This window comes from Nonomuraea sp. NPDC004186 (assembly GCF_053603495.1).
Map to the genome: position 1 here is coordinate 1 of NZ_JBSGFQ010000034.1, position 109,870 is coordinate 109,870.

The 109,870-nt window shown below is 70.1% G+C and carries 110 protein-coding genes, 1 tRNA gene and 2 pseudogenes (1 of these 113 cut by a window edge); 58 read left to right on the plus strand and 55 right to left on the minus strand.

Annotated features, from left to right (window positions below; translation table 11 throughout):
- Window positions 1-44: 44 nt before the first annotated feature.
- Window positions 45-269: a hypothetical protein gene (locus tag ACWEPL_RS26310; RefSeq protein ID WP_452437737.1), complete on the minus strand. Its 225-nt coding sequence runs from the start codon at window positions 267-269 to the stop codon at window positions 45-47.
- Between the two features lie 91 nt (window positions 270-360).
- Here ACWEPL_RS26310 and ACWEPL_RS26315 point away from each other — a divergent pair, with 91 nt between their 5' ends.
- The 6 genes from ACWEPL_RS26315 to ACWEPL_RS26340 all read left to right on the plus strand — a co-directional run bounded on the left by ACWEPL_RS26315 (window position 361) and on the right by ACWEPL_RS26340 (window position 7,221).
- On the plus strand, window positions 361-960 hold the full coding sequence (locus tag ACWEPL_RS26315; RefSeq protein ID WP_363962051.1) for a dienelactone hydrolase family protein: 600 nt from the start codon (window positions 361-363) through the stop codon (window positions 958-960).
- Window positions 957-1,325 carry a VOC family protein gene (locus ACWEPL_RS26320; protein ID WP_363962050.1) on the plus strand — a complete coding sequence of 123 codons (369 nt, stop codon included), beginning with the start codon at window positions 957-959 and terminating at the stop codon, window positions 1,323-1,325. Before ACWEPL_RS26315 ends, ACWEPL_RS26320 begins: the two co-directional genes overlap by 4 nt.
- Before the next feature lie 68 nt (window positions 1,326-1,393).
- A complete protein-coding gene (locus tag ACWEPL_RS26325) occupies window positions 1,394-2,047 on the plus strand; it encodes an ATP-binding cassette domain-containing protein (RefSeq protein ID WP_350733168.1) in 654 nt (217 codons plus the stop codon).
- Complete coding sequence (locus ACWEPL_RS26330; protein WP_452437738.1) at window positions 2,031-3,251, plus strand: hypothetical protein; 1,221 nt, start codon at window positions 2,031-2,033, stop codon at window positions 3,249-3,251. Before ACWEPL_RS26325 ends, ACWEPL_RS26330 begins: the two co-directional genes overlap by 17 nt.
- The gene (locus ACWEPL_RS26335) at window positions 3,248-4,945 is read left to right on the plus strand and encodes an ABC transporter permease subunit (protein WP_452437739.1); all 1,698 of its coding nucleotides are present in this window, start codon (window positions 3,248-3,250) and stop codon (window positions 4,943-4,945) included. Before ACWEPL_RS26330 ends, ACWEPL_RS26335 begins: the two co-directional genes overlap by 4 nt.
- Window positions 4,942-7,221 (plus strand): hypothetical protein, encoded by a 2,280-nt coding sequence (locus tag ACWEPL_RS26340; RefSeq protein ID WP_363962044.1) that lies wholly within the window; start codon window positions 4,942-4,944, stop codon window positions 7,219-7,221. The genes ACWEPL_RS26335 and ACWEPL_RS26340 overlap by 4 nt, the downstream gene beginning before the upstream one ends.
- A gap of 2 nt (window positions 7,222-7,223) precedes the next feature.
- On the opposite strand, the gene ACWEPL_RS26345 is transcribed toward ACWEPL_RS26340, so the two are convergent.
- The 3 genes from ACWEPL_RS26345 to ACWEPL_RS26355 form a co-directional block, all read right to left on the minus strand.
- Window positions 7,224-7,919: an anti-sigma factor gene (locus tag ACWEPL_RS26345; RefSeq protein WP_363962042.1), complete on the minus strand. Its 696-nt coding sequence runs from the start codon at window positions 7,917-7,919 to the stop codon at window positions 7,224-7,226.
- A gap of 150 nt (window positions 7,920-8,069) precedes the next feature.
- Entirely contained in the window at window positions 8,070-8,594 is a 525-nt protein-coding gene (locus ACWEPL_RS26350; protein WP_350733159.1) for a sigma-70 family RNA polymerase sigma factor, read from the minus strand.
- 169 nt (window positions 8,595-8,763) lie between these two features.
- Window positions 8,764-9,144, minus strand: a complete 381-nt coding sequence (locus tag ACWEPL_RS26355; protein WP_363962039.1) for a VOC family protein — start codon at window positions 9,142-9,144, stop codon at window positions 8,764-8,766.
- A gap of 85 nt (window positions 9,145-9,229) precedes the next feature.
- On the opposite strand from ACWEPL_RS26355, the gene ACWEPL_RS26360 reads away from it, so the two are divergent.
- Window positions 9,230-9,688, plus strand: a complete 459-nt coding sequence (locus ACWEPL_RS26360) for a MarR family winged helix-turn-helix transcriptional regulator (RefSeq protein ID WP_452437740.1) — start codon at window positions 9,230-9,232, stop codon at window positions 9,686-9,688.
- Between the two features lie 19 nt (window positions 9,689-9,707).
- Here ACWEPL_RS26360 and ACWEPL_RS26365 read toward each other — a convergent pair whose 3' ends face one another.
- Entirely contained in the window at window positions 9,708-10,079 is a 372-nt protein-coding gene (locus tag ACWEPL_RS26365; RefSeq protein ID WP_355204218.1) for a hypothetical protein, read from the minus strand.
- 433 nt (window positions 10,080-10,512) lie between these two features.
- On the opposite strand from ACWEPL_RS26365, the gene ACWEPL_RS26370 reads away from it, so the two are divergent.
- Window positions 10,513-11,655 (plus strand): sensor histidine kinase, encoded by a 1,143-nt coding sequence (locus ACWEPL_RS26370; protein WP_452437741.1) that lies wholly within the window; start codon window positions 10,513-10,515, stop codon window positions 11,653-11,655.
- Window positions 11,652-12,311 carry a response regulator gene (locus ACWEPL_RS26375; RefSeq protein WP_452437742.1) on the plus strand — a complete coding sequence of 220 codons (660 nt, stop codon included), beginning with the start codon at window positions 11,652-11,654 and terminating at the stop codon, window positions 12,309-12,311. The genes ACWEPL_RS26370 and ACWEPL_RS26375 overlap by 4 nt, the downstream gene beginning before the upstream one ends.
- A 4-nt stretch (window positions 12,312-12,315) precedes the next feature.
- On the opposite strand, the gene ACWEPL_RS26380 is transcribed toward ACWEPL_RS26375, so the two are convergent.
- Entirely contained in the window at window positions 12,316-15,180 is a 2,865-nt protein-coding gene (locus ACWEPL_RS26380; RefSeq protein ID WP_452437743.1) for a helix-turn-helix transcriptional regulator, read from the minus strand.
- A 217-nt stretch (window positions 15,181-15,397) separates the two neighbouring features.
- On the opposite strand from ACWEPL_RS26380, the gene ACWEPL_RS26385 reads away from it, so the two are divergent.
- The 3 genes from ACWEPL_RS26385 (at window position 15,398) to ACWEPL_RS26395 (ending at window position 21,735) form a co-directional block, all read left to right on the plus strand.
- Entirely contained in the window at window positions 15,398-19,120 is a 3,723-nt protein-coding gene (locus ACWEPL_RS26385) for a S8 family serine peptidase (protein WP_452437744.1), read from the plus strand.
- Window positions 19,121-19,267: 147 nt separating this feature from the next.
- Complete coding sequence (locus ACWEPL_RS26390; protein WP_452437745.1) at window positions 19,268-19,621, plus strand: hypothetical protein; 354 nt, start codon at window positions 19,268-19,270, stop codon at window positions 19,619-19,621.
- The gene (locus ACWEPL_RS26395) at window positions 19,618-21,735 is read left to right on the plus strand and encodes a carbon starvation CstA family protein (RefSeq protein ID WP_452437746.1); all 2,118 of its coding nucleotides are present in this window, start codon (window positions 19,618-19,620) and stop codon (window positions 21,733-21,735) included. Before ACWEPL_RS26390 ends, ACWEPL_RS26395 begins: the two co-directional genes overlap by 4 nt.
- Here the strand turns inward: ACWEPL_RS26395 and ACWEPL_RS26400 are convergent.
- Window positions 21,732-22,157 (minus strand): MarR family winged helix-turn-helix transcriptional regulator, encoded by a 426-nt coding sequence (locus tag ACWEPL_RS26400; protein WP_452437747.1) that lies wholly within the window; start codon window positions 22,155-22,157, stop codon window positions 21,732-21,734. The genes ACWEPL_RS26395 and ACWEPL_RS26400 overlap by 4 nt on opposite strands.
- 62 nt (window positions 22,158-22,219) lie before the next feature.
- On the opposite strand from ACWEPL_RS26400, the gene ACWEPL_RS26405 reads away from it, so the two are divergent.
- Window positions 22,220-22,855, plus strand: a complete 636-nt coding sequence (locus tag ACWEPL_RS26405) for a maleylpyruvate isomerase family mycothiol-dependent enzyme (protein WP_364258989.1) — start codon at window positions 22,220-22,222, stop codon at window positions 22,853-22,855.
- Here ACWEPL_RS26405 and ACWEPL_RS26410 read toward each other — a convergent pair.
- Entirely contained in the window at window positions 22,818-23,414 is a 597-nt protein-coding gene (locus tag ACWEPL_RS26410; RefSeq protein WP_350733136.1) for a histidine phosphatase family protein, read from the minus strand. The genes ACWEPL_RS26405 and ACWEPL_RS26410 overlap by 38 nt on opposite strands.
- 50 nt (window positions 23,415-23,464) lie before the next feature.
- Between ACWEPL_RS26410 and ACWEPL_RS26415 the strand changes: the two genes are divergently transcribed.
- From ACWEPL_RS26415 to ACWEPL_RS26425, 3 genes are all read left to right on the plus strand, one after another.
- The gene (locus ACWEPL_RS26415) at window positions 23,465-24,412 is read left to right on the plus strand and encodes a DNA polymerase domain-containing protein (protein ID WP_350733134.1); all 948 of its coding nucleotides are present in this window, start codon (window positions 23,465-23,467) and stop codon (window positions 24,410-24,412) included.
- Between the two features lie 153 nt (window positions 24,413-24,565).
- Window positions 24,566-26,065, plus strand: coding sequence for a M28 family metallopeptidase (locus ACWEPL_RS26420; protein ID WP_452437748.1), 1,500 nt, complete (start codon window positions 24,566-24,568; stop codon window positions 26,063-26,065).
- 271 nt (window positions 26,066-26,336) lie between these two features.
- Window positions 26,337-27,833 (plus strand): M28 family metallopeptidase, encoded by a 1,497-nt coding sequence (locus tag ACWEPL_RS26425; protein ID WP_452437749.1) that lies wholly within the window; start codon window positions 26,337-26,339, stop codon window positions 27,831-27,833.
- Window positions 27,834-28,005: 172 nt separating this feature from the next.
- Here the strand turns inward: ACWEPL_RS26425 and ACWEPL_RS26430 are convergent, their stop codons facing one another.
- Both ACWEPL_RS26430 and ACWEPL_RS26435 read right to left on the minus strand, forming a co-directional pair.
- Window positions 28,006-28,617, minus strand: coding sequence for a hypothetical protein (locus tag ACWEPL_RS26430; protein ID WP_452437750.1), 612 nt, complete (start codon window positions 28,615-28,617; stop codon window positions 28,006-28,008).
- 158 nt (window positions 28,618-28,775) lie between these two features.
- Complete coding sequence (locus ACWEPL_RS26435) at window positions 28,776-28,973, minus strand: hypothetical protein (RefSeq protein ID WP_452437751.1); 198 nt, start codon at window positions 28,971-28,973, stop codon at window positions 28,776-28,778.
- Between the two features lie 156 nt (window positions 28,974-29,129).
- On the opposite strand from ACWEPL_RS26435, the gene ACWEPL_RS26440 reads away from it, so the two are divergent.
- On the plus strand, window positions 29,130-31,202 hold the full coding sequence (locus tag ACWEPL_RS26440; RefSeq protein ID WP_452437752.1) for a WD40 repeat domain-containing serine/threonine protein kinase: 2,073 nt from the start codon (window positions 29,130-29,132) through the stop codon (window positions 31,200-31,202).
- Between the two features lie 12 nt (window positions 31,203-31,214).
- Window positions 31,215-33,155, plus strand: coding sequence for a WD40 repeat domain-containing serine/threonine protein kinase (locus ACWEPL_RS26445; RefSeq protein ID WP_452437753.1), 1,941 nt, complete (start codon window positions 31,215-31,217; stop codon window positions 33,153-33,155).
- A 13-nt stretch (window positions 33,156-33,168) separates the two neighbouring features.
- Here the strand turns inward: ACWEPL_RS26445 and ACWEPL_RS26450 are convergent, their stop codons facing one another.
- Window positions 33,169-33,417, minus strand: coding sequence for an MFS transporter (locus ACWEPL_RS26450; protein WP_452437796.1), 249 nt, complete (start codon window positions 33,415-33,417; stop codon window positions 33,169-33,171).
- 301 nt (window positions 33,418-33,718) lie between these two features.
- Between ACWEPL_RS26450 and ACWEPL_RS26455 the strand changes: the two genes are divergently transcribed.
- The gene (locus tag ACWEPL_RS26455) at window positions 33,719-35,041 is read left to right on the plus strand and encodes an aspartyl protease family protein (protein ID WP_452437754.1); all 1,323 of its coding nucleotides are present in this window, start codon (window positions 33,719-33,721) and stop codon (window positions 35,039-35,041) included.
- Between the two features lie 148 nt (window positions 35,042-35,189).
- Here ACWEPL_RS26455 and ACWEPL_RS26460 read toward each other — a convergent pair whose 3' ends face one another.
- Complete coding sequence (locus tag ACWEPL_RS26460) at window positions 35,190-36,410, minus strand: MFS transporter (RefSeq protein WP_452437755.1); 1,221 nt, start codon at window positions 36,408-36,410, stop codon at window positions 35,190-35,192.
- Window positions 36,411-36,630: 220 nt separating this feature from the next.
- Here ACWEPL_RS26460 and ACWEPL_RS26465 point away from each other — a divergent pair, with 220 nt between their 5' ends.
- The 3 genes from ACWEPL_RS26465 (at window position 36,631) to ACWEPL_RS26475 (ending at window position 39,507) form a co-directional block, all read left to right on the plus strand.
- Window positions 36,631-37,170: a hypothetical protein gene (locus ACWEPL_RS26465; RefSeq protein ID WP_363962001.1), complete on the plus strand. Its 540-nt coding sequence runs from the start codon at window positions 36,631-36,633 to the stop codon at window positions 37,168-37,170.
- Between the two features lie 150 nt (window positions 37,171-37,320).
- On the plus strand, window positions 37,321-37,704 hold the full coding sequence (locus ACWEPL_RS26470) for a hypothetical protein (protein WP_363961999.1): 384 nt from the start codon (window positions 37,321-37,323) through the stop codon (window positions 37,702-37,704).
- Between the two features lie 150 nt (window positions 37,705-37,854).
- A complete protein-coding gene (locus tag ACWEPL_RS26475) occupies window positions 37,855-39,507 on the plus strand; it encodes an FAD-binding dehydrogenase (RefSeq protein ID WP_452437756.1) in 1,653 nt (550 codons plus the stop codon).
- A 1-nt stretch (window position 39,508) separates the two neighbouring features.
- On the opposite strand, the gene ACWEPL_RS26480 is transcribed toward ACWEPL_RS26475, so the two are convergent.
- Complete coding sequence (locus ACWEPL_RS26480) at window positions 39,509-39,853, minus strand: hypothetical protein (RefSeq protein WP_355204180.1); 345 nt, start codon at window positions 39,851-39,853, stop codon at window positions 39,509-39,511.
- 166 nt (window positions 39,854-40,019) lie between these two features.
- On the minus strand, window positions 40,020-40,997 hold the full coding sequence (locus ACWEPL_RS26485) for an NAD-dependent epimerase/dehydratase family protein (RefSeq protein WP_452437757.1): 978 nt from the start codon (window positions 40,995-40,997) through the stop codon (window positions 40,020-40,022).
- Window positions 40,998-41,158: 161 nt separating this feature from the next.
- Here ACWEPL_RS26485 and ACWEPL_RS26490 point away from each other — a divergent pair, with 161 nt between their 5' ends.
- Both ACWEPL_RS26490 and ACWEPL_RS26495 read left to right on the plus strand, forming a co-directional pair.
- Window positions 41,159-42,526: a sensor histidine kinase gene (locus ACWEPL_RS26490; RefSeq protein ID WP_452437758.1), complete on the plus strand. Its 1,368-nt coding sequence runs from the start codon at window positions 41,159-41,161 to the stop codon at window positions 42,524-42,526.
- Window positions 42,527-42,556: 30 nt separating this feature from the next.
- Window positions 42,557-42,862: a pyrophosphohydrolase domain-containing protein gene (locus ACWEPL_RS26495; RefSeq protein WP_350733106.1), complete on the plus strand. Its 306-nt coding sequence runs from the start codon at window positions 42,557-42,559 to the stop codon at window positions 42,860-42,862.
- A gap of 185 nt (window positions 42,863-43,047) precedes the next feature.
- On the opposite strand, the gene ACWEPL_RS26500 is transcribed toward ACWEPL_RS26495, so the two are convergent.
- Window positions 43,048-44,835 carry a bifunctional metallophosphatase/5'-nucleotidase gene (locus ACWEPL_RS26500; RefSeq protein ID WP_452437759.1) on the minus strand — a complete coding sequence of 596 codons (1,788 nt, stop codon included), beginning with the start codon at window positions 44,833-44,835 and terminating at the stop codon, window positions 43,048-43,050.
- 161 nt (window positions 44,836-44,996) lie between these two features.
- Between ACWEPL_RS26500 and mshD the strand changes: the two genes are divergently transcribed.
- A complete protein-coding gene (gene mshD / locus ACWEPL_RS26505) occupies window positions 44,997-45,935 on the plus strand; it encodes a mycothiol synthase (protein ID WP_452437760.1) in 939 nt (312 codons plus the stop codon).
- On the opposite strand, the gene ACWEPL_RS26510 is transcribed toward mshD, so the two are convergent.
- From ACWEPL_RS26510 to dcd, 3 genes are all read right to left on the minus strand, one after another.
- Window positions 45,910-46,914 (minus strand): inorganic phosphate transporter, encoded by a 1,005-nt coding sequence (locus ACWEPL_RS26510; protein ID WP_355204167.1) that lies wholly within the window; start codon window positions 46,912-46,914, stop codon window positions 45,910-45,912. The two genes, mshD and ACWEPL_RS26510, sit on opposite strands and share 26 nt — an antisense overlap.
- 8 nt (window positions 46,915-46,922) lie before the next feature.
- Window positions 46,923-47,540: a DUF47 domain-containing protein gene (locus tag ACWEPL_RS26515; protein ID WP_043625094.1), complete on the minus strand. Its 618-nt coding sequence runs from the start codon at window positions 47,538-47,540 to the stop codon at window positions 46,923-46,925.
- A 167-nt stretch (window positions 47,541-47,707) separates the two neighbouring features.
- Entirely contained in the window at window positions 47,708-48,283 is a 576-nt protein-coding gene (gene dcd, locus ACWEPL_RS26520; RefSeq protein ID WP_350733098.1) for a dCTP deaminase, read from the minus strand.
- A gap of 99 nt (window positions 48,284-48,382) precedes the next feature.
- On the opposite strand from dcd, the gene ACWEPL_RS26525 reads away from it, so the two are divergent.
- A tRNA-Gly gene (locus ACWEPL_RS26525) sits at window positions 48,383-48,453 on the plus strand.
- Between the two features lie 83 nt (window positions 48,454-48,536).
- Here the strand turns inward: ACWEPL_RS26525 and ACWEPL_RS26530 are convergent.
- Together ACWEPL_RS26530 and ACWEPL_RS26535 are read right to left on the minus strand one after the other, a co-directional pair.
- Window positions 48,537-49,796, minus strand: a complete 1,260-nt coding sequence (locus tag ACWEPL_RS26530) for a Shedu anti-phage system protein SduA domain-containing protein (protein WP_452437761.1) — start codon at window positions 49,794-49,796, stop codon at window positions 48,537-48,539.
- A 535-nt stretch (window positions 49,797-50,331) separates the two neighbouring features.
- Window positions 50,332-50,904, minus strand: coding sequence for a DUF6461 domain-containing protein (locus ACWEPL_RS26535; protein ID WP_452437762.1), 573 nt, complete (start codon window positions 50,902-50,904; stop codon window positions 50,332-50,334).
- A 1,053-nt stretch (window positions 50,905-51,957) separates the two neighbouring features.
- On the opposite strand from ACWEPL_RS26535, the gene ACWEPL_RS26540 reads away from it, so the two are divergent.
- The gene (locus tag ACWEPL_RS26540; protein ID WP_452437763.1) at window positions 51,958-53,238 is read left to right on the plus strand and encodes a hypothetical protein; all 1,281 of its coding nucleotides are present in this window, start codon (window positions 51,958-51,960) and stop codon (window positions 53,236-53,238) included.
- A 1,066-nt stretch (window positions 53,239-54,304) separates the two neighbouring features.
- Complete coding sequence (locus tag ACWEPL_RS26545; RefSeq protein ID WP_452437764.1) at window positions 54,305-54,460, plus strand: hypothetical protein; 156 nt, start codon at window positions 54,305-54,307, stop codon at window positions 54,458-54,460.
- A gap of 73 nt (window positions 54,461-54,533) precedes the next feature.
- On the opposite strand, the gene ACWEPL_RS26550 is transcribed toward ACWEPL_RS26545, so the two are convergent.
- From ACWEPL_RS26550 to ACWEPL_RS26560, 3 genes are all read right to left on the minus strand, one after another.
- A complete protein-coding gene (locus tag ACWEPL_RS26550) occupies window positions 54,534-55,061 on the minus strand; it encodes an EF-hand domain-containing protein (RefSeq protein ID WP_452437765.1) in 528 nt (175 codons plus the stop codon).
- Between the two features lie 355 nt (window positions 55,062-55,416).
- Complete coding sequence (locus ACWEPL_RS26555; protein WP_363961959.1) at window positions 55,417-55,791, minus strand: STAS domain-containing protein; 375 nt, start codon at window positions 55,789-55,791, stop codon at window positions 55,417-55,419.
- 144 nt (window positions 55,792-55,935) lie between these two features.
- Window positions 55,936-56,307, minus strand: coding sequence for an FG-GAP repeat protein (locus ACWEPL_RS26560; protein ID WP_452437766.1), 372 nt, complete (start codon window positions 56,305-56,307; stop codon window positions 55,936-55,938).
- On the opposite strand from ACWEPL_RS26560, the gene ACWEPL_RS26565 reads away from it, so the two are divergent.
- The gene (locus ACWEPL_RS26565; RefSeq protein ID WP_452437797.1) at window positions 56,290-56,505 is read left to right on the plus strand and encodes a hypothetical protein; all 216 of its coding nucleotides are present in this window, start codon (window positions 56,290-56,292) and stop codon (window positions 56,503-56,505) included. The two genes, ACWEPL_RS26560 and ACWEPL_RS26565, sit on opposite strands and share 18 nt — an antisense overlap.
- On the opposite strand, the pseudogene ACWEPL_RS26570 reads toward ACWEPL_RS26565, so the two are convergent.
- From ACWEPL_RS26570 to ACWEPL_RS26585, 4 genes and pseudogenes are all read right to left on the minus strand, one after another.
- Window positions 56,444-57,648, minus strand: a pseudogene (locus tag ACWEPL_RS26570) (IS3 family transposase). The gene ACWEPL_RS26565 and the pseudogene ACWEPL_RS26570 overlap by 62 nt on opposite strands.
- A gap of 24 nt (window positions 57,649-57,672) precedes the next feature.
- Complete coding sequence (locus ACWEPL_RS26575) at window positions 57,673-58,275, minus strand: VCBS repeat-containing protein (protein WP_452437767.1); 603 nt, start codon at window positions 58,273-58,275, stop codon at window positions 57,673-57,675.
- A gap of 330 nt (window positions 58,276-58,605) precedes the next feature.
- Window positions 58,606-58,959 (minus strand): annotated as a pseudogene (locus ACWEPL_RS26580) (FG-GAP repeat protein); the annotation flags it as partial.
- 193 nt (window positions 58,960-59,152) lie between these two features.
- A complete protein-coding gene (locus ACWEPL_RS26585; protein ID WP_452437768.1) occupies window positions 59,153-59,788 on the minus strand; it encodes a hypothetical protein in 636 nt (211 codons plus the stop codon).
- A gap of 410 nt (window positions 59,789-60,198) precedes the next feature.
- On the opposite strand from ACWEPL_RS26585, the gene ACWEPL_RS26590 reads away from it, so the two are divergent.
- Both ACWEPL_RS26590 and ACWEPL_RS26595 read left to right on the plus strand, forming a co-directional pair.
- Window positions 60,199-60,654, plus strand: coding sequence for a hypothetical protein (locus ACWEPL_RS26590; protein WP_452437769.1), 456 nt, complete (start codon window positions 60,199-60,201; stop codon window positions 60,652-60,654).
- Between the two features lie 401 nt (window positions 60,655-61,055).
- A complete protein-coding gene (locus ACWEPL_RS26595; RefSeq protein WP_452437770.1) occupies window positions 61,056-61,589 on the plus strand; it encodes a DUF6461 domain-containing protein in 534 nt (177 codons plus the stop codon).
- 98 nt (window positions 61,590-61,687) lie between these two features.
- Here ACWEPL_RS26595 and ACWEPL_RS26600 read toward each other — a convergent pair whose 3' ends face one another.
- Both ACWEPL_RS26600 and ACWEPL_RS26605 read right to left on the minus strand, forming a co-directional pair.
- Window positions 61,688-62,242, minus strand: coding sequence for a dihydrofolate reductase family protein (locus ACWEPL_RS26600; protein ID WP_452437771.1), 555 nt, complete (start codon window positions 62,240-62,242; stop codon window positions 61,688-61,690).
- 310 nt (window positions 62,243-62,552) lie between these two features.
- The gene (locus tag ACWEPL_RS26605) at window positions 62,553-64,241 is read right to left on the minus strand and encodes a beta-N-acetylhexosaminidase (RefSeq protein ID WP_452437772.1); all 1,689 of its coding nucleotides are present in this window, start codon (window positions 64,239-64,241) and stop codon (window positions 62,553-62,555) included.
- On the opposite strand from ACWEPL_RS26605, the gene ACWEPL_RS26610 reads away from it, so the two are divergent.
- Entirely contained in the window at window positions 64,218-65,180 is a 963-nt protein-coding gene (locus tag ACWEPL_RS26610; protein WP_452437773.1) for an MBL fold metallo-hydrolase, read from the plus strand. The two genes, ACWEPL_RS26605 and ACWEPL_RS26610, sit on opposite strands and share 24 nt — an antisense overlap.
- A gap of 24 nt (window positions 65,181-65,204) precedes the next feature.
- The gene (locus tag ACWEPL_RS26615) at window positions 65,205-66,092 is read left to right on the plus strand and encodes a PHP domain-containing protein (protein ID WP_363961943.1); all 888 of its coding nucleotides are present in this window, start codon (window positions 65,205-65,207) and stop codon (window positions 66,090-66,092) included.
- Here ACWEPL_RS26615 and ACWEPL_RS26620 read toward each other — a convergent pair.
- Window positions 66,071-66,577, minus strand: coding sequence for an NUDIX domain-containing protein (locus tag ACWEPL_RS26620; RefSeq protein ID WP_363961941.1), 507 nt, complete (start codon window positions 66,575-66,577; stop codon window positions 66,071-66,073). The genes ACWEPL_RS26615 and ACWEPL_RS26620 overlap by 22 nt on opposite strands.
- Before the next feature lie 528 nt (window positions 66,578-67,105).
- Here ACWEPL_RS26620 and ACWEPL_RS26625 point away from each other — a divergent pair.
- Window positions 67,106-67,642: a GNAT family N-acetyltransferase gene (locus tag ACWEPL_RS26625; RefSeq protein ID WP_363961939.1), complete on the plus strand. Its 537-nt coding sequence runs from the start codon at window positions 67,106-67,108 to the stop codon at window positions 67,640-67,642.
- On the opposite strand, the gene ACWEPL_RS26630 is transcribed toward ACWEPL_RS26625, so the two are convergent.
- From ACWEPL_RS26630 to ACWEPL_RS26655, 6 genes are all read right to left on the minus strand, one after another.
- Window positions 67,643-67,987, minus strand: coding sequence for a DUF4190 domain-containing protein (locus ACWEPL_RS26630; protein ID WP_363961937.1), 345 nt, complete (start codon window positions 67,985-67,987; stop codon window positions 67,643-67,645).
- A 68-nt stretch (window positions 67,988-68,055) separates the two neighbouring features.
- Window positions 68,056-69,006 carry a hypothetical protein gene (locus tag ACWEPL_RS26635; RefSeq protein WP_363961935.1) on the minus strand — a complete coding sequence of 317 codons (951 nt, stop codon included), beginning with the start codon at window positions 69,004-69,006 and terminating at the stop codon, window positions 68,056-68,058.
- Window positions 69,003-69,548, minus strand: a complete 546-nt coding sequence (locus tag ACWEPL_RS26640; RefSeq protein ID WP_363961933.1) for an RNA polymerase sigma factor — start codon at window positions 69,546-69,548, stop codon at window positions 69,003-69,005. The genes ACWEPL_RS26635 and ACWEPL_RS26640 overlap by 4 nt, the downstream gene beginning before the upstream one ends.
- Before the next feature lie 108 nt (window positions 69,549-69,656).
- Entirely contained in the window at window positions 69,657-70,061 is a 405-nt protein-coding gene (locus tag ACWEPL_RS26645) for a hypothetical protein (protein WP_452437774.1), read from the minus strand.
- 65 nt (window positions 70,062-70,126) lie between these two features.
- Window positions 70,127-70,501: a hypothetical protein gene (locus tag ACWEPL_RS26650; protein ID WP_363961931.1), complete on the minus strand. Its 375-nt coding sequence runs from the start codon at window positions 70,499-70,501 to the stop codon at window positions 70,127-70,129.
- A gap of 113 nt (window positions 70,502-70,614) precedes the next feature.
- Entirely contained in the window at window positions 70,615-72,033 is a 1,419-nt protein-coding gene (locus ACWEPL_RS26655) for an MFS transporter (RefSeq protein ID WP_452437775.1), read from the minus strand.
- Window positions 72,034-72,076: 43 nt separating this feature from the next.
- On the opposite strand from ACWEPL_RS26655, the gene ACWEPL_RS26660 reads away from it, so the two are divergent.
- Window positions 72,077-73,486, plus strand: a complete 1,410-nt coding sequence (locus ACWEPL_RS26660; protein WP_452437776.1) for a purine-cytosine permease family protein — start codon at window positions 72,077-72,079, stop codon at window positions 73,484-73,486.
- Between the two features lie 34 nt (window positions 73,487-73,520).
- Window positions 73,521-74,006 (plus strand): hypothetical protein, encoded by a 486-nt coding sequence (locus tag ACWEPL_RS26665; RefSeq protein WP_350741911.1) that lies wholly within the window; start codon window positions 73,521-73,523, stop codon window positions 74,004-74,006.
- A 51-nt stretch (window positions 74,007-74,057) separates the two neighbouring features.
- On the opposite strand, the gene ACWEPL_RS26670 is transcribed toward ACWEPL_RS26665, so the two are convergent.
- Window positions 74,058-75,857, minus strand: a complete 1,800-nt coding sequence (locus ACWEPL_RS26670; protein WP_452437777.1) for an alkyl/aryl-sulfatase — start codon at window positions 75,855-75,857, stop codon at window positions 74,058-74,060.
- 146 nt (window positions 75,858-76,003) lie between these two features.
- Here ACWEPL_RS26670 and ACWEPL_RS26675 point away from each other — a divergent pair, with 146 nt between their 5' ends.
- The 3 genes from ACWEPL_RS26675 to ACWEPL_RS26685 all read left to right on the plus strand — a co-directional run bounded on the left by ACWEPL_RS26675 (window position 76,004) and on the right by ACWEPL_RS26685 (window position 78,439).
- The gene (locus ACWEPL_RS26675; protein ID WP_449910038.1) at window positions 76,004-76,633 is read left to right on the plus strand and encodes an HAD family hydrolase; all 630 of its coding nucleotides are present in this window, start codon (window positions 76,004-76,006) and stop codon (window positions 76,631-76,633) included.
- 58 nt (window positions 76,634-76,691) lie between these two features.
- Complete coding sequence (locus ACWEPL_RS26680) at window positions 76,692-77,630, plus strand: ribose-phosphate diphosphokinase (RefSeq protein WP_363961920.1); 939 nt, start codon at window positions 76,692-76,694, stop codon at window positions 77,628-77,630.
- An 80-nt stretch (window positions 77,631-77,710) separates the two neighbouring features.
- A complete protein-coding gene (locus ACWEPL_RS26685) occupies window positions 77,711-78,439 on the plus strand; it encodes a nucleotidyltransferase domain-containing protein (RefSeq protein WP_452437778.1) in 729 nt (242 codons plus the stop codon).
- Here ACWEPL_RS26685 and ACWEPL_RS26690 read toward each other — a convergent pair.
- Window positions 78,420-78,980, minus strand: a complete 561-nt coding sequence (locus tag ACWEPL_RS26690; protein ID WP_350741902.1) for a TetR/AcrR family transcriptional regulator — start codon at window positions 78,978-78,980, stop codon at window positions 78,420-78,422. The two genes, ACWEPL_RS26685 and ACWEPL_RS26690, sit on opposite strands and share 20 nt — an antisense overlap.
- Window positions 78,981-79,062: 82 nt before the next feature.
- Here ACWEPL_RS26690 and ACWEPL_RS26695 point away from each other — a divergent pair, with 82 nt between their 5' ends.
- Genes ACWEPL_RS26695 through ACWEPL_RS26705 form a run of 3 tightly spaced genes read left to right on the plus strand, consistent with a single transcriptional unit; the run spans window position 79,063 to window position 80,661 of the window.
- On the plus strand, window positions 79,063-79,692 hold the full coding sequence (locus tag ACWEPL_RS26695; RefSeq protein ID WP_364259181.1) for an FMN-dependent NADH-azoreductase: 630 nt from the start codon (window positions 79,063-79,065) through the stop codon (window positions 79,690-79,692).
- Window positions 79,689-80,003 (plus strand): DMT family transporter, encoded by a 315-nt coding sequence (locus ACWEPL_RS26700; RefSeq protein WP_350741898.1) that lies wholly within the window; start codon window positions 79,689-79,691, stop codon window positions 80,001-80,003. Before ACWEPL_RS26695 ends, ACWEPL_RS26700 begins: the two co-directional genes overlap by 4 nt.
- A 19-nt stretch (window positions 80,004-80,022) precedes the next feature.
- Window positions 80,023-80,661, plus strand: a complete 639-nt coding sequence (locus tag ACWEPL_RS26705; RefSeq protein WP_363961910.1) for a maleylpyruvate isomerase N-terminal domain-containing protein — start codon at window positions 80,023-80,025, stop codon at window positions 80,659-80,661.
- Window positions 80,662-80,669: 8 nt separating this feature from the next.
- Here ACWEPL_RS26705 and ACWEPL_RS26710 read toward each other — a convergent pair whose 3' ends face one another.
- On the minus strand, window positions 80,670-81,236 hold the full coding sequence (locus tag ACWEPL_RS26710; RefSeq protein ID WP_363961908.1) for a TetR/AcrR family transcriptional regulator: 567 nt from the start codon (window positions 81,234-81,236) through the stop codon (window positions 80,670-80,672).
- A 73-nt stretch (window positions 81,237-81,309) separates the two neighbouring features.
- Between ACWEPL_RS26710 and ACWEPL_RS26715 the strand changes: the two genes are divergently transcribed.
- Window positions 81,310-82,488: an FAD-dependent monooxygenase gene (locus ACWEPL_RS26715; protein ID WP_452437779.1), complete on the plus strand. Its 1,179-nt coding sequence runs from the start codon at window positions 81,310-81,312 to the stop codon at window positions 82,486-82,488.
- Between the two features lie 61 nt (window positions 82,489-82,549).
- Window positions 82,550-83,374: an NmrA family NAD(P)-binding protein gene (locus ACWEPL_RS26720; protein WP_452437780.1), complete on the plus strand. Its 825-nt coding sequence runs from the start codon at window positions 82,550-82,552 to the stop codon at window positions 83,372-83,374.
- Here the strand turns inward: ACWEPL_RS26720 and ACWEPL_RS26725 are convergent.
- Complete coding sequence (locus ACWEPL_RS26725; RefSeq protein ID WP_363961903.1) at window positions 83,335-84,411, minus strand: alpha/beta hydrolase family protein; 1,077 nt, start codon at window positions 84,409-84,411, stop codon at window positions 83,335-83,337. The genes ACWEPL_RS26720 and ACWEPL_RS26725 overlap by 40 nt on opposite strands.
- Before the next feature lie 109 nt (window positions 84,412-84,520).
- Between ACWEPL_RS26725 and ACWEPL_RS26730 the strand changes: the two genes are divergently transcribed.
- Window positions 84,521-85,618: a histidine kinase gene (locus ACWEPL_RS26730; RefSeq protein WP_452437781.1), complete on the plus strand. Its 1,098-nt coding sequence runs from the start codon at window positions 84,521-84,523 to the stop codon at window positions 85,616-85,618.
- Entirely contained in the window at window positions 85,615-86,262 is a 648-nt protein-coding gene (locus ACWEPL_RS26735; RefSeq protein WP_452437782.1) for a response regulator, read from the plus strand. Before ACWEPL_RS26730 ends, ACWEPL_RS26735 begins: the two co-directional genes overlap by 4 nt.
- A 7-nt stretch (window positions 86,263-86,269) precedes the next feature.
- Here the strand turns inward: ACWEPL_RS26735 and ACWEPL_RS26740 are convergent, their stop codons facing one another.
- The 6 genes from ACWEPL_RS26740 to ACWEPL_RS26765 form a co-directional block, all read right to left on the minus strand.
- Window positions 86,270-87,277 carry an ABC transporter ATP-binding protein gene (locus ACWEPL_RS26740; RefSeq protein ID WP_452437783.1) on the minus strand — a complete coding sequence of 336 codons (1,008 nt, stop codon included), beginning with the start codon at window positions 87,275-87,277 and terminating at the stop codon, window positions 86,270-86,272.
- On the minus strand, window positions 87,274-88,248 hold the full coding sequence (locus ACWEPL_RS26745) for an ABC transporter ATP-binding protein (RefSeq protein WP_364259204.1): 975 nt from the start codon (window positions 88,246-88,248) through the stop codon (window positions 87,274-87,276). Before ACWEPL_RS26745 ends, ACWEPL_RS26740 begins: the two co-directional genes overlap by 4 nt.
- On the minus strand, window positions 88,245-89,126 hold the full coding sequence (locus tag ACWEPL_RS26750; RefSeq protein ID WP_363961893.1) for an ABC transporter permease: 882 nt from the start codon (window positions 89,124-89,126) through the stop codon (window positions 88,245-88,247). Before ACWEPL_RS26750 ends, ACWEPL_RS26745 begins: the two co-directional genes overlap by 4 nt.
- Window positions 89,123-90,175, minus strand: a complete 1,053-nt coding sequence (locus tag ACWEPL_RS26755) for an ABC transporter permease (RefSeq protein ID WP_452437784.1) — start codon at window positions 90,173-90,175, stop codon at window positions 89,123-89,125. Before ACWEPL_RS26755 ends, ACWEPL_RS26750 begins: the two co-directional genes overlap by 4 nt.
- Window positions 90,172-91,986: an ABC transporter substrate-binding protein gene (locus ACWEPL_RS26760; protein WP_363961889.1), complete on the minus strand. Its 1,815-nt coding sequence runs from the start codon at window positions 91,984-91,986 to the stop codon at window positions 90,172-90,174. Before ACWEPL_RS26760 ends, ACWEPL_RS26755 begins: the two co-directional genes overlap by 4 nt.
- A 186-nt stretch (window positions 91,987-92,172) precedes the next feature.
- The gene (locus ACWEPL_RS26765; RefSeq protein WP_397369085.1) at window positions 92,173-92,436 is read right to left on the minus strand and encodes a copper ion binding protein; all 264 of its coding nucleotides are present in this window, start codon (window positions 92,434-92,436) and stop codon (window positions 92,173-92,175) included.
- A gap of 121 nt (window positions 92,437-92,557) precedes the next feature.
- Here ACWEPL_RS26765 and ACWEPL_RS26770 point away from each other — a divergent pair, with 121 nt between their 5' ends.
- A complete protein-coding gene (locus ACWEPL_RS26770) occupies window positions 92,558-93,103 on the plus strand; it encodes a type 1 glutamine amidotransferase domain-containing protein (protein ID WP_452437785.1) in 546 nt (181 codons plus the stop codon).
- On the opposite strand, the gene ACWEPL_RS26775 is transcribed toward ACWEPL_RS26770, so the two are convergent.
- Window positions 93,081-93,665, minus strand: a complete 585-nt coding sequence (locus tag ACWEPL_RS26775; protein WP_452437786.1) for a TetR/AcrR family transcriptional regulator — start codon at window positions 93,663-93,665, stop codon at window positions 93,081-93,083. The two genes, ACWEPL_RS26770 and ACWEPL_RS26775, sit on opposite strands and share 23 nt — an antisense overlap.
- A 99-nt stretch (window positions 93,666-93,764) precedes the next feature.
- Here ACWEPL_RS26775 and ACWEPL_RS26780 point away from each other — a divergent pair, with 99 nt between their 5' ends.
- The 4 genes from ACWEPL_RS26780 to ACWEPL_RS26795 all read left to right on the plus strand — a co-directional run bounded on the left by ACWEPL_RS26780 (window position 93,765) and on the right by ACWEPL_RS26795 (window position 96,984).
- Entirely contained in the window at window positions 93,765-94,679 is a 915-nt protein-coding gene (locus tag ACWEPL_RS26780) for a zinc-binding dehydrogenase (protein ID WP_452437787.1), read from the plus strand.
- Window positions 94,680-94,776: 97 nt separating this feature from the next.
- Complete coding sequence (locus ACWEPL_RS26785; RefSeq protein ID WP_363961881.1) at window positions 94,777-96,306, plus strand: amino acid permease; 1,530 nt, start codon at window positions 94,777-94,779, stop codon at window positions 96,304-96,306.
- A gap of 64 nt (window positions 96,307-96,370) precedes the next feature.
- Window positions 96,371-96,598 carry a FitA-like ribbon-helix-helix domain-containing protein gene (locus ACWEPL_RS26790; RefSeq protein WP_185070191.1) on the plus strand — a complete coding sequence of 76 codons (228 nt, stop codon included), beginning with the start codon at window positions 96,371-96,373 and terminating at the stop codon, window positions 96,596-96,598.
- Complete coding sequence (locus tag ACWEPL_RS26795) at window positions 96,595-96,984, plus strand: type II toxin-antitoxin system VapC family toxin (protein ID WP_350741865.1); 390 nt, start codon at window positions 96,595-96,597, stop codon at window positions 96,982-96,984. Before ACWEPL_RS26790 ends, ACWEPL_RS26795 begins: the two co-directional genes overlap by 4 nt.
- 8 nt (window positions 96,985-96,992) lie before the next feature.
- Here ACWEPL_RS26795 and lipB read toward each other — a convergent pair whose 3' ends face one another.
- Window positions 96,993-97,628 carry a lipoyl(octanoyl) transferase LipB gene (lipB, locus tag ACWEPL_RS26800; RefSeq protein WP_350741863.1) on the minus strand — a complete coding sequence of 212 codons (636 nt, stop codon included), beginning with the start codon at window positions 97,626-97,628 and terminating at the stop codon, window positions 96,993-96,995.
- Here lipB and ACWEPL_RS26805 point away from each other — a divergent pair.
- The gene (locus tag ACWEPL_RS26805) at window positions 97,619-97,990 is read left to right on the plus strand and encodes an RNA polymerase sigma factor (protein WP_363961877.1); all 372 of its coding nucleotides are present in this window, start codon (window positions 97,619-97,621) and stop codon (window positions 97,988-97,990) included. The genes lipB and ACWEPL_RS26805 overlap by 10 nt on opposite strands.
- On the opposite strand, the gene ACWEPL_RS26810 is transcribed toward ACWEPL_RS26805, so the two are convergent.
- The 3 genes from ACWEPL_RS26810 to ACWEPL_RS26820 form a co-directional block, all read right to left on the minus strand.
- On the minus strand, window positions 97,950-98,144 hold the full coding sequence (locus ACWEPL_RS26810; protein ID WP_350741857.1) for a PspC domain-containing protein: 195 nt from the start codon (window positions 98,142-98,144) through the stop codon (window positions 97,950-97,952). The genes ACWEPL_RS26805 and ACWEPL_RS26810 overlap by 41 nt on opposite strands.
- A gap of 62 nt (window positions 98,145-98,206) precedes the next feature.
- On the minus strand, window positions 98,207-98,713 hold the full coding sequence (locus ACWEPL_RS26815) for an HAD domain-containing protein (protein WP_350741855.1): 507 nt from the start codon (window positions 98,711-98,713) through the stop codon (window positions 98,207-98,209).
- Complete coding sequence (locus ACWEPL_RS26820) at window positions 98,710-99,627, minus strand: AraC family transcriptional regulator (protein ID WP_355204026.1); 918 nt, start codon at window positions 99,625-99,627, stop codon at window positions 98,710-98,712. Before ACWEPL_RS26820 ends, ACWEPL_RS26815 begins: the two co-directional genes overlap by 4 nt.
- Window positions 99,628-99,702: 75 nt before the next feature.
- Between ACWEPL_RS26820 and ACWEPL_RS26825 the strand changes: the two genes are divergently transcribed.
- Together ACWEPL_RS26825 and ACWEPL_RS26830 are read left to right on the plus strand one after the other, a co-directional pair.
- A complete protein-coding gene (locus ACWEPL_RS26825) occupies window positions 99,703-100,506 on the plus strand; it encodes an NmrA family NAD(P)-binding protein (protein ID WP_363961874.1) in 804 nt (267 codons plus the stop codon).
- Window positions 100,507-100,630: 124 nt separating this feature from the next.
- The gene (locus ACWEPL_RS26830) at window positions 100,631-101,461 is read left to right on the plus strand and encodes an undecaprenyl-diphosphate phosphatase (RefSeq protein ID WP_350741849.1); all 831 of its coding nucleotides are present in this window, start codon (window positions 100,631-100,633) and stop codon (window positions 101,459-101,461) included.
- Here ACWEPL_RS26830 and ACWEPL_RS26835 read toward each other — a convergent pair.
- From ACWEPL_RS26835 to ACWEPL_RS26845, 3 genes are all read right to left on the minus strand, one after another.
- Window positions 101,453-102,127 carry a hypothetical protein gene (locus tag ACWEPL_RS26835; RefSeq protein WP_363961872.1) on the minus strand — a complete coding sequence of 225 codons (675 nt, stop codon included), beginning with the start codon at window positions 102,125-102,127 and terminating at the stop codon, window positions 101,453-101,455. The genes ACWEPL_RS26830 and ACWEPL_RS26835 overlap by 9 nt on opposite strands.
- 80 nt (window positions 102,128-102,207) lie before the next feature.
- Window positions 102,208-102,585, minus strand: coding sequence for a hypothetical protein (locus ACWEPL_RS26840; RefSeq protein WP_452437788.1), 378 nt, complete (start codon window positions 102,583-102,585; stop codon window positions 102,208-102,210).
- Window positions 102,586-102,610: 25 nt separating this feature from the next.
- Window positions 102,611-103,759: an MFS transporter gene (locus tag ACWEPL_RS26845; protein WP_363961868.1), complete on the minus strand. Its 1,149-nt coding sequence runs from the start codon at window positions 103,757-103,759 to the stop codon at window positions 102,611-102,613.
- Between the two features lie 87 nt (window positions 103,760-103,846).
- On the opposite strand from ACWEPL_RS26845, the gene ACWEPL_RS26850 reads away from it, so the two are divergent.
- The 3 genes from ACWEPL_RS26850 to ACWEPL_RS26860 are packed head-to-tail and all read left to right on the plus strand — an operon-like array spanning window position 103,847 to window position 107,237.
- Window positions 103,847-104,203, plus strand: coding sequence for an ArsR/SmtB family transcription factor (locus ACWEPL_RS26850; RefSeq protein ID WP_350741841.1), 357 nt, complete (start codon window positions 103,847-103,849; stop codon window positions 104,201-104,203).
- Window positions 104,203-106,587: an ATP-dependent helicase HrpB gene (hrpB, locus tag ACWEPL_RS26855; protein ID WP_452437789.1), complete on the plus strand. Its 2,385-nt coding sequence runs from the start codon at window positions 104,203-104,205 to the stop codon at window positions 106,585-106,587. The genes ACWEPL_RS26850 and hrpB overlap by 1 nt, the downstream gene beginning before the upstream one ends.
- Entirely contained in the window at window positions 106,584-107,237 is a 654-nt protein-coding gene (locus tag ACWEPL_RS26860) for a hypothetical protein (RefSeq protein ID WP_452437790.1), read from the plus strand. Before hrpB ends, ACWEPL_RS26860 begins: the two co-directional genes overlap by 4 nt.
- Here the strand turns inward: ACWEPL_RS26860 and ACWEPL_RS26865 are convergent.
- Window positions 107,211-108,404: a threonine synthase gene (locus ACWEPL_RS26865; RefSeq protein ID WP_452437791.1), complete on the minus strand. Its 1,194-nt coding sequence runs from the start codon at window positions 108,402-108,404 to the stop codon at window positions 107,211-107,213. The genes ACWEPL_RS26860 and ACWEPL_RS26865 overlap by 27 nt on opposite strands.
- A 47-nt stretch (window positions 108,405-108,451) precedes the next feature.
- Between ACWEPL_RS26865 and ACWEPL_RS26870 the strand changes: the two genes are divergently transcribed.
- On the plus strand, window positions 108,452-109,870 hold the 5' portion of the coding sequence (locus ACWEPL_RS26870) for an amidase (RefSeq protein WP_363961860.1). 24 nt of this gene lie beyond the right edge of the window; 1,419 of the gene's 1,443 nt are visible here — the first part of the coding sequence; it begins with the start codon at window positions 108,452-108,454; the stop codon falls past the right edge of the window.

The following is a 109,870-nucleotide window of genomic DNA, read 5'->3' on the forward strand; positions in this document are numbered from 1 at the left end:
GGGCTGGACCGTGCCGACCTCGTTGTTGGCCCACATGACGCTGATCATGGCCACGTCGTCGGGGTCGCGCTCGATGGCCTCGCGCAGCGTCTCGGCGCCTCGATGGTCCCGGCCAGCGCCGCCAGCCGGTCCAGCACCTCACCCGAGGGGCGGAGCACGGCCGCCGCTCCCCACCGCCTCGCGCCCTCCACCATGGGACTGTCGTGGGTCGCCCGGCCCGCCAGCAGAGCCGCCCGCCCCTCGATCCGGAAGTCGGCGAAATCGGACATCCGTGCAGTATGCCTGATCACGCCATACCGGCGCGGATAGACCAGGGCTTGTACGGGCAGTGGCAGGTGGACGGGGAGGGAGGTGGGGCACGTGTCCGGCGATCTGGTCGTTCCCGACGCCGCTCATGGAGTGGTGGTGTTCGCGCACGGCAGCGGCAGCAGCCGGCTCAGCCCGCGCAACCGCTACGTGGCCGGGGCGCTCAACAAGGCGGGCCTGGGCACCCTGCTGTTCGACCTGCTCACGCCCCAGGAGGAGGCCGACAGGGCGAACGTCTTCGACATCGCGCTCCTGGCCGAGCGGCTGCTGGAACGTACGCGCCGGCTGCGCGAGCAGGAGGAGGCGGCGGGGCTGCCCATCGGCTACTTCGGGGCCAGCACCGGCGCGGCGGCGGCGCTGTGGGCGGCGGCCGAGCCGGGCAACGCGGTCTCCGCGATCGTCTCGCGCGGCGGGCGGCCCGACCTGGCGGGGCCTCGGCTCGCGGCGGTACGCGCGCCCACGCTGCTCATCGTGGGCGGCCGGGATCCGATCGTGGTGAAGCTGAACGAGGAGGCCCAGCAGCGTATGAGCGCCGAGAGCCGCATCACCGTCGTGCCCGGGGCCACCCACCTGTTCGAGGAGCCCGGCGCGCTGGAGACCGTGGCCGAGCACGCCAGAAACTGGTTCACGACCCATTTCAGGAGTCCCGCATGAGGTTCAGGTGGTCGACCGTCTGTCTGGAAGCGCTCGACGGGCCGGCGCTGGCCGCCTTCTACCGCGAGCTGCTCGACTGGCGGGTCAAGGACGAGGAGCCCGACTGGGTGCTGCTCGCCGCGCCGGAAGGCGGCCCCGGGCTGGCCTTCCAGAGCGACCCCGGCTTCGTCCGCCCGGCCTGGCCCGCGCCGCCGGGCGGGCAGCAGATGATGATGCACCTGGACATCGAGGTCGACGATCTCGAGGCGAGCAGCGCCCGCGCCGTCGAGCTGGGCGCGACCGTGGCCGATTTCCAGCCACAGGACGACGTACGCGTGCATTTCGACCCGGCAGGGCACCCGTTCTGCCTCTGGGTGAGCGGGTAGCGCCGGATCGACACGTTGCGGAAGCGGTCAATTACGTTGCCGTGATCCACTGTTTGTGAAAACGTCGAATGGTGGTCGAGGTCGCGCCGGTTCTTGAGCTGTCCGGCCTCGCCTGGCAGGCGCACGGCACGCGCCGCGCCCTCGCACCCGATCCCCTGACCGTCGGCCCCGGCCGCACCGCCGTGGTGGTGGCCGCCGACTGCGCCGAGGCCGACGCGTTCACCGACGTCCTCATCGGCCTGGAGATGCCCGACGACGGCCAGATCCGCATCCACGGCCAGGAGATCACCATGCGGCTGCCCGCCGAGCGCGAGATCGGGCTGGTCCCGGCCGGGGCGGGCCTGCTGCCGCACCTGACCGTCGAGCAGAACCTCGCGCTGACCGCCCGCGACGACCAGGCGTCCCCGCCCATCCGCGGCATGGTCGCGTACATGGCCAAGAAGACCGACATCCAGGGCTTCCTGCGGTCGCGGCCGCACGAGCTGGCCCACGACGAGCGGCTGCACGTGGCGCTGGCGCGGGCCCTGTGCCGGCGCACGGCGGTCAAGGTGATGGTGGTCGAGGACCGCACGGGCTGCGGGCCCTGCCACGCGGCCGTGAGCGCGGCGCTGGGCACCGACCCGAGCCTGGCCGTGCTGGTCGTCACCGACGACCGGACCAGGGTGGCCAGCCTCGCCTCCCCCTCGCGCTTCTGGGAGATCGCCGATGCCCCTGACCCGTAGAGCGTTACTGGCCGCGTTGCCGGCGGCGGCCCTGGCCGGCTGCGCCCGCGAGCGGCCGCTGCAGGTGGCGGTGGTGTGGAGCGGCGACGAGCTGCGGCGCTTCCTCGGCGTGGTCAAGGAGTACGGGCGCCCGGTCCACGTCTTCTCGGCGGGCGACAACATCGCCGCCGTGCTGCGCGGCCCCGCGGAGGAGGTCGTCCCCGACGTGGCCGTGATCCCGAGGCTGGGCCTGCTCTTCGATCCGATGATCCGGCCGCGCATCCGGCCGTGGACGGGAGACCACCGGCAGCAGGAGTTCTGGCGCGGGCTCGTGACGCCGCCCGGGAGCCACGAGGAACTGGGCGCCTGGTTCAAGCTCGCGCACAAGTCGCTCGTCTGGCACCGGGCCGGGGAGTACACGCCGCCCGCCGACCTCACCTCCTGGCGGCCCACCCCGGGCAGCCTGGCGATCGGGGCGGCCGACGGGTGGGTGCTCAGCGACTGGTTCGAGAACGTGCTGCTCGCCTTCGCCCCAGAGGTCTACGGCGGCCTCTTCCCGCCCGGCCTGCCGGGCAATCCCGACTGGTGGAGCGTGCCGCAGGTCGCGGACGCGCTGGAGCTGCTCGGCACGATCTGGCGCGGCGCGTTCACCCCCGAGCAGGCCCGGCGGGCGCTCACCATGCAGTTCCACGACTCGATCTTCGACGTCTTCGCCTACCGCACCGCCGGCGTGGTGGCCGCGCCGGACTTCGCCCTGCCGGTCATCGAGCACTACGGCGGCAAGGGCGTCGCGGCGCACTTCCGCTTCCCCGCCTACGGCAGCAACCTGCCCCCGCTGGTCGTCGGCGGCGACGTGGCGGTGGCGATGCGGGCCGGGCCGGCGCACGCGATCGACTTCGTCAACTGGCTGACCAGGCCGCGGGCGAGCGGCGAGCGCGACGCGCTGACCGGCTGGATCGCCGACGGCGGCTTCCTGACGCCGTTCACGCCGCCCTCCCACCAGTTGCTGCGCGGCCCCGCCCAGGAGCTGAACGCCGCCGTGAACGCCCACTACGACCTGTCCGACCGGCTCATCGGCGGCCTGGAGGGCGGCGACGGGCGCGGGCTGTGGCGGGTGCTCACCGGGCTGTTCACCGACGTCGCCGTCAACGCGGTCGATCCCGCCACCGCCGCGGCCGCTGCCCGCGACAAGCTGGTCGCGGGCAGCAAGGAGGGGGCCCTGTGAGCCGGCGGAACGCCTTCCTGTTCGAGGCCGCCTCGCACCACGACGCCAGGATCCCGCTGGTCGGGCACGGGATCGGCCGCCTGCGCGCCTCGCTCTACCTCCTCCTGGCGGTCCTGCTGTCGGCGGGCGTCATCCTGGTGCCGCTCTGCGCGACGGTCGTGCTCAGCCTCTCTGCCGGGCCCGGCGCGTACGACGTGCTGCTCGACGGCCGGGTGCTCCAGTCGCTCGGCAACTCGTTCATGTGGCTGGTGCTGGCCGTGGTCGTGTGCGCCGTGGGGCTCGGCCTGGCCTGGCTGGCCAGGAACGCGGGCCCGGTGCTCGGCGGCGTGCTGCGCTTCCTGCTGGTGCTGCCGGCCGCGGTGTCCCCGCTCACCACGGGCGCGATCTTCCGGCTGATGTTCGACACCAACCCGCGCCGCGGCCTGGTCAACGCCCTGTTCGGCACGGAGGTGGCCTTCCTCGGCCCCGTGTGGATCTGGCTGGTGTTCGGGCTGGCGCTGGTCTGGCAGTGGGCCGGGGTCGCGTTCCTGGTCTTCCACGAGGCGCTGGCCCGGCTGCCCACCAACCTGTTGCGGATGGCCAGGGCGTTCGGCGTCGGGCGGCGGCGCAGGCTCTGGTCCGTCGTGGTCCCGGCGCTCGCCGGGCCGGCCGCGCTGGCGTACCTGTTCGCGCTGGCGGCGGCGGCCCGCGTGTTCGACGTCGTGCTGATGGGCGCGCCCGGCTCGATGCAGGCCGAGATCGAGGGCGGCGGGCTGTTCTGGTGGCGGCACCACGGCGACCTGGGCGACACGCGGGCCTCCGCGCTCTCCGTGGGGCTGTCGGTCCTCGTGGCCCTGATGGCGGTGCCCGCCCTGTTCGGGCTGCGCGGGCGGGTGACCTGGGCCGAGCCGGTGGTCCCGCCGCCGCCCAGGAAGGGCTGGCGGATCTGGCTGCTGTGTGCGGCGGTGTCGGTGCTCTGGGTGCTGCCGTTCCTGGTGCTCGTGCTGACCTCGCTGCGCGACCCGGTCGCCGCGGCGCTGTCCGGGTGGTGGGGGGGCGGTCCCTGGACGCTGGGCTCGTACACGGAGGCGCTGGCCGACGGCGGGTTCGCGGGCGCGCTCGGCACCACGTTCCTGCGGGCCGTCGTGGTGGTGTGCCTGGTGCTGCTGGCCGCCGTGCCGGCCGCGTACGTGCTGGCGCACGAGCACCTGCTGCCGCGCCGGGCCTGGCGGCCGGTGCTGCTGGTCGCGGTGGCCCTGGCCGTGCTGCCGCCGCAGGCGTTCGCGGTGCCGCTGCAGCGCTGGCTCAGCCCGGTCGTCGGCACCGCTCCGGCGCTGGCCATCGTGCACGCGGCGCTGGTGATCCCGCTGGCGGTGCTGGTGCTGTACAACGCGTTCGTCCGCGTGCCGGCTCCCATGCTGGCGCGGGACCGCTGGGAGCTGTTCCACGTCGTACGCGAGGCGCGCCCGGCCCTGGTGCTGGCCGCGGTCCTGGCCTTCGTCCTGGTGTGGAACGACACGGTCGTCGGGCTGCTGCTCAACTGGCCGTCGGGCGACCACCTGCCGCTGATCCTGCTGGAGCAGGCCCGCCACTTCATGAGCGCCGCCGGGCCGCTGGCGGCGCAGTCGGTGATCGCGACCGCGGTGCCCGTGCTGCTGGTGGTCGTCACCGGGCGCTGGCTGTACCGGGGGCTGACGCGAGGAGTGCGCCGATGACGGATATCTCGCGAAAGGACCGGCTGCGCTTCCGCCTGTCCCAGCTCTCCCGGCAGGCCGGGGCGCACCTGCCCGAGCTGGGGCTCGGCGGGCTGCTGACCGCGGGCGGCACGGTCCTGCTGCTGCAGGAGAAGCTGATCGAGCGGGTGACGGAGTGGCTGCCCGTCTGGCTGCTCGTCATCCTGATCGTATCCCTCCCGGTCGTGGCCGGCTGGCTCACCCATTTCGTACGCAGCCGCCGCAAGGCCCCACCCCCGACGATCTTCCAACGCCTGCCCTTCCCCGACAGGATCGACGGGCTCGTCGGCAGGGACGCCGAGGTCCAGCAGGTCAAGGAGCGCGCGAAGGAGCGCGGGATCGTCGTCGTGCAGGGCGCGATGGGCATGGGCACGTCCTCGGTGGCGACCCTGGCCACGTGGGACCTGACCGCGGACGCCCGCAAGCAGCGCTACGCCGACCTGCGCGGCCCCGACCGGGACCACGCGGAGACGCCGCTGAGCGTGGCCCAGCGGGTCCTGCGCACCCTCGACCGGCCGCCCGGCGCGATCCAGGAGCCGGAGGACGCCACCGCGCAGGTGATCGACGCGCTCACCGGCACGGACCGGGTGCTCCTGCTGGACAACGTCAGCACCTGGAGCCAGATCGCCTGGCTCCCGCCCCGGGTGCCGGGCGCGCACATCGTGGTGGCGGGCACGTTCACCGACGAGCTGCCGCAGCACATCGAGCCGATCCAGCTCGGCCCGCTCGCGCCCGGGGCCGGGCAGGCGCTGCTGGCCCGCCACATCGGCGACGAGCGCGTCAACCGCGACCCGAAGGCGCTCGGGCTGCTGGTGGACGCCTGCCTGGGCAGCCCGCTGGAGATCGTCAGGATCGGCCGCTGGCTGGCCCGCAACCCCGGCGTCGCGCTCCAGTCCCTGGTCGACGACCTGCGAAACCTGTCCGTCGTCAAGACCCTCGACTTCGTGCTCAACCTCAGCATCAGGCAGCTCAGGCCGACGGCCAAGCAGCTGTTCGTCCTGCTGGCGGGCCTGCCGATCGCCGAGGTGGACCACCGGGCGGCCGCCGCGCTGCTCGGCGTGCCCTCCGCCGCCGACGCGATCGGGGAGCTGGCCGACCTGGGCCTGGTGGAGAACGTACGGATGACGCGCGTCAGGGTGACCGGCGCGTTCCCCAGCGGCACGCCCGGGCCTCCTCCCTCGCCGAAGGACGCCGCGGCCTGGCGCCGGCTGGTCGAGCACTTCGCCGACGAGGCCGACTCGTTCGCCGCCCTGTTACCCGGCGAGGAGGCCCGCGCCTGGTTCGCGATCGAGGACAGGGTGCTGCTGGAGGTGCTGGCGCACGGGAGCCCCGCGCCCAAGACGGCCCGGGCACTGGCGCGCATCGCGGACGGGCTGGAGACCTGGTTCCGGCTCGAACAGCGGCACGAGGACCGGCTGCGGGCCGCGGAGGCGCTGGCCGAGGCGGCCAAGGCGCTGCGCGACGAGCACGTGCAGGCCACGGCCGAGCTGCGCCAGTGCGCGATCCTGCTCACCTGGGGTGACCCGACCACTGCCCGCCAGCACTTCAACCGGGCGGCCAGGCTGCGGGTCAGGGTGGAGTCGTGGCCCGCCGAGCTGCACCTGGAGCACGCGGCCATCCTCCTGGCCGCCGGCGACGAGTTCACCGCCGTCGAGTCGGCGCTCGTACGGTACGGCCAGGCGCTGTCCGGCGGCGACCTGGCCGGGCACTCGCTCCGGCTGATCAACGTGGCCGCGCTGCTCCTGCGCAAGGGCCAGACGCTCGACGGCGACGGGCGCGACCCCGAGGCGCGCCGCCTGTACGCCGACGCCCGCGCCGTGCTGTTCGAGTCGCTCGACCTGGCCACGCGGGCCCGCGACGACGGCGCGGCGGCGCACGCGCAGGAGCTGCTCGCGCTCGCGCACCACTACCTGGGGCTGCGTTTCGACGCGAGGTCCAACCTGAAGGAGGCCGAGCGGCTCTACGCGGAGACCGCCGACGAGATCGGGCGGGCCCGCTGCCTCGTGCAGCGGGCCGGGGTGCTGCTGGAGGAGCCCGATCACCGTCCCGAGGAGGTCGTCGCGCTGCTGGCGGAGGCCGAGCCGCGGCTGCCCCCGACGGGGGTGAGCACGGCGCTGGCCCACCTCCACCTGGCCCGGCTGCGGGCCGGGAGCGCCGCCGAGCACCGCGACGCGGGGCTGGCGGCGCTCTCCCCCTGGGACGGGATCGCGGAGCCGCGGCAGGTCCGCGAGCTGCGCGCGAGCCTGTCGGAGCTGTGAGCTCACACCGGGATCGTGGCCAGGCTCCTGCCGTCGAAGGTCTCGACCGTGAAGTGGTTCAGCTCGGACTCCGGGAGGCTGGTGCCGCCGTGCAGCAGCAGGGGGTCGGGGGCTCCGGGCACGCCGTACCCCTTGTCGGGCACGCCCCAGCTCGCCACCACCTCGGAGCGGCCGTCGTTGCCCACCGCCACGAGGCGGCACTGCAGCGGGCCCTTGACGCCCTTGAGCTCCAGCGCGACGTGGCTGCCCCAGCCCTTGTCCTCCAGCCCGACGAGAGCGGACACGCCGGTGCTCTTGTCGGTGGCGGAGTAGGTGTGGCCGGTCATGAGGAGCGCGCGGGCCGGGCTGTGGACGCTGTCGGGGTTGGGGCCGCTGGTGACCGAGCTGACGGCGAGGAAGACGCCGGCCGCGACGAGCACGCAGGCGGCGGCGGACATGAACGTGCGGTGCAGGCTCCGCCGGCGGCGTTCGGTGGCGGCGCGGCGCACCAGGAGTGATTCGACCTCGGGGTCGGGCGGGCTGGGCAGGAGGTCGTCCGGGTGGACGGTCTTGATCAGCTCCCCCATCGCGGCGAACGCCCCGGCCTCCTCCGCGCAGCTCGGGCAGCCCCTCAGGTGGCGCTCGAAATCGGCCTTCTCCTCCCCGCGGAGCAGGCCGAGCGCGTACGCGGCCACGTCTTCGTGACGCACCTCGGTCATGAGAGCGTCACCCCGCTTGCTGCGTGACGCATCTCCGACATGAGCGCGTCACCCCCCCTTTCGCGGTGGCTTCCGTAGTGACGCGCCTCCCTCGTCATGGCAACGTCACCCCCCTTTCGGTGTGGCTCTCATCGTGACGCGCCTCCCACGTCATGGCAGCGTCACCCCCCTTTCCTCCAGCGCCACGCGTAATGCGCGCATGGCGTAGTACACGCGGGACTTCACGGTGCCCACGGGCACCCCGATGATCTCCGCCGCCTCCTGGACCGTGCGGTCCAGGAGGAACGTCTCCGTGAGCACCTGCCGATGGGCCGGTGAGAGCGACATCATCGCGTCGGTCACGACGATCTCGCGTAACAGCTGCTCGTCCTCCGCGGCCACCGAGTTGAGACGTTCCGGGACGTCCTCGACGGTGTCGAGCGGGCGCGAGCCGGAGCGGCGCCGGTTGTCGATGACCACGCGGCGGGCGACGGTCGCCAGCCAGGGCATCAGGGAGCCGGAGTCGGTACGCAGGTCGGGGAGGTTGCGCCAGGCGCGTACCAGGGTCTCCTGCACGACGTCCTCGGCCCAGCGCCGATCACCACCCGTCAGCCGGACGGCGAAGGCCATCAGGGGGGCGCCGTATTCGCGGTACAGGGCTCGGACCATGGCCTCGTCGGTCACGCGGTGATTCACCCGCGACTCCTCGCGCTGCGGATACCAGGGAATATCCCGCCGATATTGGAATCATCACTCTAGCCACGGAGGAGGCCAGATGATGGCAGTTTGCCCTTCTCACCGCTTCGCTGGATTTACCGCCTAAATCATGTTTTGCCCACCTGCGGCGACCCCGCAGACCGACGGCTCAGTGATCTTCCGGCTCGGCGGTGAACAGCTCGTAGCTGTGGCCGTTGGGGTCGCGCACGTACACGCCGCGGCCGCCCGCCAGATGGTTGATCTCGCGGTCCCAGCCGTTCATCGGGCCGGAACCGTAGTCGATCGCCGGGTCCCTCTCGAGCCGCTCCATGAGCGCGTCGAAGGTGTCGTCGTCCACCAGGAAGGCGTAGTGGCCGGACTGGGGCGCGCGGCGGTCGTCGAAGTCGAGCGTGAGGTCGTCGTTGACGCTGACGGGCGCGAACGGCCCGGCGGGCGGGCCGACCCGCAGCCCCAGCAGGCCGGCGAAGAACGCCGCCGCCGCCTCGCGGTCGGCGGCGGGGACGATCAGGTGGTTCATGACGATGGCCATGACGGCATCCCTTCCGGAGAAGATGTATGTGAAACGCACATAATCATACGTGCGTATCGCATGCAACCTGTCGTAGGGTGAGGGCATGAGCGAGGAGGCCGACGGCGGACCGGCGCTGTTCCACCTGGTGCGCTTCTGGTCCCGCCGGTGGGCCGGGCGGGCGTCGGAAGAGCTGACCGGCGAGCAGCGTCACGTGCAGCACATCCTGGCGGTGGAGGCCGTGCACACGAACGCGCGCGCCGGCGGGGAGGCGCCCGAGCCGCCCACGGTCGGCACCGTGGCGCACCAGCTCGGCCTCGATCATTCGGGCGCCAGCCGCATGGTCAGGGACGCCGTCGAGGCGGGCTACCTCGCCCGCGACACCTCCGAGCGCGACCGGCGCCGCGCCTCCCTGCGGCTCACGGACAGCGGGCACGCGCTGCTGGCCGGGGCCAGGCAGTGGCAGCGCCGGGCCTTCGAGGAGCTGACCGCCTCCTGGGACGAGCGCGACCGGCGGCAGTTCGCGACCTACCTGAGCCGGCTGGCCGACGACCTCGGGGCCTGATCCCCGACCCCCGGCGGTCTCAGGCTCCGCCCGTCTCCGTCAGCCGGTCGAGCCTGAGGCCGAGGTCGATCATCTCGCAGCGCAGCGAGTCGATCTTCCCGAGCAGGTCCGAATGAATGGCCTTGTAGTTCTCGGTCATCTGCACGCGGACCCCGGCGACCTCCACGATCAGAGCCTCGAAGTCCTGGCTCACCTCGGTGCGGATGTCCGCCATCTCGGCCCTCAGCTCGGCCACGCCGATCGACACCTGCGCGACGAGGGCCGGCAGCTCGGACCGGTAGGGGCCGGCCTGGGCGGGGATGATGTCGTCGTACCGGGCGTTGGAGCGCAGGGCCGCTTCGAGAGCTTCCACCCGGAGCTTCAGGTCGAGGATCTCCGCCTCTACGTTCACGCACACCTACCTTCGCTGCGGTCGGAAGGGATCCCGGCCCAGGTGGCCGGGGGCCCTTGCTATGTGTGAGCACATGATGGCAAGCCGTTCATGATCAGGAGTGATCGATCGTCGAAGCGGGTACGGATTTTTCTCCGCCGGCAGGCGTGCTGTCCTCCCGGGACGTGCAGATTCGACCCCGGGCCGGATGACCTCGCCGGTTTGCGGGTGTCATGTCCGCAATGGTGACGGCCATCGCATGAACGCTCCCGCGAAAGAGCCACGCTTCACGTTTCGCGGAGAGCCGACGATGGCCGCAGGGACAGTCTGCTGTCTGGCCGATCGCCGGTGAAGTCCCATCGCGATCGGTGACTCCTACTTGTTGGGTGCGGAGCCGCATGACCGTACTTTCGGCCGGTGCGGCGGGCGGGCGGCGGCTCCTAGCCTGGGCGGTGTGCGGGTGCTGGAGTGGCGGGCCGGGATCGCGGCCGACGTGGTGATCGGCGCGGTGTCCGCGGCGGTGCTCGCCTTCTACGGCTACCGGATCGGCGCGAGCTGGGGTGGCGCGTACTGGGTGTCCGGGTGCACCGCCGGGGCGGCGGTCTGCGCGCTCGCGCTCGTCCGCCGGCGGAGCCGGTTGTGGGCGGCGTTCGCGGGGATGGGCATCGCGGCGGCCGCCATCGTGGTCGCCCGGGTCGCCCACCTGCCCACCGAGCCCGGTCCCGGCGTGACCTTCGGGCTGTCCGTCCTCGTCGGGTCCGCCGTCCGGGTGCTTGCGCCCCGTCCGGCCTGCGCCGTCGCCGGTGGCGGGCTCGTGGTGGTGGCGGGGGCCTTCGCCGCCGGCTCCCAGGCGGCCGTGGGGACGATGAGCGCCGTGGGCTGGGCGGGCGCCGTCGTGGCCGGGCTGTGGCCGCGGCTGCTGGCCAACCGCCGCCGGGCCGTCGAGGAGCGCGTACGCCGTGGCGAGCGCATGGAGCTGGCCAGGGAGCTGCACGACGTCGTCGCCCACCACGTCACGTGCGTCGTGCTCCAGGCGCAGACCGCGCGGTTGCTCGCGCACAAGCAGCCGGAGCGGCTGGCGACCTCGCTGGCGGACATCGAGACGGCCGGCTCCGACGCCCTGGCGGCCACCCGCCGCGTCGTCGGCCTGCTCCGCGACCCGGCCCGGGGCCTGCCCTCCCTCGACGGCCTCGACGAGCTGGTCAGGCGCTTCGGCGGCCACGGACCCGCCGTACGGCTGCGGCTCCCCGAGGGGGAGGACCCCTCGCTCTGGCCGCCCGAGGTGGCCACCACCGTCTACCGGATCGTGCAGGAGTCGCTGACCAACGTCTCCCGCCACGCCCCGCAGGCCCGCTCGGTCACCGTCACCGTCACGCGAGCCCCGAACTCGGTCACCGTCGAGGTCGCGGACGACGCCCCTCCCGCCCCGGCCCGGCGGCTCCGACGCTCCGGATATGGCGGATCCGGCGGGTACGGCCTGGTCGGGATGCGCGAACGCGTCGAGGCCCTCGGCGGGACGCTGCGCGCCGGCCCGCGCCCCGGCGCCGGCTGGTCCGTGGTCGCCGCCCTCCCCGTCCCGGCTCGGGAGCACCCATGAGCGCCGCGGACATCACCGTCATGCTGGCCGACGACCAGGCGATGATCCGTGACTGCCTGCGCCTCATCCTGGAGGACCAGCCCGGCATCAGGGTCGTCGCCGAGGCCGCCGACGGCGCCGAGGCGGTCGCCCTGGCCCGCCGGCTGCGCCCCGACGTGTGCCTCGTGGACATCCAGATGCCCGGCCTCGACGGCATCGAGGTCACGCGGGCCCTGGCGGGGCCGGAGGTCGCCGACCCGCTGCGGGTGGTCGTCGTCACCACCTTCGACCTCGACGAGTACGTCCTCGGCGCCCTGCGCGGCGGGGCGACCGGCTTCGTGCTGAAGGACGTCGGCCCCGACCTGCTCGTCGAGGCGGTCCGGGCCGCGAACGCCGGGGACGCCCTGATCTCCCCCTCGCTCACCCTCCGGCTGCTGCGCCACCTCACGGCCACCGCCGCCCCGGTCACCCATGCCCCCGCGCAACCGCTGTCGGACCGGGAGTTCGAGGTCGTCCGGGCGGTCGCCAGGGGCCGTACCAACCAGGAGATCGCCGCCGAGCTCTTCATCTCGCTGAGCACCGTCAAAGGCCACGTGTCCGGCATCATGACCAAGCTCGGCCTGCGCAACCGGGTCGAGATCGTCGCCTGGGCCTGGGAGCGCCGCCTGGTCGACTGAGCCGCTACGGATCGGCGAGACCGCCTTGGGCCCGCAGCTCTCTGCGCGACGGGAGGCCCAGCTTGCGCAGGGCGCTGGAGATATGGCTCTCCACCGTCCGCCTCGACAGGAACAGCTCGGTGGCGATCTCCTGGTTCGTCTTCCCCTCCGCCGCCAGCAGCGCCACCTCCCGTTCCCGCGACGACAGCGTCTGCCCGTGGGACGGCCGTCCGCCCCGCCACGGATAAGGGATCGGCACGCCGTTCTGCCGCATGATCCGGCTGATCCGGGCGAGGTCCCGGTCGGCCCCCATCGCCGCGTACAGGCGCAGCGCCGCTTCGAGCAGGGGCCCGCCGTCGCCCGTGCCGCGTTCGCAGCGCCATCGGCCCAGGCGCTCGGCCGCCTGGGCCTCCTCGTAGCGCAGCCCGGCCTCCTGGAGGGTGGTACGCGCCCCGTCAAGCAGTTCGTCGGCCTCCGGCGGGTCCTGGGAGACGACGGCGCGGGCGGTCAGGAGCGCCGCCCGCGCGATCGGGGCGTCGGCGCCTTCGAGGCCGGCGCCCAGCTCGTTCACGAGCTCCACGGTCCCGGCCGTCCTGCCGAGCGCGTCCACCAGGCACAGGACGGTCTCCGCACCCCACACCCAGTTCCCCTTGGCCCGTACGAGGGAGAGCGCGGCGGTGGCGTGCGCGGCGGCGCCGGCGACGTCGTCCAGGGTCAGCAGGAGGCGGGAGAGCGTCATCTTGGCGGGGATGAGCGGCCAGACGGCGCCGGCCCGTTCGGCGATGGCGATCACCTCGCCCAGGCACGCCACGGCCTCCTCGGCCGGACCCGTCGCCGCCAGCAGCGCGCCGAGCAGCAGCCCCGCCTCCATCGACGCGGCCGGGAAAGTGGCCGTCCCCGCGCCCGGGGAGGCGGTCGTCCCGGCGCCCGGGGAGGCGGTCCAGCCGGGCGCGCCGCCCAGGCGGCGGACCCGGGCCTCCAGGCCGTCCCAGCGCCCCGCCGCCCGGTCGACCGCGGCCGTCACCAGCTCCACGACCTCCGCGACCCGCAGGTACTCGGCCTGGTCGGCCACCCGGCGCCCCTCCGCCAGCAGGGCCTCGGCGCGCTCCAGGCATCCGATGTGCAGCGCGCCCTGGGCCCAGTTGAGGCAGGCACGGGCGTGTTCCCGGGGCACGCCACGGAGCCGGTCGTCGCGCAGCAGGTCGTCGATGAGCCGCCCGCTCCCCGGGTGCCCCTGCTCCAGCAGCAGGGACGCCCGCGCGATGCGTACCGCGATGTCCACGTCGGGGTCGCCGCTGCGGCGGGCGGCCTCCTCGGCCTCGTCGCACCTCGCGGTGTGCTCGCTCACGTGCCGGTCCACGACGGTCTCGGGCGCGGCGAGCACGGCCAGCGCCCGCCCCAGCAGCGCGGGCCGGTCGCCGAGGTCGCCGACCGCGCGCTCGATCTGCAGGTGGCCGGCCCGCGCCTCCCCTTGCTGGCGCAGCAGCCGGCCGAGCGCGAAGCGCAGCTCGCCGCGCAGATGGGCGGGCAGCGGCTCGGTGGCGAGGAGGCGTTCGAGCATGGGTACGGCCTCCGCGTGGGCCAGGCCGTCCACCGCCGCCCGGCCCAGCTTGACGGCCAGCCGTACCCGCGTCTCCCGGGGCAACGAGCCGACCTCCAGCGCCTGGAGCAGGAAGCGGGCCGCTGTGGCGTCGTTCCCGTGGGACAGGGCGGTGCCGGCGGCGGCCTCCGCGTTCGACACGAACTCCTCGGTACGCCCCGCGAGCCGGAAATGGTGGGCCAGCCGGGCCACCGGCCTGGGACCCGGCCCGGTCTCCAGGGCCTGCGCGGTCCTGAGATGCAGCCATCGCCGCTCCGGCGCGGTCACGGACTCGTACACGATCTGCCGCGCCAGCGCGTGCCTGAACCGGGACCGCCCGTCCTCCTCGTGCAGCAGCCCCACGGCCTGCGCCGACGCGAGGGCCTTGGCGATCTCCAGGGGGCCGCGGCCCGTGACCTCCGCGAGCGTCCGGTCGTCGGGCGTCGTGCCGATGACCGCGGCGGCCCCGAGGATCTCCCGCGCGGCGCCGTCGAGGGAGGACAGGCGCTGCAGCACGACGTCACGCAGCACCGTCGGGACGGCCAGGGCGGACAGGACGTCGGGGCGGCCGGGGATCTCATCGGCGGGCAGGCGCTCCAGCAGCGTGCGGAGCACCTCCTCCACGACGAACGGGATGCCCCCGGTCTTCTCGTAGAGCAGGGCCGCGAACGTGCCGGGGAGCTCGGCCTTGAGGATGCTCCGCGCGAGCTCCTCCACCTCGGGCGGGCTCAGCGGGGTCAGGCTGACCACCCGCGCCGGCCCGGACGGCGCGCGGGCGAGGGCCTCACGGATCGGCAGCGCCCCCGACCCGGTGCGGACGGTGAGGATCACCGAGACGTCGCTCGGCTGGTGGGCGGCGAGGAAGGCCAGGAAGTCGTGCGTGCCGCCGTCTGCCCAGTGCACGTCCTCCAGGACGAGCACCAGCGGGCTCAGGTGGTCGAGCAGGGCCACGGCCGCCCGGAACACCCGGTGCCGCTCGGCCCGCTGGTCCGGTAACGGGGCCAGCGGCGGCGGCAGGCGCTCGGCGAGCTCGGGAAGGAGCGGCACCAGCGCTCCCACCACGGGGCTGACCGGCCGGGACGCGGTGAGGTCGGCCGCCAGGCGGAAGGCGTCGAGCAGCGGGGAGAGCGGCAGGGGCTCCTGGAGCTGCTCGCACTGCCCCACGAGCCGGCGCGCCCCGGACGCGGCCAGCAGCTCCCCCACCAGGCGGCTCTTCCCGATGCCCGCCTCCCCCTCGACGAGCGCGAGCGAGGGCGGGGCGGCGATGACGGTACGGAGGAGGGCCAGCTCGGAGCGGCGCCCGATGAGCACATCGGAGAGGGAACCTGAGGGGGCGAGGCGGGGCATCCGGCCACCCCCTACCTGCCCTAATGGCGATATATCAGAGGAAAACAGGCTACCTGATCTCCCTCTTGCGATAGGTGCCGCCCAAAAATCCGTATTCGGTACGGATGCCGCCCCCCAGCCGTCCTCATTAGCCTCGGCGATCGTTCCGCGTGATCAGCGGGCGATGTACAGAGGGGCGACGATGGACCTGTCCGAACCTACGCGTGGCCGCCGCTTACTCGTAGCGGCGACCGCGCTGATCGCGGTGGCCTGGCCGGGAGCGGCCGAGGCCGAGACCGCGCCCGAAGAGCAGAAGACCTACATCGTGCAGATGGCGGCGGACCCCGTCGCCACGTACGAGGGCGACGTGGCCGGGCTGTCCACCACCAAACCCGCGCAGGGCGAGAAGATCGACCCGGGCTCGGCCGACGTGACCAAGTACGTGGACCACCTGCGCGGCCGGCACGACGCCGCGCTCAAGAAGGTCGGCGGCGGCAGGAAGCTCTACGAGTACGTGTACTCGTACGGCGGCTTCGCGGCCAAGCTGACCGGCTCGCAGGCCAGGGAGCTGCGGGCGATGCCCGACGTCGTGGCCGTGACGGAGGACAGGAAGGTGACGGTCCAGACGTCCTCGACGCCGCACTTCCTGGGCCTCGACGCCCGCGGCGGCCTCTGGGACCAGCTCGGCGGCCCCACCGGCGGCCGGCACGGCAAGGGCGCCGGTGACGGCCTGGTCATCGGCGTGATCGACACCGGTGTCACACCGTCCAGCAAGAGCTTCGCCAACCCTGACGGCAGCGGCAGGCCGTACAAGCCGATCCGCGGCTTCCACGGCGCGTGCCCGCAGACGAGCCCGGCGGTGTGCAACGGCAAGGTGGTCGCGGCGCGGCACTTCGACGCGGCCTGGGGCGGCGACGCCGCCGTGAAGGAACTGCTGCCGTGGGAGTTCACCTCGCCGGTCGACTACAACGGGCACGGCACGCACACGGCCTCGACGGCGGCCGGCAACCACGCCGTGCCCGCGACCGGGCCGGCGGCGGCGTTCGGCGCGATCAGCGGCATGGCGCCGCGCGCGCGGGTGGCCGTCTACAAGGCGCTCTGGTCGGCGCAGGACTCCTCGACGGCCAACGGCTACTACTCCGACCTCGTCGCCGCCATCGACCAGGCGGTCGCGGACGGCGTGGACGTCATCAACTACTCGGTCTCGGGCACGAGCACGGACTTCCTCGACCCGGCGGAGATGGCGTTCCTGGCGGCCGCGCAGGCCGGCATCTTCGTCTCCGCCTCCGCCGGCAACGACGGCCCCGCCGCCTCCACCGTCAACCACCCCTCCCCGTGGGTGACCACGGTCGCGGCGGGCACGCACAACCGCGGCACGCAGGGGTCGGCGACGCTCGGGAACGGCACGACGTACGGCGGGGCCTCGCTGGCGGCGACCAAGGCCGGCCCGGCGCCGCTCGTCGACTCCACGGCCGTGGGACTGCCCGGCGCCGACCCCACCATGGTGGCCCAGTGCTACGCGGCCAGGAACAACGACGGCAAACCGGTGCTCGACCCGGCCAAGGTGAAGGGCAAGATCGTCATCTGCGACCGCGGCGTGACGCCGCGCGTCGACAAGAGCCTGGCCGTGGCCGAGGCGGGCGGCGTCGGCACGCTACTCGTGAACGTCGACGAGAACTCCCTCAACGCCGACTTCCACTCCATCCCCACCGTGCACCTCGCGGTGAAGGACCGGCAGGCGGTCAAGGACTACGCCGCCACGAGCGGCGCGACGGCCACGATCGACCAGGCGAAGATCAGCGACGACGTCCCGGCGCCGTACCTGGCCGCCTTCTCCTCCCGGGGCCCGCTCAGCGCGGGCGGCGGTGACCTGCTCAAGCCCGACCTGACCGCTCCCGGGCAGGACATCCTGGCCGCGACGGCGCCGCCGGGCAACAACGGGGCCGAGTTCGGGCTGTCCAGCGGGACGTCCATGTCCGCCCCGCACGTCGCCGGGCTCGCCGCGCTGCTGAAGGACCTGCACCCGGACTGGTCGCCGATGGCCGTCAAGTCGGCCCTGATGACCAGCGGCACCGACGTCCTGGACGGGCCCGGCACCGACCCGAAGGTGATCTTCGGTCAGGGCGCCGGCCACGTCGCCCCGAACAGCGCCGCCGACCCCGGGCTCGTCTACGACAGCGGGGTGAAGGACTGGACGGCGTTCCTCTGCGGGACGACCACGGGCATCGACCGGAAGGTGTGCGACGCGCTGAAGAAGCGGGGGTACTCGCTGGACCCCAGTGACTTCAACGGCCCGTCGATCTCGGTCGGCCGGCTGCCCGGCACGCAGACCGTGACGCGCTCGGTGACCAACGTCGGCCGCTCGACCGCCACGTACACGGCCTCCACCTCCGGTCTGGCCGGGATCACGGCCAAGGTGACGCCGAGCCGGCTCACGGTGCGGCCGGGGCAGACGAAGTCGTTCACGGTGACGTTCACGCGGACCACCGCCCCGATGAACGCCTACACGGGCGGGCAACTCACGTGGAAGGACGGGCGGCACAGCGTACGCGTGCCCGTCCTCGTACGGCCGGTGCCCGAGACCTGGTCGGCCACGTACGGGGCCGCGGGCGGCGCCGACTCCGCCGAGTTCATCGCGCTCGACCCCAAGGGCAAGCAGGTGTACGTGACGGGCGCCAGCTTCGGAACGTCCCCCGGCGCACTCAGCCCGAGCATCGCCACCGTCGCCTACGACGCGGCCACCGGCGCGCAACTGTGGAGCAAGGGTTACAAGGGCCCCGCGGGGACGTACGACGAGCCGGCGGCGATCGTGATGAGCCCCGACGGGAGCAAGCTCTTCGTCACCGGCATCAGCGCGGGCACCGACACCGGCAACGACGCCGTCACCATCGCGTACGACACCGCCTCGGGCGCGGAGCTCTGGGTCGCCCGGCACACCGGGCCGGGCAACCTGTCGGACTTCGCCAACGGGGTCGCGGTCAGCCCCGACGGGAAGAGCGTCTACGCCACCGGCATGAGCACGCTGGCCGAGGGCGGCAAGGACGACTACTTCATCGTCGCGTACAACGCCGACAACGGGGAGCGCACCTGGCTGCAGCACTATGACGGGCCCGGGGGCGGCACCGACGACGCCCGGGAGATCGAGGTGACCCCGGACGGGTCCAAGCTCTTCGTCACCGGCCAGAGCCAGGGCGTCTCCGGCACGGGCTTCTCCGACTGGGGCACCGTGGCGTTCAACACGGCCACCGGCGAACAGCTCTGGGCCGCCCGGCACAACGGCCCCGCGAACGGGATGGACATCCCCTCCGGCATGGCCGTCAACGACAAGTCCGTCTACGTCACCGGGTCCAGCGAAGGCCGGGGCACGCAGACCGACCTCGCCACGGTCGCCTACGACGTCGCCACCGGCAAGGAGCTCTGGACGGACCGCTACGACGGGCCGGCGCACGGCAGCGACACCCCGCACGCCATCACCCTCGCCGCCGGCAGGCTGTACGTGACCGGCAACACGGAGGGGGAAGGCACGCGGTCCGACTTCACCACGGTCGCCTACGACCCGGGCACGGGTCAGCGGGCGTGGGTGCAGCGCCGCGACGGGCAGGGGAAAGGCGAGGACTACGCCTGGGACGTCGCCACCACCCCGGACGGCTCCAGGGTCGTCATCACCGGTGAGAGCTCCGACTCCGAGGATGGTGTCGGCGGGAGTGACTACGTGACGGTCGCGTACGACTCGGCCACGGGGCAGGAGGTGTGGACGGGGCGCTACGACGGGGCGGCGGGGGCGCAGGACCGCTCGCACGCGCTGGCGGTGGACGCGGCGGCCGGCATCCGCATCTTCGTCACCGGGGCCACGGCCACGGCTGGGAGCGCGGACTCGATGGATATCGACTTCGGCACGGTGGCCTACTTCAACCCCTGGAAGTAGCCCTGACCCACGGAGGGGGCCTTCACCCCGAAGGCCTCCTCCCAAGGATGTACGGCGGGATGTGGACGCCGGGCGACGTTTCGGGAGCGGTGGCAGTGGGTAAGGCCGTCGGTAATTTCTGAGCTACCTGGTCTTCAGGAGCCACAGATGCCCCGTGTCACGCTCACGCCGGCCGCCCGTGAAGCACTGCGCGACGACGAAGTGGTGTTCTTCGACTGGCACGTGACCGGCCTCTGCTGCGCCGACGCGGGTGAGTTCTCGGTCCGGCCGTTATCCCGCTCCCGGCTCCCACGGCGAGCGCGCCGGCTCGGCGGCGAGGACGGGAAGGTCTACGCCCATCCGACCGCCTGGGTGCATCTCGCCGAACTCCCCGTCACGATCGACTGCCGCCCGCTGTGGCGCTGGCGGCGTTTCACGACCGATCTGCCGCCGGACGCCGGACTGCGCTGCTGCCTGGGGCGACCTCTGTATGGCCCTTCACATATGGGAGGTAACCGGTGAAGTTACGTTCCATCATCATCTGGACGGCGGTCGCGCTCGTCGGGGCCGTGGGGTGGGCCGTGCTGGCCCTGTCCAGAGGGGAGAACGTCAACGCGGTCTGGCTGCTGGCCGCCGCGCTCGGTTCGTACGCCATCGCCTACCGGTTCTATGCCCGTTTCATCGTCCGCAGGGTGCTGGGCGCGGACGACCGCAGGGCCACCCCGGCCGAGCGGCTCGACAACGGCATCGACTACCAGCCGACCGACCGCCGGATCCTGTTCGGCCACCACTTCGCCGCCATCGCCGGGGCGGGGCCGCTGGTGGGGCCCGTGCTGGCGGCCCAGATGGGCTACCTCCCCGGCACCATCTGGATCGTCGCGGGAGTGATCTTCGCGGGGGCCGTGCAGGACATGGTGATCCTGTTCTTCTCCATGCGGCGCAACGGCCGCAGCCTCGGCCAGATGGCCCGCGAGGAGATCGGGCCGATCGGCGGGGTGGCGGCGCTCGTCGCGGTCTTCGCCATCATGATCATCCTGCTCGCCGTGCTGGCCCTGGTCGTGGTCAACGCCCTGGCCAAGTCGCCGTGGGGCGTCTTCTCCATCGCCATGACCATCCCGATCGCCCTGTTCATGGGCTTCTACCTGCGGGTGCTCAGGCCGGGCAGGGTCGTCGAGACCACCGTGATCGGGGTCGCGCTGCTGCTGCTGTCGATCGTGGCCGGCGGCTGGGTGCAGGAGTCGAGCTGGGCGCCGTTCTTCACGCTGAGCCCGTCCGCGCTGGCGCTGTGGCTCATCGCGTACGGGTTCGTCGCCGCGGTGTTGCCCGTCTGGATGCTGCTCGCGCCGCGCGACTATCTCTCGACCTTCATGAAGATCGGCACCATCGTGCTGATCGCGATCGGGATCGCCGTCACGATGCCCACACTGAGGACGACGGCTTTCACGGACTTCGCGTTCAGCGGCAAGGGCCCGGTGTTCGCCGGGTCGCTGTTCCCGTTCGTGTTCATCATCATCGCGTGCGGCGCGCTGTCGGGGTTCCACTCGCTGATCTCATCCGGCACGACGCCCAAGATGATCCAGAAGGAGACCCAGGTCCGGATGATCGGGTACGGCTCCATGCTGATGGAGTCGTTCGTGGCCGTCATGGCCATCACCGCGGCCTGCGTGCTGACCCCCGGCCTCTACTTCGCGATGAACTCCCCGGCCGGCGTCGTCGGGGCCACCGTGCAGAGCGCCTCGCAGGCGGTCACCGACATGGGCTTCGTGATCACGCCGGAGCAGTTGCAGGCCGCGGCGGCGGCCGTACAGGAGCAGACCCTGATCGCCCGGACGGGCGGCGCGCCCACGCTGGCGGTGGGGATCTCGCAGATCTTCTCCGGGCTCATCGGCGGGGCGGGGCTGCAGGCGTTCTGGTACCACTTCGCGATCATGTTCGAGGCGCTGTTCATCCTCACGACGGTCGACGCGGGCACCCGGGTGGGGCGGTTCATGCTGCAGGACACGCTGGGCAACCTGTGGAAGCCCATCTCCAGGGTGAGCTGGTGGCCGGGGCTGGTGGCGGCCAGCGCCGTCGTCGTGGCGGCCTGGGGATACTTCCTGTACGTGGGCGTCAACGACCCGCTGGGCGGCATCAACCAGCTGTTCCCGCTCTTCGGCATCGCCAACCAGCTGCTCGCCGCGGTGGCGCTCACGGTCGCCACGACGTTGCTGATCAAGAGCGGCCGGCTGAAGTGGGCCTGGGTGACGGGGGTGCCGCTGGCCTGGGACGTGGCCGTCACGCTGACGGCCAGCTACCAGAAGGTGTTCTCCTCCGACCCCACGCTCGGCTTCTTCGCCCAGCGCGACCGTTACCAGACGGCGCTGGACCAGGGGAAGCTGCTCGCGCCGGCCAAGACCCGGGACGCGATGGAGCAGGTCGTGCTCAACTCCACCGTGGACGGGATCCTGGCGGCGCTGTTCGCGGTCCTGATCATCATCGTGATCCTCGACGCGCTGCGCGTGTGGGTGAAGGCGGTCAGGTCGCGTGAGCCGCTGCCGACCACGGAGGCGCCGTTCGAGGAGTCGAAGATCCTCGCGCCCGCCGGGCTGATCCCCACCCGCGAGGAGCGGGAGACGATGGCCAAGGCGGCTCCCTAGAACGCGTCGATGACGCGGCTCAGCGTGGTGTTCAGCTCGGCGAGGCCGTCCTCGCCGAGCAGGGCCGCGAGGCGTCGTTCGACGTCGTCGATCGCGGTGTAGCCGACCCTCAGCGCCTCGTCGCCGCGCTCGGTGAACTCGATGAGCTTGGCGCGGCGGTCGGCCGGGTCGGGCACCCGGCGCAGGTAGCCCAGCTCCTCCAGGTCGTCGACCAGCGCCCCCATCGCCTGCGGGGTCATCTGCGCCTTCTCCGCGAGCCTGCTCAGCCGGATGCCGTCGTGCTCCATGTGGAAGAACACCGCCGAGTGCGCGGGCCGGATGCGGGCGTCGTACGTCCTGCCGACCTCGAGCACGACGTCCTGCAGGCGCAGGTACGCCTCGTACAGCAGGGCTATGACGTGCGGTGGATGTGTGGCGGCCAAACCCCTTCTCCAATCGCTCAGGAAGCCTTATATTAAGGCCACCTTAGCAATGGGAGGGTGCGATGAACCAGGAAGAGATCTGGGCCGCCCTCGAGATCGAGCGGCGCGGCGTGGCCGACCTGCTCGGCTCGCTGCCCGCCGACGACTGGGAGCGGCCGTCGCTCTGCGAGGGCTGGCGGGTCCGCGACGTGGCAGCCCACCTCGCGCTCGCCACCAACGTGAACGTCCCGCGGGCGCTGGTGGACTTCGTCCGGGCCCGTGGGAGCTTCGATCGTTTCGTCCGCGACACGGCGGTACGTCACGCCAGGCTGCCGGTCGGCGAGCTCGTCGCGCAGGTGCGCGAGTCGGCCACCTCGCACCGCCGGGCGCCGACGACCAAGCCGCTCGACCCGCTCTTCGACGTGCTGGTCCACGCCCAGGACATCGCCGTGCCGCTCGGCCTCGACCGGGCCATGCCGCTGGAGGCGGCCCGCGCCTGCGCCGTGCACATCTGGGAGCGCGGCTTCCCCTTCCATCCGCAGCGCCGCCTGCGCGGGCTGCGGCTCGTGGCCACGGACGTGGACTGGTCGGTGGGCGAAGGGGACGTGGTCGAGGGGCCCGTACAGGCGTTGCTCCTGCTGATCAGCGGGCGGCCGGCCGCGCTGCCCAGCCTGCGAGGAGCTACAGGCGCAGCTCTGGCGGGAATCCGGTCCACCTGAGCTCGGGCGGCAGGTGCGCCATGTCGTTGAAGAAGAGCACGGAGGACGGGCGGTCGGACGCGTACCGGATGACGGTCAGGGCGGCGTTGCAGTGGTTGAGGCCGAGCCAGCGCCAGCCGGGGGCGTCCAGGGCGGCGCGGACGAGCCAGCCGATCAGGAAGTTGTGTGTGACGACGAGCTCGTGGCGCGTCTCCTCCACCGGACCTGTGAAGAGCTCCTCGGCCTGGCGGACGAGCCGCGCGCCGCCGTCCGCCGGGAAGTTGGCGAGGAAGCCGAGCAACCGGTCCGCGTGCTCCGGGGGAAGTTCCTCCTTCGCCGGCACGTACGGGAGGTAGTCCCCGGCCGCCTCCGAGACGCGCACGGGCACGCCGGGAAGGTGCTCGGCGATCAGGCGCGCGGTCTGGGCGGCCCTCGGGAGCGGGCCGTGGTGGACGGCGGAGAGGGGGACGTCCTTCAGCCGCTCGCCGAGCAGCGCGGCCTGGCGGCGGCCGTTCGCGGTCAGGCCGGTCTCGTCCGGCGTGGCCTCGCCGTGGCGGGTGAGGTAGAGGTAGCGAGTCATCGGGCTCCAGTTGTTGACCTCGGACACACGTCATGGGCATCGTAGGGCGGGTGGCCGGCGATGAGACACGTGACGGGGTGGCGCTCACCAACCTCGACCAGCCCCTGTTCGACGGGGCCGGCGCGACCAAGCGCGACCTGGTCGACTACCTCGACGCGGTCGGCGACCGGATCATCCCGGTCCTGCGCGACCGGGCGCTCTCGGTCATCCGCGTGCGGCCGGGGCAGGAGCCGTTCATGCAGAAGAACCTGCCCAAGTACGCCCCCGAATGGGTGCAGTCGGTCTCCGTGTGGGCCGAGGCGTCGCGCAGGCAGGTGACGTACGCGTTGTGCAACGACCGCAGGACGCTGCTCTGGTTCGCCAACCAGCGGGCGGTGGAGTACCACCCCGGGCTGTTCGTGGGCTCCCATCCCACCCACATGATCCTCGACCTCGACCCGCCCGACGGCAGCGACGCCTTCGAGCTGGCCGTGCGCGGGGCCTTCCTGGTGCGCCAGGCCCTGGACGACGCCGGGCTGGCGGGCGCGGTGAAGACCAGCGGGGCGAAGGGCGTGCACGTGTTCGTGCCCGTGGCCGAGGGGACGGGCGTGGAGGACCTGGCCGCGGCCACGCGCGCGCTGGCGGCCCGGGCCGAGCGGGTGGACCCGGCGCTGGCCACCACGGCGTTCATCCGCGAGGACCGCGCAGGGAAGGTGTTCATCGACTCGACCAGGGCGGGCGGGGCCACGGTGGCGGCCGCCTACAGCCCTCGCGTACGCCCCGGCACGCCCGTGTCGTTCCCCGTGGCGTGGGAGTCGCTCGATCAGGTGGTGCCCGCCGACTTCACCGTGCACACGGCGGCCGGGCTGCTCAAGGACGCGGACCCGTGGGCCGAGTCCATGCCCGAGCCGCAGCGGCTGCCCGCCGACCTGGTCGAGGAGGGGCACACGATCCCGGTCGCCCGCGTACAGGCGATGCACGAGGGCAAGCGGCGCGCCCGCGCCCGCCGCGCCGAGTGACCCTCGGCGAGCCCGTGCCCGCCGGGCCGAGTGAACCAACCGGATATGTCCGGATATTGACGCACTAGTGGGCCTTCTCAGTGATCCTCCGCCGGGTTACGTTCACGTGGCGGCTCGGGGGAATCATCGAATTCGTCCACCAGGGGAACCCTTATGCGTCGAATCGCCATCGCACTGATCACCGCACTGGCCCTACCACTGGCTCTGACCACCCCGGCCAACGCCGGCGGCCTTGACGACCTCTTCGCCAAGTTGCTCGTCAAGCAGGTGAAGGGCCCGAACGCCAAGAAGCACCTCGACGCTCTGCAGGCGATCGCCGACGCCAACGGCGGCACCCGCGCCGCGGGCACCCCCGGCTACAACGCCTCCCGCGACTACGTGGCGGGCAAACTACGCAAGGCCGGATACAAGGTCACGCTCCAGCCGATCAACTTCGTCGAGGGCTGGACCGAGAACTCCCCGCCCACGCTCAACCTCACCGCGCCGGGCTCGAAGACGTACGTGCCTAACGACGACTTCTTCTCCTTCGAGCCCTCCCCCGCCGGTGACGTGACCGCGCAGGTCCAGGCCGTGGACCTGACGCTGCCGCCGACCCCGACGCCCACCTCGACCAGCGGCTGCGAAGCGTCCGACTTCGCCGGGTTCGTGGCCGGGCGGATCGCGCTCATCCAGCGCGGCACATGTGCCTTCGCCCTGAAGATCCGCAACGCGGGCCGCGCCGGGGCGTCCGGGATCATCGTGTTCAACGAGGGCCAGCCGGGCCGGACCGACGCCTTCCCGCTCGACATCGGCGAGTGGCGGGCCGGGGTCCCGATGGTCTTCGCCGACTTCGCGGTCGGCAACGAGCTGGCGGCCACGGCCGGGGCGACCGTACGGCTCAAGGTCGACTCCACCCTCGTGCTCGGCACCAACGACAACGTGATCGCGGAGTCCCGCTTCGGTGACCCGCGCAACGTGGTGATGGTCGGCGCCCACCTCGACAGCGTGCCCGCCGGTCCCGGCATCAACGACAACGGCTCGGGCTCCGCCTCCATCCTGGAGGTCGCCGAGGAGATGGCGCTCTACCCGGTCAAGAACAAGGTCCGCTTCGGCTTCTGGGCGGGTGAGGAGATCGGGCTGCTCGGGTCCGACCAGTACGTCGCGTCGCTGTCGGAGACGCAGCGCGACCGGATCCGGGTCTACCTGAACTTCGACATGGTGGCCTCGCCCAACTACGCGTACAAGCTGTATGACGGGGACAACTCCGACAACGAGGGCTCCCCGGCCGGGCCGCCCGGATCCGACCGGATCGAGAAGCAGCTCGAGGCCTTCTACGGCTCGCGCAACCTGCCCACCGTCGGCACCGACTTCGACGGGCGCTCCGACTACGGCCCGTTCATCGACGTCGGCATCCCGGCGGGCGGGATCTTCACGGGCGCCGAGGGCATCAAGACGCCCGAGGAGGCGGCGAAGTTCGGTGGCACGGCGGGGGTCGCGTACGACGCCTGCTACCACCAGGCGTGCGACACGACCGCCAACATCAACGACACCGCGCTGGACGTGGACCTGGACGCGATCGCGGACTCCGTCGCCCGCTTCGCCTTCAACCTGCGCTCCATCCCGCCGCGAACCGCCCCCGCGGCGGCGCCCCTGGCCGCCAAGACGGCCGCCTGACGGCTCCACACCGGGGTGGGCAGCACCCCTGCCCACCCGGGCACCACCTAGGCACCACGGCACTTTGGCACCACCGCACCATCGAACCTTCGCACCACGGCACCACCGCACCACCGAACCTTCGCACCACGGCACCACCGCACCATCGAACCTTCGCACCACGGCACCACCGCACCATCGAACCTTCGCACCACGGCACCACGGCACCACCGGTTCCAACGAGCACCATCTCGGGATCTTCCACCCTCGACCCTCGGATGGAGGCGCCGCAATGCGATCGATCATCGTCGCGGCAACAGCGTTATCCCTGGCCATCACCGCCCTGACGGCCGTGCCGGCGCAGGCCGCAGCAGCCCCGAACATCTCCCTCACCAACGTCAAGGCCCACCTCACCCAGCTCCAGTCCATCGCCACCGCCAACGGCGGCAACCGCGCACACGGCCGCCCGGGTTACCTGGCCTCCGCGAACTACGTACGCGGCCAGCTGGACGCCGCCGGCTTCACCACCACGCTCCAGTCGTTCACCTACAACGGCGCCACCAGCTACAACGTCATCGCCGACTGGCCCGGCGGGGACCCCAACGACATCCTCATGGTCGGCGCGCACCTCGACAGCGTCACCGCGGGTCCCGGCATCAACGACAACGGCTCGGGCAGCGCGTCCATCCTGGAGACCGCGCTCGAAGTGTCGCGCCAGGCGCTCCAGCCGGCCAAGCATCTGCGCTTCGCCTGGTGGGGCGCGGAGGAGCTGGGGCTGCGCGGGTCGCAGTTCTACGTGAACAACCTGCCGGCCGCGGACCGGGCGCGGATCAAGGGGTACCTGAACTTCGACATGGTCGGCTCCCCGAACCCCGGATACTTCGTGTACGACGGCGACAACTCGGACGGCACCGGCTCCGGTCCCGGCCCGGCCGGATCCGCGGAGCTGGAGAAGGTCATCCAGGACTACTTCACGTCGATCGGCGTGCCGACCCGGGGCACCGACTTCGACGGCCGCTCCGACTACGGCCCGTTCATCGCGGTCGGCATCCCGGCGGGCGGCACGTTCACGGGCGCGGAGGGCATCAAGAGCTCGGCCCAGGCCACGCTGTGGGGCGGCACCGCCGGTCAGGCGTTCGACGCCTGCTACCACCGCTCGTGCGACACCACTTCCAACATCAACGACACCGCGCTCGACCGGAACGCCGACGCGATCGCGTACTCGGTGTGGACGATCGCCACCGCCGTACCACCCGCCGTGGTCTGGCAGGACACGTTCGAGACGGCCAACGGCTGGACGGTCAACCCGTCGAGCACCGACACCGCCACCACCGGCCAGTGGGAGCGCGGCGACCCCGAGGACACCACCTCCAGCGGCGCCAAGCAGCTCGGCACCACGGTCAGCGGCACGAACGACCTGGTCACGGGCCGCCTGGCAGGCTCGGCCGCCGGTGACTTCGACATCGACGGCGGCATCACCTCGATCCAGTCGCCCCCGATCACGCTCCCGTCCACGGGCCCGCTGAACCTGTCGTTCTCGTGGTACCTGGCGCACGGCTCGAACGCCTCCAGCGCCGACTACTTCCGCGTCCGCGTGGTCGGCACCACCACCACGACGGTCCTGAACCAGGCGGGCGCCGCGTCCAACCGCAACGGCGCCTGGACCACGGCCACGGCCAGCCTGAACGCGTTCGCGGGCCAGACCGTCCGCATCCTCATCGACGCCGCCGACGCCTCGGGCGCCTCCCTGGTGGAGGCCGGCGTGGACGACGTCAAGATCACCCGCTAACCGCGCGGAGGGCCGGGCCCGTTACGGCCCGGCCCTTTGCTCCCTCGCGGGCCGGGCTCCACGGCCCGGCCCGCGACGCCCCCGAATCAGGCGGCCTCAGCGGTCCTGTGAGTACGCAGCATCCCCAGATCAGGCACGCTCGGCGGTCCGGCCAGTACGCAACGCCCCCAGATCAGGCGCGCTCGGCGGTCCGGCCAGTACGCAACGCCGCCACGACCTTCTCCGGCTCATCGGCGAAGAACCGGATCGACGTGGCCTCCCCCCGGCGGCCGAACGGGCGCACGAAGGCGACCGGCTCGCTCAGCTCGACCGTCATGTTCGTCTGCGAGGAGACCGCCACGCCGAGCCGCCCGTCCTTGACGGTGACCATGCCGCTCTCGTTGTAGTTGCGACTCGTCCGCACGGCGGCGATCCGCTCGACCGGCACGCGCACGTCGAAGTACACGCCGAACCGGATGCGCAGCTCACCAGAGGTGATGACATGCGGCCTGGTGGCGCAGGCGGCGGCCAGCATGACCCCGAACAGCAGCCCGTACACGTCGGCGATCAGCACCACGAACCGCAGCCACGCCGGCACGTCGAGCGCGACCAGCAGCAGATCGACCACCACGGTCTCGACCGCCATCGCGAACAGCATCAGCGACAGCATGAACGTCTGCGCCTTCGTGTACGTCACGACGGTCGCCCCCGCCGGCACGCCATCACGACGCCGGACGATCCACTGCCCGATGGCCAGCAGGCCTTTCAGCTCGAACACCACGATCCGCAGCGCGGCTCTGACCATCGGTCCCCTCACTTTCGACTCTCTGGGCCCGGTCGATCCCGATTAGACACGTTGACGTCGCGTCAAGGTCAACCCGAGAGGGTCCGGTCTTCCCGACTGGTCAGGGGAGGTACAGAAAGTCTTGTTGATCTTTGGGAGCCAAACGGGCAGCCAGTGCTCTACCCGGTCTTCGACTCGAAGATCTTGTCCATCACGAGGTCCGGCCCCTGCCGGACGCCGGCCTGGACGGACGCGAAGTCGGCCGGGTTGGCGACCTGGACGTAGCCCGCCGGGACCAGGCGGTGCGCCTGCTCCCACGGCCGACAAGCATCCAGACCGATCACCTCGGTCGCGACCCGCCACGGTGGGGAAGCCATCGGGCTGAGGATTCCAACGCATGCGATGCCGCACGTCTTTGGCGCGCGGCAGCCGCTCCTGGAGGACGGCATTGACCATGAGGCGTGACTGGCGAAAACATCACGTGTTCCACCAACTCGGATTCTTTGTCTCAAGTGCCCAGCTATGGTGAGCCCGTGGGCGAAGATCTTCAGCGGATCTCGGCGGGGCGGTATCGCGTTCTCGGCCCCCTCGGCAAGGGCGGCATGGGTGCCGTGTGGCGGGCGCTGGATGTGGAATTGGGGCGTACGGTCGCGGTCAAGGAGTTGCGGCTTCCGGAGCACATCTCCGAACAGGACCGGCGCAACCTGTACGCACGGATGGAGCGCGAGGCCAGGGCCGCCGCCAGACTGAAGCACCCTGGGATCGTGACGGTGTACAACCGTCTCGTGGGTGACGATGGACGCCCATGGATCGTCATGGAGCTGATCCAGGGGGGCTCGCTCGAAGACCTGCTCCAGCGCGAAGGACGGCTCCCTATCGGCCAGGTCTCCGACATCGGCGTGAAGATCCTGGACGCTTTGATCGCGGCGCATGCCGCAGGCGTCGTGCATCGTGATCTCAAGCCTGCCAATATCCTCCTCGAGGGCGAGCGTGTCGTCATCACCGATTTCGGCATCGCCGCGCTCGAGGGCGACACCAAGCTCACGATGTCCGGCGCCGTCCTCGGCACTCCGACCTTCATGTCGCCCGAGCAAGTGTGCGGACTTCCCGCGACGCCCGCGTCCGACCTGTGGTCTCTCGGCGCCACCCTCTACACCGCCGTGGAGGGTCGTCCGCCGTTCTCGGGCCGTACCCTCAGTTCCCTCTTCGTCGCCATCGCGACTCAGGACCCTGCTCCACAACAGCACTCCGGGCCGCTCACCGCGGTCCTGGACGGGCTGCTGCACAAGAACTCGGCCGAGCGCCTGACCGCCGAAGCCGCTCGTGACCGGCTCAGGCTGCCGACCGGCACGTCCGAACCGCACAGATCGGCGCCCGTCTCGCCGGTGGATGCCCGCGAACCGGCTGTTCTCGTCGACACCTCCGGCCCCGCGTCCTCCAGCATCGCGCCCGCAGCGGGTCCATCGACGAACGTCGCCCCACCCCCCACGGTCGCCGAAAAGCCGATCATGGAGCGGCCACATCCTCCGCCGCGTCGCCTTGTCCGGTCCCGAAAAGTGATCATCCCGCTGACTGTGGTTCTCGCGCTCGCCACCAGCGCGACGGTATGGCTGATGAGAGGCCCCAGCGAATCCGGGCCTCCCGCGACGCAGACCTGGTTTCCCCGGACGGTCAGGCTGCCGATCGAGAACTACGGCTACGGGTTGGCGCTCAGTCCGGACGGGAAGACCGTTGCCCTGGGAGGCGACGACGGCATCGACTTCTGGGATCTCGCTTCACGTCAACGATCAGGGCCCCCCATCCAGCCCAGCGGGGCGCTGAGAGCCGGCGGCAAGATGGCCTTCAGCCCCGACGGGCGGCTCCTGGCCGCGACCGACGACGGACGTGGAGGTGATGACGTCCGCGCCTTCGACCAGGTCAGGTTGTGGGACGTGCGGTCACACAAGCAGATCGGCAAGCCCTTCGGCCGGCCGCGCGACACCATCGGCTCGCTGACCTTCAGCCCGGACGGCCAGGCGTTGGCGACCTCTCACGAAGATGAAACCCGGCTCTGGAATCTCACCACCCAGCGCCAGTTAGGCGCCTCCTTCCCCAACAACGCCGCCGGCCCGGTCGTCTTCCTCGACCAGGCCGGAAAACTTCTCGCAACCGACAACGACCTGACCGTCTGGAACATCAAGACACGACGGAAGTCCGGCCGGCCGTTCATACCCCTGACGGTACGTCTGTGCGATCTGGCCGTGGTCAGCCCCAACGGCAAGATCTTGGCCGCCACCATGGATGACGACGAGATCAAGCTCTTCTCGGTCGACTCGCGGAAGAAGATCTCAAACCCCATCAAGATCACCGCTTCACCCCCGTACGAGGAGGTCATTGCATCCCTCAGCTTCAGCCCGGACGGCAGGCTCCTGATCAGCGCAGGCTCTACCGTACGGATCTGGGATGTGAAAACGGGCCGGCAGGTCGGCCCACCCCTTACCGGGAAGGCGGTGATTGCGGGCTTCGGCCCCTGGAGAAGCGCCGCTGTGTCCCCGGACGGCAGGTCCCTCGTCACCGCCGGCGACGGTGCTCTTGAAGTCTGGGACATCCGCCGTGCTTATCAGTGAAAAGGAGTCTCGGTGAGCGTGGGGCCTGTGCACCTCCTGGCGGACCGGTATCAGATCCAGGGAGCACTCGGCCGGGGCGGCATGGGAACGGTCTGGCAGGCATGGGACACCGAACTGGACCGGGCCGTCGCCATCAAGGAACTGCGGCTCTCCGACGACATCCCGGAAGAGGAACGCCGCAACTGGTACGCCCGGATGGAGCGCGAGGCCAGGGCCGCCGCCAGACTGAAGCACCCCGGGATCGTCACGATCTACGACCGCGTGATCGAGGAGGACGGACGTCCATGGATCGTCATGGAACTCATCCACGGTTCTTCCCTCGACGACCTGCTCCGCCGGCACGGACGGCTGCCCGCGGAGAGGGTGGCCGCGATCGGCCTGCAGATGCTGGACGCGCTGATCGCCGCGCACGCCACAGGCATTGTGCATCGTGACGTCAAGCCGGCCAACGTCCTGTTGGAAGGTGATCGTGTCGTCCTCACCGACTTCGGGATCTCCACGCTGGAGGGCGACGCTCCTCTGACGAGGTCCGGCGCCCTCCTCGGAACCCCGTCCTTCATGTCCCCTGAGCAAGTGCACGGTGGTCCCGCCACGGCGCAGTCCGATCTGTGGTCCCTCGGCGCCACCCTCTACACCGCCGTGGAGGGCCATCCGCCCTTCTCCGGCACCACCCCCGGATCCGTCTTCGTCGCCATCGCCACCGAGCGACCGGACCCCACGCATCACGCCGGACCACTTGTGGCCGTCCTGGACGGCCTGCTGTGCAAAGATCCCACCGTACGGCTGACCGCCCAGGCCACCCGCGACAAACTCACCCACCTCGCGGCCGCCCAAGAAACCCCGCAACCCGTCTTCGGCCGCTCCTCGAAAACCGGCACGGGACCGCCGCCCAGCGGCGTGCCCCAGCGACGCGGACCGCGAACCCTGAGAACGCTTCCCGCCTTGGGGCTCATCGTGACTCTCGTCGGCATCTCCGCTGCCCTGACCATCTGGCTCCAGTCCCCGCCCAGCCCGGTGCAGAACAGGTTTCCCAGACTCGCCTGGCTGTCGGAGTCGGAAGCGGACTGGGGGTCTGGGCTGGCGCTCAGCCCAGACGGGACCACCCTGGCGGTGGGAACCAGGACCGGCGTCGAGTTCTGGGACGTCGCCACGCGCCGGAAACTGGGTGACACGGTAGAGATTTCCGGAGCGCACCGCGTGGACGAGCTCGTATACAGTCCCGACGGCAAGAAGCTGGCCGTTCTCAACTATGGCCTCGGCGGCCGGCAACTCCATCTCTGGGACGCCGTCGGCCGCAAGCCGGATGGACCGGCGCTGATGAGCGGTGGCGAGATCCTGGGAGTCGCCTTCAGCCCCGACGGCAAGACGATCTCGGCCACCAGCACGGAGAGATCGTGGACCGAGCTGTGGGCGGTTGCGTCGCGGCGACCTGTGGGAACGCCGGTCAAGACCGAGCCCTTGGCAGTCTCCATCACATTTCTGGACCCTGGCGGCAAGCTCTTCGTCTCGGACGGCCCTGAGGTATGGGATGCCGCCACGGGCCGCAAGCACCGTCGCCAGTTCCCCATCACTCCCTGTTCGAACAGCGGCTCCCCCTCAGCCCTCGCGCCAGACGGTCAGACCATGGTCATGATGAGCTTTCAAGAAAGGCAGCTCTGCTTCTACTCCACCAAGACCTACACGCAGATCGGGCTCACCCGAGAAGTACCCGAAGAAGCGAAAATGGGCCCGGTCGCCTTCAGCCGGGACGGCGCCATCCTGGCCAGTGGCGGCAAAACTGTCCGGCTCTGGGACACCCGCACCTTCGAGCAGATCGGGCCGGACATGACCCCCGTCGAGACGGAGGTCGTGTCACGCGACGGCGACCGAGTCGCCATCACCCCTGACGGCAACGTCCTCATCAGCCTGACCAGTGCGGGCGTCGAGTTCTGGGACATCAGCTCCGCCCGTTGAGCGACTCCCGGCATCACGCGCCGGGCCGGTCAGCGATCCCAGGACATCTGGACAGGTTCGTCAGGGACATCCTCGGCGAACCTACGTTCCAGCAGGTCGGGAAGGCGGACAGGGCCGGGATACCGACCAGGACGTTGACGTAGAAGATCCACTGCCAGCCCAGGGTGTCGATGAGGACACCGCCGAGCAGCGGCCCGGTGACTGTGGCGAGACTGGAGACGCCGCCCAGGACACCCGTGGCGCGGCCGGGATGGCGGCGAATGCGCGTGTTGTCCGCCGCATGTCACGGCTTCTCAGCGGCCGCCGCCGGCGCGACTGTGACACAACCATGACGCGGCGCGAACGAGGCGGGGACGCGGCCGGCCGACAGTGGACGGGGTTGACCGGCGGGCGAGTTACGGAGCGTGCTGCGAAGCGATCCGGCCGCCCGCATCGGGACGACGCCGTACGGCCCGGGTGGCCCCGGCACCACGGCGTCGCCCTCATCAAGCAGGGCGAGCCGAACCGGCCGGAGCCGCCGGGACAGAACGTTACGACGAAGGCGATCACGAAAAGGAGAAGGCGTGGCTCATGACGGGAAATGGGACCGGCGTTCGCTGTTTCAGGGCGCCGCTGTGCTGGCCGGTGCCGCCGCGGCCGCGCCGCTGATGGGCGAGGCGGCCACGGCGCTGGCCGACAGCGGTGACGCCGACGCGCTGTTCAAGGCCGGGAAGTTCGAGCAGGCCGGCCGGGCGTACGAGGAGATCCTTAAAAAGGACCCCAAGAACCTGCACGCGGCCCGCCGGCGCGGCTATGTCGGGCTGCTGTCCAACCGGTTCCCCGACGCCGAGAAATACCTCAAGATGGCCCTCCAGTTGGCGCCCGACGACAAGGAAACCAACGGGCTCCTGGGCGACTGCTACATCCGGCAGGACAAGTTCGGCCTGTCCGCACCGCACTGGAAGGCGGCCGGTGAGGAGGGCTACGCCAAGTGGTTCGCGGCGGTCAGTGGTGAGGCGTACCAGGTCCACGGCGACATCGCGCGGCTGGAAATCAAGCAGATGGACCCGATTCCGCTGGTGGAGGCCTCGGTCAACGGCGGACCGACGAAGCGCTTCACGTTCTACACCGGCGCCCCGAATCTGAGCATGCGGGCGTCGGTGGCCAAGGAGGCCGGGCTGAGTCCCGTTGCCAGTCAGAAGGTCGAGTACGAGAACGGCATCATATGGGCGTACTACGGGATACTGGACTCCTTCAAGCTGGGTGGCATCGAACTGCGCAACGTCCCGGTGGGCTGGTCGTCGACGGAGTCGGGCGAGGATGTCGGAACTGACAGCGACGGCCTGATCGGCACGTGGGTCTTCTACCACTTGCTGACCACCTTCGACTATGCGGGCCGGCAACTGATCCTGCGCCGCCGCACCCCCGAAACGGCCAGGAAGGCACGCGCCGCCGCCAGATCGGCGGGCGCACAGCCCCTTCCCATATGGCTGGCCCGTGAGCAATACCTGCACAGCACGGGCAGCTTCGCCGGCACCGCCGGCTCCCGTACAGGGGTGGTGGGCGTCAACTTGGGCGGAACCAGCGAGATCGTGGCGGGCCTGCGGGGAAAAACGGCCGAGCAGTTGGGAATCCGCAGGGACTACGACCGCGAGATCGGGACTTTTGGCAGCAGCCACCCGGCCGTCGTCTACCCCTGCTACCCGAAGGAGATCCGCCTCGGCGACGCCGTCGCCAAGGAGGTCTACTGCTACACGAACCCCAACTCGCAAATCAACGTGCCCTGGCCCTATGGGACAGGGTTCGACTCGATGGGCTGGTTTTCCCACTGCTTCTGGAAGCCCTATAACATCACCGTCGACTTCACCGGCATGAACCTCTACATCGCCCGCGGCAAGGCCACCTGATCAGGAGCTACGTGGAGCTGCCGGCTCCTACGGGCGACGGGGTAAGGGCGAACCGGACGCCTTCACCCCCTCGCCCGGTGCCGTACCGGGTAGTGTCCCCCGGGCGCCGCCGTAGCCAAGCGCGGCCGGAGCCCGGCGGCAAGCCGCGTCAGGAGCCAGGGGCGGCGACGGCGTCGGGTGGGAGGTGGCGGGAGAGGCGCAGGAGGGTGAGGGCGGCCAGCGCGAGCAGGACGGTGAGCGTGCCCCACAGCAGCGCGGGCGCGGCGCCCAGCAGGGCCGAGAAGGCGGCCGGGGCGACGACGTTGCCGATGGCCCAGGTCTGCTGGTGGATCGCCAGGTAGCGGCCGCGGAGGGCCGGTGGTGCCGCCGCCGCGGCCAGGGCCCACGACGGGGTGGCGTGCATCAGCTCACCCACCGTGAAGACGAGGGTGGCCGTCACCAGGGCGATGACGCGCGGTGGTCCCGGGGGGAACGCGGCCGCCGCGGCGTACACGACGCACGACACGATCAGGACCGCCCCCCCGAGGGCCATGGCGTGGGTACGGCGGGCGGCGCGCTGCCGTCGCCGGACCGCGAGCTGGCCCACGGCCACCAGGATCGTGTTGAGCGTGTACAGCAGGCCCAGCAGCCAGGCGGGGGCGCCGAGCACCGTGACGGCGTACACCGGCAGCGCGACCGGAAGGACCAGGCGTGTCAGCGTGAACGCCTGCTCGGCCGCCACCAGCCCGAGGAACGGCCGGTCCGCCAGGACCCGCCGGTACCCGCCCCGCTCCGGGAGCACCGGATCGATCGGTGCGCGCCGCCCCGACAGGACCAGGCAGGCGGTGGCCACGACGAAGCTGGCCGCGTTCACCGACGCGATGATCACGAAGCCGGTCGTGCCGCCCAGCGACACCACCCCCGCTGACAGGAGCCCGCCCAGGCCGAACGCGACGTTCCTGGCGGTCGACATCAGCGCGTACAGCCGGTCCCGGTCCGCGCCCGTGGCCAGGACCGAGATGTAGCCGCCGGAGGCGGGATAGTAGGCCCGATCTCCGAACGCGACCACCGCCGCGACCACGATCAGCGCAGCGAAACCGTCCACGAACGGGTACGCGGCGAAGCCCAGCCCGCGCAGCACGTACGTACCCATCAGCACCCGCCGTGCGTCGAACCGGTCGATGAGCACGCCGGCCACCGGATTGGCGGCCAGCCCCACCGCGGCCGCGGCCGTCACCCCCAGCCCGACCACGGTCATGGGCAGGCCGGTGACCCGGTGGATGAACAGCAGGGTGAGCGGGTAGTACAGGCCGCTGCCCAGGGCGTCCACGAACATCCCGACGAGAAACGGCCGCACGCCCGACTGGCGCTGCGCGGAGGCGATCGACATGAGCAGGAGTATCAGCACGCGCGAGGGCCGTCGCGGATCGGCCGCCCGCCCTAGACGTTCTACGCCGATGGTCTTAGTACCCGGGTGAGCGCTGCGGCGATCCAGGTAAAAGGCCAGGTCAGGAACCGTGCGACACGCTCTTTGCGCGAATGGGGCCTATCGGTCGCGGGTATCGGTCGCATGCATCTCCGGCAACACCACAGGCCTGAAAGGGAGTCAGATGACCACGACCGCAGAGCGTACCGAGACGACTGAGCGCGACACCGAAGAGCGGGAGGCGTTCGAGTCGCTGATGTTCGCCGCACTCGCGGCCCGCCGCGAGGAAACCACCGAGATGGGCATCGAGCACCCGCTGCTGCTGGCCATGCTCATGCGCCGCCGCAAGGAAGGCGGCACGAGCATGATCGAGCACCCCCTCCTGCTCGCCATGCTCATGCGCCGCCGCGAAGAAGGCACCGAGATGGGCATCGAGCACCCGCTCCTCCTCGCCATGCTCATGCGCCGCCGCAAGGAAGGCGGCACGAGCATGATCGAGCACCCCCTCCTGCTCGCCATGCTCATGCGCCGCCGCTCGGAAGGCGAGGAGACCGGCATCGAGCACCCGCTGATGCTGGCCGCGCTCATGCGCCGCCGCAGGGAGAGCGGCACGAGCATGATCGAGCACCCTCTCCTGCTCGCCGCGCTCATGCGCCGCCGCTCGGAAGGCGAAGAAGCCGGCATCGAGCACCCGCTGATGCTGGCCGCCCTTGCGGGCCGATAAGCACCCGATAACCGCCCGATAACCGCCCGACGACCACCCGACGACCGCCCGACGACCGCGCCCGCCGGCCCGCAAGGAAGAACGCCGTCTCCTGGTTTCCCGGCAAGGGGAAATCGGGAGACGGCTCACACCGACGTAAAGGAGCACCTCATGGCGCCGGAGCAAACCGGTAACTCATCCGAGCACAACCCTCTGGAGTCCATGATCGACGACCTCATCCGCGACATCCTCAGCGAGTCCGGCCAGACCACCAAAGCCCGCACACGCGGCGTGGATCCCATGGCGAGCCTGATCGAATCGGCTCTGTCGTCGACCTCGCGTACGGCGTCGAAGGCGTCGCCGATGGAACGGCTCCTGCTCACGCAGGTGTTGTCGTCCGCGTTGGCGGACGCGCTCGCGCCGGCGCTGGCAGAAGTCCTGGCACCCGAGATCATGAAGTCCCTGGAACATCATCTGTCTCCCGGCCCGACCAGCGGCATGGCTTCGACGCGCAGCCCTGCCAAAGGAGGAGCGGCGAGCAGGAGAAAGACCTGAGTCTCCGGCCGCGGCGACAAGGCCCGGCCGCAGTCCGGCGACAGCTCCGCGACGGCGGCCGGGCCCTGCTGCCTGACGGACCGGGCAGGCGCCCGAAATCAGGGCCCAGTCGGCTTATGGCGCGTGCTGATCAGGTGGAATCATCGGCGCATGAACGCTGACGTCATCGTCGTCGGGGCCGGGCTGGCCGGCCTGGTGGCGACCTGCGAACTGATCTCCCGGGGCAAGAAGGTCGCCGTGGTCGACCAGGAGAACGCCGCCAACCTGGGCGGCCAGGCCTTCTGGTCGTTCGGGGGGCTGTTCCTGGTCGACTCCCCGCAGCAGCGGCGGCTGGGCGTGAAGGACTCCTTCGAGCTGGCCTGGAACGACTGGCAGGGCAGCGCCCAGTTCGACCGCCTGGACGACGAGGACTCCTGGGCCGTGCGGTGGGCGCGGGCCTACGTCGAGTTCGCCGCCGGGGAGAAGCGGGCCTGGCTGGACGGCCTGGGCATCAAGTTCCTGCCCACGGTCGGCTGGGCGGAGCGGGGCGACCTGCGCGCGGACGGGCACGGCAACTCCGTGCCGCGCTTCCACGTGACCTGGGGGACGGGGCCGGGGGTGCTGAAGCCGTTCGTCCGCAGGGTCCGGCAGGCGGCCGGGAGCGGGCTGGTCACCTTCCACCACCGCCACCAGGTGGACGAGCTGATCGTCAGCGGCGGAGCCGTGCAGGGCGTGCGTGGCACGCTGCTGGCCGAGGACGACTCGCCGCGAGGAGTGGCCTCCAACCGCGACAGGATCGGCGAGTTCGAGCTGACGGCACCGGCGGTGATCATCACCAGTGGCGGCATCGGCGGCAACCACGACCTGGTGCGCCGCTACTGGCCGGAGCGGATGGGCAGCGCGCCGGAGAGCATGGTCACGGGCGTGCCGGCGTACGTGGACGGCCGGATGCTCGACATCAGCGCCGAGGCCGGGGCGCGGCTGGTCAACCGCGACCGCATGTGGCACTACACGGAGGGCCTGCGCAACTGGGACCCGATCTGGCCGGGCCACGGCATCCGGATCCTGCCCGGCCCCTCCTCGATGTGGTTCGACGCGCTGGGGCGGCGGCTGCCCGACCCCTGCCTGCCCGGCTACGACACGCTGAGCACGCTGCGGCACCTGCGCGGCACCGGCCACGACCACTCCTGGTTCGTGCTCACCCAGAAGATCATCGAGAAGGAGTTCGCCCTGTCGGGCTCCGAGCAGAACCCCGACATCACGGGCAACGACCGCAAGGCGTTCCTCCGGGAGCGCCTCCTCGGGAAGGGCGCCCCGGCCCCGGTGGAGGCGTTCAAGCGCAACGGCGCCGACTTCGTCGTGGCCGCCACCTTGGACGAACTGGTCGCCAAGATGAACCAGCTGACGGTCGAACCCCTGCTCGACGCCGACCTCGTGCGCCGCCAGATCGAGGCCCGCGACCTGCAGGTGGCCAACCCGTTCAGCAAGGACTCCCAGATCCAGGGCATCCGCAACGCCCGCCGCTACCTCGGCGACAAGCTGGGCCGGACGGTCGCCCCACACCGGATCCTCGATCCCGCCGCCGGGCCGCTGATCGGGGTCATGCTCCACATACTCACGCGCAAGACGCTCGGCGGCATCCAGACCGACCTCGACTCCCGCGCCCTGGGGCCGACCGGCGAGCCCGTCGACGGCCTGTTCGCGGCGGGTGAGATCGCGGGCTTCGGCGGTGGCGGCGTCCACGGCTACAACGCCCTCGAAGGCACCTTCCTCGGCGGCTGCCTCTTCTCCGGCCGCCAGGCCGGCCGCGCCGCGGCACGCTGAGCTACTTCCACAGATAGTCGTGACGCGGCGAGGCCCGGCCGACGAGGACCCCGCCGTCGCGGACCTGCCACTCCTGCTGCCCCTCGACCTCGTGGAACACGAGGAAGAGACCGCAGACGCGGTCGCCGTCCGCGTCCGCGGGCGGCAGGGCGGCGATCCGGCGGATCAGCGCGAGAACCTCGCCGGATCGGCTCTCGCGGACGGCACGCGCGTAGCAGGCGGCATCGAGCCAGCCCCCTTCGGGGAAGGCCCAGCCCTCCGTCTCGCCCTGCCGGATGATCCGCTCCGCCTCGGATCGTTGACCCGAGAACTCCAGCCAGCCGCGTATGTAGACCCACGCACTCATAACCACATGATGGCTTGCGGGAAGTCGAGAGCATTTGTCGGAATTGCCTGCGGAGGCCACCGCCCGGACGGCAGACTGTTGCCGCGGCCATCACGAGCCTTTCTCCGTTCTCTGACGAGAGCCCGCGGAGGGGGCCGGGGTGGCCGTCACCATTTCCCGGACGCCCTCAGCCCAGCAGCCGCGCTTCCGCCTCCGGGGCGAGGCCGACGCTCGGCCGGTCCGGGCGCGTCGGGGGCAGGCCGCCGATGCTCCGGAGCCACTCCCACGTGTCGGCCACCGTCTCCTCCAGGGGACGGCACCGCAGGCCCGCCGCCACGGCCTTGGACACGTCGCCCCCGTGCATGAAGTCGTAGCTCTCGCCCACCAGCCAGATCGGCAGGTCCGTCCACGGTTTCACACCCGCCGCCAGGATCCGCTCGGCCGCCACCCAGCGCAGCTCCGCGTCCGATCCGGTCACCTTGACGCAGGTCTCCAGGAGCTGCCCCATCGTCGCGAACCCCGGCGGGCTCACCACGTCATAGGCCCCGCCGAGCCCGCGCCGGGCCGCCGCCAGGCACCAGCCGGCCAGGTCGCGGGCGTCGATGTACTGCAGGCCGAGGTCGCGCGGCTCCGGGGCGAGCACCGGGCCGCCACGGGCGATCCGGCTCAGCCACCAGGGCAGGCGCCCGATGTTCTCGTACGGGCCCAGGATCAGGCCCGCGCGGGCCAGCAGCGCCCGGTCCCCGAACGCCGCGACCGCTCCGGCCTCCGCCCCCGCCTTGTCCTTGGCGTAGTCGCCGTCGCCGTCGTCCGCCGCCACCGCCACGACCGGGGCGCTCTCGTCAGCGCCGAACGGCACCGGCGGCGCGTACACCGACCGGCTGGACACGTAGACGTAATGGCCGGCCCGGCCGGCCAGGAGCGACGCGGCCGCACCGACCGCGGCCCGCGCCCACGACCAGGTGTCGACCACCACGTCCCACTCCCCGCGCTCCAGCGCCGCCAGCCCGCCAGGGGCCGTGCGGTCGCCGCGCAGCGCCGTCACGCCGGCCCGTGGCTCGTGCGTGCCGCGATTGAACGTCGTCACCTCCCAGCCCAGCGCCACCGCCTCGTCGACGAACGCCCGCCCCACGAACTCCGTGCCGCCCAGCACCAAAAGCCTCATGGCATCCACCATGGCCTGCCGGGTTCGGGCGCGGTAGGTGTGCACGCCCTCAGCGGAATCGCCACCAGCGAATATGCCGGGGCGGACGCGGGCCCGGTCATGTTGCGACGGCCCAGCGCGGGTAAATGTCACAGACAGTGATGAAGTCGGGACGGGATGGGATGGTGAGACGGCTGTTTCCACGCTCGATCCGCGCACGCCTGACCACGGTCGCGACCTTGATAGCGGCCGTGGTCTTCATCGCGACCGCCACCATCACGCTCGCCACCGTGCCCGACAACCTGCGCAGCATGGTCCAGGCAAGGGTCGAGCTGGCGGCACGGCGGGTCGCCGCCGAGGCACGTGCCGGAAACCTGCCCCCGGTGCTGGAGACGCCGTCACGCGTCCGCATCCTCCAGGTGGTCTCGGCGGACGGCAGGCTGCTCGCGAGCAGCCCCGGCCCGGCCCAGAGCCTGCGGCTGGGGGACCTCAAGCCCACCTGGCCCCAGGTCGTCCGCGTCGGCGAGCGCACCGTGTCCCGCAGCCCCGACGAGCCCAAGACCCACTACCTGGTCGTGGCGATCGCGGCGCAGACCCCTCAGGGCCCTGTGACGGTCTACGGGGCGTCCCCGCTGACCGACGTGGACCGAGCCCTCAAATGGATATATGTCCTGGTATTCATTGGCACTCCGCTCGTCCTGGTGAGCGTGGCGGGCATCACCTGGATCTCGGTCGGGTCCGCGTTGCGCCCCGTCGAACGCATCCGTGCGGAAATGGCCGAGATCACCGGCCAGGACCTCAGCAGACGCGTGCCCGTGCCCGACACCGGCGACGAGATCACCGACCTCGCCGCCACCACCAACGACACCCTCGACCGCCTCGAACGCTCCGCCGAGACCCAGCGCCGCTTCGTCTCCGACGCCTCCCACGAGCTCCGCAGCCCCATCTCGGCCCTGCGCGCCCAGCTGGAGGTGGCCCACGCCTACCCCGACGAGACGGACTGGCAGGCCACCGGCGAGCAGGCGCTGGCCGCCGCCGACCGCCTGGCCGGCATCATCGACGAGCTGCTGATGCTGGCCCGGCTGGACGCCGGCGCGCTCAGCGAGCGCCGCGTGGTGGACCTGGCTCACGTGGCGATGGACCACGTCCGCCGCCGCGAGGGCAACCGGGTGCCCATCATCCCCGACGTGTGCGCCGCGGCACCCGTCCACGGTTCCCTCATGCAGCTCGACCGCCTGCTGACGAACCTGCTCGACAACGCCACCCGCCACGCCGCCACCCGCATCGACCTGGAGGTGGCCGTGGAAGGCGACAAGGTGATCGTCACCGTGACCGACGACGGCGACGGCATCCCGCCGCAGGACCGGGAGCGGGTATTCGAACGCTTCACCCGCCTGGCCCCCGCCAGGGCCAAGGACAAGGGCGGCAGCGGCCTCGGCCTGGCCCTGAGCCGCGACATCGCCTCGGCCCACGACGGCACCCTCACCGTCGCCGACCACTCACCCGGCGCCCGCTTCGTGGTCGTCCTCCCCCTTTACGGGGAGCCGTGATCGGCCGCGGTCTGCCGTAGGCTCGCGCCCATGGATCTGCGCCAGCTCGCCGCCGAGATCGAACCCATTTCCAGCCGGTACGCGGACAAGCTCGGGATCGAGCGCGACGACACCTGGTTCCTGCTCAAGCTCCAGGAGGAGATCGGCGAGCTGACCCAGGCGTTCCTCATGCGCTCCGGCCGGGCCAGGACCAAGGGGCGCACGGCGGACGAGCTGGACGCGGGGTTCCGGGAGGAGCTGGCCGACGTGCTGTGCCACGTGGTCCTCCTGGCCCACCATCACGGGGTGGACCTGGAGGCGGAGGTGGCGCGCAAGTGGCTGGCCTGGAAGCGCTGATGCGTGCGCCGTTACGGCGGCCGGGCCCGTGCGGGTCAGCGGGCGTCACCCTGGAGGCCCTTCGCCACGTGCGGCGGGTGGTGCCGCCCGTGCTCTGCCGTACAGGATGAAAGAGCCCCGCCACGTGCGGCGGGAAAAGGGGCGGCCCGCCCGGGAGGAAACGGGCGGGCCGGAGGGAAGAAGGGTCAGTTGACGGCGGTGATCCGGTTGGTGGCCGGCGGGGCGATGGGGTTGTCCTTGCCGAGCTGCTCGACGAAGGCGTCGATGTCCAGCGGCCCGCTCCACAGGTCGGTGCCGTCCTTGAAGCCCGCGAAGGCGTCGCCGCCGCCCACGAGGAAGTTGTTCGCGGCGACCCGGATCGACTGCGTGTCCGTCACCGGCACCCCGTCGATCTTCATGTCCGACACCTTGGAGCCCCAGGCGGCGCTCCGGCTGTAGGTGTAGGTGAAGTTCGCCGACGGCTGCAGGATCTTGGCGAACGGCTGGTTGTTGGGACCGCCGGTGAACTGCTGCTCGAGCACGGTCTTGAGCTGGGCGCCGGTGAGCGTGACGACCTGCATGAGGTTGTTGAACGGCTGCACGGTGAACGCCTCGCCGTACGTGACGACACCGTCGCCCTCGTTCGCCGGGGACGTCGCGTACGTCAGGGACGCCCGCACCCCGCCCGGGTTCATCAGGGCGATCTGGGCGTTGCCGCCGGTCTTCGTCCCGGCCAGCTGGCCGTCGGCGATGAGGTCACCGAGCGCGGACTCGCCGGACGGCGCGGCCGTGTTCGTGATGTCGGCGGTGATCTTGCCGACGGGCTTGTTGGCGACGGGGGCGACGCGGTCCTTCCACGTCTGCACGAACGTCGAAATTTCGGGATCCGGGGTGACTGTCCGGGTCACGACGTGGTTGTCCGCGACGACCGAGGCGCGGTCGATGTCCCGCGTCTTGACGTTCACGTTCAGGTCCACCTGCGTGATGACCCGCCCGAACGACCCGCCCTGCGAGTAGACGCGGTCGTTGCCCGCCGGGTCCTTGACCTTGCACAGGTACGCCTGGTGGGAGTGCCCGCTGAGCACGACGTCGATCTCCGGGTCCACCTGCGTGGCGATGCGGTTGCCCGCACCCGGGACGGCGCTGCAGGCGTCGGGCGACTGGCCCGCGTTCACCTGGTCGCCCTCGTGCACCAGTACGACCTGCGCCTTCACCCCGACGAGCTTGAGCAGCTTCGAGGCGACGTTCGCGGCCTTCACCTCGTCCACGAACTTGAGGTCCTTGATCCCCTCGGCCGTGACGATGTTCGGCGTGGTCTGCGTGACGAGGCCGATGAAGCCGATCGGCACGCCGTTCATCCACTTGATGCTGACCGGCGGCAGCGCGGGCACGCCCCAGTCCGACAGGACCTGCTTGACCTGCGCCGAGTCCGAGCCACCGAGGGCGGCGAGCGCGTCGGTCTTCTCGTTGCGGTTCTTGAACAGGACGTTCGCGCCCACGTAGTCGAACTTCGCGCCCTCCCACGGGCCGGCGGGCGAGCAGCCGTCCACCGGGTGGCAGCCGCCCTTCATGATGCGCCGCAGCTCGGTGTAGCCCTCGTCGAACTCGTGGTTGCCCACCGCGGCCACCTTGAGCCCCAGCTTGCCCATGAACTCGACCGACGGCTCGTCGTGGTAGGCCGCCGAGATCAGCGGCGTCGCCCCGATGAGGTCGCCCTGGGCCACGGCGATGGTGTTCTTGTCGGCCAGGGCCTTCATGTGGGTGGCGACGTACGCGGCGCCACCGGCGTCCACGGTCTGGCCGTTCTCGTCCACCATGCGGCCGGAGGATCCGGTGGGGGGTTCGAGGTTGCCGTGGAAGTCGTTGAGCGCAAGCAGCCGTACGGGCACCGTACGAGGGGCTCTGCTCGCGTCCGCCGGGAGCGTGGCGAGCATGACCGCACCCGAGGCGACGGCTCCGGCCAGCGCCAGCCGGAGGAAGGAACGAGACGTCATGGCCCAAGACGTTACGTTGGGAACCTATGCAGCCAATGGCGCAAAGGTAACGATTTGCCAGGCTGTCACATGGCGGTATTTGCCAGTCATACGCCTAGAGTTCGTTCTGTGAGCGAACGAGGGATTGGCGCCACGTGATCGCTCACGGCGAAGGAGGGCCTGTGGGCGGGCATGTGAAGGTCAGGGAACGGCTCGATGACACCGAGGTCGCCTCGGTGCTCGGCCTGGTGGAGGCGGCGACGGAGGCCGACGGCGTCCGGCCGCTCAACGAGCACGTGATGCTGCATCTCCGCTACGGGGGCGACCCGCAGGCCCGGTCCCTGCTCCTGGAGGCGGACGGCACGCTCGTGGGCTACGCCCACATCGACCCGACGGACGAGGTCGAGGGCCCGAGCGCCGAGCTCGTCATCCACCCCGCCCACCGCCGTCAGGGCCACGGCGCGCGCCTGCTGAGCGCGGTCGCGGAGCTGGCGGACGGGCGGCCTCGCCTGTGGGCGCACGGCGACCACGCGGGCGCCGGGGCGCTGGCGGCCGCGTTCGGCTTCGAGCGGGTGCGCTCGCTCTGGCAGATGCGCCGCTCCCTCTTCGCCCCTCTTGAGGCTTCCACCCTGCCCGACGGGGTCGTGCTGCGCACGTTCGTACCGGGTCAGGACGAGGAGGCCTGGCTCAAGGTCAACGCCGCCGCCTTCGCCCACCACCCCGAGCAGGGCGCCTGGACGATGGACGACCTGCTCCGCCGCGAGCAGGAGCCCTGGTTCGACCCGGAGGGGTTCTTCCTGGCCTTCCGCGGCGACCGGCTGGCCGGCTTCCACTGGACGAAGATCCACGGCTCCTCCTCCCACGGCCACGAGCCCCTGGGAGAGGTGTACGTCGTGGGCGTCGACCCCTCGCAGCAGGGCACCGGCCTGGGCAGGACGCTGACCCTGGCCGGGCTGTGCCACCTGCGCTCGCGTGGCCTCGCCCAGGCGATGCTGTACGTGGACGAGGCCAACACGGCGGCGATCAGGTTGTACGAGTCCCTCGGCTTCAACCGCTGGGACGTGGACGTGATGTACGCGCCCGCCGAGGAGGCGGCTACTCCACGATCGAGTGAAGGATGAAGTAGGAGACGGCGGCCACCAGGGCGGCGGCCGGGATGGTCAGGATCCAGGCGGTCACGATGTTCCCGGCGATCCCCCATCGCACGGCGCTGAGCCGCTTGGTGGCCCCCACGCCCATGATCGCCGTGGTGATCGTGTGCGTGGTGGAGATCGGCGCCCCGAACCCGATGGCCGCCCCGTACAGGACCGTCGCCGCCGCCGACTCCGCGGCGAAGCCCTGGGGCGGGTCGAGCGCGATGATGCGCCGGCCCAGCGTACGCATGATGCGCCAGCCGCCCGCGTACGTCCCCAGCGAGATCGCCCCGGCGGCGGCCAGGATGACCCACTGCGGGATGGGATCGGACGGATTGGCGAACCCGCCGACGGTGAGCGCCAGGAAGATGACACCCATGGTCTTCTGCGCGTCCTGCAGCCCGTGCCCGAGCGCCATGGCGGCGGCCGAGACGGTCTGCGCGTAGCGGAAGCCGCGGTTGGTCTTGCCCGGCTGGCTGTTGCGGAAGATCCAGTAAATTGCGATCATGATCAGGGCCGCCAGCGTGAACCCGATCAGCGGCGACAGCACCATCGGGATGACGACCTTCTCGACCACGCCGTCCCAGTGCACCACGCTGGCCGAGGCCAGGGCGGAGCCCACCAGTCCGCCGATGAGCGCGTGACTGGAGGAGGAGGGCAGGCCGAAGTACCACGTGATCAGGTTCCAGGAGATCGCACCGATGAGCGCCGCGGCCACGACGACCAGCCCGTGGGGGCCGTCCGGAGCGTCGATGATCCCCTTGCCGACCGTCTGCGCGACCTGGGTGCCCAGGTGGGCGCCGATGAAGTTCATGGCCGCGGCCATGAACAACGCGGCCCTGGGGGTCAGGGCCCGGGTCGAGACGGAGGTTGCGATGGCGTTCGCCGCGTCATGGAACCCGTTGGTGTAGTCGAATACCAAAGAGATGACGACCACGCCGATGACGAGGGCGAGCGTGAGGTCCACTACTGGGCCTAGCTTTCCTTGACCGCGATCGACTCGACGGTGTTGGCCACGTGCTCGAAGGCGTCGGCCGCCTCTTCGAGGGCGTCGACGACCTCCTTCATCTTCATGACGGTGAGCGCGTCGTACTCACCGCTGAACAGCTTGGCCAGCAGCCTCCGGTAGACCTGGTCGCCCTGGTTCTCGAGGCGGTTGACCTCGATCCAGTACTCGTTGAGGTTCTTCATGGACCGCAGCCGCGGCATCGCCTCGGCCGTCAGCTCGGCGGCCCGCTCCAGCACCTCGACCTGCCTGACCACGTCTTTCGGCAGGTGGTCGAGCTGGTACAGGACGATCAGGTCGGAGGCCGCCTCCATGGCGTCCATCACGTCGTCGAGGTTGGACGCGAGTCGGTAGATGTCCTCACGGTCGAACGGAGTGATAAAGCTCTCATTGAGCCGGTTCATGATCGCATGGGTGCGTTCGTCCCCGGCATGCTCGCATGCACGCATCTTCTCGGCCAGGGCCTCCCTGTCCGATCCGTCACTGATGATCTCTACCAGCAGACGGGATGCGGTGACCAGGTTGTTCGCGGAGTCTGCGAACAGGTCGTAGTAGCTGTCCTCACGTGGCGTGAGACGCAGGCGCACGTCGTTCTCCAGATGTGCGGGGATGGTCCGTGGAAAGGGTACGGGCTACCAGGCGAAATGCGAACTTCATGTCCCCTTCTCCTACTGGTTACCCTGCGTATGTTGTGCGACACCCGGGACAGAGGGTACTTTGGTGTCTTTTTTGTCACGTTACCGGGGGACCGATATCAAACCTTGGTCCGATGGAAGTCCCGGAACGACCTCGACGGCGTCGGCCCCCGCTGCCCCTGATACCGCGACCCATACTTCGCGGACCCGTACGGGTGCTCAGCGGGCGAACTGAGCCGGAACACGCACAACTGCCCGATCTTCATCCCCGGCCACAACTTGATCGGCAACGTGGCCACGTTCGACAGCTCCAACGTCACATGCCCGCTGAACCCCGGATCGATGAACCCCGCGGTCGAATGCGTCAGCAACCCGAGCCGCCCCAGCGAACTCTTCCCCTCCAGCCTCGACGCCAGATCATCCGGCAACGTCACCACCTCATAGGTGGAGGCCAGCACGAACTCCCCCGGATGCAGGATGAACGGCTCATCCCCATCGGGCTCGACCATCCGCGTCAGATCCGGCTGCTCGACCGAGGGGTCGATGTGCGGGTACCGGTGGTTCTCGAAAACCCGAAAGAATCGGTCAAGCCGTACGTCGATGCTGGAGGGCTGGATCATGTCCCGGTCGAACGGCTCCAGCCCGAGCCGGCCGACTTCGATCTCGGCAAGGATGTCACGGTCAGATAGCAGCACGGTGAGCAACCTACCGTCCGATCGGAAACTCTGTGGGGTTGGGATTGCTGTTGTGCGCCAAGTTTCCGCTACAGTGGGGGACGCGGCTTCGGGTCGCATGCGGGTGTAGTTCAATGGCAGAACATCAGCTTCCCAAGCTGACAGCGCGGGTTCGATTCCCGTCACCCGCTCTCACTATGAAAAGCCAGGTCAGGGATGGTTGTCCGATCTGGCTTTGATCGTTTCTACAGGTGTTTCCGATCTTCCGTGCCCGTTACGTGCCCGATCCGTTGGGATCTTGACCCTTCAGGGACGCTTGCGGCAAGCTCGCCGAAGAGTCCCCGAGGGAGCGTCTGGCGTTGTCGATGAGCTCCTTGTACGTGATGACCTCAACCCGGTTCACGTGCGTGTTGAACGTCCGAAGCGCTTCATTGATCTCCCGTTCCGGCACGCTCGGTTGGACGGCTGGATGGCCGATCAGAACGACAGCGCTTGCTCGGCGTGTCTCGATGCCGAAGTCTTCGAAGATCTGCTGACGGTTCTCATCTAGTCCGACAAGGTAGTTGACAGCTTGGCCGACCGCATCATGCACCTCAGCAGTAGGCACCCAGGCTCCGCGATGTCGCTTCACCAGAGAACCCTTCATGCTCATGGCCCGCTTCAACTCGACGATGTGAAGACTTCCATCGCCGCGGATCAGAGGAATATCTACCTCGTCACCCGACACCAACCTGCGCTGAGCGGCTTCCCCGACGAAACGCCCACCGAAGATCCAGTGCTGCCCCTCCAGCGCCAGTTGTAGGTCCAGCTCCGTGGCGGTCCTGTCCTCCACCACTTTGCGCAGGCTTGCCAGACGAGCTGAGCGCTGCTGAAGCTGGGATGCCCGGAGGATCATCTGACCATCTGAATCAGCGGCTAGGAGAGCCCATGCCTCTGGTGACGCAGCAATCCGCTGAGCGGCTTCCTCTGGGTCTTCGATATCAACCCGCTCCTGGAGCACACGCTCCAGCCACACCATCGTCTCCCTCCGGCCGCGGAAGAGCGAGTATCGCCCTGGCCGACCTTCCGGTGCTACGAGATACCGAGCGTCATGGCTGAGCGAGTTGATAAAGGCCAGCAGATCATCCACATCTGCACCGGGATGTTGGTCCAGGAACTCGCGCCCCGCCTCGGCGACGTACTTGAATTTGATCTCAAGCATGTTCGCCACAAACTTCCGCAATCTTTGATTGCGTATGCTGTCTTGAAAAAGTCGGTATCTCTCGTTGAACTCCGGTTGCAGGATACGTTCCTCGGCGTAATCCAGAGAGTCCTGCAGCAGCCGCACAACCTCCCACTCGCCGACCGAGGCTGCGTGTCCGCGCGCCTGTGTCAAGAGTTGCACGAGCGCCTTCCCGCCCCTGCGGTGGCCGCCGCGTCCAGTTCGCATGTGCTGGAGCACGGAGGTGACCGCTCGCTTCACCTCGTCGCTGGCCGCCTGCTTGTGAACGTACTCAAGTTGTAGGTCCAATGAGAAGTCTGATCTGACGCCCATGGGCTGAAGTGTGACCGGCAGGTGTGACAGTTTCTTGCGAGGGTTCCAGGCAGGTTGCCTACGCCGTTCAGGCACGCTAGAGGTCGTCCCACCGATTACGGAAACCCATGTCCCGGAAGCTCGCGAGGAACAGGCCTAGCTCGGGGAGGTTCTCGAACTCCTCCCGGGCAAGGAGTCGGCCGCCATGTGGCGGATGGACTCATCCGGCGCCGGCGACACCCCCGCCTCGACGCAGGCTTGCCTCCGGCGGAGGCACTCCAGCACCGGGATGATCACCGCGTCCGCGAGGTTCGTAGGTGGCCGAGGTGGGAGCCTGATCATCCCGCCCGCTATCGTCCCGGGACAAGCCGAGCAGCCCAGGGCCACGGGGCCAAGGTCGTTCGTCCAGCGGGGCGCTCCACCTTGTCCCCATGGCCCTGGCTCGCTTCCCCTTCGGGCGGGACGATGGCAGACGGGATGACCAGGCAGCGCAGGCGCGCGCAGTGCGGCGACAAGACTGTAGGTCACGGGCTGGTTCCCCTGCCATTGGCGACGGCTATAGGGGTGGTTCTGGCACGACTCCCCAGTAAAAGGTGGAATCTGCCAACAATTGCCGGGTCAGTGTTATCCCGGTGAGGCGCTCGGCGAGCAAGAAGGCCGGCCCTTCGTAGAGATAGGGTAACCCGGGGTAGAGCCTGTCGATCTCCGCCATAGTGTCTACGAGTTCGTCCGGTGTCTCCATCATGTATCCCTCTTGCGCCCAGAAGCCGAATCTGATCTTGCCGTCCTCGAACCAGTAGAAGTAGTCCAAGCCCTTGATGCTGAGCGCGAACTGGGAGACGAGTCGGGTGCCCTTGGACAGCGAAGGGAGCACGTCTTCTTCGCGGGTGCCAAGCGAGCCAGATTCGACGATGAACGACCATTCTCCGATGGAGGCGATGCCGATCGGGTCGCCGGGGAATGGGAACTTGTCGGGGTTACCGGGGAATGGGCCGGGCGTGAAGTCCTCCCATCGGCCGCCGAGGCGAGTGATTACCTGATCAGGTGCATCACGGACGTAGATGAAGCTGTAGCCATACTCGGTGTACTCTCCGCAGAGCCAGGAGACGTCAAGGGGATGCGTAGTCATGGCGCCATGCTGCCAGCCTCCACCGACAGTCGCAGACGCCCAGTAGTTCGAGGCTGCAGTTGCTCGCTTGGGACCCTCAGGCATTCGCCGGCCGCCGTTGCAGGAGCTTCTGGTGATCGTCGTGCCATTAACCCCGATGACGAGGGGTCAACCACGGTCACTCAGGACCGGGCTGGGACCGCCGCTGACCAGCCACCCAGGGTCCAGAGCCCGTAATAGCTGCAATTCCCAAGCTGACAGCGCGGGTTCGATTCCCGTCACCCGCTCTCATCGTGAAGGCCCGGGTAGACCGACGAAGTCGGTATCTGAGCCTTGATCTTTGTTGGGGCCAGATGCAACCGGGCCAGGCGGACCGTCCACGTCCCCATCATCATCGTGGCGTATCGGATGAGCCCTACCGCTCCGGACAACGCCAATCTCGACCATTCTGAGTGGATCAACGTCCTGAACTCGGCCGGCGCCGCCTTCCCGGCCTTGTCCTCCGACAAGCACAGCTTGTGACGAAACTCCGCGCAACTCCCTTGCACATAGGAGCGTCAGGCGCATGGGGTGCGCGCGTCGCGCGAACAAGACCAGGTCGCGGGAGAACGGTGGCGCCTCGTGGCGCACCTCCCAGGCGGTTCATCACGTACGTCCTCGGCTGACGGGTGTGAGGTGCGAAAACCGCCGCTATTCGTTCTTCCTCTGCAAAGCCTGGCCTGAAAGCTTCACCAAAGCCGGAAGTGTTACGGCTGGTCGCCATTGGAGAGCTACGCTCCCCCTTTGCCGGGCTCCTATACGAAGGCCGGTGGACCGAGCTAGTAGCGATCAGGGAAGGGAGGCATCATGGCACAGCCGCCCTACCACGCCGGGCCCGGTGCGTGGCAGCCGCAGGGCCAACCGCGCCATGCCAGAAGCGGGCCGCAGGGCGTATACGGGAATACGCGGCAGCCGCAACCGCCCTACCCGTTTGGTCCGCCGTATGCGCCTGGAGGGCCACCGCCCCCGCGGCGGCGCAGGAAGTCGGGGTGTACGGCGGTGCTGTTGGGCGTCTCAGGGCTGCTGCTAGCCGCCTTGGTGATCGCCGTCGGCTTCGTGGCGGTGTCCAAGCTGCGGGGCGATGTCCGTCCGATCGCACGAGGAGACCGCACCGCCTCGCCGGAGCCCGGGCGGGACATCGCCGAGGGCGGCGCCAAACTGAAGACGGTCGAGCGTGACGGCTACGACGAGCTGAAAGGGGAGGAGGCGGAGGGGATCGCCGATCCTGGGCCGCTGGTGGCGAAACCCGGCCGCTCGCCGCGCCGGTACGCCGGCTCACCGGTCATCTCAGCCTGCACTCTGCTGACGTTCGCCGATCTGAACCAGCTCGGGCTGCTTCTGCACCCCAATCCCCTGATCGGATCGTACCGGCGCTCCTACTTCGACGGGCAGGGCAATGGTCCGATCGAGAAGGGCGGGCTGTTCGTCCCGACCGACGCGCCGAACAGCTGCAAGTACGTGCTGTGGCCGAAGTCCCCGGTGGAGATCGCGGTTTTTCAGGAGAGCTACACCAGTTCCCGCGCCATGGACTACTCCTTCGATCGCTACAGCACGAGGCCGGCGATCGGCGACGTGACGGTGCGGGAGCGCAAGCGCAGCTCGAGCCGAGTGAACGAGACCATCGACTACCTGCACTACGTTCTACGGCTGAAGAACACGGTCGTTCAAGTGGAGTTGTCGCTACAGCGCGGACCCCAGCAGGAGAAGCTCAGGCGGGCGCTGCTGAAGACGATCGCCGGCAACCTGGTGGAGCGCTCGGCGGATCCGGCGGGTATCCCTTCCATCGCCTATGACAGCCCTCTGATCACCGCGAAGCCGGCGCCTGCGTGCGCCCTCATCGAGGCCAAGGACTTCCAGACGCTGTTCCGCCGGCCGGCCGCGCCGTTCGTCGGGGAGGAGTTCGGCAGCGCGGCCGGCAGGACGAACTTCAGCATCGGCACGGGCATCCCCGACCAGAACGAGTACGCCTACGTCTACACACGGTGCGAGCGGAGCACGGGGCACAACTACCTCACCGACCGATACAAACTGCAGGTAGAGGTCATCAGCTACATGGCCGATGCCGCGCCCGCGCACTCTATCGAGTTCACCAGGCCGCTCGACGGCGGGCAGCCGCTGACCCGTCCTGCGGGCGAGGAGTCGTACTGCGTGACCCGGCCCTATGCCCGATCGGCCGGCGCGCTGGTGTTCCGGAAGGGGCGATTCCTGGTGACGCTGTGGATGACTCAGCCCGATGATGTTCAGCGCTTCGATCCGCGCGAGCGCTGCGGGCGCATCGCCTCCGTGGCGCAGCGGGTGGCCGGCAGGCTGTTGTAAGGCCCCTGCCCTGGAAAGCACGCCGACCGCATGCGGCGGCTCGTCGCAACCGCTGAGGCGGACGTTTCCGAGTTCGACGAATGACTCGCCTGTTGCTGAACGGCGAACGCCAAGCCCGCCAGCCGTACGGGCGCGCTCGATCCGACGTGCGACTTTTACGCACGCAGTAGGCCGAGCGGCGGCATGAGCGTGTGCGTCGGCAGTGCTCCAGCATGGTGAGATGGCGGTTGTGGCGATCAGCGAAGTCGACGGCTGGCCGGTGGGTGAGCGGACGGTCGCCTCGGTGGCGCGCGTTCCGATCGTGGGCCCTTGGCCGTGCCCGTTGCGTGCCCGTCAGGTTGGTGCATAGCGGGGAGTCACGGAGACTCATGGTCGCTCGGCTGGCATTTGCCCAGGCCGGCGTTTCCCCAGTTCATACCGTGTGATCTTGAAAGGCTTCCCAAGCTGACAGTGCGGGTTCGATTCCCATCACCCGCTCCATACCAGAAAGCCCAGGCCAATCGGCATTTCAGGATCCGAGATTTGAACTTATCGATCTTCTCGTGCCATTAGGCGTGCCGTTAGGGCCGATGATCTCTCAGCGGGTACCAGCACGCCAGGCGGGTCGTCCTCGCCGTCACCGCGTGCCAATTCGTTCCCGATCAGGTGCTTGTCGATCACTTGTGTGATCACCTGGGTCCGCCCCGAGCACCGCATGCTGATAGATCATCGCGGCGCGCACGTTGTCATGGCCCATCCGAACCATCAGGTCCTTGAGGCCCCGCACTCGACTCCGCCGCGATCGTGTTCGCCGTGTGGTGAAGGTCGTGCAAATGGAGCCCCGGCACCCCGATGGTCCGTACGGCATGCGTCCAACCACTCACTTGTTGAACCCACTCCGCCGCATCGGGCCGCCCTTGGCCCCCGCGAAGACGAGCGCGTCATCCTCCGGCTTCACGTAGATCCTCATGTACTCGCGCAACTCCAGCAGAATGGGCCTCCGGGATACCGATCACGCGCTTGCCGGCCTTGAACTTGGGCGGCCCGAGAATCCTCTCCCGATCCCCGGCGCCTCGACCAGGACCAGATGTTGGTCCTGGAGTTCACCGGGAGCGAGGATGACGCCTCAGAGGAGCGGAACGTCCTGTGGCGGCTTACGGGATATCTGATCATCGGCCTGATCGGGCCGCCCGTCGCCATCGACGACACGGCGTGGAACAACGGCCACAACCTCCACCTGTGACAATGTCCTGCCATAGCGGAACGCCCCGGCGTTCGGTGCGCTCCACGGCCTCACTGATGACGCCACCTTCGGGCTATTCCACCAGCGCGCCGAATACGTAGGTTCCGGGAGCGTCCGGGTCGTCGCCGGCCCAGAACTCTGTCCAGTGGGTGCGGAACTCGTCGCGGGTGAGATGACCGTCACCGTCCAGGTCGAGGCGCGGGAAGATCTCATCGGTCGCTGAGGGCGCCCCGTTCCACGTCTCGATGAGCGCGCCGTATTCCGAACAGGAGATGAGGCCGTCGCCATTGAGGTCGATGGCCTCGAACATCGCGTCGGCAGTGCCGGAGACCGCGTCGGCCATGTCACCAAGTCCATCCACGACGCGAAGCACCTCGTCGAGGGAAACGGCGTCGTCTCCACGGGGGCCAGAGGCGGCTCGGAGCACCGGCCACCAACCGGTCATGATGGAGGCCAGTCGCTCTGGGTCGACGGACCCTCCGACGGCCGTCCAACGGTGGGCGAGCGCCTGGAAGTCGGCCTGGGTCAGTCGGCCGTCGCCGTCCACATCCATCGCCCGGAAGACTCTGCCGACCTTTCTACGCTGGAACTCACTGGCCACATCCGCCTCCACTCTTCGGGAGACTCAATGTTTTCGAGAGATCACTAATCGTGACCATAGTCATTTGAGTGATGAACGCATTACTTAGCGTAGAGGCCCTGGTTCGTGACGTAGGAAATCGTCATCCGAAGGACAGGGTCAACGAGGACCAGGGAATCGTCCCGGCCGCCCCGAGAGCACGTGCGGTCGATCACGCCACAGCCACCTTGCGGCCGTGGGACCAGCGCCAAATGGTGGCGACAGTTTCTAGTGGGAGGGGAACAGACCGGTCCTGGTCAGGGACTGTTCTCGCGCGGTGTATCACCGTGGCACTACACACCGTGCCCATCGAACTCGCTGACCGAGTGCCGTACCGTCACGCACCAGAGCGCAGCTGCTCCACAGCCGACTCCACCGTCTCGCGGAACCTGAACGCCCGGTCCAGCCTTATCTGTCGGCAGTGTGCCAGCAGGTCAACAGGAGCTGCCGCGACAACCAGCGCTCCGCCACCTGTCATCACTCGCTTCGCGCTCGAAAGAACCGCTCCGATGGTCCAGCTGTCCCAGGCGTCAACGCCGGCAAGGTCGAGGACCAGATAGGGCGGATCCGGCATGGGCAGCGCCGTCATCGCATCCCGAAGACGAGCCCCTAAGCGAGCATCGTGGCAGAACTCACCGCTCACGTGCAGGACCGCATACCAATCGTGCAGCGCTCCATGTATTTCCAGAGCAGTGCCAGGTTGCTCGCTCATGCTGCAACCCCCGTCTCTGCCGATTGCCCTCCATTCTGCCTCCGGCTCGGGCTCCAGCTCCAACTCCGGGTCCGGCTCCGGGGTGATCGCCGTACTGCGGCAGGATCGTAGATGGCTGAGGTGAAAGCCTGATCATCCCGCCTGTCACCACCCTGGGAGAAGGCGAGCAGGACGGGAGCCAATGTCGTTCCTCATGCGTCGCGCGAGGAGTGCCAGGTGGCGGGCTGATCGTCGTGCCAGCGCGCAGTTAGGGCGAGCCTCCGTGAGTGGTGGATTGGGCTGAGGTCGGCTCAGATCAATAAGCGGCCGAAGCCGATGTCCTGCTTGGGCGTGGTGCCCTTGGTCGGGGCTGATGAACGTGGGCCTCGTCGTGTTCACACCGTCTGACGAGCCTGGCAGTACGGCTACTGCCGACTCGGTCGGGATCGCAAGTGCGAGGTCCGCGCGGCCGTCCTTGTTGAAGTCCGACAACTGCAGCGAGACGCCGAACGATTGAACGTGCTGCGCATCGAGCACGTCGCCCGGTTCGATTATCTGGGCTCCTTCACCCGGCAGGCGGTTCTTTCCTCCGTACAGCAGGAAGGTGGCGCCTTTGCCGGCGAACTTGGCGGGTGCGCTGACGGGAGTTTCCCCCTGAGCGTGGACACCGATCTCAGGCGGCAGTCTTCAGGCTATCTGTCGTCTTCTCGTAGTCGATTGGGCTCAGCTGGCTGAGGCGGGAGTGCCGCCTGATCGTGTTGTATCGAGTGATCCATCGGAATACCGCCAGGCGGGCGGTCTAAGCGTCGGGCCATCGGTGCGCGCCCTGAAGCGTCTCGCGTTTGAGGGTCGCGTTAAACGACTCGGCCAGAGCGTTGTCGGCGCTGGTCCCGACCGCTCCGCGTGAGCGGGTGACCCCCAGTCTTCGACACGCTCGCGCGAACTCCCGAGAGCAATACTGCCCGCCGTTGTCGCTGTGAAAGATCGCGCCGTCGAGGCGGTCACCCCGGGTGTTCGCAGCGGCTTGCAACGCGTCGACGACGAGTTCGGTGCGCATGTGATCGGCGATCGACCAGCCCACCAGACGCCGCGAGTACAGATCCACGACCGTGGCCACGTAGAGAAACGCGCCGCCACCGACGGGCAGGTACGTGATATCGCCGACGTAGCGGCTGCTCGGCTCCTCGGCGGTGAAGTCGCGCTGCAGCAGATCCGGGACCGGCCGGGCATCCGGCTCAGGGACCGTGGTGCGGATCTTCTTGCGCAGATGCAGCCCGACGATGCCGTGCTCGCGCATCACCCGCTCCACCCGCTTGTGGTTGACCTTGATGCCAGCCGCGCGCAACTCGGCTGTCATCCGGGGCGAGCCATAGGTACCGTCATGCTCGGCGTGGATCCGCCGCATCCGCCCGGCCAGCTCCTCATCGGCCATACCGCGGGCCAGCCGCGCACCGGCGCCCTTCAGCCACCGGTAGAAGCCTGAGCGTGACACCTGCAGCACTCGGCACAACCGCTTCACCCCCAAGAGCGCCTTGTGGTCCTCAACAAACTGGAAGCGGCTCACCAGTTCGTCTCGCCCGCGAAAAGCTTGGCAGCTTTGCGCAGGATGTCCCGCTCCAGCTCCAGCTCCAGGATCCGAGCCTTGAGCTGCTTGTTCTCCTCTTCCAGCACGTCGTCCGACGCTTCGCGCTCAGACCATGCCGTCTTCCCAGCCGGCTCTCCCTCGCCCCGAGCTTGCGCGGCACGCACCCACACGCGCAGCGTCTCGCGACTGACCCCCAGATCCCTCGCGATCGACGTGATTGTCCGGTCCGGCCTCGACAACACCAACGCCACCGCGTCGGCCTTGAACTCAGGCGGGTAGTTCTTCATCACCATCAAGGACATCTCTTCCCCTGGACCTCAAGATCCAGTCTCCAAGGTGTCCACGTCCAAGGGGGAACGCCCGACCGCTACATCCGCGTATCCGTCGTGGTTGATGTCGTCGACAGCGAGATAGCCGCCGAACCCGTCGCCGTCCACGGAACCTGCGAGCAGGCCGCGAGAGTCCTGGGAAATCAGTACGCCCTTGGGGGTCAGTCCCTTGGGTGAGCCGCGGTGAACGTAGATCTGGCCTCCGGGGTCGGCTGCGTCGGCATAGCTGTTGCCCGCGATCACGTCGCCAAAGCCGTCGCCGTTGACATCGCCGACGCCCAAGGCCTGAACGCCCCACGTATCGAAGGTGCGACCGGCCACCACCTTCAGCCCGCTGGAGGAGCCGCGGTAGACCGCCCCCTTACCCTCATCAGCTGGATCGTCGTCAGAAAAGGCGGCCACGAGATCGTCGATCCCGTCGCCCGTGACGTCGCCTGCGGCCAGCGCATTGATCTCGCTGGACTTCTTGACTATTCGAGGCCATGGCGGATGCTGCCGTATCCGGCTGCTCCCATAGACCACCCCAACCGACTGTTCCGTCACCAGTCCCAGATCCTGGTAGCCGTCCCCGTTGAAGTCGCCTGCGGTCAACAACTCCCCGAACGTCGCGTCTTCGGGCTCGAGCAGAACCGCCGAGCGGCTGGACAGCCCCCTCCTTGCTGCCGAAGAAAATCGTCACAGCGGCAGGCGAGAGATTGGATTCGGGAGTCGCGCCGATGGCGAGATCGGCGTATCCGTCGCGATCGAAATCGCCGCTGGCGGACGACACGCCGAAACTGCTGCCATTGGTCGAAGCCCCCCCGGCTGGCCCGCCTGTTCAGGCTGGAGAAGCTTCTGACGACGCGTGGTGAGTCCGTCGGCTCCGCCGTACGAGACGATGACGTATCCGGAAACCGTGGAAGGTTTGCCCTCCCACCATGGTCCAGGAGCACCGATGGCGAGGTCGGCGTAGCCGTCGCCGTTGCAATCGCGGGCCTTCACCGTGTCGCAGCCCACTTGGCATTTTCCGCGGGTTCCCGGCAGCTTCAGCGGTGCCTTCGTCGGAGTCGGTGAGCGGGCCGCAGAGGGAATCTCGGCAGGTTCAGGCGCATGAACGGGGGCGGATGTGATCGGGAGCCGAGCCGCCGGAGCCTCGGCGGAACATGCGGTCAGACCTACCGCGATGGTCATGGTCGCAAACCCTCGCGTGATGGTCGTCCGCATGACCGGCAGGATAAAAGGCCGCTGTGAGATGAGTACGACGAAGGTGACGATCGAATCTGGGCGCGCTTTCATGTCGCCACGTCGCTCCAGGTCACCGTTGCCGGCAGGGTGAAAGGTATGCCGACCGATATTTGCCGGTGCGGCTCAAGGGGGCCGCTGCGCGGCCTCGCGGTCCTGCGCTTGTCAGGGGTGGCCGCAATTGTGTCTGTGCCTGTGCTTGGGGCGATCGATCGGCGGCAAGTTTCGGGACGGCAGGGCAGATGTACTAATGGCGTTCGGGAGGCAGTTCACCGACTCGCGCCACCGTGTGGGTTCCATTGCCCGTGCATCGCCAGACAGCGATTTTGTGTTCCAGTTCGGCGCGCAGGCCTAGATCATGAGCGGAGCAGACGGGCCAGACTTTCCAGAGCAGCTCCATGATCACTTCCTGAGTGGCGTCCGCGACGCTCGCGAGCGCCTCCTGAGCATCGCGTCCCTCGGCGGACCTGATGCCGTTGCCCTGGTAACCATCCCGGAACTCCACCCAGGCATGACCGCTGTCGTCCCAGTCAGGGATGACCAATCGGAGGGTTCCAGTGATTCCCCTGCTGCGGACGTCGCGCTCGACGAGCTTCAGTGCCTGTTCCAACGCCACCCACAGACTTGGTTCGAGGGCGAAGGTGGGCTCGAACCGGACGTCACGGAGAAGCCTCTTGCCCAGGCGGGCCACGTCGGCCGTTGTCAGATGAGCGGTTGGGCGTTCGAGGAGTTCCCGCGTGGCAGGGGTGCTTATGTCGGCTTCCTCCAGCAAGCAGGCCAGCGCGATGACGGGTTCGACGTCAAGGGCGCCGTCGCGCAACGCCACGTAGATGCGGCCCGTCAACTCGTCGATGACCTGCCGGGCTTCCTCATGGGAGTGCACGCTGCAGTGTTGCCGATCGGCTGAAGCCAGGCAACCGAAATCGTGGCGTGCGACTCGGTCAAGATGGCGGCTGGGCTGTGCCCCTTCCTGCAGCGATCGGGGAGTCACGTGGCTGGAGAGGCGAAGGTGCTCTGTGAGAGCGTGCCTGCCTGCGAACGTTCCGCCGTGTCGCTGAAACTGGATGCGATGCCCCTTGCCCTCTTCTGGAACGAGACGCGCTGGCGCGCGAATCGCTCACTGCTCTGTTTGTCGCGGGCCCGGATAAGGCGCCCATCGGTCGAGGTGTCGAAATCCTTGACGGGCTCGGCCTGATTCGGTGACCTTGCCGCGGTCATGGCGGTGCGTCCCGGCCCTGAGCGCTCGACAGGCAGGACAGGAGATTGTCGTACGGGATGGCTACGGTTCGGGGTGTGACGTATCCCGAGGTCATCCCGATTTCATACGAGCCCGACTATCACACCGACCGCATCGGCCGATGGCGAGATGGTCAGTTCCTTGGCGGGGTTGTGCCTGCCTTCCGGGAAGGCTACTCAAGAACAGAGGATTGGTTATCCCATAAGCGGTGGTATGCCGTTCTTCACCGCTTCAGCCCTGAAGGTCACTACCTTGACTCTCGTGTCGAATGTACCGGAGCCGATGACAGGCATAGGGAGTCGGTAGACGCCGCAGATCGGCGGCTGGACGAATGGCTCACTGAGCTGCCCGACCTCGAGTTCGGCGACATCGCCATTCGTCCGTTTCGGCTGGAATTCGATGGCGTGGTGTTCGGGCTGATCCTGGAAGACCATGAAGGCGAGGAGTGCGCGGAGCTTTATCCCAACGATCTTGGCTTCTATGCACCCTGGGACGGCCTCTACGACACCTGATCACCATCATTACGGGCCATCGAGAGCCGGAGTGGCCTGGAGTTCGGCCCCGTCGGTCATAGGGTTCTGGGCGACAGAGGGCCAGTCGCCCAAGCTGAGCGTATTTCCGCACGTCAGGTGCAGCTCAGGGCGGGCCTGGATCTTCCCGCGAGGATGGCCTGCTCTGAATACTTCCGGCCTCCATCGACCGCCAGTGCTTCGCTTCGCATCGACGCCGACAAGGCCAGGTCTTGGCTGATCGTTGCCGTCAGCGGGCCGAGAGCTGGTCTCCGGCGCAGGTCAGTGCCACGACGAGCCAAGGTGCTTGCGATTCCCGCGTCGACAGCGCACCTCTTCGGGAAGCATCGCGGGACGTTGCCCAATCTGGTGAGGCGGTCTTTCGTCGTTAGGAGAAATGTTTCATGAGCGGTGCGACAGCGGCTGACTATGCGTGGCTGGCGGACGAACGCACTGGTTACGATGGCGAGGCAGGGCTGTGCCTGACCTTCGTGCGGGGGTTGCCTCCCGACGAAGCCTTTCGGCGGATCGGGGCCGCCCCTGGAGCTGCCGGCGAGTTCGGAATCGCAGCCTATGCCGTGCAGAGCGGGACCGTTCTTGAGTACGGATGGGCGGGGATGTTACGGGGGCAGTCGGTTCCCTTGTCCGTCGGCACCGTCGTGGCCACCGTATTCGTTGACATCAACCACGATGACTTCTTCTATCTCGTCGACGGCCGGCGGATCAGCTCATTCAGCTGGTACGCCTACTCCCTTCGCCACGGTATCGACCCTGATCCGCTCCTGGCCGACGTACACGAGTTGGGGCTCGACCTGGACGATGGCACCGAAGAACCGCTGCCGAGCGCGCTCGCGCTGGCCGAGCGTGCCACCGGAGTGCGGTTGCACCGCGCCGACTACATCAGACCTTCGCTGATCGGCTCGGTTGGTCAGGCCTGAGCGAAGCGCGAGGAGATCGCGACCGCCTGCACAGGAACCGCCTACGGATGCTCATCGAATCCCGATGGCCTTCCAGCGACTCGGCGCGGTAGGCGAGGTCATCGGCGGACGCGGTAGCGGAGGTGTGTGGCTTCCCGTCCTCGGATGACCTGGATGGTCTCCAGTTCGATGTGGTCGGCGCCGAGGTGTTCGAAGAGTCGGCGGCCCTCACCGAGCAGGACCGGGACCAGGTGGATCTGTATCTCGTCGAGGAGTCCGGCCAGGAGACAACCCTGGGCGGTACCCACGCCATGGACCAGCACGTTCTTCTCGCCGGCGGCCTCCTTGGCGCGGCGTACGGCGTCCTTGAGATCGCTCAGATATGTGACGTTGGGCCACTTCGCGTATCGGGGGCCGGGTTGGTGGCGGCTGAGAATGAAGATGGGCACGCCGTCGTGATGATCTCCGTCCCAGCCTCCGGCTGGTTCGAAGGTTCCGCGGCCGGCGAGCACCGCTCCGGTGGAGAGAGAATCGTCAAGGACCTCACGATCGGCGCCGTCCAGTTGTTCGGCGTTGCCGACGCCTCCCGTCCATTCGTGGAGGCGGTGTCCGCCGTCACCCAGGCCGTTATCGGGTCCCTCATTGGGGCCGGCGACGAAGCCGTCGAGGGACATGGACATGTAGAGGACGGTCGACGACATGACGGGGGTTCTCCCTTGTTCGAATGATGAGCAGGGGTGGCGCAAATCTGATACCGCGGCACCGCCGGGCCGCGCACAGCCGTGGGACGCCAGGTGTGTGAGTTGACTGACTTGATTCTCTTCGCGATCGGTGGCGTTCAGAACGAGCTGAAGGGGTGTGCGTCTGGAAGGTTGGGATCCTTGTCGGCCTTGCTGGCGTTGGTCGCCGCCCAGACGCCCAGACGCCCAGACGTCCAGAGGTCCGGAGAGTGGTTGGTTGCCGCATTAGCGGTCGTGTGGCAGCTCAGGCCGTTCGCCAGGTTCGTCGAGGTTTGTTGTGCGGGCGTCCGGGGATGCCGGGGCGTTGCTGCCATGGGCGGGGTCCGTCGGGCGGGCGGTAGGCGACGCCCAGCGCGTCCAGGCGGGCGTAGTGTGCCGCGTTCATCCGGCGCTCGAAGCCGTCGAAGTCGCGTTCGTCGGGAGCCGGCAGGTCCGACCAGGCCACTTCGGCGAACGCGACCAGCCGGGGAAACGCCTGGTAGTCCACTCGGCCGCGATTTTCGGCGACTTCCGTCCACAGGTTGGCCTGGGTGCCGATGACGCGGGCCGCGTGAGCCGTGCCCGCCAGCCGGGGCGGCACGGGCTCGAACCGGTAGACGTCCTCCAGCGTGTGCACCCAACCGAACGGCACGGGCTCCCGGGCATCCTGGGACTGGACGTGATCGAGGTAGACCTCCTGCTGAGGGCACATCACCACGTCGTGCCCGGCCTCGGCGGCGGCGATGCCGCCCGTGTACCAGCGCCAGCACGCGACGGCGGCGCCCTCCGCCAGGCCGCCCTCCAAGATCTCGTCCCAGCCGATGAGACGACGGCCACGCTCGGCCAGCCAGCGGCCGAAGTGGCTGATCATCCAGGACTGGAGCCCGTCCTCGTCCTTGAGCCCCAATTCCCTGATGCGTGCCTGCGCCGTGGGTGACTCGCGCCATTGGCCTTTGAGACACTCGTCGCCGCCGATGTGGATGAACAGGCTGGGGAAAACCTCCAGCACCTCTTCCAGAACGTCCTCATAGAAACGCAGTACGGCGTCGGTCGGCGCGAGCACGTTTGGGCTCTTTCCCCATTCGGTCCACACCTCCAGCGCGGTGGTGTCGATGACGTCGGTGTTCCCCAGTTCGGGATAGGCGGCGATGGCCGCCTGCGAATGACCTGGGATATCGATCTCCGGGACGACCGTGATGTGCCGCTCCCCGGCGTACGCGACGATCTCGCGTAGGTCGTCCTTGGTGTAGAACCCGCCGTGCGGCCGTTCCTCCCAGATCGCCGGCTCGCCCCAGCCCATGCGGGTACGCGGTCGCCACGCGCCGACCTCGGTCAGCCTGGGATAACGCTCGATCTGGACGCGCCAGCCCTGGTCATCGGTGAGATGCAGATGGAACACGTTGAGTTTGTGCGCGGCCAGCAAGTCGACGTACCGCATCAGGTCTTCCTTGGGCAGGAAATGGCGTGCGACGTCGAGCATGAATCCCCGCCAGGCGAAACGCGGCGCGTCGTGTACGGTCACGTACGGCACCATGACCGGCTCTCGTGCGATGGGGGCACGGCGAAAGGCGTCCAAGCCCTGGATCTGCCGTAAGGTCTGACGCCCCCAGAAAACACCGGCCTCGTCACCGCCCGCGATCTCGGCGCCGTCGGCCGACACGGTCAGTCGATATGCCTCAGGCCGGAGCAACGGATCGACGCGGGTACGCACGACCCCTGTGAACGGCCCGGAACCTCCGGCCCATTCGAGCCGGACCGGTGCGGGAATCAAGCCCGGTTCGATCGCCACCGGCCTATTCTGCGCTCGGCCGGCGGCATGGGAAAGGCAGCCGACCCCGGCAGAGATATCCACTGGAAATTTCGCCGCCGGGCCGCGAACCTGGCGAGCATCCATCAAGGCCAGTGTTCGAACATCTGGAAGGCGTACCCGATGACGCAGACCTCCCAAGAGCATCCGGACCTGCTGGTGAAGGGGCATCCTTTCCGGCAGTGGAAGACGTGGCGGATCCCCGGCACCGCGTTCACCCTCACCGGTTACTCCCGGGCGAACGACAAGACCTTCTTCCACATACCGGAGCTGCGATGCGCCCTGGACGCCGGGTTGTGCGAAGGGCGGCAGCCCGAGACGGTCTTCTTGACGCACACGCACCACGACCACGCCAAGGATCTCGACTACCTCGCCTCCAGGCCATCCGGCGCCGACATCTACCTGCCGGCCGAGGCGCTGCCCTATGTGGAGGCTTTCCTGCGTGCGTCCGCCGAGCTGAATCACGCGGCGCCGTACGATCCGGCGCTGGCCCCGGCCTATCGTCTTCACGGCGTGCGGCAAAACGACGAATTCGCTTTCGGCTCCCGTGGCCACCACGTGCGCGTGGTGGGATGCGAGCACAAGGTGCCCTGCGTGGGCTACGCGTTCAGTGAGAACGTCAAAGAGCTGCTGCCCGAATTCCAGGACCTGCGGGACGGACTCGTCCGGGACGGACGCGGCGCGGAGTTCGGCCGGATCATGGCGCGGAAACGGCGAGAAGGCGTGGAGATCGACCGGCAGGTACGCCGCCCCCTTTTCGCCTTCCTCGGCGATACGCATGTGTCGGTGTTCGAGCGGAACCCCTGGCTGTTCACCTATCCGGTCATCATCACCGAGTGCACCTTTCTCCACGACAGCGAGCTGCCTCGCGCGGACCGGGTCGGGCACACGGTGTGGAGCCGGCTCAAACCCGTGGTCGAGGCGCACCCGGACACGCTGTTCGTACTGACCCACTTCAGCCTGCGCCATTCCGATCAGGAGGTGGTCGATTTCTTTCGGCGGGAACGGCACGACAACGTCCTGGTGTGGGCTAATTCGGAAAGCCACCTGCCGGAGCAGCACCAGTCCGGGCACGCGGACCAGTAGACGGTCGAAGGAGAGGATGAGGTCATGCTGCCCGCGGACAGTCATGTTCACAGCGAATGGTCGTGGGATGCGCCGGGCGGCTCGATGGAGCGGACCTGCGCGCGGGCGGTGGAGTCAGGGCTGCCCGCGGTCGCGTTCACCGAGCACGTGGATTTCACGGCCTGGGTGGTCCTTGCCGACGACCTCGACGAATACGCGCATCTCAAGCCGTTCGTCACGCCGGCCGGAACGCCGACCGGGACGCCGACCGGGACGCCGACCGGGACGCCGACCGGAACGCTGACTCCGCCGAGATTCGATCCCGGCGGATACCTGGAGTGCGTGCGGCGCTGCCGCGATCGGTTTCCGAGCCTGCGCATCATCACCGGGGTGGAATTGGGCGAACCGCATTGGTACGGCGACGAGGTCGCGAGGCTGCTCGACGCCGGGCAGTTCGACCGGGTGCTCGGTTCGCTGCACTGCCTGCCGGTGGGGCGGCAGTTCTCCGAGCCGCCGTACCTGTACCGTCAGCGACCGGCCGCGGAGGTGATCCGGGAATACCTGGCCGAGATACCTCGCCTGATCAGGAGCTCGGACGCCTTCGGGGTGCTCGCCCACATCGACTACCCGCTGCGCTACTGGCCTGCGCAGGCCGGGCCGTTCGATCCGAACGCGTTCCAGGAGGAGTTCCGTCATGCCTTGCGCGTGCTCGCCGACAGCGGCCGGGCTCTGGAGGTCAACACGCGGGGGCCGCTCCATCCCGAGATCGTTCGCTGGTGGCGTGACGAAGGCGGAGACGCGGTCACCTTCGGCAGCGATGCCCACGACCCGACCGGAGTCGCGTACCGCTTCGCCGAGGCGACGGCCATGGTCGAGGCCCAGGGGTTCCGGCCCGGCCGTCATCCCCATGACTACTGGACGCGTACGGGCTGACCGCCGGTGAAGTACTTCCCCGCCATCCGCGTGTGCAGCGGGAACGCCAGTTCCTGCGGCCGGTCGATCACCAGCCACTCCGTCGTTTCGGCCGTGGCCGTCACCGGTGGGAGGGCGGCCGAGCTCGTACGCGGCCCCAACCCGAAGATCAGCACCGTGCCGTCAGGGGCGCTGAGCACGTCGAACAGCCGGACGTCGTCCGCCTCGACGAGGATGCCCGTCTCTTCCCGAAGCTCTCGGGCGGCCGCCTGCTGCCAGGATTCGCCCAGGTCGATGAAGCCGCCGGGCAGGGCGAGCTCGCCGGGGCGCGGCTCGATGTCGCGGCGGATCACCAGCAGTCCCTCGTCCACCGGCAGCACCATCACGGCGACGGGCAGCGGGTTGAGGTAGCTGGTGTTGCCGCAGCCGGCGCAGGTCCGCGGCCAAGGCTGATCCGGGACGTAGGCCGTGCCGCAGAAGGAGCAATGTGAGTTTCTGGTCGTCACGATCACGAGGCTAACGCCGTGACCGGAAACAGCCGACGGTCGCAAGAAGGAAGCGATGGAGAAGAGACACGGAAGCCCCGGCTGCCAGGCTTTCGGCTCGATCGAGAAAGGACGAGTGGCTTCAGGAAAAGTCCGGAACGTGGCGGGCACGGTGGCGGCGGCGGGGGCCGTCGGCGCGTTCGTAGCGGCAGGGGAGCCGGCGGTGCCGCAAACTGACGGGTGAGCACTGGGACCACAGCGCTTCGGCATCCTGGCGACTCCGCTGAGCAGGGGCTCCTCCCAGGGGGCGAGGGGCCGGGGATGCGGCTCGTCCGAGAAGTGCACAACGACGGGCTTCACCAGTGCGAGCCCGTCGAAGAAGCCGGTGGCGTGGAGCGTCACCTCCAGCCGGCGCCTTGGCCTTCGGGGGTTCGGAGGCCAAGGCGCTCTTGGAGGCCGGCCAGGTGATTACCCGGCCGGCATCTGTCGTGAGGAGCGGGGGTCCGAGGGCAGTTCGGGTCGTTCATCGGTTATGGCACGCTCTGACCCATGCAACTCAGAACGGGCGCACCGCGCGACGCCGACCTCATCGCGGCGTTGCACGCCGAGAGCTGGCAGACGGCCTACGCCGGGATCATGCCCGCCTCCTTCCTCGACGGCCCGCTCCTGGAGGACCGAAAGGCGCTCTGGGCCGCCCGGCTCGGGGCCGGTGAGCCGGGCACCGTCGAGAACGCCTCCCACCTGCTGCTCGCCGAGCAGGACGACGCGCTGCAGGGTTTCACCTACCTGATCGCCCAGCCCGACGGCCGGGTCCTGCTCGACAACCTCCACGTCCGCCCCGCCCGCAAACGCTCCGGCATCGGACGCCTGCTCATGAGCCGCGCCTTCGGCTGGGCAGCCGCCAACCACCCCGGCAAGGCGGTCTACCTGGAGGTGCTCAGGGACAACGCCCCGGCCATCGCCTTCTACGAGCGATGCGGCGGCAGCGCCACGCGGGACTTCTGGGAGAGCGTGCCCGGAGGGGTCGAACTGCCCGTGATCGAGTACGCCTGGACGCCAGAAAGCGTCAAGGCCCTGGCCGGCTGATCAGGGGTTCAACCAGGAGAATCCGGTGTTGACCAGTTCGGCGAGGGCCTGGGGTTGGGTGAGAACGAGGAATCCGATGAAAAGGAATGCCGGTACGACCACGACGTACCCGAGGACGAGCCCCGCTATGGCCATGCCGTGGCCGGGCCTGATGCCGCGTTTCGTCTTGCCGGTGGCGGCATGGCCCAGGACGACGGCCACGATGGACGGGATCCCGAGCAGGAACCAACTGCTGAAGAGCCCGAGGATGCCGAAGATGAGGCTGGCGACGGCGAGACCCGAGGTGGGCGCCGGACCCCTCAGCGGGGGAAGGTGGTACTCGCCGCCTTCGTGCGGAGGCCGCATTTCGTCTCCGTCCTGAATGGGCTTGGATTCGCCACGATCCCCCACTTCTCCTGGCCGATCAAGAAGCGTTATTCCTTGATGACGTTGTCGCGTGGACCGCCGTAGACAGGGTTGCGGTCGTAACGCTTGTCGGTGACGAGCAGGCGGATCACTCCGGGCTCGCGGATGGACTCCTCCGCCTCCCAGACGACCCAGTCGTCGCCCACGGGAGTGGTCCGCGTGGGGCCCTCGCCGAATCCGCCCGGGTTACCCGGCGCGATCTCCATGATGAGGAAGGTGACCTTCAGTCCGCGCTTCCTGAGCTCGGGCAGGACTTCGCCGACGGTCTTCTCGTCCACCCGGAGCCCGGCGAGCGAGCGGCCCTTCACGGTCGCCAGCCGGTAGTCGGGCTTGACGTCCTTCCGCACGGGCTCGTCCTCCAGGACGCACTGCCCGATCGGCCCGGTCATCAGGATGGTGGTGGTGGTCTGCTCTCCGATCGTCCAGACGAAGGTCTGGCCGGGCTTGAACAGCTTGGTGTCGATCCGCATCTGCCAGCCGCGCCCCTCTTCTCCGGGAATGTTCTCCGGTACGGAGTACAGGCCCGGGGGGATGTCCTCGACGTGGGTCCCGCGCGGCTCCCGGCACATCTTGCCCGGAGGCACGTAGTCGACGATGGCGGGGACGTTGAGCTCCTGCAGTTGCCTTGTCAGCCCCGCGGCGTCACGGAAATCCCGCAGCTTGACGTACACGACGCCGTCGGAGTCCCTGGTGACCGCGTACGAAGGCGGCACGCCGGTCCGCAGCAGGCCCTGCCCCACCACGATGCCCACGGCGAGCGTGGCCGCCACGGCCAGCCCCAGGAACAGGCGCCGGGCCCGGTACGGGCGTGGGCGAGCCGCGGGCGGGCCGGGTTCGGTGGCGGTGATCGAGGCCAGCAGCGTCCGCGCCCCCGCGTCGGACGCCTGCCCCCCTGGCCGGCCCGGCTCCACTCGGGCCAGTGAGCGGGTGATCGTGTCGATGTCGTCGGTGTTCTTCACAGCTGCCTCTCCGCCGGGATCAGCCGGCTCTCCGACGTGAAACGGACGTCCGCCTCGGCCAGCGCGCGGGCGAAGCGCTTGCGGGCGCGGTGCAGCCTGATGCGTACGGCGTTGCGCGACAGGCCGAGCACGGCGGCGATCTCCTGCCGGTCCAGGCCCTCCCACGCGACCAGCGCCAGCAGCTCGCGGTCGTCGTCGGACAGGTTCCGGAAGACGTGCGCGATCGCGGACAACTCGACCCCGCTGTCGGGCGAGGCTCCGTACAGGTCGGCCATCTCGGTGTCGAGCTCCACGCTGCGCGCCTGACGGCGGACCTCGCCGCGATAGTGGTTGGCCAGCACCTTGCGTGCCGTGCCGTACAGCCACAGCGTGGCTTCCTCCCCGTCCGGGAGGTCGTGTATCCGCCGCCAGGCGACGGCGAAGGTCTCCGCCACCACGTCCGCCGCATCCTGCGGGGAGTCGCAACGGCGCGCCGCGTACGCCGTGATCAGGCCGTACGTTTCCTGGTAGACGGACTCGAACCTGGCCCGTTCCTCATCCACGAGGCATCCCCATGCCTGGCTCCTTCATAGTGCGATGTACGGACATCTGTGCCTATGTAGGGAGACGGGCCATCATTTCGCGTCAGAGCGGAGAAAGTTCGAGGGAGCTCAGTCAGTCGCGCGTTCGAAGGCGCTGAGCACGCGGGTGGTCGGGTCCGGCGCCCCCTCGTCCCGGAGGCGGTCGGTGAGGAGGAAATCGGTCAGCTCGAACGCGGCGGCGTGCTCGTCCTCGCTCAGGACGAAGACCCCGCCGGCGGCGTCGGGGTCCCAGCCATGCGTCAGCGCATGGTCGATGACCTCCCGCACGTCCTTCGGGGTCGGGTAGGAGTTGTCGCTCGCGCAGCCCCACGGCAGGACCGCCTTCGACAGCAGGTCCGCCTGGAGCACACGGCTGTTCTTCCCGGCGCCCCAGACCCGCAGGCGGACGCATCTGTGGCAGTCGCGCCCGCCGGACACGTGGTGGATCTCGCCCTTCCACACGAACTCCCGCCCACTCGCGCGGAGCTTGCGCAATCTCGTTCGTATGGTGCCCACCCCCGCGGCGAAGCCTAGCCGACCCGGCGAGCGGGAACGCCTGGTCATCCTTCGAAGCGGATCGTCGCCCCCCGGTCGGTGATCGACAGCACGCGGAAGTTGAGCGTGCGCTTGCTCCCGTACCGGAACTCCCCCCTGGCGCCCTCCCCCAGTGACGAGGTGAGGCCGGGGGCCCGCACGACGACCATGTCCTGGTTGAAGAGGCCGCCCATGTACTCCTTGGAGACGCGCACTCTGCCGAGGCCGTACGCGCTGGAGACGCGGAAGCTCACGGCCCTCGTGAACGTGAACTTACACTTCCCGTCGTAACAGGCCCGGAGGTTCGGAGCGGAGGCGGCGGCCGGGGTCGCGGCGAGGACCGGCGTCGCGACCAGCGCGCAGGCGAGGGTCAGGGCGGTGATGGCCTTCCGGGGGTGCATGGTCTCCCTTTCGTCGGCGGTTGCGGCCCCGTACGCCGTGCTCGCGTGGCTCGGCCGCAGGAGGTGAGGCCTTTCTACAAGGCATGCGCCGGGAGGGGTCCCGAGCGGAGGCGCTAACGCGGGCGGGCGAGGTCGTACACGGCGGCCACCAGGGAGAGGAAGACGAACAGCAGGACCACTGCCAGGCCGTGGCGGAAGGCGATCGCCCAGTCCGCGCCGAGCGCGCCGAAGAACGTGGAGCCGGCCGTCGCGATGCCGATCGCCGAGCCCAGCCGCTGGCCCGTCTGCAGGACCCCCGCCGCGCTCCCGCCGCCCTCGGGCGGCACCTCCGACAGGGTGATGGCCTGGTTGGGCGAGATGACCAGGCCGCTGCCGATGCCCGCGACCAGCAGCGGCAGGGCGGTGGCCAGGCCCGCGCCGGGCCCCGGCACCAGCACGGTGGCGGCCATGGTCGCCGCCAGGCCGGCGATCACCGTGAGCAGGCCGATGACCACCACGCGGCGTCCCGCGCGGGACACCAGCCGCCCGCCCACCACGCTGGACGACGCCGAGCCGAGGGCGAACGGCGTGATCGACAGGCCCGCCAGCAGGGGGCTGTAATGGAGGCCGCTCTGCAGGTACAGGGTGAAGATGAAGAAAATGCCGGTGAATCCGGCGAAGTAGAACAGCCCGATGGCCGTGCCGAGGCGATAGGAGCGTTTCCTGAACAGCGCCAGGTCCACGAGAGGCTCGCGGCGGTAGAACCGTTCCCACGTCACGAACCCGCCCAGGATCAGGAGCGAGGCGGGGATGATCAGCCATTTGGCGTTCCCCTCCCACTGGTGGCGCTGGATGAAGGGCAGCAGCAGGCCCGCCACCCCGACGCCCAGGAGGAGCACGCCCACCGGGTCCATGCTCTCCCGCCGCCGCGGCACGTCCTGGCGCGGGGCCGGCAGGACGTGCCAGGCCAGCGGCAGCAGGACCAGCCCGATCGGCACGTTCACCAGGAACACCCACCGCCACCCCAGCTCGGGCCCGGACAGGGTGACCAGTGCGCCGCCGATCAGCGGCCCGGCGGCCGTGGAGAGACCGATGGTGGCGCCCAGCGCGCCGAACGCCCGCCCCCGCTCGTGCCGCGCGAACATCTGCTGGATCAGCCCCGACACCTGCGGGTTCACCGTTCCGGCGGCCATGCCCTGCACGAGCCTGGCCGCGATCAGCACCTTCATGTCCCAGGCGAAGCCGCACGCCGCGCTGGCGAGCGTGAACAGCGCCACACCCCACATGAACAGCGTCCTGCGGCTCCTGGCGTCCCCCATACGCCCGGCCGGGACCAGCAGCAGGCCGAACGTCAGCGCGTAGCCGGAGACCGTCCACTGCAGGCCGTCCGCCGTCGCGTGCAGGCCGGCGCGGATCGACGGCAGCGCCACGTTGACGATGCTCACGTCCAGCCCGGTCATGAACGCCGACACCAGGCACACGGCCAGTGCATGCCGTCGCCTGTCGAACCCGGTGGTCTCCGCGCTCATGCCGTCCAGACTCTCACCGACCATCTGAGGGTTCTCTTACCGGGTATGGGGCGAGTAACGTCCGATCATGGACACGATGACCGTCGAGCAGAACGGCATCAACGCGGTCCCCGAGGCCGAGCGGCACGGCCGGCCGGGGGACCTCTTCTGGCCGTGGGCCGGCTCCAACCTCTCCCTGTTCGGTGTCGCCTTCGGCGTGTACATGGTCGGTCTCGGTCTGGGCGTGATCCCCGCGATCATCACCGGGGCGGTCGGGTACGCGCTGTCGTTCCTGCTGGTGGGCCTGGTCGCGGTCGCGGGGACGCGGTCGGGCGTGCCGACGATGACGCTGGGACGGGCGCCGTTCGGGTACCAGGGGAACAAGCTTCCCGCCGTTTTCTCCTACATCTCGAACGTCGGCTGGGAGATCGTGCTCGTCACGCTCTCCGCGCAGAGCGGCGCGGCGATCCTCGCGCGGCTCGCGCCCGGCGTCCCCGCCACCACGGCCACCGCCGTGTGCTTCGCCGTCGCGGCCGTCGTGGTGATCGCGGTCGGCGTGTACGGCCACGCCCTGATCATGGCGGTCCAGCGCTACCTGACGTACGCGTTCGTCGTGCTGACGATCGTCTACATGGCCCTCATGGTGCCGAAGCTCGGCGGGGCGCTGAAGAGCGACGCGGGTCCCGGCGAGTGGGTCGGCGGGGTCGTCTTCGCCATGACGCTGCTGGGTCTGGGCTGGGTCAACTGCGGCGCCGACTACTCCCGCTACCTGCCCTCGAACTCCCGGGCCAGGTCGGTGGCGCTGTGGACCACGCTGGGTGGCGCGGTGCCGCCCATGGTGCTGCTCGTGTTCGGCGTGCTGCTGGCGGGCGGCGATCCGAAGCTGGCCGAGGCCGCCGGGGGCGACCCGGTGGGCGCGCTGGCCCAGGCGCTGCCGACGTGGTTCCTGCTGCCGTACCTGCTGACCGCCATCGGCGGCTTCCTGGCCGGGGCGATCATGGACATCTACTCGTCCGGGCTGTCGATGCTGGCGCTCGGCGTGCCGGTCAGGCGGCACTACGCGGTGCTGATCGACGGCGTGCTCATGGTGCTCGGCGGCTACTACCTGCTGTTCGTGTCCAGCAGCTTCCTCGGCACCTTCCAGGCGTTCCTGGCGATCATCGGGGTGGTGATGGCGGCCTGGGTGGCGATCTTCCTGGTGGACATGTGGCGGCTGCGCGCGGGCGGCAGGTCGTACGACGAGCGGCTGCTGCGGCCGGGCGCGCCCGCGCTCAACTGGGCCGGGCTGGTCTCGCTGGTCGTGGCGTCGGCCGTGGGCCTCGGGCTGATCACCTCAGGCGACCCGAACATCGCCAGGATCGTCGGCTTCCTGATGAGCGACGAGATGAAGACGGGCACGTTCGCGGGGGCGAACATCGGCGTGGTCATCGCCCTCGTGCTGGCCGGGCTGCTGTACTTCCTGATCACCATCTTCACCGGGCGGCGCCGCGAGGCGTGACGGCGCCGAGTCCTGAGGTTACTCTTGGTGAGTAATGATGGACATTCCGTCGCGGTTGCTGCGGTGGGCGGTGCATGCCACGGCCTGCGGGCTTCTGGTGCCCGCGGTGGTGGGCTCGCTGCGCGAGGACCAGGTGGCCGTGGCCGTCGGGGGGCTGGTGCTCGGCTTCGCCTATGCCGCCGGTCCGCTGACGTCCGGAGGGCTGCGGGTCGTGTGGCTCGGGCTCGTGACGGCCGGATGGGTCGTGCTGGCGGTGGCGGCGCCGCCGTTCGTGTGGCTGGCGTTCCCGCTGCTGTTCGCGTACCTGGACGTGCTGCCGCTGTGGGGGGCGATGTTCGGGGTGGCGGTGCTGACCTCGGCGGCGATCCTGGCGGCGGTGTGGCACGCCGGTGAGCTGACCCTGCCGCTGGTGCTCGGGCCGGGCATCGGGGCCGCGGTGGTGACGCTGCTGGCGCTGGCCTGCAAGGCGCTGCGCCACGAGGTCGAACGGCCCGAGCAAGAGCCCTCGCTCAGGCCGTGACGATGACCCTGCGAAGACTCAGGCCGTGACGGCCCGAGCGAGGGCAGAGGCTCAGGCCGTGACGATGGCGAAGTCGGGTGTCGCGTGGTCGAGGACGGCGACCAGCCGTTGCAGCGCCCCCGTGTCCCCCTCGCGTTCCACGCCCCCGACCCCCTTGCCCGCCAGCAGCCCCACGAGCTGGTCCTTCGTCAGCCGCAGCGTCAGGTCGGCGCTCTCGTCCGCAGGCTCCCGCTGCTGGATGAGCGCGCCGTTCGAGAGCGTCGTACGGTACCGCTCCCCCAGGTCGGTCAGGTACCAGTCGATCGACAGCCGCTCGTGCCAGGCGCGCGGCCCGTCCACGCGGATGGCGAGCGAGTCGAAGATCTGCTCCACGGACAGCGCGGCGAGCAGGTCGAGCGAGCCGGCGTCCACGCTGGCGGGCACGATGCCGTCGGACAGCTCCAGGGCTCCCATGAGGTAGAAGTTGCGCCACACGGCGTTCTCGGCGCCGTGGCCGAGCCGGGTGTAGACCTCGGCGAGCAGGTCGCGGGCCTCCTTGTTGCCCTCGTCGGCGAAGACGGCGTGGTTGAGCAGCTGGGCGGCGAAGCGCAGGTCGTTCTCGTCGATGTAGCGCCTGGCGAACGCGACCACGGCCGAGCCGCCGCCCAGGCAGTCGACGTACCGGACGGCGCTCTCCCGCGGCGGGTGCTCCCACAGATGCGCCGGATTCCCGTCGAACCATCCCAGGTAGCGCTGGTAGACGGCCTTGACGTTGTGGCTGACCGAGCCGTAGTAGCCGTGCGTGTGCCAGGCCTGCTCCAGCTCGGGCGGCATGTGCATGGCCTCGGCGATCTCGGGCCCGGTCAGGCCCTTGTTGAGCAGCCGCAGCGTCTGGTCGTGCAGGTACGCGTACATGTCCCGCTGCTGTTCGAGGAAGCGGACGATGCTGTCGCGGCCCCAGGTGGGCCAGTGGTGCGAGGCGAAGGCGACGTCGGCGCGGTCGGCGAACAGCGTGACGGCCTCGTTCAGGTAGCGCGCCCAGGCGCGGGCGTCGCGGACCATGGCGCCGCGCAGGGTGATGACGTTGTGCTGGTTGTGCGTGGCGTTCTCGGCCAGGCACAGGACGCGGCGGTCGGGGAAGAGGAAGTTCATCTCGGCGGGGGCCTCGGTGCCGGGCGTGAGCTGGAAGAGCATCCGGATCCCGTCGACGGTCTCCTCCTGGCCGGTACGGGTGATGTCCGTCGTGGGCGGGATGAGCGACACGGTGCCCGTCGAGTTGGTCATGCCGAGGCCGCAGCCGATCTGGCCCTCGGGCGAGCGGGGCAGGGCGGGGCCGTACATGTAGACGGCCCGGCGGGTCATGGCCGGGCCCGCGTAGACGTTCTCCGACACCGCGTGCTCCATGAACCCCTCCGGGGCCAGGATCGGCACGCCTCCCCCGGTGACGCCGCGTACGCCGCCGAAGTGGTCGACGTGCGAGTGCGTGTAGACCACGCCGGTGACCGGGCGCTCGCCGCGGTGCTCGCGGTAGAGCCGGAGCGCGGCGGCGGCGCACTCCGTGGAGACCAGCGGGTCGATCACGAGGACGCCGCGCTCGCCCTCGACCAGGGTCATGTTCGACAGGTCCAGGCCGCGCACCTGGTAGACGCCCTGCGCGACCTCGTACAGACCTTGCCTGGCGCACAGCTGGCCCTGCCGCCAGAGGCTGGGATGGGCCGTCGCCGGGCACTCCCCCTGGAGGAAGTCGTAGGAGTCGTTGTCCCAGATGACCCGGCCGTCGGCCGCTTGGATCACTGCCGGACTCAGCTTCGCGATGAAGCCGCGGTCGGCGTCCGCGAAGTCGTCCTTGTCGTGAAATGGAAGGTCTGCCATGTCTAGCCGAGTGCCCAGGAATCACTCCACATAGCTCAATAAACATCCCTAATAGCATGAATCTAGGGCAATACGGACAGACCTGGCCCGGCTCCTCGGCGCCGAGTGATGGGGCCGTGTGGTTGGCTGGTCGGGTGGAAGCGTGCGTGTTCGACCTCGATGGCGTGCTGGTGGACTCCGAGCCCGTGTGGGAGGAGGTGCGCCGGGCGTTCGTCGCCGAACACGGCGGCACCTGGCAGCCCGACACGCAGTCCAGGCTCATGGGCATGAGCACCGGGGAGTGGGCCGCGTACCTGCACTCGCTGGGAGTGTCGATGCCTCCTGACGAGATCGCGCGTGGTGTGGTGGACCAGATGGCCGCCCGCTACCGCGACGGGGTGCCGCTGATGCCGGGGGCGGTGGAGACGGTGCGGCGGCTGTCCGACGCCGTCACGCTGGGGCTGGCCAGCTCGTCCCCGCGCAGGCTGATCGACGTGGTGCTGGACGCGGCCGAGCTCGACGAGTGCTTCGCGGCCACGGTCTCGACCGAGGAGGTCGCCCGCGGCAAGCCGGCGCCCGACGGATACCTCGAGGCCGCCCGGCGGATCGGGGCGGACCCGCGCAAGTGCGTGGCGGTGGAGGATTCGAGCAACGGGCTGCGTTCGGCGCACGCGGCGGGCATGCGCGTGATCGCCGTGCCGCACCCGCACTACCCGCCCGCCCCCGACGCGCTGGCCCTGGCCTGGCGCGTCCTGCCCGGCCTCGACGAGCTGACCGCCGATCTGCTGCTCGTTTGACCGCACCCCCGGGTCGCTCACGCGAACGCCGAGGCCGGGTGGCTATGCTTACGGAATCGTGCGAGACATCACGGTTTTCTCTGGAAGCGCCCACCCTGAGCTGGCTGAAGAGATCTGCAGGCATCTGGGTACGCCACTCCACCCGGTGCGCATCGAGCGCTTCGCCAACGACGTCCTCGAAGTACAGCTCCAGGCCAACTGCCGTGAACGCGACGTGTTCCTCATCCAGCCGCTCGTGCCGCCCGTACAGGAGCATCTGGTCGAGCTGCTGCTGATGCTGGACGCGGCGCGGGGCGCGTCCGCGGCGCGGACCACTGTGGTCCTGCCGCATTACGCCTATGCCAGGTCGGACAAGAAAGACGCCCCGCGCATCTCGATCGGCGCGCGGCTGGTCGCCGACCTGATGGTGGCCGCGGGCGCCAGCCGGGTGCTGGCCATGACGCTGCACTCTCCGCAGGTGCACGGCTTCTTCAGCGTCCCCGTCGACCACCTGCACGCGCTGCGCGAGCTGGCCGCGCACTTCCGCCAGTACGACCTGTCGAACACGGTCGTCGTCTCCCCCGACCTCGGCAACGCCAAGGAGGCCGCCCACTTCGCCCGGCTGCTCGGCACCGGCGTCGCCATGGGCGCCAAGCAGCGCTTCAGCGACGACCGCGTGGTGATCAGCTCCGTGATCGGCGACGTCACGGGCAAGGACGTGATCATCCTGGACGACGAGATCGCCAAGGGCAGCACGGTCATCGAGCTGCTCGACCGGCTGCGCGAGCAGGGGGTCCGCTCGGTGCGGGTGGCCTGCACGCACGGGCTGTTCGCGGGCGGGGCTGTGGAGCGGCTGAGCGCGCTGCCGGAGGTCGAGGAGATCGTCTGCACCAACACCGTGCCGTCGCCCAAGCCCAGCGACAAGCTCACCGTGCTGTCGATCGCGCCCGCGCTGGCCGAGGCCATGCGCCGCATCCACGACGGGGAGTCGGTGAGCGCGTTGTTCAACGCGTCGTGACGACCTGACCGGAGCCGCGCGGAACCGCTGTGATCTGCGCGGCTTTCCCACTCGGCGGTTTATCGATCATAGTGACCAGTATGCACGCGGCCACCGAACGACTGCTGAGCGACTTTCTCCGGGGCGTCGAACCGGCCGTGCCCTTGGTCGCCTTATGGGCACACGGTTCGCTCGCCACCGATGACTATCAGCCCGGCCGCAGCGATCTGGATCTGATCGCCGTCATCGACGCCCCGGTGACGATGGAGCAGTGGCGCCGGATCAAGGCCGTCCACCGGGCGCTCGACGGGCCGCTGGCCGCGCACCTGCACTGCTCGTACCTGGCCAGGGAAGAGCTGGCCGACCCCTCGATCGAGCACGTGACCTGGGCGCACGAGCGCATCTTCCGCCGTCCCGTCAGCGCGGTCACCCGCCGCGAGCTGCACGAAGGGGCCCTGGAGCTGTACGGCCCGCCGCCCGCCGGGCTGCTGCCGCCGGTGTCGGACAAGGAGCTGACCGACTTCGTACGCGGCGACCTGCGCGACTACTGGCTCGTCAAGACGCGGGCCCGGCGGCGCTGGCTGCGCGACATCTGGGTGGACCTGGGCCTGCTCACGGTCGCCCGGGCCACGGTCACGCTGCGGGAAGGGCGGATGATCAGCAAGCGGGAGGCCCTCGACGTGCTCGCCGAGCTCGGGGCGCCGGAGAACGTGGTGGCCGACATCCGGGCACGCAGGTACGGCACGGCGCGGCCGGTGCTGAGCCGGTTCAGGAGGGGGAGGCTGGCCCGCGCGTTCCTCAGGTCCGCCATCAGGAAGGCCCTGACCTGAGGGTCGCCGTGAGCTCGGCCAGCGCCCGCGTGATCTGCTCCGGGGTCAGGCCGAGCACCGAGCGCTGGTAGCCGTACACCTCGGGGGCAAGGGGCGCGAGCAGGACGTCCACCAGCGCGTCGGGATCCGGGGTGCGGGCCGCGACCAGGAGCGCGCGCACGTGCGCCCGCCAGAAGCCGTACGCGCCCGTCTCGAAGCGCGAGCGGCCCACCTCCGAGCCGAGGACCAGGTGCCGGTGGTCCTCCAGCAGGCGCACCATCGCGGCGTAGAAGGCGGCGAGCCGCTCGGCGGGCGGCGCTCCCGGGCCGAGCGGCGGGTCGCCGCGCAGCAGCCGTTCCTGCAGCGCCCGCTCGTGCTCGTCGAGGAGCGCGACGGCGATCGACGCCCGGTCGGGGTAGCGGCGGTAGAGCGTGCCCCGACCCACTCCGGCCTTTTTGGCGATGTCGTCCATCGTCACGTCCTGCGGGAGCCGCTCCGCGAAGAGCTGCGCGGCCGCCTCCAGGATGCGCGCGCGGTTCCGCGCGGCGTCGGCTCTCTCCATGCGTCCGATTGTATGTGGACACGGCGTCCGGTTATATTGACGTGGACAGCGTGTCCGCTTAGAACCTTTCAAGGGAGAGATCATGCTGCTGCATCTGGACGCGAGCGCGCGCCGGGCGTCGTCGTTCTCGCGCAGGTTGTCCGCCGTGTACGCCGACACGTGGCGGGCCGCGCATCCCGATCGCCGGTACGCGTACCGGGACCTGGCCGCGCAGCCCGTGCCGCACATCGGCGAGGCGTGGACCGAGCTCTGCGACCACATCCTCGAACACGAGATCACCGACATTTCGCGCTATCGGGAGGCGGTGCGGACGCCCGCCCAGCGGCAGGCGTGGGCCGTCGTGGAGCCCCTGCTCGACGAGGTGGTGGCGGCCGAGGTGATCCTGATCGGCACGCCGATGTACAACTACTCGATCCCCTCCTCGCTCAAGGCCTGGCTCGACCAGATCACGTTCCCGAAGATGTCGCTCGAAGGCCGCTCGTTCGTGGTGACGAGCGCGCGGGGCGGCGCGTACGGGCCGGGCACGCCCCGCGAGCCCTACGACCACCAGGAGCGCTACCTGCGCGACTTCTTCAAGGGGCACTTCAGGGTCGAGGACGTGACGTTCATCCACGCGGAGCTGGTCAACGCGCGGCTCGACCCGGCCCTGGCGCACCTGCGCGACAGCCACGAGCAGTCCCTGGCGGCGGCGCTCAAGGAGGCGGCCCGGTGAACTGGATCGTCCTGTTCCTCGCCGGACTCGTCGAGGTGGCGTGGTCGCAGAGCATCAAGCCGACGCAGAACTTCACCCGGCCGGTGCCCACGCTCGTGTCCCTCGTCCTGATGGCCGCCGCCGTCTGGCTGCTGTCCCAGGCGATGAACACGCTGCCCGTCGGCACCGCGTACGCCGTCTTCACGGGCATCGGCGCGGTCGGCGCGATCACCCTGGGCATCGCGCTCAACGGCGACCCCGTCTCGGTCGGCCGGATGGCGGCGCTCGGCCTGATTGTCGGAGGGATAGTCTTGGCGCGAGTTACCACCTAAACCAGGGGAAGGGCGGCAAATGGGGGAAATCAGGCAGTCCTATCTGGTGGCCGCGACGTCGGCAGTCTCGCTGCTGCGCGATCCCGCCGTGGCGGCGGCCTGGGACAAGCCGAGCGCGCTGACCGAGTTCAGCGTCGCGGGGCTGGCGGGGCACCTGGCCCACCAGCTCGTCCGTGCCCGTGACGTGCTCGTCCCCGACGGGGTGGCCGGCGAGCCGGTCGGGCTCCTGGAGCACTATTCGAGGTCGCCGTGGGTGCAGGCGGGGCTCGACCACGAGAGCAACGTGAGCGTCAGGCGCGGCGGCCAGGCCGCCGCCGCGGACGGGCCCGGGGCGCTGGTGGACCGGACGCAGGAGCTGCTCGACCTGCTGACCGCCGCACTGCCCGCCGAACCCGACGACCGGGTCGTGGGCCTGCCGTGGACGGGGTGGTCGCTGCGGCTCGACGACTTCCTGCTCACGCGGCTCGTGGAGCTGGTCGTGCACTCGGACGACCTGGCGGCGAGCGTGGGGCTGGACACGCCGGAGCTGCCGTCCTCGATCATCGATCCCGTGGTCGAGCTCCTGGCCCGGCTGGCCGTCCACCGGCACGGGGCCACGGCGGTCATCCGCACGCTCAGCCGCACCGAACGCGCCCCCGCCACCATCAGCGCCTTCTGACCGTCTCGTCAGGAAGCGAATGAGCGCAGGGCCGTGACGACCTCGCGGCCCGACAGGGCGCTGTCCGGGTCGAGGAGCCACTGCGACAGGAAGCCCGTCAGCAGCGCCTGGTAGAGCGTCCCCGCCAGCCGCTCACGCTCCGGATCACCCCCCAGCTCCACCCCCTCGAACAGCTCGGCCAGCCCCAGCCGCGCCTCCCCGGTGGCCCGCACCAGTTGCTCGCGCACCTCCGGCAGGTGGTCGATCTGCCCCAGCAGCTCGAACTGCGTCAGCCACAGCGGCCGCAGGCGGGTGAACGACTCCACCACCCGATCCCAGGCCGTCTCGAACCGCTCCAGCGGCGTGGCGTCCGGTTTGACGTCGGCCGTCAGGGTCTGCGCCAGGTCGTCTCCCCACTCCCGCATCGCCTCGAAGAGCGCCTCGTTCATCAGCGCCTCCTTCGACTTGAAGTGGTAGCCGATGCCCGCCAGGCTCACCCCGGACGCGTTGGCGATGTCGCGCGCCGTCGTACGCGAGTAGCCCTTTTCGATCAAGCATCGCTTGGCCCCGGCCAGCAGATCTTCCCTGTTTCCCATACTCGCAGCCTAGCACAAACGTCTTGAAAATTCGTCCTAGACAAGTGTCTGAGACATGTGTACCGTCAGGGCCATGACGAAGAGCATCCTCATCTCAGGCGCAAGCATCGCCGGCACCGCGACCGCGTACTGGCTCAGGCGGCACGGCTTCGACGTGACCGTGGTCGAGCGGGCCCCCGCGATCCGCGAGGGCGGCTACAAGGTGGACATCCGGGGCGTGGCCCTCCAGGTCATCGAGCGGATGGGCCTCATGGAGGCGGTCCGCGCGGCGAGCACGGACATGCGGATCGCCACCCACTACGACGCCAGGGGCAGGAAGATCGCGACCATGGACGCCGACCTGTTCGGCGGGCGCACGGGCGACGACGCCGAGATCATGCGCGGCGACCTCAACGAGCTCCTGTACGACCTCACCCGCCGCGACGTCGAGTACGTCTTCGACGACTCCGTCACGGGCATCGCGGCGGACGGCACGGTGACGTTCGAGCGCTCGGCGCCCCGCAGGTTCGACCTGGTCGTCGGGGCCGACGGCGCGCACTCCAACACCAGGAGGATCGCCTTCGGCGAGGAGTCCCGGTACGCCCGCGACCTCGGCTACTACATCTCCATCTGCACCGTCCCCAACACCCTGGGCCTGGACCGCGAGGAGGCCGTGCACGTGGCCCCCGGCCGGACCGCGAACGTCTACAGCACCCGCCAGGACACCCGCGCCAAGGCGCTGTTCATGTGGTCGTCCGAGCCGCTGGCCTACGACCACCGCGACGTCGAGGGCCAGAAGGAGCTGCTGGTGAAGGCCATGGCGGGGGTCGGCTGGGAGGTGCCCGCGCTGCTGGAGTCCGTACGCGACGCCAAGGACTTCTACTTCGACTCGGTCACCCAGATCCACATGGACCGCTGGTCCACGGGGCGCGTCGTGCTGGTGGGCGACGCGGCGTACTGCGCCTCGCCGGCCGCCGGGCAGGGCACGAGCCTGGCGCTCGTGGGCGCGTACGTGCTGGCCGGCGAGCTGGCCGGCGGCGGCGGGACGGAGGGCTACGAGCGCGAGATGCGCGAGTTCGTCGAGGCCAACCAGGCGCTCGGGCCGGCCAACGTCAAGGGCATGGTGATCGGCTCGTCCCTGGCCGTCTGGCTCCAGACCAGGATGATCAGGCTGCTCCCGCACCTGCCCGGCCGCGACCGGATGATCGACAGGATCGCCGGCCCCATCCACCGCGCCGCGAACGCCATCTCGCTCAAGAATTATTCGGAATGAAGCGTTCCGTTCTGCTATAGTAAGAGCAGAACATTCCGTTCCGAAGAAAAAGGGGTTCGCCATGACCATCCTCGTCACCGGAGCCACCGGGACCGTCGGCCGTCTCGTCGTCGAGGAGCTCCTCGCGGCCGGGCAGCACGTACGCGCCCTGACCAGGAACCCCGCCAAGGCCGGACTCCCCGAGAGCGTCGAGGTCGTCGCCGGTGACCTCGCCCGGCCCGAGACGCTGAAGGACGCCTTCGAGGGCGTCACCGGCGCGCACTTCATCAACTTCGCGGGCGACGACTACGCGCCCCTGCCGGACGGCGCCGCGATCGTGGAGCTGGCCGTCAAGGCGGGCGTGCAGCGGGTCACCGTGCTGGGCGGCCGCGAGGACGGCCCGCTCGAGCAGGCGCTGGCCGCGACCGACCTGGAGTGGACGCTGCTGCACCCGGTCGAGTTCATGTCCAACACGCTGCGCTGGTGGGCGCAGACGGTGAAGACGGAAGGCGTCATCAAGGAGCCGTTCGGCGACCGGCTGAGCGCCCTCGTGCACGAGCGCGACATCGCCGCCGTGGCCGCGACGGTGCTGGTCGAGGGCGGCCACGGCGGCAGGACGTACGTGCTGACGGGTCCCGAGGCGATCACGCTCAGGCAGAAGGTCGAGATCCTGGGCACGTCGATCGGCAGCCGCGTCGAGTACGTGGAGCTGACCGTGGACGAGGCGCGGGCCAAGTGGGCCGCCGACGGCATGGGCGAGCAGACCATCGAGTTCCTCGTGCAGGCCCTGGGCAACACCCCGGAGGTCGGCTACACGGTGGTCCCGACCGTGCGCGAGGTCACCGGCCGGGACGCGCGCAGCTTCGCTCAGTGGGCCTCGGAGAACGCCGACGCGTTCCGGGTGTGATCGGTGACCTCGGGATGGTCCTCGACCGGAGTCCGCTTACCGAGCAGGTGCAGGTCGAGGAAGCTGACCAGGTGAGCGCGGGTGATCCGCAGCGCCCGCGCGCCGTCCAGCTCCTGCGCGGGCAGACCGAGCGCCGGCCTGAGCACCGCGTAGTCGACGAACGCCGAGTGGTCGGTCCCCGCCACCGTGATCCAGCGCTTCCAGCCCTTCAGGTTGACCCAGGCCTTGTCCCAGGAGCCGTAGCCGGGGGCGTGCCCCGGCGCCCCGACCAGCATGAACGGCCGGTCGAGCGGCTCGTCCAGCGCGAACGTGCCGTCCAGGTTGACGCCGGCCTTGATCCGGGTGTCGGCCAGCATGGTCTGGGCGGTGGCGTACCCGCCCATGGAGTGGCCGACCATGGCGATCCTCGACCGGTCGATCGCCTTGCCCCACCGGCCCTTGACCAGCTCGCCGAGCACGAACCGCACGTCCTTGACCCGGCTCGCGGCCACCTTGACGTTGTCCTGGCCCTTCACGCAGGCCAGGCAGGTGGTGGTCCGGCCGTCGGGGAACGTGGTCGCGACCGACTCGTACGTGTGCTCCACCGCCGCCACCAGGTATCCCCTGCTCGCCAGCTCCTCGGCCAGCGAGGTCAGGGTGGCGCGCGGGAAGGAGAAGCCCGGCGACATGACGACCAGGGGCAGCCTGCCCCCTCTCACGGGGGCGTCGAGCCTGGCGTACGTCCTGGTCTTCGTGAGCGCGTCCGGGGAGACGCCCGGGAAGCCCTTCACGATGGCGGCCGACTCCTGGGGCGTCACGTACGGCGCGGGCCGCCCCACGGCCTTCCTGGCCGGGTACCAGAGCGAGACCATCAGCTCCCGCCGGGACGCCTCGGGGTTCCAGGGGTCGGGGCGGCTCGAATCCACGAGGTGCAGGCTGGTCGTGCCGACGGGCCTCGGCCCGGTCGGCTTCGGAAGGGCGAGGTCGGCCGCCTGCGCCGGAGCGGCTCCGGCGAGGACGGCCAAGGACATCGCGACTGTCGCGAGGGTTTTACGCATGGGCCCAGGCTGGTGCCGGAGGCCGCCGCCCGGGACGCCCCGATCGTCGATCGGCTCTTACTACTTTCGTCGTAATGTCCCTTTCCGGGCGGCCCATACGCTGTGAGGCATGCGGTTCGTGCTGCTCGGCGCCGGTGTGTTCGCGGCCTCGCTGTTCGTGGTGCAGGGGCAGGCCGGGGTGCCGTCGAGCCTGCCGCTCCCGGTGCTCGTCGCGGTCGCCACGGTCGCGGGCCTGGCCGCCTGGCAGGCGCGGCGGTCCTGGTGGCCGCTGGCCGCGGTGGGCGCCGCCGGCTACGTGTGGCTGGTGATGTGGCCGCCGCTGCTGGTGGCCTCCTACTTCGCGGGCCTCACCCTGAGCGGGCGCCGCCTGGCCGCCTACCTCGGCGGCTGCCTGGCCGTGTGCGGAGTCGCCGCGCTCGCGGGCGCGGGGCGGAGCGGCCCGTACGAGCTGATGACCGCCACCACGGGCAACGCGCTGATCCTGGCGCTGGCCGTGATCGGGCTGCCGCTGGCACTCGGCCTCCTGGTACGCACCCGCCGGGACGCGGCCAGGGAGCGTGCGGAACGCCGCGAGCACGAGCAGGTCATGCGGGCCGAGCAGACCAGAGCGCAGGAGCGGGCCAGGATCGCCAGGGAGATGCACGACGTGGTCGCGCACCGGGTCTCGCTCATGGTGCTGCACGCGGGGGCGCTGGAGATGCGGGCGTCCGACGAGGAGACCGAGCGGGCCGCCGCCCTGATCGGCGGAATCGGGCGCGAGGCCCTGGCGAACCTGCGCGACGTGCTCGGCGTCCTGCGCACGCCCGAGAACCCTCCGCTCCGGCCACCGCCCGCCCTGGGGGACCTCGACCGGCTGCTCGACCAGTCCCGTGCCCTGGGCATCGCGGTGACCAGGCACGACGAGGGCGAGGCGCGGCCGGTCGAGCCGACCGTGGAGCGGACGGCGTACCGGGTGGTCCAGGAGGCGCTGACCAACGTGCACAAGCACGCGGGCGACGCCGCCACGGACGTGCTCATCCGCTACGGGCCCGAGGAGCTGGAGGTGGAGGTGCGCAACGAGGCGCCGAAGGAGCCGCCCGGGGAGCTGCCCGGCGCGGGCTGGGGCCTGGTGGGCCTGCGGGAACGGGTGGAGCTGCTCGGCGGCACCCTGCGTACCAGCGCCCAGGACGGCGGTGGCTTCCTCGTGAGCGCCAGGATCCCGGCATGATCAGGGTGCTCGTCGTGGACGACGAGGAGCTCGTCCGTTCGGGGCTGCGGCTGATCCTGGAGGCGGCGGGCGACATCGCGGTCGCCGGCGAGGCCCGCGACGGCGCCGAGGCCGTCTCCGCCGTGCGGCGGCTGCGGCCCGAGGTCGTGCTGATGGACGTCCGCATGCCGGGCATGGACGGCCTGACCGCCGCCGCGCGGCTCCTGTCCGTGCCGGACGCGCCCAAGTTGATCATGCTGACCACGTTCGACCTGGACGAGTACGTGCACGAGGCGCTACGCCTGGGCGCGGTCGGGTTCCTGCTCAAGGACACCCCGCCGAGAGAGCTGGCCGCCGCCGTCCGCACGGTCGCCGGCGGCCAGGCCATGCTCTCGCCCTCGGTCACCAAGCGCCTGATCGCGTCGTACGCCAACCGCGCCCCCTCCCGCGCCGAGGTGGCGCGCAGGCAACTCGACCGGCTCACCGGGCGGGAGGAGGACGTGATCAGGGCCGTCGCCCGCGGCCTGTCCAACGCCGAGATCGGCCGCGAGCTACGCCTGACGGAGGCGACGGTGAAGGCGCACGTCAGCCGCGTGCTGGCCAAGCTGGGCCTGGCCAACCGCGTCCAGGCCGCCATCCTGGTCCACGACGCCGACCTGGGCTAGACCTGGGCTAAGCGTCGACGGCGTCCGCGTAGTAGCAGGCCGCCTGGGCCTCGGGCACGGCCGGCAGGATGTCCAGCAGCTCCGAACGGCACCTGGCGTCCACCCCCGCCTCGGCCGCCTTCCCGGAGGCGAGCACCTGGCAGCGGGCGTGGAAGCGGCACCCGCCCGGGATCCGGGTCGGGTCCGGCGGCTCGCCGGTCAGCACCACCCGCTCGGGAGACTCCGGCAGCACCGACATCAGGGCCTGCGTGTACGGGTGCCGCGGCGCGGTCAGCACCTGCTCCACCGGCCCCGACTCGACGATCCGGCCCAGGTACATGACCGCCACCCGGTCGGCGATGTTCCAGGCCAGGCCCAGGTCGTGGGTGACGACCAGCGCCGACAGCCCCAGCTCGTCGCGCAGCCGCAGCATCAGAGCCAGGATCTCGCCGCGTACGGAGGCGTCCAGCGAGGCCACCGGCTCGTCGGCGATCAGCACCTTCGGGTTCAGCGCCAGCGCCCCGGCGATCACCACGCGCTGCCGCTGCCCGCCGGACAGCTCGTGCGGGTAACGCAGGAAGAACCGGTCCGGCGGCCGCAGCCCAGCCCTGGACAGGGCCTCGGCCACGACCTCCCGCTCGTCCGGCAGGCCGTGGATGCGCGGCCCTTCGGCGACCGCCTCGTACACGGTGTGCCTGGGGTTGAGCGAGCCGGTCGGGTCCTGCAGGACGAGCTGCACCTGCCTGCGGTACGCCTTGAGCGCCCTGGAGCCGTAGTCCAGGGCGGCGCCGCCGTAGCGGACCTCGCCCGAGGTGGGGCGTTCGAGGCCGAGCAGCGTGCGCGCCAGCGTGGTCTTGCCGCAGCCCGACTCGCCGACCAGGGCCACGATCTCGCCCTCGCCGACGGCCAGGTTCACGCCGTCCACGGCCTTGGCGCGGCGGCCGCGCGAGGAGAACTCCACGCGCAGGTCGCGGGCCTCCAGCAGGCTCGGCCGGGCCGTCGAGACCGCCTCGGCGGTGGTCTGCGTCTCGGTCATGAGGCCCCCTCCTTCTCGCGTACGTGCACGCAAGCGGCGGTACGGCGCTCACCCGCGGGCCACAGCTCCACGTCCAGCGTGGCGCATTCGTCCAGCGCGACCGGGCAGCGCGGGTGGAACGAGCAGCCGCCCGGGAGCTGCATCGGGTCGGGCGGGTCGCCTCCGAGGCCCTTCGGGGCCAGCCGCGAGGCCGGGTCACCGACCGTGGGGAACGCCGCCGCCAGCGCCCGGCTGTAGGGGTGCTTGGCGTCGTGGAACACCTCGGCGGACGGCCCGTACTCGACGACGCGGCCCGCGTACATGACCGCGAGCTGCCCGCACACGTCCGCCAGCACCGACAGGTCGTGCGAGATCATGATCAGCGAGATGCCGTGCTCGGCGACCAGCTCCTTGATCAGCGTCAGGACCTGGGCCTGCACCATCACGTCGAGCGCGGTGGTCGGCTCGTCGGCGATGATCAGCCGGGGCGAGCAGGCCAGCGCCATCGCGATCATCACGCGCTGCCGCTGCCCGCCGGACAGCTCGTGCGGGTAGCTGCGGGCCCGCCAGGTGGGCAGGCCGACCTGTTCGAGCAGCTCGGCCACGCGCTTGCGGGCGGCCTCCGGCTTGGCCAGGCCGTGGACGAGCAGCGGCTCGGCGATCTGGTCGCCGATCCTGCGCACCGGGTTGAGCCCGTGCTGCGCGCCCTGGAACACGATCGAGGCCTCGGCCCACCGTACGGCGCGCATGCGGCCCCACTTCATGGTGAGCACGTCCTCGCCGTCGAGCAGGATCCGGCCACCGACGCGCGCGTCGCGGGGCAGGAGCCGCATCAGCGCCATGGCCAACGTCGATTTGCCGGATCCCGACTCGCCGGCGACTCCGAGTGCCGCCCCGGAGTCGAGCGTCAGCGACACACCGCGCACGGCGGGCACCTCGCCCGAGGCGATGCGGTACGTCACCGACACGTCGTCGAGTTCGAGAAGACTCATGCCGCCCTCCTGAGCCGCGGGTTCAGCACGGCCTCCAGCGCCCGCCCGACGAGGGTGAACGCCATGACGACGGCCAGGATGGCGAGACCGGGGATGAGGATGTACCACCACGCGCCCTGCGTGGCCGCTCCGTAGTCGTAGGAGGAGCGCAGCATGGTCCCCCATGACGTCTTGTTCGCGCTGGCGCCCAGGAAGGCCAGCGTGGACTCGGTGACGATCGCGCTGGCCACCTCCAGCGTGGTGCTGGCCAGCAGCAGCGGCGCCACGTTGGGGAGCACGTGCCGGGTGGTGATGTGCCAGTGCCCGCCGCCGAGCGCCTTCGACCGCTCGATGTACGGCCGGGCCTCCACGGCGAGCGTCTGCGCACGGATCAGGCGGGCGGTCGACGGCCAGGAGGTGACCGCGATCGCCATGATCACCGTGAACGTGGTGCCGCCCAGGATGGCCGCCAGCACCAGCGCGGTCACCAGCGAGGGCAGCACCAGGAACCAGTCCGTGACCCGCATGAGCGTGCCGCCGGCCCAACCGCGGAAGTGCCCCGCGGCGATGCCGATGACCGTGCCGATCACGATGCTGAGCAGGGCGGCCAGGAAGCCGATGAGCAGGGACGTGCGCGAGCCCCACCAGATCATCAGCAGGATCGAGCGGCCGGACTCGTCGGTCCCGAAGGGGAAGTCGAGGCTCGGCGCGGCGAACTTGCCCCCGGTGGCGTCGACGACGCTGGTCACACCCTCGTCGATGAACAGCGGCGCGATCAGTGCGAACACCACGGCGATGAGCAGGACCACCATCCCGGCGAGGCCTGCTCGGTGGGTGCGGAACTCGGCCCAGAACCGGCTCAGGACGAGCCGTCTGCGGGCCGCGGCGACGCTGGTCATGCTGACCTCACTCTCGGGTCGAGCATGTGGTAGACCACGTCGGCCAGCGTGTTCATGAGGATCACGGCCACGGTGATCAGCAGGAACGTCCCTTGCATGAGCGTGAAGTCAGGCACCTTGATCGCGCGGTAGAACAGCTGCCCCAGTCCGGGCCAGGTGAAGATCGTCTCCACGGTGACCGCGCCGCCGACCACGAAGCCGATGCGCATGAACACCAGCGTCACCGTGGGCAGCAGCGCGTTGGGCACCGCGTGGCGCCGCCGGACCTCGTCGTCCCGGAGTCCCTTGGCCCTGGCCACGGTCACGTAGTCCTGGCTGACCTCCTCCAGCAGCGACGAGCGCATGATCAGCAGGTACTGGGCGTAGACCACGCCCACCAGGGTCAGGCACGGCAGGACCATGTGCGAGGCCACGTCCAGCACGTACGCGAAGCCGTCGGGCGCGTCCACGCTCTCGATGCCCCTGAACGGGAAGAGGCCGGGAATGGGCCCGATGCCGACGCCGAGCACCATCATCAGCAGCAGACCCAGCCAGAACGTGGGCACCGACCAGAGCACCAGCGACACGCTGGTGGAGAAGCGGTCGAACTTGGTGCCCGGCCGCCACCCGGACCGCGTGCCCTGCCAGATCCCGAGGCTGACGGCGATGACCAGACCCGTGCCCGCGAGGAGCAGCGTCGGGCCGATGCGCTCGCCGATCAGGTCCAGGACCGGGCGCTTGTACTCGTAGGACGTGCCCAGGTCGAGCCTGAGCGTGTTGCCCACGAAGTCGAAGAACTGCTGGAGCACCGGCTTGTCCAGGCCGAGCCGGTGGCGTTCGAGGTTGAGCTGGTCCGGCGTCATGTTGCGGCCCTGCGCCAGGTTGCGCACCGGGTCGCCGGGCAGCAGCCGGAACACGAAGAACGTCCCGACGATCACCATGGCGATGCTGAACAGCGCCCCACCGGCCTTGGACAGCGCGTACTGCAGCGTGCCGCGGCTGGTGGAGCGCTCATCACCAGGGCCCGCCGCCTGGACGGCGGGCTCTGCTGCTTCTAGCGGAGTGGTCATTCGCGCTCGTCTGCGACGCTCTTACGCCGCCTGCTCAGGAAGAATCCCGCCAGGCCGATGACCACGACGCCACCCACGATGCCGGCGATGAGGCCAGTGTTGGAGCCGCCGCCGCCGCTGCCGCCGCTCGCCGCCGCGGCCTTGACGTCCACGGTGTAGAACGGCCAGTAGCCGCTGCCGCCGTAAAGGAGGCCCTTGTCCTCGGGGATCGGGGTGATGCTGGTGACCCGGTCCTTGCGGTAGCCCTCAAGGTCGTTCGGGTAGTAGATCGCGATGACCGGGGCCTCGGTGTAGAGCCGCTCCTCCATCTTCTTGATGGTCTCGGCGCGCTTGGGCCGGTCGAGCTCCTTCAGCTGCTCCTGGTAGAGCTTCTCGAAGGTCTCGTCGCAGAAGAACGACTCGGTGCCGCCGCCCTCGCCGCCCGGGGCCGGCCTGCGGCTGCACAGGTGCGTGGCCAGGACCTCCTCGGGGTCGGGGTTGACCGACCAGCCGCTGATCGCGATGTCGAAGAGACCGGTGACGCCCGTCTGCTCGGTGAACTTGCTGGAGTCGAGCTTCACGGTGGTCAGCGTGATGCCGATCTCCTTGAAGAAGCCCGTCAGGTATTCGGCGAGCTTGTCCTCGACCGGGGTGTCGGTGTGGATGCTGAAGCGGAACTCCAGCTTGCGCTTGCCGTCGGGCATCGTACGGATGCCGTCGGAGCCCTTCTTGTAGCCGGCGTCGTCGAGGATCTTGTTGGCCTTGGCGGGGTCGTAGGTGACCTTCGCGTCGCCCGTGGCCTCCCAGAAGAAGTCCTTGAACATCGGCGGCACGATCGAGCCGTCGGCGGGCTTGGCCAGGCCGTTCTGGACCTCGTCGACCAGCTTCTGCTTGTCGATGGCGTAGTGCAGAGCCTGGCGGACCTTGACGTCCTTCAGGGCCGGGTGGCCGTCACCGACGGGCTTGTTGTCGGTGGTGGTGGCGCCGTGGTTGATCTGCAGGTACGCCGCGCGGCGGCCCTGGGTGTTCCACGCCTCGATGTTCTGGTCGTTCTGGATGGCCTCGAACTCGGCCGGGGACATGCGGCCGAGCAGGTCGATGTCACCGTTCTTGAGGCCGGCGACGGCGGCCTGCGGGTTGTCGTAGAAGATGACCTGCAGCTCGTCGATCTTGGGCTTGCCCCGCCAGTAGTTGGGGTTGGCCTGCAGCTTGACGTACTGGTCCTTCTTGTGCTCGATCGCGATGTACGGGCCGCTGGTGACGGCCGGGTACTTCTCGGCGTCGTAGTTGGCCATGTCGGTGACCGACTCCCAGACATGCTTGGGCATGATCGGGATCGGGTTGTCCAGCATGGACGCCTGCGGCGACTTGAGCTTGATCGTCAGGTCCTGGCCGCTGGCTGTGACGCTCTCGAAGTTCTCGACCGCCGGGCCGTTGGCCGTCTTGGCGGCCTCGTCCGTCATGATCTTGTTGAACGTCCAGGCCGCGTCATCGGCCGTGACCGGCTTGCCGTCCGACCACTTGGCCGCGCGGATCTTGAACGTCCACGTGAGCCCGTCGGGCGACGTGGTCCACGACTCGGCCAGGTCGGCGCTGGGCTGCAACGTCTTGGAGTCCGGCACCGTGAGGAAGCCGTACATCCAGCGGTGGATCGACGTCGATACCAGGCGGACCGCCAGGAACGGGTTCATCGAGTCCATCGTCTGCGTGGCCCCGACGCGCAGTACCTTCTTCCCCGCCGCGGGCTCCTGGGCATGGGCGGCTGTCGCGCCCTGACCCGCCACTAACAGCGCGACACCCAGCGCTGCCAGGCGCGCGATCCATTTCCTCATATGTGCCTCACCTTCAGGCGGGGGTTTTCCTGTGTAGAAGAAGGCACACCATAGGGAGTCCGCGTGTCAACGCGCTGCGGAAAATTGTTTCATTCTCGTTTCCTTTTGCGGTGTAAATTTTCAGTCCCCTTGGGGCTGCCGTGATGCGGCACCCCCGAGGGGACGATGAGGCATCCTACGGGGCGATCAGTGGCAGCCGCCGGAGCCGCAGCACGAACCCCCCGCCTGCGGCAGGAGCTCGATCGCCCCCGCAAGCTCGTAGCCGGCCTCCACCACCGCCGCGTCGATCAGCACGCGGTCGATCGGCGCCTCGCTCGTGACGGTCACGGCCTTGGCCGCCAGGTCCACCTGGACCCCGCTCACGCCCGCGACCTTGCCGACCTCCTCGGTCACGGCGCTCACGCAGTGACCGCAGGTCATGCCCTCAACCTGGTACGTCGTGACGGTCATGCCTCGCTCCTTCACTCCTTGATCCTTGGCCGCCACTATACCCCCTAGGGGTAAAGGTGCATACTACGGCCGCGCCCGGAAAGGGGGAGAGGGAAGCACTCAGCCCCAAGGGGGAGATCACATGTTGGACGGCAAGACCATCGCATTCCTCGTCGCTCCCGAGGGAGTGGAGCAGGTGGAGCTCACGGAGCCGTGGAAGGCGGTCAAGCAGGCGGGCGGCACGCCCAAGCTCGTCTCCACCAAGCGGGGCCAGATCCAGGCGTTCCACCACCTGGACAAAGGCGACCGGTTCGCCGTGGACGACACGGTGGAGAACGCCGACCCGGCCTCGTTCGACGGCCTCGTGCTCCCTGGCGGCGTCGCGAACCCCGACTACCTGCGGATGGACCCGCGGGCCGTCCGGTTCGCCCGCGCCTTCTTCGACCTGGGCAAGCCCGTGGCCGCCATCTGCCACGCGCCCTGGACGCTGATCGAGGCGGACGTCGTGCGCGGCCGTACGATCACGTCCTGGCCGAGCCTGCGGACCGACCTGCGCAACGCGGGGGCGACGTGGGCGGACCAGGAGGTCGTGATCTGCACGTCAGGGCCCAACACCCTGGTCAGCAGCCGCAAGCCGGACGACCTCAAGGCCTTCTGCCAGGCCGCTACCGACGCGTTCGCGGAGTAGCCGCACCCTGGAGCAGGGTCTCGGCCAGGCCCCTGACCGCGGACTTGAGCCGCGCCACCCCGCCGTCCGCCATGACGTGCCGGGCCAGATCGGCATCGAAGGAGCCCAGCAGCGCGTGGGCGGCGAACTCCGCGTCCAGGCCACCTTCCGGCCGGGCCGCGGCGATCAGGGCCGTCACGTGCGCGTGCCAGCGCAGGTAGGTCGGATCGCGGTACTTGTCCTCGGCGCAGGCCCGCTCGTGCGCGGCGAAGAGCGCCAGGTTCCGCTCGGCCAGCTCGCACAGCTCGTCCAGGAAGGCCGTCAGCCGGCCCTCGGGCGGCGTGCCGGGCCCGAGCGCGGAGCCGGGCGTCTCGATGGCCAGCGCCAGCGCGGCGGCCCGCTCGGCGAGCAGCTCCTGGAACAGCCCGGTACGGCTGCCGAAGCGCCGGAACAGCGTGCCCTTGCCGACCCCCGCCGCCGCGGCCACCCTGTCGAGGGAGATGTGCTCGGCGCCGTGGGCGGCGAGCAGCTCCTCCGTGGCCCGCAGGATCGCCTCCCGATTCCGGGTCGCGTCTGACCGCACCGGCCTTACCTCCTCTTGCAAGCGGACCGTCGGTCCTCATACTATCCCTGCCATCGAAGCGGACCGACAGTCCGCATCCTGACAGCGGGGAGAATGAGCATGCGTGCGTTGGTCGCGGGCCCGGGAGCCGAGGGACGCTTCGCGGAGGTGCCGGAACCCGAGCCGGGGCCCGGGCAGGCGCTCGTCGAGGTCCGTCACGCGTCCGTCAACTTCAGCGACCTGCGGCACATGGGTCGCCTGCCGGAGGGCACCGTGCTCGGCTACGACGCCGCCGGAGTCGTCCTGCGCGCCGCCGAGGACGGCACGGGACCGCGCGAGGGGGCGCGGGTGGCGGCGTTCGGGGCGGGCGCGTGGGCCGAGCGGGCGGCGTTCGACACCGGCTCGCTCGCGGTGGTCCCCGACGGGGTGGACCTGGTACGCGCCGCCGCGCTCCCGATGGCCGGCCTCACGGCGCTGCGTTCGCTGCGGGCCCCCGGACCCGCGCCGGGCTCGCGCGTCCTGGTGACCGGGGCGTCGGGAGCCGTGGGACGGCTGGCCGTGCAACTGGCCGGGCGCGCCGGCGCCCACGTCATCGCCTCCGTCAGCAGACCGGAACGCGCCGAGCGACTGGCGGCCGGCCTCGGAGCTCCCGTCGACATCGTGGTGGGCCTGGACGGGGTCGAGCCGGTCGACGTCGTGATCGAGACGGTCGGCGGCCCGGCGCTCGTCGCCGCCTGGGCCCTGCTGAAGCCCGGCGGCAACCTCCAGAGCGTCGGCTGGGCCTCCGGGCAGCCCGCCGTCTTCCCCCCGAACTCGACCTTCTCCCTGGGCCGGGCCAGGTCGCTCAACTCCTTCGGCGACGTGACGGCCCCCGCCGACGACCTCGCCCACCTGCTCGCCCTCGTGGCCGCGGACGACATCTCCCTCGAAATCGGCCTGGCCGGCTCGTGGGAGGACCTGGACGACGCGAAGGCCGCCCAGCTCGGCGGTTCCCTCACCGGGAAGATCGTCCTGGCGGTTGGCCGAACGCCCTGACGGGCCCGAAACCCACCTGTAACGCCTTGTCGTCGCCAAAGAAATGGTCTAGATGTAGTCCAAATGGAGCGTCCTCCACGCCCCCAGGGAGACCTCAATGACCACTGAAGAGGATTCCAGGCGACTCGCCGAGCTCGGCTACAAGCAGGAGCTGGCCCGCACCTGGAGCGGTTTCTCCAACTTCGCCATCTCCTTCTCGATCATCTCCATCCTCGCCGGCTGCTTCACCACCTTCGGACAGGCCTGGAACTACGGTGGCCCGATCGCCATCTCCTGGGGCTGGCCGCTGATCTCCGCGTTCATCCTGATCATCGGTTTCTGCATGTCGGAGCTGGTGTCGGCGTACCCGACGGCGGGCGGCATCTACTGGTGGGCCGCCACGCTGGGCAAGCCGATCCACGGCTGGTTCACCGGCTGGCTCAACCTGATCGGCCTCATCGCCGTCACCGCGTCGGTGGACTACGGCTGCGCCACGTTCCTCAACATGACGCTCAAGCTGCTCACCGACGGCGCGTGGGAGGCCACGCTGCCACAGGCGTTCCTGCTGTTCGTGATCATCCTCGTGGCCCACGCGCTGATCAACATCTACAGCCACAAGCTCATCTCGCTGCTGCAGAACGTCTCGGTCTGGTGGCACGTCGCGGGCGCCGCGATCGTCGTCGGGATCCTGATCTTCGCGCCCGACCACCACCAGTCGCTCGGCTTCGTCTTCGGCGGCACGAACAACAACTCCGGCTTCGGCGCCGGCTCCGACGGGCTGTCGTTCTGGTTCTACGTGCTGCCGCTCGGCTTCCTGCTCACCCAGTACACGATCACCGGTTTCGACGCCTGCGCGCACGTGTCGGAGGAGACCCAGGGCGCCGCCAGGACCGCCGCCCGCGGGCTCTGGCAGTCGATCTTCTACTCGGCGATCGGCGGCTGGATCCTGCTGCTGTCGTTCCTGTTCGCGGCCACGAACGTGGACGAGATCAACAAGCAGTCCGGCTTCGTGGGAGCCATCTTCGAGACCGCGCTCTCAGCCCCGCTGGCCACCGTGGTGTTCGCGATCTCCACGATCGGCCAGTTCTTCTGCGGGATGAGCTGCGTGACGTCGATGTCGCGCATGACGTACGCGTTCTCCCGGGACCGCGGCGTGCCCGGCTGGCGGCTGTGGTCGAAGGTGGACCGCAACCGCACCCCGGTCAACGCGATCATCGGAGGCTGCGTCGTGGCCGCCCTGATCACCCTGCCCGCCCTCTACGCGCCTCCCGGGCTGACCACGCCGGTCGCGTTCCTGGCCGTCGTGTCGATCGCGGTCGTCGGCCTCTACCTGGCCTTCCTCATCCCGATCTGGCTCCGGCTCCGCGCGGGCGACGCCTTCAAGCCGGGCCCGTGGACGCTCGGCCGCAAGTACAAGGTGCTCTGCTGGATCGCCTGCGTCGAGATCGTCGTCGTGTCGATCTACTTCATCATGCCGATCTCGCCCGCCGGGGTGCCCGGCAACAAGGCCTTCGACTGGACCTCGGTCAACTACGCCCCGATCGCGGTCGGGGTGGTGCTGGTCGGCATCGCCCTGTGGTGGGCGCTGTCGGCCAAGCACTGGTTCACCGGCCCCCGCCGCACGGTCGACGAGGTCCCGATCTCCTGACCCGGCCCGCGGGTACGGCCACCGCGGCCGTACCCGCCTGCTTGCAAACTGCTAGCATTCCTCTATGGCAACGCTCTACATTCGCGATGTCCCCGAACCCGTAGCCGAGTCGTTGAAGGAGCGCGCGGCCGAGGCAGGCATGTCTCTTTCGGCTTACGTCGCGAGGGAGTTGGCAGACATCGCCGCCAGGCCGACCAATGCCGAAATCGTCAAGCGGCTCAAGTCTCGGGATCGATCCCAAGGGCCGTCCACCGCCGACATCCTCGACGCCGTCCACGAGGGCAGACGATGATCGTCATCGACTCGTCCGCGATGGTCGAGGCATTGGCGGGACGTGCGGCGGATGCCGAGCTCATCGACGCCCTCCAAGCGAGTATCCACGCCCCTCACCTGCTCGATGTCGAGGTTCTCTCGACCCTGCGGGGTCTCTCGCTCGGCGGCAAGCTCGGCACGGCCGCGGCGGAGCAGGCGCGAGCCGATTATCTCGCGCTGAAGATCGCCCGCTACGAGATCAAGGGCATCGCGGAGCGCATCTGGGAGCTGCGGCACAACTACACGTCCTACGACGCTTCCTATCTCGCACTCGCCGAAGCGCTCGAGGCCCCGCTCTACACCTGCGACGGCAAACTCGACGGTGGCGGACATGATGCCGACGTGCGGGTCTTTCCGCGCGGCTGAAGGAGCGCTCAGGAGGCTTCGAAGGCGGTGGCCACGGCCGTGCGGACCTCGGCCATCGAGGCCGTGCCCAGCTCGCGCTTGAGCGAGGTCATGTCCACGTCGGGCATGCCGCAGGCGACCGCCCAGTTCCACGGCTCCAGGTCGCCGTCCACGTTGAGCGCGAACCCGTGGCTCGTGACGCCCCGGCTCTGCCGCATCCCGATCGAGATGATCTTGCGGCCGGTCTCGGCGGTCCAGACACCGGTCAGCAGCTCCGAGCCCGGCGGCGTGTCGCGGCGCTCGGCGGGCAGCCCGAGCTTGCCCAGCGCCTCCACCAGCCGCAGCTCCACCTCGCGGACGTAGTCGACGATGCCCTGGTCCTCGGCGAGCTTGACGATCAGGTAGCCGACGAGCTGGCCCGGCCCGTGGTAGGTGAGCTGGCCGCCGCGCCCGGTCTCCATGACGGGGATGCCGCGCTCGGGCGCCGGTAGGTGGGCCATCGGCGTGCGGCGCCCGATCGTGTAGACCGACGGGTGGCTGAGCAGCCACAGCGTGTCCGGCCGCTCGTCCCGCTGGCGCTGCCCGACGAGGTCGGTCATGCGCTCCATCGCGGCGTCGTAGTCGACGAGATCGTCCTGGACGAGTGTCAGCGGCCTTGCCCTCATCCTTCGAGGATAAGCGGCATCCCGGGCATCGGCGCACGCGGCCCGGACCGCCGTTCCTCGCCCGCCGCGTCGAGGATCCGCACACCGTCGCGGATCTGGTCGCCGAGGTCTTCGTGGCGGTGCTGGACTCGGCCCACACCTACCGCGCCGACCTCGGCACCGAGATCGCCTGGCTGTACGGCGTGGCGCGCAGGACGATCTCGGCCGAGCGGCGGCGGGCGTACAAGCAGTACCGGCTGACCGACCGGGTGAGCGGGCGACCGGTCGAGCCGGCCGTCCGCCGATCCACGGCGGGCGGCCCACCGGCGCCTGTCGCGGACGTCACGCCGCCGAACGGTAGCCCCTCGGCTCCTCCGGGATGAGGATCCACATGACGACGTAGACGACCCACAGCGGCCCGGGGATGAGCGACAGCAGGAGCCACAGGATCCGGACGAGAGTGGGCGGCAGGCCCATCTTGTCGGCGAGACCGCCGCAGACGCCGGCCAGAATCCTGTGCTCTCGTGAGCGGTACATGATGTTTCCTCCGTGTGTGACGACCTACCTGTTCAACGGACGGACAGGCCGACGGACTCCCGTCAGGAACCCTGAGAAAACCCTGTAAGGGTCAGCCACTCATGTGCCATGCCCAGATGTCGGCTGGTCAGTCCCCGTGCCGGGTCCACGTGGATGAGCAGGAAGTCAGCCAGACCCTGATGCACCCTGAGATACTCCTCGTCCTCCGCCCACACCTGGTCGTCGAACCAGACGAACGGCCGCCGGCCCACATAGCGGGCCACGTGCTGCGTCTTGAACATCTCCCCGCGCTCCGAGACCACGTTCGGGTCCACGGGGATGACGGGCAGCGAGGGCAGGCCGATCCTGGGAGCGATCCAGTCGTTGGCGTGGTGCTCCCACGTCGTCGCCCAGACCAGCTCGGAGCCGGTCGCCAGGGCCAGGTCGAGGAGCCTGCGGCCGTGGCGCGGGTTGAGGTGCACGGTGTAGACCTCGCCGTCGATCGTGCACCGGTAGCGCCGGAAGTCCGGAGTGGGCCGGCCCATCGGGTTGAGCACGCCGTCCACGTCCAGCAGCAGCAGTGGTTTCATCCGGCCCGGTACTCCTGCGGGCTGACGCCGCGTACCCGCTTGAAGGCGGCGCTGAGCGCGAACGGGCTCCCGTACCCCACCTTCCTGGCCACCGAGCCGATCGTCGCGTTCGGCTCCCGCAGCAGGTCGGCGGCCAGCGCCAGGCGCCAGTCCGTGAGGAAGGACATCGGCGGCTCGCCGACCAGCTCGGTGAAGCGCCTGGCCAGCGACGCTCTGGACACGCCCACCTCGGTGGCCAGCGCGGCGACCGTCCACGGGTGCGCCGGGTTGTTCTGCAGCAGGCGCATGGCCCGGCCCACCACCGCGTCGCCCATCGCGCGGTACCAGGCGGGCGCCTCGTTCGCGTGAGTGGCGAACCACGAGCGCAGCACCGCGATGAGCAGCAGGTCGAGCAGCCGGTCGAGGACCGCCTCCTGGCCCGGCTCGTCCTTGACGATCTCGGCGCCGAGCAGCGAGATGATCGGGTCTCCCGGCTGGACGAGCAGTTGCGGCAGCGCGTCCAGCAGCCGCCTGCTGACCTCGCCCTCCAGGTTGTACGTGCCGGTGAGCAGCACGGTGCCCCCTGACGGGTCGTTCCCCCACGTGCGCACGCCCATCGACATGGTGTCGTAGGGCGACTCGCCGTCGATCGTGCGGCACTCCTGGCCGGGGAGGATGACGACCTGCGGCTTGAGGCCGGGCTCCGAGGCCACCGTGTACGGCCGCGGCCCCCGGGCGATCGCGACCTCCCCCGGCGACAGGCGCACGGGCTCGCCCGAGTCGAACGCGATCCACGACTCCCCGCGCACCTGCGCGATCAACGACAGCGGGGCCTCGTCCTGGATGCGCATCGACCAGGGCGGATCCAGGATCGAGCGGAGCAGGAAGGCGCCACGGGCCCGCGGGCCGTCCAGTAGCGCCGCCAGCTGGTCCATGGGTTAGACGATCGCATATGCCATTGCGCTTCTCAACCATGGAGAGTCTTATGGGTATGGCGGCTTACTAGATATATGACGATTCTGGTTCTGGGCGGCACGGGCAAGACCGGCCGCCGCGTGGTTGACCGCCTCAACGCTCTCGGCCTGCCCGTGCGGATCGGGTCCCGCCCCCTCTTCGACTGGCAGGACCGCTCCACGTGGCCGGCGGCCCTCGACGGCGCGACGGCCGTCTATCTCGCCTATGTCCCCGATCTGGCCTTCCCCGGCGCGTACGAGGACGTCAAGGCGTTCACGGAGCTGGCCGTGAGCGGCGGCGTGCGGCGGCTGGTCCTGCTGTCCGGGCGGGGCGAGCCGGAGGCGGAGGCCAGCGAGCGGACCGTGCGGGAGTCCGGAGCCGAGTGGACGATCGTCCGCTGCAGCTGGTTCATGCAGAACTTCAGCGAGGGCTTCTTCTACGACCAGGTGCTCGAAGGCGTCATCGCGCTGCCGGTCGCCGACGTCCCCGAGCCGTTCGTGGACGTGAACGACATCGCGGACGTGGCCGCCGCCGCGCTCAGCCGGGACGGCCACGCGGGCCGGCTCTACGAGCTCACCGGGCCGCGGCTGCTGACGTTCGCGCAGGCGGCCGAGGAGCTGTCCAGGGCCACCGGCAGGGAGATCTCGTTCGCGCGGGTGACGCCGGAGGAGTACGTGACCGCGGCCGTCAAGAACGGCGTGCCCGAGGAGGAGGCCGCGGGGCTGGCCGCGCTGTTCACCGGCATCCTGGACGGCCGCAACGCCTCGGTGGCGGACGGCGTGCGGCAGGCGCTCGGCCGCCCGGCCCGCGACTTCACCGACTACGCCGAGGCCGCCGCCGCGATGTGGCAGCGCCTCTGAGATCTCACGGGGTCGGTGCTCCTCGTGGCCGTACGGGACTCTGTACGCGACGCGAGCAACCCACCGGCCCCGGCATCCGCTAGCCTCACCCTCGTCACTCCCGCGTTCTCGGAAGGTTGTCGTCGTGATCGGCTGGCTAGAAGCGGTGGTTCTGGGGTTGGTCCAGGGGCTCACGGAGTTCCTGCCGATCTCCTCCAGCGCCCACATCCGGGTGGTCTCCGCCATCGCCGGCTGGCAGGACCCAGGGGCGGCGTTCACCGCCGTCATCCAGATCGGCACCGAGCTGGCCGTGCTGATCTATTTCCGCAAGGAGATCTGGGAGATCATCTCCACCTGGACCAGATCCCTGTTCAACAAGGACCTGCGCGGTCACTGGGCCGCCCGCATGGGGTGGTACATCATCGTCGGCTCGCTGCCGATCGTGGTGCTCGGCGTGACGTTCAAGGACCAGATCGAGACCGTCTTCCGCGACCTGCGCCTGGTGGGCACCACGCTGATCGTCTTCGCCCTCCTCCTCTGGTTCGCCGACCGCACCGCCCGCAACAAGCTCACGCTGGAGAAGCACCTCAGCTTCCCCCACGCCATCGTGTACGGCTTCGCCCAGGCGCTCGCCCTGATCCCCGGCGTGTCCCGCTCGGGCGGCACCACGACCGCCGGCCTGCTGCTCGACTACCGGCGCGAGGACGCCGCCAAATACTCGTTCCTGCTGGCCATCCCCGCCGTGCTGGGCTCGGGCGTCTTCGAGCTGCGCGAGATCGGCAAGGGCCCGGCCCCCGAGTGGGGGCCGACGATCCTCGCCACGGTCATCTCGTTCGTCGTCGGATACCTGGCCGTGGCCTGGTTCCTGCGTTACATCAGCACCCACCGCTTCACCGGCTTCGTGATCTACCGGATCGTCCTGGGCTTCTTCCTCATCCTCGCGGTCACGGCGGGCTGGATCCCGGCCCTAGGCTGACACGAGGGCAGGAGCCGGATAGTACGCCGCCCACGCCTCGTCGCCCATGCGCAGGATCTTCAACCCGGTCCAGCCGAGGGCGACGACGGGCAGGATCCAGAACACCACGGTCAGGGGCCCGTACGGGACGGGGAACGAGACGACGTAGCCGACGAAGACGAGCAGCGGCACCCACCAGCCGACGAAGCCCGCCCGCCACACGGCCGCGGTCAGCAGCGGCAGGCCGAGGACGGCGAAGAAGATCCACGGCATCTGGAAGCCGATGATGACCCCGGGCAGGTTCAGCATCTCGTCGAGGATCCGCTGGGCCTCCTCCGGCGGGTGGTGCTGCCCCAGCCACCACTCCACGGGGTCCATCATGAGCAGCGCGGACGTCGAGAGATAGCCGATCACCGTCATACCCGCCGCCACGTGGCCGAGCCGCGTGGCCCTGCGCCGGGTGAGATGGGCCAGGCCGAGCGCGGCCACGGCCATGAGCATCCAGCTCCAGTGGTAGAGCGCGGACTCGGTCTGGGCCAGCGCGGGGTTCGCGCCGTAGCTGACCGCCTCCCGGTCGTCGCCCCAGGTGCCTGGATCGACGACGACGGCGACGGCCTGGAGCAGCGGGGCCACGATGAGCAGTACACCCGCCGCGATGCGCCGAAAGGTCACCTGGTCGTTCAACATGCCGCCGACGGTAGGCGCCGCGCCCGCCGCCCGTCGTCCGCCTGCGGACCGATCCGGCGTCCCCTACGCGGTGGAGAAGATCACGTCGGCCGGAGGGTCCGGGGGTAGCGGCTGCACAGAGCGAAGACGACGGCGAAGAGGGTCCAGGCGGCGACGTACGCGACGGGGTGGGCCCAGACGTCGCCGACGAGGTCGCTCAGCGCGGCGCGGCCCTCGAAGTAGAGCGCCAGGCCCGCCACCGCGCCGGGGATCGCACCCCACCACCGCTGCCACCACACCTCGTGGACGACCACCTCGAACACGACGAGGGCGATCGGGCCGAACAGCAGGAACTTCAGCCCGGGCGGCTGGGACAGCAACGCGGTGAGCCCCATGACCGCCACCGCCGAGGCGGCCGTCAGGAGCACCACGGCCCCGAAGGGCGCGGGCTCGTTCCGGGGGTCGATGTCTTCGGACATGATCACCATTCTGGCCGACGGCGCGCTACCCGACGGACACGCCCTCCTTCGGGGAGACCGCCTGCGGACGGTAGGTGGCCAGCGTGAACAGCAGCGCCACCAGCCCGAACGCGGTGGCCAGCACGATCACGCCCGTCCTGCCGTACCAGTCGAGCGTCGCGCCGCCGGCCAGCCCGGCCAGGAACAGGCCCACGTACTGGGCCGACGACAGCAGCCCCAGGCCGATCGGCACGTTGCCGGGCACCACGGAGACGGTCCTGAACTGCTGGGCGGGGGCCACCAGCCACCCGAGCGCGCCCCACAGGAACGCCCACACGAGGGCGACGGGCAGGGCCAGGTTCGCGACGGGGATGAGGGCCAGGAACAGGGTGCTCGCGCCCAGGGCGAGCAGCACCATCCTGCGCGGCCCGTACAGGTCGGTGAAGCGCCCGCCGAGCTGGTTGCCCACGATGCCGCCGATCCCCCACGCCCACAGCACGGCGGGCAGCGGCAGGTCGATCAGCGACCCGATGTAGGTGTACGCGGTGAACGCCGCCGCGAACAGCAGCAGCTGCGTCACCAGCACCGCCAGCACCTGCCGGTCGCCCAGCGGCGCGAGACGCTCCCGCAGCCGCCCCGACGTCGGGATCCTGACCACCGGCACCACCGTCGCGACCCAGGCGAACCCGATCACGCCCAGCCCCGCCACCATCCACAGCGTGGACCGCCAGCCCGAGACCGAGCCCAGCCAGGTGCCCAGGGGCACGCCGATCGCGTTCGCGACCGTCATCCCACCCATCACCAGCGCGAGCGCGCGGCCGCGCCGCTCGGGCTCGGTCAGCGCGTTCGCCACGCCGGACGCGGTCGGCGTGAACATCGCCGCCCCCGCCGCCGCGACCACCCGGGTGGCCATGACCAGCGGGTACGTCGGAGCCAGCGCGGTCAGGACGTTGCCCAGCACGAACACGCCGAGGGCCACCAGCAGCACGGTCCTGCGCGACAGCCGGGCGGTCAGGGCGGCGAGAACGGGCGACAGCACCGCGTACGCCAACGCGAAGACGGTCATGAGCTGCCCCGCCGCGGAGGACGAGATCCCCAGTTCCTTCGAGATGGGCGGTAAGAGCCCGGCGGTCACGAACATGCCCGTACCGATGGCGAAATTTCCGGCAGCAAGCGGGTAGAGCCGCGAAGTCATGGGGCCTCCAGAAGAAAGTTGGACATGCATCAAACTGACGTATAGTTGGATTGTTGTCAAACAATAGAACGAAGGTAGGGTTTGACCATGCGCCTGCTACCTCACCCGGCTACGGAGGACATCGAGCTCACGGAGGTCCTGCGGGCGCTGTCCGACCCCGTCCGCCTGGAGATCGTCGTCCGGCTCGCCCTGAGCGGCGTGATGAACTGCGGCGAGGCGGGCGACGACCTGGGCGTGCACAAGTCGACGGCCTCGCACCACTACCGGACGCTGCGCGAGGCGGGCGTGGTCATCACCAAGCAGGAGGGACGGCTGAAGTTCATGAGCCTGCGCCGCGACGACCTCGAGTCCCGCTTCCCCGGCCTGCTCGACTCCGTCCTCTCCGCCGCCGGGATCCCGAGCCCTGCCCTGATCCCGAGCGCCGACGTCCCCGCCCCGCGTTGATGCGCCACGACTCGCTGCCCATCCGGCACGTCCTGCCCGACCTGCTCGCCGCGCTCGACCGGCACGGCAGCGCGGTGCTCACGGCCCCGCCCGGCACGGGCAAGACGACGGTCGTGCCCCTGGCCCTGGCCGAGGCGGGCATGCGGGTGCTGGTCGCCGAGCCGCGGCGGCTGGCCGTGCGCGCGGCGGCCAGGCGGATGGGCGTGAGCTACACGATCAGGGGCGAGCGCCACACGGGCGCGAACCCGATGGTCGAGGTCGTCACCACCGGCGTCCTGCTCCAGCGCCTCCAGCGGGACCAGGAACTGGCCGGGGTGGACGCGGTCATGCTCGACGAGTGCCACGAGCGGCACCTGGACGCGGACACCTCCCTGGCGTTCCTCCTGGACGTACGCGACACGCTCCGGCCCGACCTGCGCCTGCTGGCCACCTCGGCGACCGCCGACGCCGAGCCGTGGTCCCGGCTGATCGGCGGCCCGATCGTCGCGGCCACCGGCGCCGCGTACCCCGTCGAAACGGTGTGGGCCCCGCCAGCCCGCCCGGTCGCCCCGCCGCACGGCCTCCGCGTCGACCCCGCGCTGCTGTCCCACGTGGCCTCGGTGGTCCGCAGGGCGCTGGCGGAGCGGGACGGCGACGTGCTGTGCTTCCTGCCCGGCGTGGCCGAGATCGCCAGGGTCGCCGGGATGCTGGACGGCGTGGCGGTGCTCCAGGTGCACGGGCAGGCCCCGGCCCACGTCCAGGACGCCGTGCTCGCGCCGGGCCCGGCCCGCCGGGTGGTGCTGGCCACGTCGGTCGCCGAGTCGAGCCTGACCGTCCCCGGCGTCCGGGTGGTGGTCGACTCCGGCCTGGCCCGCGAGCCCCGTACCGACCACGCCCGCGGCCTGGGCTCCCTCACCACGGTCAGGGTCTCGAAGGCGTCGGCCGGCCAGCGCGCGGGCCGGGCGGGGCGCGAGGCGCAAGGCACGGTCTACCGGTGCTGGTCGGCGGCCGACCACGACCGTCTCGCCGACCACGCGCGGCCGGAGATCGCGCTCGCGGACCTGACGGGGTTCGCGTTGCAGGCGGCCTGCTGGGGCGCGCCCGACGCGTCGGGCCTGGCGCTGCTGGACCCGCCGCCGCCCGCCGCGATGTCCGCCGCCGGCCGCACCCTGGAGGCGCTGGGCGCGCTGGACCCGGCCTCGCGGGTGACGGAGCGCGGGCGCCGGATGGCGCTCGCGGGCGTGCATCCCCGCCTGGCCAGGGCCCTGCTCGACCTCGGCCCGAGCGCGGCCGAGGTGGTTGCCCTGCTGTCGGAGCAGCTGCCGCGCGACGCCGGCGACGACCTGGTGGAGGTCTGGCGCGCGGCCCGCCGGGGCGGCACCGGCTTCGCCGCCCGCTGGCGCCAGGAGACCAGGCGCCTCCAGCGGACCGCCGGCACGGGCCGCCCGGACCTGCCCGGCGACGCACTGGCCGGGACTGCGGTGGCGCTGGCGTTCCCCGAGCGGGTGGCGCGCAGGCGGGGCGGCGGCTATCTCATGGCCTCCGGCACGCAGGCCCAGCTACCGGAGGGGTCCAGGCTGCACACCGCCGAGTGGCTGGCCATCGCCGTCGCCGACCGGCAGTCGGGCTCGGCCTCGGCCCGCATCAGGCAGACCGTGGAGATCGACGAGGCGACCGCCAGGCTGGCCCACCCCACCACCACCCAGGACGAGATCGCCTGGCACGTCCCTCCGGGCGAGCGTCGCGGCGACGTGCTCGCCCGCAGGGTCGAGCGCCTGGGCTCGATCGAGCTGTCCGCCGCCCCGCTCAAGGACGCCGACGTCCGCGAGGCCGTCCTGTACGGCCTGCGCGCGGAGCCCGACGTCCTGACCTGGACGAAACAGGCCAAGGACCTACGGGATCGCCTGGCCTTCTGCCACCGCGCCATCGGCGCCCCCTGGCCCTCCACGGACGCGCTCATCGACCTGGCCGACCAGTGGCTGGAGCCCGAGCTGTCCAGGGCCCGCCGCCGGGCCGACCTGGAGCGCATCGACGTGGCCGCGGCGCTGAAACGCCTGATCCCCTGGAGCGAGCGCCTGGAGCGGGCGGCTCCCGAACGCATCGAGGTCCCCAGCGGCTCCCACATCCGCGTCGACTACTCGGGTGACCGGCCGGTGCTGGCGGTGAAGCTGCAGGAGCTGTTCGGCTGGCAGGAGACGCCCGAGATCTCCGGCGTGCCCGTCCTGGTGCACCTGCTCTCCCCGGCGGGCCGCCCGGTGGCCGTCACCGCGGACCTGGCGTCGTTCTGGCGCGAGGGCTACCGTTCGGTACGCGCGGAGCTCCGCGGTCGCTACCCCAGGCACCCCTGGCCGGAGGACCCGCTGACCGCGCCTCCCACCCGCCGCGCCAAGGAGAGACGAGCATGACCAGCGTGGCAGCCGCCGCCCGCGACAACGCCGAGTGGTGCGACGCGATGTGCCGCGCGCACGGCACGCCCGGCGCGTTCGCGGACCGGGCCTGGACCAACCCCGCCAGGACCCCGCCCTTCTACCCGGACGCGGTGACGCTCTCGCCCGACGCGACGGCGGCCGACGTGCTCGGCCGCATCGACGCGGGCCCGGGGGCGTCGGTCAAGGACAGCTTCGCCACGCTCGACCTACCGGGCTTCGAGGTGCTGTTCGAGGGGCAGTGGATCCACCGTGAGCCGCCGGAGCGCCGCGAGCCCACGATCGCCATGGAGGTGGTGAGCGACGCCGCCACGCTGCGCGCCTGGGAGCAGGCGTGCTTCGACGGCGAGGTCGGCGGCCTCTTCCTGCCCACGATCCTCGACGAGGCCACGATTCTGTGCGGCAGGAGAGGGGGCGCCATCGTCTGCGGCTCCGTGCTCACCCCGCGCGAGCAGGTCGTGGGCGTCTCCAACGTGTTCGGCGAAGCCGTGTGGGAGGCGACCCTGGCCGTGGCGGCCAGGGTGTTCCCCGGCCGGCCCCTGGTCGGCTGGGAGATCGACCCGGCGGACGCCCTGCGGCACGGCTTCACCACGATCGGCCCGCTACGCGTCTGGAGCAAGATCGTCTAGGGTCGGGTTCTCCAGCACCGGAAAGCGCTCGGCCCCCACGCCCACGTCCTTGAACCCGCTCGACGTGGCCACGCACACGACGGGCCCGTCGAAGTCCCGCCGCAGCTTCCGGTGGCCCGCGAGCCCCGCCGCGCCCGACAGCTCCTGCCACAGCCCCTGCCCGGCCAGGTCCCGCTGCGCCGCCCGCAGCTCCTCGTCGGTCACGAGCAGGGCCTCGCCGCCGCTGTCGCGCACGGCCACCACCCCGCGGTGCCCGCCGACCGGCCCGGCGATGCCGTACGCGTCGCTGGCCCCCAGCTCGCGGAGCTCGACGATCGCGGCCGGAGCGCCGGTGGCCAGCGCCCGCGCGTGGGGCCCGCCGGCCGCCGTCTCGCAGGAGAACATCCGCGGCACGGTCTCGGTCAGCCCCAGCAGCCGCAGCTCCACGAACCCCTTCCACATCCCGTAGAGCAGCTCGGCGTACCCGGTGGGGGTGAAGACGCCCGCGGGCACGCCTCCGAGCTGCAGGAACAGCTCGTAGGCGATCGTCTTGTAGCCCTCGGGCCCGAACGGGTGCCCGGTGTGCGTCACCGTCTGGTTGCTGACCGGGTGGTAGCCGAGCCGGTCGACGACCTCGCGCAGCAGCGGCCAGCGTGCCTCGGCGGGCACGGAGACGACCTTGGCCCCGTACGCGCGCACGAACGCCTGCACGGCGGGCGGCGAGTCCGCCGAGGTCAGCACGATGGCGGGCAGCCCTGCTCGGGCGGCGTAGGCGGCGGCCGAGGCCCCGTGGTTGCCGGACGAGGCCACGACCACGCCGGGCGCGCCCGAGGCGACGGCGGCGCTGACCGCGACCCGGTTGAGGCGGTCCTTGTGCGACCAGGTCGGGTTGCGGGACTCGTCCTTGACGTAGATCCCGTCGAACTCCACCAGCGGCGTCCCGCCCTCTCCCAGCGTGGGGGCCTCCAGCGGCGGCAGCAGTGGCGACCAGCGCGCGAGGTCCGTGCCCGGCTCCTGCTCGAACAGGCGCGGATCCACCCGCCCGTAGTCGTACGTGATCTCCAGCGGATAGGCGATCTCGTCCGTGCTGGTCCTGGGACAGCCCCGCGTCAGCGGCGGGAACAGCGGGAACTCGGTCGCGGGGTCACCCAGCGAGCGCTGGCGGAGGGCAAGGGAGGGTCCGTTCACGTGCATCGACCCTATCGAGCCGCGCTGCCAGGATGCAGACTCTAGTCATGTTGTGGGCAGGCAGGTCCGCTGTCGAGATCGCGACGGCCGTCCGGCGTGGGGACGTCACGGCCACGACCGTCGTCGAGGAGCACCTTCACGCCATCTCGGAGCGGGATTCCAAAGTAGGGGCGTTCCGGCGGATCAGAGAGCGGGCCGTGGAGGAGGCGCAGGCCGTGCAGAAACGGCGCGACCTGGCGGACCTGCCGCTGGCCGGCGTGCCCGTGGCGGTCAAGGACAACCTGGAGGTCGCGGGCGAGGCCACCCGCGGCGGGTCCGCGGTCACGGCGGACGCGCCCGCGCCGGAGGACCACGTGACGGTGGCGCGCCTGCGGGCCGCGGGGGCGGTGGTCGTCGGCCTGACGAACCTGCCCGAGCTGGGGCTCGTCGCGCTCGGCGACAGCGCGTACGGCATCGTCCGCAATCCCTGGAACCCGGCCAGGACGGCCGGCGGATCGTCGTCGGGCAGCGCGGCGGCCGTGGCGGCGGGCATGGTGCCGCTGGCGCTGGGCAACGACGGCATGGGTTCGCTGCGCATCCCGGCCGCCTGCTGCGGCGTGCTGGCCGTCAAGCCCGGCACCGGGCTCGTGCCCCCGCCGACCGACCACTGGGACGGGCTGACGGAGAACGGCCCCCTGGCGACGACCGCGTCCGACCTGGCGCTGGCGCTGTCCGTACTGGCCGCCGACCCGGCGCTGGCCGAGTCCTGGCGCGGCGGCCGCCGGATCGAGCCACGGCCACCCATGCTGCGCTCGGTCTGGGCGGACGACGACGAGATCTGGGAGCCGCAGCCGCCCCAGGACAGCCCCGAGCCGTTCGACCTGCGGGTGGCGTACGCGCCCCAGCCGCTCCCCGTCGGCCTGCCTGTCGACAGGGAGTTCCAGGCCGCGGTGCGCGGGGCGGCGGAGACGCTGCGCCAGGCCGGGCACACGGTGGTCGAGCACCGCGCCAAGCTGCCCGCCTGGCTCGGCCCCGCCACGATCGCCACCTGGCTCACCAGGGCCGCCGCGTCGGCCGACGGCCTGGACCGGCGCCGGCTCGAACGCCGCACCCGCGGGCTGGCCCGCGCGGGCCGGGTGCTCGGCGCGCTCAAGCTCGACGGCGTGCGCGGCCGGGAGCGCTGGAGCGGCTACGGGGCCGACCAGTGGTTCGGGGACGCCGACGTGCTGATCACGCCCGCACTGGCCACCGTCCCGCCGAAGGCCGAGCGCTGGGGCGAGCGCGGCTTCGTCCGCAACGCGCTGGCCAACATCAGGTACGCCCCCGCCACCGGCCCCTGGAACATGTGCGGCTGGCCCGCCATCACGGTCCCCCTGGCCACGCACTCCACCGCGCTGCCCATCGGCGTCCAGATCGTCGCCCCTCCCGGCGGCGAACCCCACCTGCTCGGCCTGGCCGCCCAGCTCCAGGCCGCCCATCCCCCGGTC

Bases quoted from the DNA above. Each gene is read 5' to 3' on its own strand.
- ACWEPL_RS26310 (WP_452437737.1), bottom strand. From the start codon at position 269: ATGTCCGATTTCGCCGACTTCCGGATCGAGGGGCGGGCGGCTCTGCTG.
- ACWEPL_RS26320 (WP_363962050.1), top strand. From the start codon at position 957: ATGAGGTTCAGGTGGTCGACCGTCTGTCTGGAAGCGCTCGACGGGCCG.
- ACWEPL_RS26325 (WP_350733168.1), top strand. From the start codon at position 1,394: ATGGTGGTCGAGGTCGCGCCGGTTCTTGAGCTGTCCGGCCTCGCCTGG.
- ACWEPL_RS26330 (WP_452437738.1), top strand. From the start codon at position 2,031: ATGCCCCTGACCCGTAGAGCGTTACTGGCCGCGTTGCCGGCGGCGGCC.
- ACWEPL_RS26340 (WP_363962044.1), top strand. From the start codon at position 4,942: ATGACGGATATCTCGCGAAAGGACCGGCTGCGCTTCCGCCTGTCCCAG.
- ACWEPL_RS26345 (WP_363962042.1), bottom strand. From the start codon at position 7,919: ATGACCGAGGTGCGTCACGAAGACGTGGCCGCGTACGCGCTCGGCCTG.
- ACWEPL_RS26355 (WP_363962039.1), bottom strand. From the start codon at position 9,144: ATGGCCATCGTCATGAACCACCTGATCGTCCCCGCCGCCGACCGCGAG.
- ACWEPL_RS26360 (WP_452437740.1), top strand. From the start codon at position 9,230: ATGAGCGAGGAGGCCGACGGCGGACCGGCGCTGTTCCACCTGGTGCGC.
- ACWEPL_RS26375 (WP_452437742.1), top strand. From the start codon at position 11,652: ATGAGCGCCGCGGACATCACCGTCATGCTGGCCGACGACCAGGCGATG.
- ACWEPL_RS26385 (WP_452437744.1), top strand. From the start codon at position 15,398: ATGGACCTGTCCGAACCTACGCGTGGCCGCCGCTTACTCGTAGCGGCG.
- ACWEPL_RS26390 (WP_452437745.1), top strand. From the start codon at position 19,268: ATGCCCCGTGTCACGCTCACGCCGGCCGCCCGTGAAGCACTGCGCGAC.
- ACWEPL_RS26405 (WP_364258989.1), top strand. From the start codon at position 22,220: ATGAACCAGGAAGAGATCTGGGCCGCCCTCGAGATCGAGCGGCGCGGC.
- ACWEPL_RS26410 (WP_350733136.1), bottom strand. From the start codon at position 23,414: ATGACTCGCTACCTCTACCTCACCCGCCACGGCGAGGCCACGCCGGAC.
- ACWEPL_RS26420 (WP_452437748.1), top strand. From the start codon at position 24,566: ATGCGTCGAATCGCCATCGCACTGATCACCGCACTGGCCCTACCACTG.
- ACWEPL_RS26425 (WP_452437749.1), top strand. From the start codon at position 26,337: ATGCGATCGATCATCGTCGCGGCAACAGCGTTATCCCTGGCCATCACC.
- ACWEPL_RS26430 (WP_452437750.1), bottom strand. From the start codon at position 28,617: ATGGTCAGAGCCGCGCTGCGGATCGTGGTGTTCGAGCTGAAAGGCCTG.
- ACWEPL_RS26435 (WP_452437751.1), bottom strand. From the start codon at position 28,973: ATGGCTTCCCCACCGTGGCGGGTCGCGACCGAGGTGATCGGTCTGGAT.
- ACWEPL_RS26460 (WP_452437755.1), bottom strand. From the start codon at position 36,410: ATGTCGATCGCCTCCGCGCAGCGCCAGTCGGGCGTGCGGCCGTTTCTC.
- ACWEPL_RS26465 (WP_363962001.1), top strand. From the start codon at position 36,631: ATGACCACGACCGCAGAGCGTACCGAGACGACTGAGCGCGACACCGAA.
- ACWEPL_RS26470 (WP_363961999.1), top strand. From the start codon at position 37,321: ATGGCGCCGGAGCAAACCGGTAACTCATCCGAGCACAACCCTCTGGAG.
- ACWEPL_RS26475 (WP_452437756.1), top strand. From the start codon at position 37,855: ATGAACGCTGACGTCATCGTCGTCGGGGCCGGGCTGGCCGGCCTGGTG.
- ACWEPL_RS26480 (WP_355204180.1), bottom strand. From the start codon at position 39,853: ATGAGTGCGTGGGTCTACATACGCGGCTGGCTGGAGTTCTCGGGTCAA.
- ACWEPL_RS26485 (WP_452437757.1), bottom strand. From the start codon at position 40,997: ATGAGGCTTTTGGTGCTGGGCGGCACGGAGTTCGTGGGGCGGGCGTTC.
- ACWEPL_RS26490 (WP_452437758.1), top strand. From the start codon at position 41,159: ATGGTGAGACGGCTGTTTCCACGCTCGATCCGCGCACGCCTGACCACG.
- ACWEPL_RS26495 (WP_350733106.1), top strand. From the start codon at position 42,557: ATGGATCTGCGCCAGCTCGCCGCCGAGATCGAACCCATTTCCAGCCGG.
- ACWEPL_RS26500 (WP_452437759.1), bottom strand. From the start codon at position 44,835: ATGACGTCTCGTTCCTTCCTCCGGCTGGCGCTGGCCGGAGCCGTCGCC.
- ACWEPL_RS26530 (WP_452437761.1), bottom strand. From the start codon at position 49,796: ATGGGCGTCAGATCAGACTTCTCATTGGACCTACAACTTGAGTACGTT.
- ACWEPL_RS26535 (WP_452437762.1), bottom strand. From the start codon at position 50,904: ATGACTACGCATCCCCTTGACGTCTCCTGGCTCTGCGGAGAGTACACC.
- ACWEPL_RS26545 (WP_452437764.1), top strand. From the start codon at position 54,305: ATGTTGGTCCTGGAGTTCACCGGGAGCGAGGATGACGCCTCAGAGGAG.
- ACWEPL_RS26555 (WP_363961959.1), bottom strand. From the start codon at position 55,791: ATGAGCGAGCAACCTGGCACTGCTCTGGAAATACATGGAGCGCTGCAC.
- ACWEPL_RS26595 (WP_452437770.1), top strand. From the start codon at position 61,056: ATGAGCGGTGCGACAGCGGCTGACTATGCGTGGCTGGCGGACGAACGC.
- ACWEPL_RS26600 (WP_452437771.1), bottom strand. From the start codon at position 62,242: ATGTCCCTCGACGGCTTCGTCGCCGGCCCCAATGAGGGACCCGATAAC.
- ACWEPL_RS26610 (WP_452437773.1), top strand. From the start codon at position 64,218: ATGACGCAGACCTCCCAAGAGCATCCGGACCTGCTGGTGAAGGGGCAT.
- ACWEPL_RS26605 (WP_452437772.1), bottom strand. From the start codon at position 64,241: ATGCTCTTGGGAGGTCTGCGTCATCGGGTACGCCTTCCAGATGTTCGA.
- ACWEPL_RS26615 (WP_363961943.1), top strand. From the start codon at position 65,205: ATGCTGCCCGCGGACAGTCATGTTCACAGCGAATGGTCGTGGGATGCG.
- ACWEPL_RS26625 (WP_363961939.1), top strand. From the start codon at position 67,106: ATGCAACTCAGAACGGGCGCACCGCGCGACGCCGACCTCATCGCGGCG.
- ACWEPL_RS26630 (WP_363961937.1), bottom strand. From the start codon at position 67,987: ATGCGGCCTCCGCACGAAGGCGGCGAGTACCACCTTCCCCCGCTGAGG.
- ACWEPL_RS26650 (WP_363961931.1), bottom strand. From the start codon at position 70,501: ATGCACCCCCGGAAGGCCATCACCGCCCTGACCCTCGCCTGCGCGCTG.
- ACWEPL_RS26655 (WP_452437775.1), bottom strand. From the start codon at position 72,033: ATGGTCGGTGAGAGTCTGGACGGCATGAGCGCGGAGACCACCGGGTTC.
- ACWEPL_RS26660 (WP_452437776.1), top strand. From the start codon at position 72,077: ATGGACACGATGACCGTCGAGCAGAACGGCATCAACGCGGTCCCCGAG.
- ACWEPL_RS26665 (WP_350741911.1), top strand. From the start codon at position 73,521: ATGATGGACATTCCGTCGCGGTTGCTGCGGTGGGCGGTGCATGCCACG.
- ACWEPL_RS26670 (WP_452437777.1), bottom strand. From the start codon at position 75,857: ATGGCAGACCTTCCATTTCACGACAAGGACGACTTCGCGGACGCCGAC.
- ACWEPL_RS26685 (WP_452437778.1), top strand. From the start codon at position 77,711: ATGCACGCGGCCACCGAACGACTGCTGAGCGACTTTCTCCGGGGCGTC.
- ACWEPL_RS26690 (WP_350741902.1), bottom strand. From the start codon at position 78,980: ATGGAGAGAGCCGACGCCGCGCGGAACCGCGCGCGCATCCTGGAGGCG.
- ACWEPL_RS26695 (WP_364259181.1), top strand. From the start codon at position 79,063: ATGCTGCTGCATCTGGACGCGAGCGCGCGCCGGGCGTCGTCGTTCTCG.
- ACWEPL_RS26705 (WP_363961910.1), top strand. From the start codon at position 80,023: ATGGGGGAAATCAGGCAGTCCTATCTGGTGGCCGCGACGTCGGCAGTC.
- ACWEPL_RS26710 (WP_363961908.1), bottom strand. From the start codon at position 81,236: ATGGGAAACAGGGAAGATCTGCTGGCCGGGGCCAAGCGATGCTTGATC.
- ACWEPL_RS26715 (WP_452437779.1), top strand. From the start codon at position 81,310: ATGACGAAGAGCATCCTCATCTCAGGCGCAAGCATCGCCGGCACCGCG.
- ACWEPL_RS26720 (WP_452437780.1), top strand. From the start codon at position 82,550: ATGACCATCCTCGTCACCGGAGCCACCGGGACCGTCGGCCGTCTCGTC.
- ACWEPL_RS26725 (WP_363961903.1), bottom strand. From the start codon at position 84,411: ATGCGTAAAACCCTCGCGACAGTCGCGATGTCCTTGGCCGTCCTCGCC.
- ACWEPL_RS26730 (WP_452437781.1), top strand. From the start codon at position 84,521: ATGCGGTTCGTGCTGCTCGGCGCCGGTGTGTTCGCGGCCTCGCTGTTC.
- ACWEPL_RS26735 (WP_452437782.1), top strand. From the start codon at position 85,615: ATGATCAGGGTGCTCGTCGTGGACGACGAGGAGCTCGTCCGTTCGGGG.
- ACWEPL_RS26740 (WP_452437783.1), bottom strand. From the start codon at position 87,277: ATGACCGAGACGCAGACCACCGCCGAGGCGGTCTCGACGGCCCGGCCG.
- ACWEPL_RS26745 (WP_364259204.1), bottom strand. From the start codon at position 88,248: ATGAGTCTTCTCGAACTCGACGACGTGTCGGTGACGTACCGCATCGCC.
- ACWEPL_RS26750 (WP_363961893.1), bottom strand. From the start codon at position 89,126: ATGACCAGCGTCGCCGCGGCCCGCAGACGGCTCGTCCTGAGCCGGTTC.
- ACWEPL_RS26755 (WP_452437784.1), bottom strand. From the start codon at position 90,175: ATGACCACTCCGCTAGAAGCAGCAGAGCCCGCCGTCCAGGCGGCGGGC.
- ACWEPL_RS26760 (WP_363961889.1), bottom strand. From the start codon at position 91,986: ATGAGGAAATGGATCGCGCGCCTGGCAGCGCTGGGTGTCGCGCTGTTA.
- ACWEPL_RS26765 (WP_397369085.1), bottom strand. From the start codon at position 92,436: ATGACCGTCACGACGTACCAGGTTGAGGGCATGACCTGCGGTCACTGC.
- ACWEPL_RS26770 (WP_452437785.1), top strand. From the start codon at position 92,558: ATGTTGGACGGCAAGACCATCGCATTCCTCGTCGCTCCCGAGGGAGTG.
- ACWEPL_RS26780 (WP_452437787.1), top strand. From the start codon at position 93,765: ATGCGTGCGTTGGTCGCGGGCCCGGGAGCCGAGGGACGCTTCGCGGAG.
- ACWEPL_RS26785 (WP_363961881.1), top strand. From the start codon at position 94,777: ATGACCACTGAAGAGGATTCCAGGCGACTCGCCGAGCTCGGCTACAAG.
- ACWEPL_RS26790 (WP_185070191.1), top strand. From the start codon at position 96,371: ATGGCAACGCTCTACATTCGCGATGTCCCCGAACCCGTAGCCGAGTCG.
- ACWEPL_RS26795 (WP_350741865.1), top strand. From the start codon at position 96,595: ATGATCGTCATCGACTCGTCCGCGATGGTCGAGGCATTGGCGGGACGT.
- lipB (WP_350741863.1), bottom strand. From the start codon at position 97,628: ATGAGGGCAAGGCCGCTGACACTCGTCCAGGACGATCTCGTCGACTAC.
- ACWEPL_RS26810 (WP_350741857.1), bottom strand. From the start codon at position 98,144: ATGTACCGCTCACGAGAGCACAGGATTCTGGCCGGCGTCTGCGGCGGT.
- ACWEPL_RS26815 (WP_350741855.1), bottom strand. From the start codon at position 98,713: ATGAAACCACTGCTGCTGCTGGACGTGGACGGCGTGCTCAACCCGATG.
- ACWEPL_RS26820 (WP_355204026.1), bottom strand. From the start codon at position 99,627: ATGGACCAGCTGGCGGCGCTACTGGACGGCCCGCGGGCCCGTGGCGCC.
- ACWEPL_RS26825 (WP_363961874.1), top strand. From the start codon at position 99,703: ATGACGATTCTGGTTCTGGGCGGCACGGGCAAGACCGGCCGCCGCGTG.
- ACWEPL_RS26835 (WP_363961872.1), bottom strand. From the start codon at position 102,127: ATGTTGAACGACCAGGTGACCTTTCGGCGCATCGCGGCGGGTGTACTG.
- ACWEPL_RS26840 (WP_452437788.1), bottom strand. From the start codon at position 102,585: ATGTCCGAAGACATCGACCCCCGGAACGAGCCCGCGCCCTTCGGGGCC.
- ACWEPL_RS26845 (WP_363961868.1), bottom strand. From the start codon at position 103,759: ATGACTTCGCGGCTCTACCCGCTTGCTGCCGGAAATTTCGCCATCGGT.
- ACWEPL_RS26850 (WP_350741841.1), top strand. From the start codon at position 103,847: ATGCGCCTGCTACCTCACCCGGCTACGGAGGACATCGAGCTCACGGAG.
- hrpB (WP_452437789.1), top strand. From the start codon at position 104,203: ATGCGCCACGACTCGCTGCCCATCCGGCACGTCCTGCCCGACCTGCTC.
- ACWEPL_RS26860 (WP_452437790.1), top strand. From the start codon at position 106,584: ATGACCAGCGTGGCAGCCGCCGCCCGCGACAACGCCGAGTGGTGCGAC.